52 protein-coding genes (2 of these 52 cut by a window edge) are annotated in these 115,343 nt (G+C 62.6%); 29 read left to right on the top strand and 23 right to left on the bottom strand.

The features are described from left to right. The 3 genes from AB8808_RS11445 to AB8808_RS11435 all read right to left on the bottom strand — a co-directional run. A protein-coding gene (locus AB8808_RS11445) for an Ig-like domain-containing protein (RefSeq protein ID WP_369929460.1) crosses the window boundary here: on the bottom strand, positions 1 to 6,875 show its beginning. 30,502 nt of this gene lie to the left of the window's left edge; the window shows 6,875 of its 37,377 coding nt (coding positions 1–6,875); the start codon lies at positions 6,873 to 6,875; its stop codon lies off the left edge, out of view. 103 nt (positions 6,876 to 6,978) lie between these two features. Beyond that, on the bottom strand, positions 6,979 to 7,761 hold the full coding sequence (locus AB8808_RS11440; protein WP_369929458.1) for an efflux RND transporter periplasmic adaptor subunit: 783 nt from the start codon (positions 7,759 to 7,761) through the stop codon (positions 6,979 to 6,981). 350 nt (positions 7,762 to 8,111) lie between these two features. Further along, a complete protein-coding gene (locus AB8808_RS11435; protein WP_369929456.1) occupies positions 8,112 to 8,999 on the bottom strand; it encodes an alpha/beta fold hydrolase in 888 nt (295 codons plus the stop codon). A 212-nt stretch (positions 9,000 to 9,211) separates the two neighbouring features. Here AB8808_RS11435 and AB8808_RS11430 point away from each other — a divergent pair, with 212 nt between their 5' ends. Both AB8808_RS11430 and AB8808_RS11425 read left to right on the top strand, forming a co-directional pair. Continuing rightward, positions 9,212 to 9,793 (top strand): CGNR zinc finger domain-containing protein, encoded by a 582-nt coding sequence (locus AB8808_RS11430; protein WP_369929454.1) that lies wholly within the window; start codon positions 9,212 to 9,214, stop codon positions 9,791 to 9,793. A gap of 157 nt (positions 9,794 to 9,950) precedes the next feature. Further along, positions 9,951 to 10,154, top strand: coding sequence for a hypothetical protein (locus tag AB8808_RS11425; RefSeq protein WP_369929452.1), 204 nt, complete (start codon positions 9,951 to 9,953; stop codon positions 10,152 to 10,154). 140 nt (positions 10,155 to 10,294) lie between these two features. On the opposite strand, the gene AB8808_RS11420 is transcribed toward AB8808_RS11425, so the two are convergent. Genes AB8808_RS11420 through AB8808_RS11405 form a run of 4 tightly spaced genes read right to left on the bottom strand, consistent with a single transcriptional unit; the run spans position 10,295 to position 12,188 of the window. After that, complete coding sequence (locus AB8808_RS11420) at positions 10,295 to 10,789, bottom strand: hypothetical protein (RefSeq protein WP_506193214.1); 495 nt, start codon at positions 10,787 to 10,789, stop codon at positions 10,295 to 10,297. Positions 10,790 to 10,820: 31 nt separating this feature from the next. Further along, a complete protein-coding gene (locus AB8808_RS11415) occupies positions 10,821 to 11,273 on the bottom strand; it encodes a hypothetical protein (protein WP_369929448.1) in 453 nt (150 codons plus the stop codon). Beyond that, on the bottom strand, positions 11,273 to 11,932 hold the full coding sequence (locus AB8808_RS11410; protein ID WP_369929446.1) for a contact-dependent growth inhibition system immunity protein: 660 nt from the start codon (positions 11,930 to 11,932) through the stop codon (positions 11,273 to 11,275). The genes AB8808_RS11415 and AB8808_RS11410 overlap by 1 nt, the downstream gene beginning before the upstream one ends. Next, positions 11,922 to 12,188: a hypothetical protein gene (locus AB8808_RS11405; protein WP_369929444.1), complete on the bottom strand. Its 267-nt coding sequence runs from the start codon at positions 12,186 to 12,188 to the stop codon at positions 11,922 to 11,924. The genes AB8808_RS11410 and AB8808_RS11405 overlap by 11 nt, the downstream gene beginning before the upstream one ends. Positions 12,189 to 12,363: 175 nt before the next feature. On the opposite strand from AB8808_RS11405, the gene AB8808_RS11400 reads away from it, so the two are divergent. Then, positions 12,364 to 13,146, top strand: a complete 783-nt coding sequence (locus AB8808_RS11400; RefSeq protein ID WP_369929442.1) for a DUF3592 domain-containing protein — start codon at positions 12,364 to 12,366, stop codon at positions 13,144 to 13,146. A 151-nt stretch (positions 13,147 to 13,297) separates the two neighbouring features. Here AB8808_RS11400 and AB8808_RS11395 read toward each other — a convergent pair whose 3' ends face one another. From AB8808_RS11395 to AB8808_RS11370, 6 genes are all read right to left on the bottom strand, one after another. After that, positions 13,298 to 13,762, bottom strand: a complete 465-nt coding sequence (locus AB8808_RS11395; protein WP_369929440.1) for a hypothetical protein — start codon at positions 13,760 to 13,762, stop codon at positions 13,298 to 13,300. 62 nt (positions 13,763 to 13,824) lie between these two features. Further along, a protein-coding gene (locus AB8808_RS11390) for an IS3 family transposase (RefSeq protein WP_369929438.1) occupies positions 13,825 to 14,900 on the bottom strand; the annotation gives its coding sequence in 2 pieces (ribosomal slippage) (positions 13,825 to 14,642 and positions 14,642 to 14,900; 1,077 coding nt in all). Further along, a complete protein-coding gene (locus AB8808_RS11385; RefSeq protein WP_369931247.1) occupies positions 14,800 to 15,219 on the bottom strand; it encodes a thioesterase II family protein in 420 nt (139 codons plus the stop codon). The genes AB8808_RS11390 and AB8808_RS11385 overlap by 101 nt, the downstream gene beginning before the upstream one ends. Continuing rightward, positions 15,216 to 15,815 (bottom strand): hypothetical protein, encoded by a 600-nt coding sequence (locus AB8808_RS11380; RefSeq protein WP_369929436.1) that lies wholly within the window; start codon positions 15,813 to 15,815, stop codon positions 15,216 to 15,218. The genes AB8808_RS11385 and AB8808_RS11380 overlap by 4 nt, the downstream gene beginning before the upstream one ends. Before the next feature lie 91 nt (positions 15,816 to 15,906). After that, positions 15,907 to 16,113, bottom strand: a complete 207-nt coding sequence (locus AB8808_RS11375) for an MbtH family protein (RefSeq protein WP_369929434.1) — start codon at positions 16,111 to 16,113, stop codon at positions 15,907 to 15,909. A 40-nt stretch (positions 16,114 to 16,153) separates the two neighbouring features. After that, positions 16,154 to 16,543: a hypothetical protein gene (locus AB8808_RS11370; RefSeq protein ID WP_369929432.1), complete on the bottom strand. Its 390-nt coding sequence runs from the start codon at positions 16,541 to 16,543 to the stop codon at positions 16,154 to 16,156. Between the two features lie 331 nt (positions 16,544 to 16,874). On the opposite strand from AB8808_RS11370, the gene AB8808_RS11365 reads away from it, so the two are divergent. From AB8808_RS11365 to AB8808_RS11355, 3 genes are all read left to right on the top strand, one after another. After that, positions 16,875 to 17,855 carry an IS5 family transposase gene (locus AB8808_RS11365; protein WP_369925597.1) on the top strand — a complete coding sequence of 327 codons (981 nt, stop codon included), beginning with the start codon at positions 16,875 to 16,877 and terminating at the stop codon, positions 17,853 to 17,855. A gap of 338 nt (positions 17,856 to 18,193) precedes the next feature. Further along, positions 18,194 to 19,222 carry a DNA-binding protein gene (locus tag AB8808_RS11360; protein WP_369929430.1) on the top strand — a complete coding sequence of 343 codons (1,029 nt, stop codon included), beginning with the start codon at positions 18,194 to 18,196 and terminating at the stop codon, positions 19,220 to 19,222. A gap of 44 nt (positions 19,223 to 19,266) precedes the next feature. After that, entirely contained in the window at positions 19,267 to 19,632 is a 366-nt protein-coding gene (locus AB8808_RS11355) for a hypothetical protein (protein ID WP_369929428.1), read from the top strand. Positions 19,633 to 20,107: 475 nt separating this feature from the next. Here AB8808_RS11355 and AB8808_RS11350 read toward each other — a convergent pair whose 3' ends face one another. The 5 genes from AB8808_RS11350 to AB8808_RS11330 all read right to left on the bottom strand — a co-directional run bounded on the left by AB8808_RS11350 (position 20,108) and on the right by AB8808_RS11330 (position 31,750). Next, positions 20,108 to 23,167, bottom strand: coding sequence for an efflux RND transporter permease subunit (locus tag AB8808_RS11350; protein WP_506193213.1), 3,060 nt, complete (start codon positions 23,165 to 23,167; stop codon positions 20,108 to 20,110). A 96-nt stretch (positions 23,168 to 23,263) separates the two neighbouring features. After that, positions 23,264 to 27,559 (bottom strand): glucoamylase family protein, encoded by a 4,296-nt coding sequence (locus tag AB8808_RS11345; protein ID WP_369929425.1) that lies wholly within the window; start codon positions 27,557 to 27,559, stop codon positions 23,264 to 23,266. Positions 27,560 to 27,602: 43 nt separating this feature from the next. Then, positions 27,603 to 29,390: an ATP-binding cassette domain-containing protein gene (locus AB8808_RS11340; protein ID WP_369929423.1), complete on the bottom strand. Its 1,788-nt coding sequence runs from the start codon at positions 29,388 to 29,390 to the stop codon at positions 27,603 to 27,605. A gap of 23 nt (positions 29,391 to 29,413) precedes the next feature. After that, positions 29,414 to 30,115, bottom strand: coding sequence for a carboxylesterase family protein (locus tag AB8808_RS11335; protein ID WP_369929421.1), 702 nt, complete (start codon positions 30,113 to 30,115; stop codon positions 29,414 to 29,416). 33 nt (positions 30,116 to 30,148) lie between these two features. Beyond that, entirely contained in the window at positions 30,149 to 31,750 is a 1,602-nt protein-coding gene (locus tag AB8808_RS11330; protein ID WP_369929419.1) for an MBL fold metallo-hydrolase, read from the bottom strand. Between the two features lie 790 nt (positions 31,751 to 32,540). Between AB8808_RS11330 and AB8808_RS11325 the strand changes: the two genes are divergently transcribed. The 12 genes from AB8808_RS11325 (at position 32,541) to AB8808_RS11270 (ending at position 96,979) form a co-directional block, all read left to right on the top strand. Further along, the gene (locus AB8808_RS11325; RefSeq protein ID WP_369929417.1) at positions 32,541 to 45,524 is read left to right on the top strand and encodes a non-ribosomal peptide synthetase; all 12,984 of its coding nucleotides are present in this window, start codon (positions 32,541 to 32,543) and stop codon (positions 45,522 to 45,524) included. Further along, a complete protein-coding gene (locus AB8808_RS11320; RefSeq protein ID WP_369929415.1) occupies positions 45,521 to 50,446 on the top strand; it encodes a non-ribosomal peptide synthetase in 4,926 nt (1,641 codons plus the stop codon). Before AB8808_RS11325 ends, AB8808_RS11320 begins: the two co-directional genes overlap by 4 nt. Continuing rightward, a complete protein-coding gene (locus tag AB8808_RS11315; RefSeq protein WP_369929413.1) occupies positions 50,439 to 51,335 on the top strand; it encodes a glycosyltransferase family 2 protein in 897 nt (298 codons plus the stop codon). The genes AB8808_RS11320 and AB8808_RS11315 overlap by 8 nt, the downstream gene beginning before the upstream one ends. A 71-nt stretch (positions 51,336 to 51,406) precedes the next feature. Beyond that, the gene (locus AB8808_RS11310; RefSeq protein ID WP_369929411.1) at positions 51,407 to 51,577 is read left to right on the top strand and encodes a hypothetical protein; all 171 of its coding nucleotides are present in this window, start codon (positions 51,407 to 51,409) and stop codon (positions 51,575 to 51,577) included. Next, the gene (locus tag AB8808_RS11305; protein WP_369929409.1) at positions 51,574 to 54,771 is read left to right on the top strand and encodes a non-ribosomal peptide synthetase; all 3,198 of its coding nucleotides are present in this window, start codon (positions 51,574 to 51,576) and stop codon (positions 54,769 to 54,771) included. The genes AB8808_RS11310 and AB8808_RS11305 overlap by 4 nt, the downstream gene beginning before the upstream one ends. After that, entirely contained in the window at positions 54,722 to 72,577 is a 17,856-nt protein-coding gene (locus tag AB8808_RS11300; protein ID WP_369929407.1) for a non-ribosomal peptide synthase/polyketide synthase, read from the top strand. Before AB8808_RS11305 ends, AB8808_RS11300 begins: the two co-directional genes overlap by 50 nt. A gap of 40 nt (positions 72,578 to 72,617) precedes the next feature. Beyond that, a complete protein-coding gene (locus AB8808_RS11295; protein ID WP_369929405.1) occupies positions 72,618 to 73,424 on the top strand; it encodes a phytanoyl-CoA dioxygenase family protein in 807 nt (268 codons plus the stop codon). 9 nt (positions 73,425 to 73,433) lie between these two features. Continuing rightward, positions 73,434 to 79,958: a non-ribosomal peptide synthetase gene (locus AB8808_RS11290; RefSeq protein ID WP_369929403.1), complete on the top strand. Its 6,525-nt coding sequence runs from the start codon at positions 73,434 to 73,436 to the stop codon at positions 79,956 to 79,958. Positions 79,959 to 79,974: 16 nt separating this feature from the next. Next, positions 79,975 to 94,128 carry a non-ribosomal peptide synthetase gene (locus AB8808_RS11285; RefSeq protein ID WP_369929401.1) on the top strand — a complete coding sequence of 4,718 codons (14,154 nt, stop codon included), beginning with the start codon at positions 79,975 to 79,977 and terminating at the stop codon, positions 94,126 to 94,128. Continuing rightward, on the top strand, positions 94,125 to 95,354 hold the full coding sequence (locus AB8808_RS11280; RefSeq protein WP_369929399.1) for a hypothetical protein: 1,230 nt from the start codon (positions 94,125 to 94,127) through the stop codon (positions 95,352 to 95,354). Before AB8808_RS11285 ends, AB8808_RS11280 begins: the two co-directional genes overlap by 4 nt. A gap of 65 nt (positions 95,355 to 95,419) precedes the next feature. Further along, on the top strand, positions 95,420 to 95,956 hold the full coding sequence (locus AB8808_RS11275; RefSeq protein ID WP_369931246.1) for an ATP-binding cassette domain-containing protein: 537 nt from the start codon (positions 95,420 to 95,422) through the stop codon (positions 95,954 to 95,956). A 564-nt stretch (positions 95,957 to 96,520) separates the two neighbouring features. Next, a complete protein-coding gene (locus AB8808_RS11270; RefSeq protein WP_369929397.1) occupies positions 96,521 to 96,979 on the top strand; it encodes a hypothetical protein in 459 nt (152 codons plus the stop codon). Between the two features lie 28 nt (positions 96,980 to 97,007). On the opposite strand, the gene AB8808_RS11265 is transcribed toward AB8808_RS11270, so the two are convergent. Then, positions 97,008 to 97,856, bottom strand: coding sequence for an IS3 family transposase (locus AB8808_RS11265; RefSeq protein WP_369931245.1), 849 nt, complete (start codon positions 97,854 to 97,856; stop codon positions 97,008 to 97,010). A gap of 11 nt (positions 97,857 to 97,867) precedes the next feature. Continuing rightward, positions 97,868 to 98,173 carry a transposase gene (locus AB8808_RS11260; RefSeq protein ID WP_036140207.1) on the bottom strand — a complete coding sequence of 102 codons (306 nt, stop codon included), beginning with the start codon at positions 98,171 to 98,173 and terminating at the stop codon, positions 97,868 to 97,870. A 436-nt stretch (positions 98,174 to 98,609) separates the two neighbouring features. Between AB8808_RS11260 and AB8808_RS11255 the strand changes: the two genes are divergently transcribed. Continuing rightward, positions 98,610 to 99,557 (top strand): ATP-binding protein, encoded by a 948-nt coding sequence (locus tag AB8808_RS11255; protein WP_369929395.1) that lies wholly within the window; start codon positions 98,610 to 98,612, stop codon positions 99,555 to 99,557. A 1,510-nt stretch (positions 99,558 to 101,067) separates the two neighbouring features. Further along, positions 101,068 to 101,868 carry a hypothetical protein gene (locus tag AB8808_RS11250; protein WP_369929394.1) on the top strand — a complete coding sequence of 267 codons (801 nt, stop codon included), beginning with the start codon at positions 101,068 to 101,070 and terminating at the stop codon, positions 101,866 to 101,868. A gap of 116 nt (positions 101,869 to 101,984) precedes the next feature. On the opposite strand, the gene AB8808_RS11245 is transcribed toward AB8808_RS11250, so the two are convergent. Next, entirely contained in the window at positions 101,985 to 102,617 is a 633-nt protein-coding gene (locus AB8808_RS11245; RefSeq protein WP_369929392.1) for an LLM class flavin-dependent oxidoreductase, read from the bottom strand. Between the two features lie 92 nt (positions 102,618 to 102,709). Here AB8808_RS11245 and AB8808_RS11240 point away from each other — a divergent pair, with 92 nt between their 5' ends. The 6 genes from AB8808_RS11240 to AB8808_RS11215 all read left to right on the top strand — a co-directional run bounded on the left by AB8808_RS11240 (position 102,710) and on the right by AB8808_RS11215 (position 109,689). Further along, positions 102,710 to 103,660, top strand: coding sequence for a LysR family transcriptional regulator (locus tag AB8808_RS11240; RefSeq protein WP_369929390.1), 951 nt, complete (start codon positions 102,710 to 102,712; stop codon positions 103,658 to 103,660). Between the two features lie 70 nt (positions 103,661 to 103,730). Next, a complete protein-coding gene (locus AB8808_RS11235) occupies positions 103,731 to 105,509 on the top strand; it encodes a hypothetical protein (protein WP_506193212.1) in 1,779 nt (592 codons plus the stop codon). A gap of 407 nt (positions 105,510 to 105,916) precedes the next feature. Further along, positions 105,917 to 107,025, top strand: a protein-coding gene (locus AB8808_RS11230) for an IS3 family transposase (protein WP_506193211.1) whose coding sequence is annotated in 2 segments (ribosomal slippage) — positions 105,917 to 106,178 and positions 106,178 to 107,025 — 1,110 coding nt in all. Because the reading frame shifts where the segments join, the coding sequence is not laid out codon by codon here. Positions 107,026 to 107,063: 38 nt separating this feature from the next. Beyond that, positions 107,064 to 107,327 carry an MBL fold metallo-hydrolase gene (locus AB8808_RS11225; RefSeq protein WP_369929384.1) on the top strand — a complete coding sequence of 88 codons (264 nt, stop codon included), beginning with the start codon at positions 107,064 to 107,066 and terminating at the stop codon, positions 107,325 to 107,327. A gap of 620 nt (positions 107,328 to 107,947) precedes the next feature. After that, on the top strand, positions 107,948 to 109,246 hold the full coding sequence (locus AB8808_RS11220) for a hypothetical protein (RefSeq protein ID WP_369929382.1): 1,299 nt from the start codon (positions 107,948 to 107,950) through the stop codon (positions 109,244 to 109,246). 182 nt (positions 109,247 to 109,428) lie between these two features. Then, entirely contained in the window at positions 109,429 to 109,689 is a 261-nt protein-coding gene (locus AB8808_RS11215) for a hypothetical protein (RefSeq protein WP_369929380.1), read from the top strand. A gap of 427 nt (positions 109,690 to 110,116) precedes the next feature. Here AB8808_RS11215 and AB8808_RS11210 read toward each other — a convergent pair whose 3' ends face one another. Then, on the bottom strand, positions 110,117 to 111,661 hold the full coding sequence (locus AB8808_RS11210) for a recombinase family protein (protein ID WP_369929379.1): 1,545 nt from the start codon (positions 111,659 to 111,661) through the stop codon (positions 110,117 to 110,119). Between the two features lie 19 nt (positions 111,662 to 111,680). After that, entirely contained in the window at positions 111,681 to 112,022 is a 342-nt protein-coding gene (locus AB8808_RS11205) for a hypothetical protein (protein WP_369929377.1), read from the bottom strand. 120 nt (positions 112,023 to 112,142) lie between these two features. Between AB8808_RS11205 and AB8808_RS11200 the strand changes: the two genes are divergently transcribed. From AB8808_RS11200 to AB8808_RS11190, 3 genes are all read left to right on the top strand, one after another. Further along, a complete protein-coding gene (locus tag AB8808_RS11200) occupies positions 112,143 to 112,457 on the top strand; it encodes a helix-turn-helix domain-containing protein (RefSeq protein ID WP_369929375.1) in 315 nt (104 codons plus the stop codon). 39 nt (positions 112,458 to 112,496) lie between these two features. Beyond that, positions 112,497 to 113,222 carry an SseB family protein gene (locus AB8808_RS11195; RefSeq protein WP_369929373.1) on the top strand — a complete coding sequence of 242 codons (726 nt, stop codon included), beginning with the start codon at positions 112,497 to 112,499 and terminating at the stop codon, positions 113,220 to 113,222. A gap of 114 nt (positions 113,223 to 113,336) precedes the next feature. Then, positions 113,337 to 115,343 carry the 5' portion of a hypothetical protein gene (locus AB8808_RS11190; protein WP_369929371.1) on the top strand. It continues 552 nt past the right edge of the window, so only the first 2,007 of its 2,559 coding nucleotides appear in the window; it begins with the start codon at positions 113,337 to 113,339; its stop codon lies beyond the right edge, outside the window.

The raw sequence follows: 115,343 nt of genomic DNA, 5'->3' as shown, positions 1-115,343 counted from the left end.
TTGTTGTAGCTGTAGCGATCCCGCGCGAACCACGTGGTACCGGCGGCATCGGTGATGTCGTAGGTACCGTTGGGGTTGCCATCCGGGAAAGCGAGATAGAGCGTCCGGGCACTGTCGAGTGCAAAGGCAAAGGCCTGCTCGTAGCCGTTGTCGGCGTTGAGATCGAGCGAACCGGTGGTGCCGAGCGCGAGGGACTGGACGGGAACCACGTAAGGCGTGATGGCAAGCCGGTAGTCGACGCTGCCGCCGAGGCCTTGGCGCATCACGATCAGTTGGTAGTCACCGCCGTCGGTACGCTGCCTGATATCGAACGGACCGTTGCCGCTGGCCACGGTATTGCCGCCGTGGACGATGATCCAGTAGATATCGTTCGTCGCGCCGCCATCGATGGCAAGCGACACCGAGGCGATCGAGGTGCTCGACGGCAAAGTGTAGACGGCCGCCGAAACCGTGTCGTCGAACGTATGGACGGCACCGGCGTCCGCCGTCTCAGCGTCGGTGATCGATATCAACTGGACGCTGTAGTCGGTTGACGGTTCCTGGGTGCGGATACGCACGCGGTAGTCGCCAGCGTAGATGTGCTGCGGGGAGCCGTTCAGATAGGTGCTGTTGCCGTAAGCGTCGACCAGTTCGATATCCGCGTTAGCTTGCGGTACCACACCGTAGTACCAACCCTCGTGCGCGACGTGGATCAGATAGTTGGACTCTGCACTCGCTCCGGTGGTGCCCACGATGTTTCGACCCGCGATGGCGGTCGGCAGGTCGGCGTGGCTGACGCCCAGTTCCACCTGACTCGCATCGCCATCGACCAGCAGTGCATACGTACGGACGGACAGGGCGCCGAGGTCGAGGTCGGCATCTCCGTAGCCCTCGACGACGACGCTCGTACCGTCGAGTATCACCCAGTGTGCCTGCCCATTGACCCCGGTGAGATGGAATCGGGTGCTTTCCAGCCCGGTTACAGGCAGGGTAAACGCGGCGACGCCGGCCGGCGGGATGGCGACGGTTGCGCTGTCGTCGAGTGCCACGGCGGCATAAGGGTCGATGACGCTGACGTCGTAGTCGGCAGCCTCCGCGGTGGCACGGAGCTGCAACTCATAGGTACCTGCGACGAATGAGGCCGCGTTGCCGGTCAGTGTATCGAGCGCCATCCATGGTCCGGCACTGCCTGCGGTCACCAGTCGGGCCTGGACAGCACCGGAGCCACCGATATGCAACACGGTGTCCTTGTCGAGCGTCAGGATCCGGACGGCTAGGTCGCCGGTCCGGTCAAGGTGTCCGGACAGCTGGGCCGTCGCCGGGATCGTGACCGGCGTGATGGGGTCGATCCGCAGTGCGACGGCAAGATCCGCGGCCGTCGACGAGGAGCGTTGGAGCACGAGGGTGTACACGTCGCCGTCGAGCGTGGGGGTACGTATCGTGCCGATACCGGTTCCTGCGACGACGAGGTGGCCATGGCCGTCGAACAGCTTCCAGTTCGACAGACCATCGGCGGCGAGCGAGAGATCCAGGGCGCGGGCGAACGGGAGATCGAAGCGGACGACGCTCACGTCGGCGTTCATCGGTATCGTCGCTTCGCTGCCACCGAGGACGATGAGCGGTGCCGTGGCGCTGTCCAGCGTCGTCAGCGCGTAGTGCGCGTTATCGGCGAGCGCCGCGATGGTGAGCTGGTATTCGCCAGCGGCCAGCACGGGGGGCACGGCGTCCGACGAGCTGTCGTTCCAGTCGGTAACGATCGACCCGTCGAGTGCGCTCAGACGCCAGTGGATGCCGTTCGATCCCGCATCGCGGATCAACTCGGTCAGCGGCAGGGACTGCGCATAGCCAACCGAGAGCCGGTAGGTGGCGATTTCCTGCGCATGGGCGAGGCTACCGTCCAGTGTGCCGCCGAGCGGCACGGCGGTCGGTACCACGACCGATGTCCCGGCGCGTTCGACGCTATCCAGCACGTAATGTGTACCGGGCACGCCCTTCAGCACAATGATCCGGTCGGTACCGGCGATCACGCCGCGCGCGATGGCTGTCCCGGTCATCGGCCCACGGCCCTGGAAGACGATTCGACCCGCACCGTCATAGACGGTCACGGCGATGTCTGCATCCAGCGACAGGTCGAGATCCGCAAGGGGCCGCGTGGCCGCGATACGCCATACCGCGAGTCCGTCGGCGGCGAGATCGCCGGCCTGGCTGCCGCCGCCGGACAAGGTGGCGATCGAGGCCAGGTCGACGAGATCGATCGCGAACGTTCCCGGCGACGCGGTGGTCACGTCGAAGAGGTAATGGCCACTGCCGAGCGACACGGGCAGCGCATCGGCGCCTGTACCCGTCGCCACGACGCTGCCATCGGTGAGCGATATCGTCCATCGGGTGCCCGCATCGCCGCCCCGAACGACCAACCGCGTGGCCGTTGCAAGGTCCAATGTGTACTCCGCGGGAAAGGTCGACGAGGTGGTGCTGCCCGTGACAGGTTGGCCGACCGTGGCGGCGCCGCGAAGGCGATGATCGAGATAAACGCTGCAGGTTGCGCCAGTCGAGGCGGTGTCGGCTCCGTTGCCGTTCACCAGCACGAACCAGGTGCCGTCGCCGGGCAGGACAAAGGACAGTGCGTCCCCAGCGGCGACGCTACGCTGTATACCGGCGTAGTTACCGTGGGCATCGTAGACGGTCACGGTCAGGCCGAAGTCCGCATTGGCGACGAGACGTAGTGCATCCCGGTTGCCCGCGTCGACACGCAGAACCGTCGAGCCGGCGCCCGTGGCCAGGTCGAGAGCGTGCTCGACATCGGTAGCGACGGGGGGCAGGGCGCCGAGCAGCCTGAAGTTGAAGTCGATCGGACCGGGGGCCCCAAGCGACGATCCGATCGTGAGCCGGTATGTGCCGGCGGCGGGAAGGCGCAGGATCGTGCCTTGGCGGCCGTGGTCCAGCGTCGCGCTGCCCATGATCGAGCCGGTCGGGCCGGCAAGCGACCACTGCACGCCAGGCGAGACCAGCAAGGCATCCATCAGTGCCAGAGCGGGAGCATCGATCGAGAATGTATAGACTATCGACTGCCCGGGCACATCCAGGTGGTCATGCACCGGTGTACCGGGCACGAGGTCGTGCGTCACGGTGGTGAGCGCAAGCATCGTCAGCGTGGACGTCGTGGGCTGATCCGCCGAGCCGTAGCTGCTGACCAGCAACGAGTAGTTACCGGCAGCCAACGCGAGCGAGGTAGGTGTGTAATTACCGGAGCCGGAAGCGACGCCGTTGCCCTTTCGGTCGTACAACGTCCACGAGGTGCTGCCGCTGCTCGTGAGCGCGACGGCATAGTTGCCGTCCACGATGTCGACCGAATACGCGTGGGTCGTCGGCTTGTTGGACGTTTCCGGTGTCGGCGTGCCCGTGGCCAACGCCGTCCTGCCGACCGCGGTAACGACACGGAAAACGAAATCGTCGGTATCCAGGTCCTGTCGCTGGACGGCCAGCGTATAGTTGCCGGCGGCCAGGCGCAGGGTGATCTCGCCGTTCTGGAAGTCGCGCGAGGAGAACACCGCGCCGCCCGGGCCGACGAGTGACCAAAGCGTGCCGTACTTCGTCGCATTGCCGACGAACGACACTAGCTGTTGGGCATCGAGCGTGAAGCCATAAAGGATCGAGCCGCCCATGGCCGGCACCGTGCCGACGATATCGCTGTTCAGCGCCGCGGTCGCGTTGGTCTGCCCTCGCACACCCAGCGTGAAGGGCATCGCGACAATGGCCGGTGTGTTGGCCGAAGGCAATAGGACCAGCGTGTATTCGCCGGTTTGGGTCAGGGCGATATCGGGGCGCGTTTCGAACCCATAGTAGGCGTTGGCGACGATTGCACCGGTCGGCCCATAGAGCGCCCAGCGCCCGATGTTGTACTCGGCCGACGGCACGACATACAGGTGCTGCCCCGCAGTCCCCTGCACGTGGAACAGGCGGATCTGATCGCCCGGCGCGCTGGAAGCGACGAGCGCGCCGGGCTGGATTTCAGGCGTGACCGAACCGTCGAGCAGGCGGAAGCGATAGTCACGCGGCACGGCACCGATGGTGCGCAGGCTCAGTGTGTATTGACCGGCGTTGAGCCAGATGCCGACGGTGTCGGACATCGTTTGCACCTGGTTGTAAATCGCCTGGCCATAGCTGTCGACCAGGGTCCAGCGCAGGTCGGGGCTCATGCCGCCGCTGAGGGTGTCGAAGTGGACATAGTGCGGCTGATCGACGGTGAACGTGTAGCTGTCCACGTCGGCACGCCCGGTGAGCGTGCCGGAAACGACGTCGTTCATCGGTAGCGGGGCCGTCGAGCGGTCGACCATGGCGACGGTGACGTTCTCGGTCTGACTGCCAGAGGCCTGGTACTGTGCCAGCAGGTAGTACGAAGCACCCGCCGCCAGGTTATAGGTCGTGCCTCCCGTGAAGTTGTCGGAGGTGCCCGGAACGAGACGGCCGAACGCGTCGTACACCGCGTAGTTGGCGTAGCTGTCGGAAAAGACGACCACGCCGCCCGCGCCCGGCACGTCGATGCGCATCGGCGTGGAGGCTTTACCGGGATGACTGAACTGGTTGGCCTGGTTGAACATGAGCCGCTGTGACGCGGCGGCATCGACGACGCGCAGCGCATACGCACCGTTGCGGGACAGTCCGCCATCGTACGTGGCACCCTGCAGGGTGAGTGCGTAATCGCCTGCTCGAAGGAACAGCACGCGGTCGCCATACGACGAAATGGTCAAGGTGTCCATGGCGATGCCGCCCGGACCGACGAGCTTCCAGGTTGCGCTGCTGTAATCACCCTGGTTGTCCATCACGTATACGCCGTCGCTGGGTACCGTGAAACGCAACGTGCGTATCTGGTCCCAGCTATCGAACGTGCCGGCAACTACCGTACCGAAACCGATCGTATCGCCGTCGGGCAGGGCGGTCGGTGGCGTGTTCACGCCTTTTTGCAGTGTCAGGGTGAAGTCGTTGGGTGCGCCTACGTCGACCATCAGCGTGTAGTCGCCGCCACTGGCCAGAGCGAAGGTGTTGTCGCTGTATCCGACATAGCGCGTATCGACCACGACGTTGCCATAGGCATCGACGATGCGCCACTTGGCGTCGTAGCTGGCGATGGATGAGGCGACGGAGAACTGGTCGCCGGCCTGTGCGCTGAAGCGATAGGCGCGACTCTGATCGGCCGTTGCGTTATCGATCGAGACCGGTGCGTCGATCGCGATCGGCGGCGCCGCGGCCAAACCCACGATGGCAAACGCAAAATCCGGCGTGTCGTTTGCAGGGGCAGTGAAGGTCAGGGTGTAATCGCCAGCATCCAGTAAGCGCAGGACGCTCTCGTTACCGTTGAGCAGCGGTGTCTGTCCGAACGGCGCCGCACCCTGGCCATCGAGCCGCCAATACACGCCATCACCCAGGCGACCGTCGAAAGCGAGCGCCGTGGCGCCGTCGAGGTGGAAACGATAGACGGTACGCTGGCCGGGCAGGGCGATCGTGCCGGCCACGGTCGTAGCTGCTCCGAACGAGCCGGCATCGAGCGTTTTGACCACGTCGGGTACGGCCTGGAAACGAAAACCGAATGTCGTGGGTGTCGAGGGATCGTTCGACCCACCGCTGACGACCACCACGTACTCGCCGCTCGCATTGGCAGTAAACCGTGCTCCGGCCGAAGGTATGGCGGTAGAGCCCAGCACCGAGCGCCCTTGGGTATCGAAGATGCGATACGTGACGCCATCCGTGCTGGCGGTCAAAGCAGAAAGGTCATAGTCCTGACCTTGCTGAACCGCCACCCGAATCACGCTCGACTGCCCCGCGGTATCCAGCGTGCCACTCACCGCCTGGCCATCGACAGCCGTCGACGATGCGCCTAGGTCATGCATGGCGAAGCGGACCGTGCCGATGTCGGAATAGCCACGGTCCAGCGTCAACGTGTAGGAGCCGGTACCTAACGCAAAGGTGCCGTAGTCCAGGCCGTAATAACCGCCAAAGCGGCTGCTCGAAAAGCCATTGGGGCCGGTCAGTGTCCAGTAGTAGTCGCCGCTACCGAGGTTTTCGAACAGCACACTGCGTGGCGTATCCACATCGAAGTGATAGCGCAGCGACTGGCTCGGCAGCGGTGCGGCGACGGTCGTGGCCTGGTCAAGGGTCAGGGCCGCGTCGACATCGTCGACGCGCGACAGGTTGAAACCGAAGTCGACCGGACCGGTATTGGACTGGGGGCCGTCCACCAGCAGCAGGTACGGGCCGCTGAGACGGGTGGAAAACCCGGTCGTCGTCGTGTTCATGCCCGTGCCGGAGCGTTCCAGTTCGCCGTTCGGGTCGATCAGTCGCCAGCTCGCCTGCGGGTTGGTGCCGCCCAGGGCGGTCGTCACCATGGAGAATTTCTGCCCGGCCGACGCGTCGAATCGATACACCGCCGTGTCGTTGCCATGCTGCAGCGTGCCGGCCGTGTCCTGGCCCAGGGTTATCGGCGCTGCCGTCTGCGCATCGACGATTCGCAGCGCGTAGGAGCCGACGGCATCCGCCGTTCCGCTGACGGTCAGCGTGTAAGCACCAGCACCAAGGTCGAGTGCTCCGATATTGTTCTCGGTATAGGCAAATGCCGAGCTTGCGATAGGGCCATGGGCGTTGCTGAGGGACCAGGTAATGTCGGTTCGGTCGGTCAGGCTGTCGAGGATGACCTTGCGATCGTCCTGCAGGCTGAACTGGAAATGGTTTTCCTGACCCGGTGTGGTGAGCGTGCCGTCGATGGCGATGGCCGCCGGATTGACGTCGCCGGAGAGGAGCACACGAGGCTCGAGCGCTTCGAAACGAATGGCCGCCGGCGCCTGTTCCGGTAGGGCGACATCGTTGCTGACTTCCTTGCTGGACGGACGGTTCGACGATTCCATGCTTACTTCCCCTGTGTGCGGCGCCCTGGCTACCCGCCAGGGCTCACGATATGGATGTTCGGTTTGTAGTTGTGCACGCCGGCAAGTGCCGACGCATGACGCCTCACGGCGTCGCGAACTGGGCCTTGCACTTCACGCCCGACGGCAGGTCGAGCGCACTGTTGGCTAGATCGAGAAGTACGACGAAGGTACCGCTGGCGGGATCGATCACACGATCGATGTTCGCCACCTTGGCGGGGTACGGATGACCGGGCTGCACTTCGGAGGTCACATGCACCGGCGCACCGATTTTCGGTTCCCCGAAGGCACGCAACGGCATGACGACACGCACGCGCAGCGGATCGAGGCGGGCAACCTTGAGGATGGCGTGCTTGGTAGCGCCGGGTTCGACGATCTCGCCCGGCCAGATCATCTGGTCGACCACGACACCGTCGAAGGGGCTGCGGATAGTGCGCAGCGCGAGTTGCGCGTTCTGCTGGTTGAGTTCCAGCCGTGCGACCTCGCGGTTTTCCCTGGCGGTCTGCAGTTCCGCCTTCGCACTACGCAACTCCGCCTCGGCATCGTCGCGGTCCTGCGGTGACATCAGCTTCTCCGCGGCCATGTCGCGGCGGCGGCTGTACTTGCGATCGGCGAACTCGATCTTCGCTTCGGCCAGCTGGCTGGGACCGCTCAGTTGCGATTTGTACTTGGCCAGGTCGGCCGCCGCCTGCTCGGCATGCGATTCGAGGACAGCCAGTACCTGGTTGCGTTTGACCCGGTCGCCCCGCTGCACGAGAACCTTGTCGACCATGCCACTGACAGGCGTGCCGAGTTCGATCGTCTGCGCGGGTTCAATCAGGCAGTCGTAGGAGGCCGGCAGCGACAGGGCGCTGGCATGCGCCGTCATGGCGCAGCCGAATCCTAGGCAAGCGAAAACCGCTCGCCGACTCCCTGCATTGAAACCATCCCCTGGGCGCGCGATCCGCACGCCATCCTTGTCACGCATCACGTCCATGCCTCTGGCCACCGCGGCGACGCAGGCTGCGTCACCCCCTGTCACGACGACCGGGTCGCAATTTATCCGAGGCGCGGGGGACTCGCAAGGAAATACTCAAAGGCCGTAATTGGTTACGACTGACCGGTTTTAACTATGCGAGCGCCAACAGATAGTTGCCGATGATTCTTGACCCAGCACGTGTAGCTTGTCGACCAGGTTTGCGGAGGCGGGGACAGCCTCCGCAACGCCGTCGGTACGGGTCAGGGTCGACCTGTCGAATGCAATTCGCCCGTCAGCACCCGATATAGAAAGTGATGAATTCGCAAGCCGATCTCCAACCCATGCGACTCCAGCGCGAAATGCCCCGTGTCGTAGAAGTGCACCTCGGCATCGGGCAGATCGCGTTTGAAGGCCTCCGCGCCCTGGGGCAGGAAGAAAGGATCGTGTTGGCCCCATACGGCGAGCAGGGGAGGCCGATGCGTGCGGAAGTAGGCCTGGAACTCCGGATACCTGGCCACATTGTTGCGATAGTCCAGGAACAGGTCCAGCTGTATGTCGTGGTTACCCGGCCGCGACACCTGTGCGAAGTCGAGTGCGTAGGTCTCCGGTGCCACCAGCGAGGGATCGGGAACACCGTGGGTGTATTGCCACTTGATCGCCTCCAGGCTCAGGAACTGCCGCACCACCTCGCGATTGGCATCGGTCGCGTCCTGCCAGTACTTCTGTATGGGATTCCATCCCTCGCTCAGGCCTTCCTCGTAGGCATTGCCATTCTGCGTCACGATCGCGGTGATGCGCTCCGGGTGCGCCGCCGCCAGACGCCAGCCGACGGGCGCGCCGTAATCGAACACCTGCATCGCATAACGCTCGAGACCAAGTACCCGGGTGAAAGCGTCCATCGTCGTTGCCAGACGATCGAAGGTATATGCATAGGCCGCGTGCTCGGGCACCTCGGTCAACCCGAAGCCGGGCAGGTCGGGCGCGACGACGTGATAGCGATCGGCCAGCAGGGGAATCAGGTTGCGGTACATGAAGGAGGACGTGGGGAAGCCGTGCAGCAGCAGGATCGTGGGTGCGGCGGGATCGCCTGCTTCGCGGTAGAACACGTTGACACCATCGGCCTGGGCGTAACGGTAGTGGACAGGCATCGGGGGACGCGGGTCGATCGTGTCGTGGGGTTCGGGGGCGGTTGCTGAGGCAAGCCTTGCGACGGGAGGATTTTGGCTGGACATAGGGAACTCCTTGGGCACTAAGCGATGTAACTTCAAAAAGTGGTTTAAGGACGTTACATCCGACCGTAGTAACTGGTCAATGTGTAATTTAGTGGTTACACTAGGCGCACCCATCCTGGATGCAGCGCATGGCTACCTCCGTTACCCAAAGCGGCACCTCGCCCCTGTTCCTCGGCGACGATCTCGCTCTCGACTTCATCAACAGCGTGTACGGTCCTTTGGGAGCCCGTGTCGATCACTTCGCGGATCCGGAACGTACGTCGGCCTGGTTCGCGGCTGCCGGACTCGCGACGCCGGCAGCGGGCAGGGCGCGCGGCGCCCTATCGGCCGAGGCGAGACAACTGCGCGACCATGCGCGCGATCTCGTGGAGCGGCGCAAGCGAGGTGAGCCCGCCGACCCTGGCCTGCTCAACCGCCTGCTGGAGGCGGGAAGTGCCTATGCCACGTTGGACTGGCCTGCCGGCGACGTTCCGTCCATTGCCATGCATGAACGCGCGGAGGGCACGTCGGGACTGTTGCTGCCCGTGGCGAACGCGCTTGCTACGCTGCTTTCTACGGCCAACTTCGACCTCGTCAGAAAGTGTGAGAGCGACGAATGCACGCTGTGGTTCCACGACCGCACGCGCTCGCATCATCGTCGCTGGTGCAGCCAGGCGACGTGTGGCAACCGGATGAAGGTGGCCGCTTTTAGGGCGCGTAAGCGCGGGTAACCCGCGATGTTGGCCCGAATTAGGCAACGTTGCCCTCGCGTGGCCAGTCGACACTGGTAGGTGCGGTAGCCGCGTTGTAGGTTCGGCATATGCCGAACGTTCCGGATGGCCGTAGGCAGGGGAGTGCGCCAAGACATCCATCAGGAAGGAACGGCTTATGAAGAAGCTACTGATTGGATTCGTCTTGCTCACCGTCGCGTTGGCGGCGCAGGCATCGACCGCCACGAAGATGCATGGCCCGCTACAGGGATTCTTTCCGCCCTCCTGCCTGATCGGGCAGACGCTTGTCACCCACTACGACGCGAATGGACGGGTCACCGGCTACGAATGCGTTGGCACGCCCGATCCGAACGGGCGCTGATGGCGGCTACGGGGAATCGTTAGCCAGACGCGGCCTACGGCTCAGCGGCGGTGTCGATCGCCGCTGATCTTGTTAGCCTCGGCGTGCTGGTGGGCCATTCAGTCGTGCCGCATCCGGGCTTCTCGCACGCGCCGCGTCCGTCATCCGGACATGGCCTCGGCAATAAATATTTGTTCGGCTTCGGAGGTTGGAAAAAAACGGCGAGGAAGGACCATGGCGCTGCTTTGAACCAGAAACACCCAGTATTTGCGGGTTTGAAAGAGATCCGTGATGCAACGCCAATTGGCGGTCATCATCAGGTCGCCCAAATCATAGACGAGCGCCTCCGGGGTCAAGCGAAGCGTGAGCGGCTGCTCGTATGCCTGACCTCGCTCAGCAAGAGCCTTCCGCATTGAAGAGCTGGCCAGTCTTTGGATTATCAGCAAGCCCACCCAAGCGCCCACGAAGGCGAACTCGACCGAAATCGCGGCCGCGGTCCATGATCCCGATACCCATCCACCGACAGGGATGCCGATCGCTAACATACAGATCAACAGGACCAGTTTCATCTGCCGTGGTGACACGCCTCTTCGACCCTTGATATAGGCCATCGCGGTTGTGGATTCACCGGCCGTCATAACCCCTGTCGCTTCCATCCAGTTCCTTCAAAGCAGCTTTGGGCCGACGCTACCTACGCAGATCACGCGAAGCGCGATCAGGTCTCACTATGGCCCAGAACGTGCCGCCGACGAGGGCCCCGATCGCTGCGAAGGATAGTGGCACATAGGGGCGACTGACGATGGTTTCCGCGAGATAGGAGGCCGAGAAGACCAGCCCGTCCCGGACAAAGCCTGCGATGAAGGCAAGCGCCCAAATAAACAAAGCGCCGGCGGACCACGTCATCAGATAGGCCCGGACCGAACGATGATCGCGCCGCTGAAGCATCTTGTGGATCGGCAGCCCGACTGCCAGGACCGATATATATCCAAATACGCCACCCAGTGCAGCACCCATGCCTATCCAGGATTCCCGACTGACGCTTTCCAAGAAGTGGGGTGGTGGTGACAAAACAGCGATGATTGTCATGGCAACTGGGGCCCAAAGGGGCGCTAACAACAGAGCTGTAAACAAGCGCTTCATTAAAGTCTCGCTTCCGTCTCGCTGACACTGTCCTGCGCCGACAGCTCGGCAAGCTGCCGGAACTCACGAAAACCGCCGAACCCGCTGGCCTTAAGATCGAGCCAGCGCTTGCCGAAAACCAGCGAGGCCCGATCGCCGTAAAGCTCTTCGAATCGCTGCAACTCGGCCATAAACGCTCGCTTTTCATCCCACGGAAGCGCGCCAAGATGGATCGCCAGGACATTCGGCATGCTGTTCACGCCTGACCGCCCGAGCCTACGGGCTTCGGCAGCCATGGGATGCGGATGGAGGCGGGCGCTTGCGAAGCGGCGCAACTGCGGGAATTCTGGATTCAGATCCTCCTCCAGAAACTGACGGAACAACGCGGGATGATCGACGAGAGCCTCGACCATTTTGAGGAAATCGCCCACGCTGAGCCCGACCTCGCGAGGGTCGAGATCGTCGCCAAAAGCCCGTAGGAATGCCGCGTTCAGATCGTCGGCATGTTGTTGCCGGAAGCTTTCGATATCCGTCTGAAGCGCGCGTCCCGCCTCGCCAGTCAGACCGCGCACATACTGCGCCACGGCTTCGGGAACGGTCTCAGCCTCGAGGTCCATGTCCTGATGGAAGCAATGGCCCATCATGGCGGCAAGAGACGGAAATGGCAGGTCAGCGCTCAAAGGAAAATGCGCCCAAAGACGATGGGCGAAAATACCACCACGCCCACGTGAAAACCATTACCCCCAGTGGGACAAATATTAAGCAGGCAGCACGCCGTTTGGTGGCGAAGAAAAGCTTTCCGGCGGAAGTGCCGCTTGGATGGTCGGAGACGGATCCAATTTCGCGCCCAGCAGCGCCGGTTTCATGATCAATTACCGCGTCGATGACCTGGAGTCCCTGCGAGCCGCACTCCGATCGGAAGGATGTGATGTGCATGGACCATGCCGAAGACTCGGAATATGGAAAGTTCGGCTGGGTCATGGATCCGGAGGGAAACAAGGTCGAGCTTTGGCAACCGTTGGCGGGACAATAAATCCGGGATAATCGACGTGTTCCCGCCTGGCGCCGCCCCTTAGGGCAGGGGACGTCGGACCGACGATGGAGTATGTATATGGCCGAACGCGTTCTTGCCCCGGTGGCCAGAGGGGTCACTTTCACCGTCTTCGGACTGATCGCGATCTTGTTCATGGCGGTGGCTGGGCGTGTTGCCTGGTCACGCGTCCAGTTCCTCACGCATGCCGAGACAGCAGAGGGCGTCGTTGAGGCAATCCCGTACGGCGGATCGCATCCGACGATCGCGTTTGTCACGGGGGCAGGTGTCCGCGTTCGATATATGCAGGGCGGCATGATTGCCGGCTTCCGACCTGGCGACGTGGCTCGGGTGCATTACCTGCCAGAGTCTGCAGGGGTCGATCCGGTCGTGGATCATTGGGGAGCGATGTGGGGAACGTCCGCGCTTCTGGCAGGCCTATCCCTGTGCTTCGCGGGAGCCAGTGTGCAGGCTTACCCGCGGCGACGCGGGATCTCCAGTGGCCTCCGCATGAAACAGCCCAGCGTGCCCACGCCCGAGTCATCTTGGATCACGATCGGCTCGATGAACCAGTCCGAGAGCGGCCATCACTATTATCTGTTCCACCTCGATTCGCGCCGGCCTGACAAGCCATTCTGCTTCGAAGAGTCAGTGGGTGGTGGCCCTTACTCCGGCGGTGGCGCGATTGGTTTGGCGCGCTCGGAGCTGGAAGGCTGGAGCGGCAATTGGCGGGAACATGTGAAACGCGCCGGCTGTGAGTGGGTCGTTCCCATCATTGAGGCAAGCCAGGATCAGCAGGCGATCGTTGCTGAAATTGCGCGCGAGTCCAACCGATTAAAGCGTGAGCGCCCGGATGATCGCTAATTCGGGAACTAGAGTCACGCTTACTACATTTTTGAGCTGGAAGGCCACCGACCTGTCCCGGGCGCCGATGAAACGTCTCCAGCACCACGGCTGCGCTGGTCTGGGTCGCGTGGCCACAGAGTGACACCTCGACGGGTTCAGGGGCAGGAGACTATGGCGCTGCGACCCATGGCGAAGTCGCGTCGGGTTGGATCTTCTTCTCTAACTCGTTCAATGCGCCTTGGAGGTGCATGTCTATGCCGTCGAGTCGGCTCTTCGCTATGGACGAGGTCCAAGTTAATACGTAAAAAAGCAACAGCGCGAAACCAAACAGCCAGTCGACCACCGATAAGTGTCCGCCCTCAAGCAATTGGCGGCCCTGAAAATAGATAGCGACAAGGACGGGAATGATGCCCAGCGTAGGAATGGCGCCGGCCAGCATGGGAAGCTTCTGCGCATAGCGTTCCCGTCGAAAGGCGGCCATGGAAGCGTATTTGCGGAGTCTGTCCTCGGGTTGTTCCATGAGCCAGGTTCGAAGCGAGAAATGGTAGTCGAAATCATGATCGAGCTGCTTCGAAAGCTCTTCCATAGGTCGGAACATCGTTCGGAATTCGCCGCGCGTCATCCACATACTCATCGTCAGTCCGACCACTTCCGACGTCCCCCCGCCTTCAGTAGCGGTCCGATTTGAGTCCGGGGTTAATGTAACTGTTTCGCGTAAGCGGCGGGAGTCAGCCCGCCGAGTGCCTTCTTCGGTCGCTCTTCGTTGTATTCCCGTCGCCAGTTTTCGATCTCGGTTCGGGCATGCAGCAGGCTGGGAAACCAGTGTTCGTTGAGACATTCATCGCGAAGCCTTCCGTTGAATGATTCGATGTAGGCGTTCTGATTCGGCTTGCCAGGCTCGATCAGGCGCAGCTGCACGCCGCGCTCGTGTGCCCATGCGACCATGGCCTTGCCACAGAACTCCTTTCCGTTGTCGCTGCGAATGATCTTCGGCAGGCCTCGAGTGACAGCCAGGCGATCCATGACGCGCGTGACGCCGATGCCTGAGATGGCCCGCTCGATCTCGATGGCGACTGCCTCATGCGTGGCGTCATCGACGATCGTCAGGCACTTCAATACGCGCCCTTCGGCGGTGCGATCGAAGACGAAATCGATGGACCAGACCTCATTTGCGGCCGCGGGCCGGAGCAGTGGCTGCCTGTCGGTCGGAGGCACCTTTTTCCTTTTGCGACGGCGCACCTGCAGGTTCGCCTCCTGGTACAGGCGCTCAACTCGCTTGTAGTTGACCATCTGACCGGCCTGGCGGAGTTTCAGGTAGATCATGCCGACGCCGTAGCGTTTATGGCGATTCGCCAGCGCGCAGATCATTTCGCGCAGCTCGACATTGGCGTCGGGCCGCGGCTCGTATCGGTAAGCGCTTGCGCTCATGCCGGCGATCGCCAGCGACCGGCGCTCACTCAGTTCCTGGCAGATCAGATAGCGCACCAGCTCGCGCCGGTCCGGTGCGCTCACCATTTTTTTCGCAGAGCTTCCTTGATGACCTCGTTCTCCAGAAGCTGCTCGGCAAGCAGCTTTTTAAGGCGTCCGTTCTCCGACTCCAGGTCCTTCAGCCGCTTGGCCTCGGGCACGCTCATGCCGCCGAACTTGCTTCGCCACAGGTAGTAAGAGGCTTCACTGAAGCCGTGCTTGCGACATAGGTCCTTGACCGGCATGCCTGCCTCGGCCTCGCGCAGGAAGCCAATGATCTGCTCTTCGGAAAAACGCTTCTTCACGTCCAATCTCCTTCTTGTGGGGGATTGAACTCGAAACCGGGGCGCTACTCAAATTTGGGGGGACGTCGGGGTAGTCGAGCAGCATTTCGACTACCGGCAGCAGTTCATGGAGCACCTCACTCATGGACTGCAACGGTGGTTCATTAAATCGGCTTCCTCGGCCAGGAAGCTGCACCGACCACATATCAATGTCTTCAGGTAAGTACGCGGCTAGGGATCGGAATGTATGGGCACTCCCTCCTGCGTGCGGTAGGCAGATCAATCTCCTTTCCGTACGCGCCGATCTCCTCAGCGGTACCAGCCATGGCGATAGACTCATTTCTTGCATCCCATCTCGTCATACGCCTTGAGCAGGCTCTGATTAAGGCTTCCCCCAGGCTTGTTTCGTTGCATTTCAACGGCGCTGCAATTCATGAAGTCGCCAACCTTCCGAATTGAATCCCTAATGCTGCCCGGATTCGACACTTTGATGCCCTGTACGACAGAGCCGTCCTTGTATCCTGGTAACTTGGCCGCAGAACGCGCTTGACCTGCGTCCAATGCACTGCGAAGTGAGGGGTCACCGTACGACGACGAGGGCATCGTGGTGTCCGCCGTGTCGTAACGCAATTGCGGCGGGGCGTCAGGCATCGGCGCCGGAGCCTCTACCGGTGAGGCAGCATTGGGCGGTTCGGCCTTGACGATCTTACGCGGTGCAACGTCTCGCCGGGGCGCATGGTCGGGCTTAGCTTGGGGCGGTAGAGACGTCGCTTGAGGCGGCGGCGGAGGCGAAGATCGTCGAGGCTCGATGAAATGGACCTCAAGCGCCGTAACGGTGCTTGCGGCAGCGCGTTGCGTCCATTCGTAGTTGCTATTCCAACCTGCCATCAAAAATGCCAATAGAAAGACATGCATCGCGAGAACGATGCCCAACACGGTGCCGTTCTTAAGGATGTCCCTCGCTGTTCTATGCCTAGAGGCCCATAATCGTACGCCAAGCAACATTTCGCTCTTACCCCCCCCCGCCTTAGGAGGTAGCCTCGACTAACGATTTGGGTCGCATATCGAACCAGTTCTGGTCGACGTATTCCAGGCAAGCCTGTTTTTTCTCTGGTCCGAAACACGTCGACCATCCGTGGGGAATGTCGGCAAACTCAGGCCACAACGAGTACTGTTGCTCGTCATTGATGAGGACGAGAAAGGATACGGTGTCATTGTCGAAAGGGTTGGTCATGATAGTCCTGTGTCGATGAAGGTGTTTTACAAGAGACTGTTCAATATTCAAACGTTCGGCTTCCATGGAGCCGCTCGGAGTGGATGCCCTCTGCCCGACAACGGGTGACAAATCTATCAGACTCGATGATCTGCTTGCTGTCTTTGGTGTACTCCAGGCCCGCGACGAAGCGGAGCCACGGTTCTTGCCCCATGGCATACACATAGGCTGTTTTACATTGGAGCTCCTCAACTATCGACCAAGCGCGGTCGCTATCCGAACCGGATAAGCGTCGAGATTCGTCGTCTTTGCGGTTAATAGGTTCAAAATTGTTGGCGGATTGCGAAGCGTGGCCCAGCTTTGTTGGCAGCTTTCTATGACTGGCCTGGACTACTTGGCGGTTTGAAGTCGATGGCCCAGAAAGGTTGGCAGCATTGGTGGGTGCGGCCAAGATCTCTATGCCGAGCTAAGTGGCTGATCCTGCGCCATACTTGCGACGAATCTTGCGCCGTATTAGTCACAACGCCCGCCAAACGTGTTATGCCGATGCGGCGAGCGGCCAAAATCTCTATGCCAACGTGCCGTAGCGCCATGAGAGATCAGGCCAAAGTGGAGAAAGCGCCAAGGTTATTGCACCAGACAGTCTGCGAAGGGAAGTTCGACAGAAGACCCTTCACGAAGATCGCGTTATTCAACCACCTGAGCGCGCTTAGTCCTAGGGAAGCCCTGATTTAATCCCCCGCTTGCGTCAAAATAGTCGAAAGTCCCAGGAATCCCTCGCGATGAAGCAGCGATCCTTTGCCTCCATGAGTTTCGAATCGAAGAAGAAGCCGACGCGGCGGGAGAAATTTCTCGGCGAGATGGACAAGGTCGTGCCCTGGGACGCGCTGCTGGCGTTGATCCTCGTCAGTTATCCGACAGCGGGCCGGCGTGGCCGACCGCCGATGCCGGCGGCCACGATGCTGCGCATCCACTTCATGCAGCAGTGGTACGCGTTGAGCGATCCGGCCATGGAGGATGCGTTGTATGAGATCGAGTCGATGCGGCGCTTTGCCGGGCTGGAATTGAACGACGATGCGATTCCGGACGAGACGACGATTCTGAAGTTCCGTCGCTTTCTGGAGCAGCACGGTCTGGCGGCGAAGATACTCGACGCGGTCAACGCCCACCTGGGGCAGCAGGGCCTGCTGCTTCGCCAGGGCACGATCGTGGATGCCACGATCATCCATGCGCCTTCGTCGAGGAAGAACCGTGACAAGAAGCGCGATCAGGACATGCATCAGACAAAGAAAGGCAACGAGTGGTTCTTTGGTATGAAGGCGCATATCGGTGTGGATGTGGAATCGGGCCTGGTGCACACGGTTACCACCACGCCGGCGAACGTGAGTGACGTCACGGAAACGGACAAGTTGCTGCACGGCGAAGAACGAACCGTTTATGCCGATGCGGGCTACCGGGGAGCAGAAAAGCGTGTAGCGAAGCGGGGGCTTATGTGGCACATCGCAGCGCAGCGCGGGAGAGTCAAGGCGATGCCTGAAGGTGCATGGAAAGAAGCCACCAAGCATGTCGAATACCTCAAGGCCGCGATACGAGCCAAGGTCGAACACCCGTTCCGGGTGATCAAGCGACAGTTCGGCTATCAGAAGACACGGTTCAAGGGGCTGGCCAAAAACACGGCGCAGGTATTGACGTTGTTTGCGCTGTCAAATCTGTGGATGGTGCGACGAACCTTGCTCCTGTCCGCAGGGGAGGTGCGTCTGTGACGCCGAACACAGGCGTTGATCAGGGCTCAGGCTGAACCAGCGACAGGGAAAACAGTACTTCCGCTCCTTCTTTGCCCGGCATCAACTGATGTGCATGCCGTTGCGTATAGACGTCCGTTTTATGCTTCATAGATCAGAGTATCCCTAGCAGAGTTGCGGGTGGCGTAATGGCGATCTGTACCGGGTAAACCGAATTCTACTCTCGCCTGCAACCAAGGCGTGATAATTCGTAATTATCCCGCGTTTATTTACCTACCTGGATGGCACTTGACTGCATACCAGCTGGTACGTATATACGTAGTACGTACTACGGTATGATAAATCACTGAGGGCAAGTCATGGCACGCGGTAGAGTCTATAAATCCGAGGTCAAAGTCGCGCGTGACACTCTCTTGCTTCAGGGTACGAACCCCTCGCTGGACGCCGTCCGGATCGCGTTGGGCAATACCGGCTCGAAGACGACGATCCACCGGCTGATGAAGGAGCTGGAGGCCGAAGAGGTCAGCGCGGCGGAACTCGCCGGCGAAGCGGTCAGCGACGCGCTCCAGGCCCTGGTGGGGCAGCTCGCCGCCCAATTGCGCCACGAGGCTGAAGCGACCGTCGCCGACGGGCAGACCCGAGCCGACAGCCAGGTGGCCGCCGCCCAGACCGAGGTGAGCACACTGACTCGGCAAACGCGCGAGGCAAGCGACCAGATTCAGCGCTTGCAGACGACCTTGGACGGCGCCCAGCAGAAGCTCGCGGCGACCGAGCAGGCCCTGCGGGAACGGGATACCGTGATCGTTGGCCTGCAGGAGCGCCTGGCCGGCCTCGAACGCCAGTTGGGCGAACGCGAGGCCCATCTGACCTCGGTCGAAACCAAACACCAGCAGGCGCGTGACGCCCTGGACCATTTCCGGCTGGCCTCCAAAGAGCAGCGCGAGATCGAAGCGCGGCAACACGAACAGGGAGTGCAAGCCCTCCAGGTGGAACTGCGCCGGGCCACGGACAGCGTGGCGACGAAGAACGACGAGCTCCTCACGCTCAATCTAGACAATGCCCGATTGACCGAGCAGGCTGGGCAGCACGACAAAGAGCTGCGGGAAGCGCGCCGGGCGTTGCTTGCAGCGCAGGAGCGCGCCGCCGGCACAGAGGCCTTACGTCAGGCCAATCAGGCGCTCGAGCAGCGCGTCAGTCAGATCTCCGCGGACCTGGAAGCGATGCGCCGCGAACAGACGATGGCGCACATGCAATGGGATGCCGAACGCAACGCGATGTCGGACGCCCTGCGAGACGCCAGAGCGCAGGGCGAACGCTGGGGAACGATCGAGGCCTTGCTATCGAGTCTTCAGCCATTCCCGCAGACGGGGACAGCGCCGTCGACCTAATATGACCGGTATTCGAAGCCCTCCCATCCTCGCGGGATACATCGATGCCCTCGGAACTGCTTAGCCTCCTTACGTTTCTTCTCGGCCTTGTGCTGGGCAATTGGTTGGCCATCGGCCGCGATAAGCGTCAGGAGTTCAACGAAGCTGTGTCGCCCATTCGCCGTTGGCTGATCGAGGAGATGAAACGGCCCACGCCGTACGGCCCCTGGCCTTCGGATCACGAGGTGGATCGGTTCGCGCATTGCCTGTCGGCATGGCATCGGGCACGCTTTTTGAAACATTGGGCAAGCTTTAAAGCGCTCCACCAATCGAAGCAAATTCAAGATGGCAGCGGTCAGGTGTTTTACAGCGACGAGAGCGAAATCCGCCAAGCACTCGGCCGGCTCTTTCGAGTTACCACCCCCAGGTAACTTTATAGCCACAACGGCGGTAGAACATCCACTAGGTTGCCGTCGACCCACCACGGATCTCCACAGTGACCGTGACAGGGGTGGCGATTCCGCGCAGCGAATCGGGGGCCACTCCGACCCAGGAACCTCGTTTGCTATAGCAGCTAGGGGAGGGGTGGCTTTCGACCCATACCCGGTCGATTGGTACGGGGGAGGGATGGACGGGCCAAGAACGCGAGTGGCGTCAGTTCGGAGCGCGCGCCGAAGGCCGATTGATGCGGGCCAAGCGGAGCGGGCTACGTTCTGGTCACTGTCGCATCAATCATCTGAGACACGTGCCGCTGGCAGAAATCCAGGTACGCGCGGACGATTGCGGAAGGGTGACGATGCGAGGGATAGAGCAGATTGATTTGCTGCTCGGGGATGGGATATTCCGGTAACAATGCAATTAGCCGTCGCTCACGAATCGCCTTGGCAGCCCTATTGCACGATGTCGTCAGAACGGTGATGCGCAACGGGTAGCCCACGTGCGGAGCCAGGAGGTCCGCCACCACTGTTTCGCGTCGTGGCTCCAGAGATAGATCGCAGGCACGGCGAACACCACGTTCGACTGGGAGACGATGAGACCGCCGACAGTGGCAATGCCCAAGGGAACCCTCAACTCCGATCCAGGACCAAGCCCGATGGCTAGCGGAAGCGCTGCCACGATGGCCACTACGGTGGTCATGGCGATGGGCCGGCCACGCTCCATGGCTGCCCGGCGAATGGCCTCGACCGGGGAGAGCCCCAGCGTGCGTTCTGCCGTAAGGGCAAAATCGACGAGGATGATGGTGTTCCTCTTGCCGATGCCGATGAGCAGCAGGATGGCCAGTATGGAAATAAGGTTGAGTTCGTTGTGTGTTGCCGCGGTAGCCATCAGGGCTCCGGCGCAGGCCGCCGGCACGGTCGACAGGACCGTGAGCGGGTGTAGCAGGCTGTCGTAGAGCATGCCAAGGACGACATAAGCGGCCAGTATGGCGGCAAACACGAGCCCGAGACCGCTTTGCCGGGCCTTTTGGGTCTGCAATGCCTCGCCGGCTGCCAGGATACGTATGTCTCCAGGTAATCCGATGTCTCTGGCCGCTTGTTGGATGGCTTCCATACCTTGTGCTGCAGATCGGCCATCGCGCATGGAAAACCCGATCTCCCTGGCCTCGATCTGGTTCTGGTGAACGATGGCGTTGTCGGAGGCGTCGGTCTCAATCCGTGCGAACGCAGAGGCAGGCACCATGGCGGATTGGTTCGACCTTACTTGCATGTCGAGCAGCGCCGAGGGAAATTGCCCACCCGGTGAATCAGCTCGCAGGACGACTTGTATTGGGTTGCCGGCTCCTGGCAGGGTGGCGACCGGATGGCCGCCAAAGGTGTCGTAAAGCGTCTGGTCGATGGTTGCCATGCTAAGGCCGAGCCGCGACATGGTCGACCTGTCCACGACCATCCTGTACTCCTGGCGGGAATCATCCGTTCCCTCGTCAACGGCGTCGAAATCGCCGCCTGCCCGCATTCGCCGCGTAAGCTGATTCATCCAGGGCTTGAGGTCCTGGCCGCCGAGCGAGAGAAGCTGAAAGCTGTTCGGCAAGCCGGGCATGGAAGGTCCCGCCGAACTCCCGTTGCCAAGGTACTGGACCGCATTGAAGAACACCGCCACATTGATCATGTCCGAGGTGGTTCGCCCCAATCGCCTTACCACCTGAGATATCGATGAGCCCCGGTGGCCAGGTGTATTTCCTCGCGGCCTGAGCTCGATGTACAGCGTATTGGCACCGGGTGAGGTCGATACCGTGGAGAGCGAACGGACGTCCGGGTCGGCAAGCACCCGCTCGCGTACGCGTGCCAGTGAAGAGGCTGTCTCATCCGGCGACATACCGTGGGGAAGCCGCACCACGCCTCGTATAAGGCCAGTGTCTTCTTGCGGCACGTACCCGAGGGCACCGGTGGACACGAAATGCGAGTACAACACCACGGTCAGCGCGAGCATCAGCCAGGGCTGGAGGCGCGCGATACGTCGGTGCCGAAGCGTCCACGCAAGCGCACATTCGTAGTAGCGGGCCACCTTGAGTTGCCATGGACGTCGAGGGCGCTGATCCGTCATGTGGCCACCGAGATAACGGGCACAGAATACCGGTGCGACGGTAAGCGAGATCACCGCGGAAATCGCTATCGCGACGGCCAGGGTCACCGAGAACTGCCGAAGCAGATCGAAGATCTCGCCCTGGCCAGCCAGGACAGGAATGAACACGACGATCAGGGAAAGGGCAATCGTGGCAACGGTAAAGCCGGTTTCCCGCAGGCCTGCCGCGGCTGCCGCGCCACTGTCCATGCCATCCTCTACATGGCGGAATATGTTTTCGCTCACCACGATCGAATCGTCGACGACCAGGCCGACGCAAATGGCGAGCGAGAGAAGGGTGACCAGGTTCAACGTGTAGCCCAGGGCGAGCATGACGACAAACGTGGCCGCCAGGGTCAGCGGGATACTGGCCGATACGATCAGCGTCACTGCCATCCTGCGGGTAAAACACCAGACGACGGCCACGACGGCCACGATTCCGAAGACCAGCGACCACAACACCTCGTCCACCGCGTTCTTCGTCGAATCGGTCAGGTCGAAAACGGCATGGATTTCGATGCCGGCGGGGAGCATGGGCAACAACATGTCGAGTTGCCTGTGGATCGACGCGGCGGTGGCGATGGCGTTGGCGGATGGCTTCTTGTTGACGAGCAGGAAAACAGCAGGCTTGGCACCGAGCCAGGCCTGCTGGTAAGGATCCAGTGGCGCGAGCCGGATATCGGCTACCTCGGAAAGACGCGATACCACTCCTGACCTGGCAAGCACGGGCACTCGGGCTAACTCGCGTGGTCCGTTCAACACGTCGCTTGCGTCGATGGTCAGCGTGCCCGTGGGGGTCGTCAGCTGGCCGAGTGGCAGGCCCGGACTGGCCGCACGGATGGCATTGGCCACGTCATTGGGCACTATCGATTTCGCCACGAGTGCGGTCGCATCGAGATCGACCTGAATGGCATTCGGCGAGCCTCCCAATACCTTGACACCGGCGACGCCATCCAGGGAAGCAAGGTAGGGTGACAGCGTCCGGTCGGCGATGTCGTAAAGCGACTGGCGCGACATGCGGGTGTCAACCATTGCCACCAGCATCACGGGCGCAACGCCGCTGTCGTACGAATACACGGTCGGCGGCGAGGCCATGCCAGCTGGAAGCAGCGGGACCGCGCGATTGATCGCCGCCTGGGCGTCGAGTTTAGCCCTTTCGATACTGGAGCCACGGTCCAGGCTTATCTGTATGAACCCGGTGCCGCCTGCACTGCTCGAATATAGAGCTTCCACGCCGGGCATTTGGGCCAGACCGCGTTCGAGCGGCGCGATGACCGACGTCGCCATGACCTGGGGATTGGCGCCTGCCAGTTCAGCCTGGACGTAGATGCGCGGTAGATCGACGTCAGGAAGCGCGGCGACAGCGAGCCTGTGATAAGCGAGGACGCCGCCAATCAGGATGCCCATGCACAGCAGTGTGACACCTATGGGGCGGAGGATTGTAAGGAGGCGCATGGCATCATGATGTGACGGACCCGTGGCCGGGGATAGGTGGCCACGTGGTCAACGGGTGGCGAGCACACAGCGCGCGGGCCTTCGCTCCGCGAGCAGCAATGCGGCGGCACCGAGTTCCGGATCACGGAGGAATCGCTCCTGCATCGCGCCGCCCGTGACGGCGGAAGCGAACGAGGCCAGCGACATGCCCGTGTGATGTGCCATGACTTCGCGCACCATGGCGGCGGCATCGGGTGGGTTGCCCGCTTCGCCGAAATCGACCGCCTCATGAAAACCGAAGTGGCCGGATGCACCCATGGCCTCGAGCTGGCGAAGATTGGGCACGCTCGAGGCCACGTCGACCAGGCAGGCAAGAGAGGACGCGTAAGGGGCGATGACTCTCCGGGTGCCGAGGTCGGGCTTGAGCGCGAGGCTGTGAATGCCGAAAGCTTGATAGCAATAGCCTCCGTCTGGTTCCAGGTCGGCATAGCCACATTCGGATACTCCCCAGGGCATGCCCACCACCGGGCGTTGCCGGCGTTGTCGACGAACGGCTGCCGCCATGCTCAGGTGCAAGAGGGTTCCGGGTATGGAGGGCATGACGATGTCGGGCATCAGGTATTCGAACATGGAGCCGCTCCATGAAAGCAATGCCAGTTCACCATCGGATTCGGTATGGAGCCGCCCCAGTGCATACCAGGACGTGGCGGGGACATCACCCTTGGCTATCGCGACATAGGCAGCCAACCTTGCTTCCGACGCGAGCATATCATAGTGCCCGGCATCGCAGATGCCTGACCACCCGTCCATGCCAAGATGGAGCAATTGGCGTCCCGGATCGAAGAACACACCGAAGTCAGCGGCAATTTCCCGGTTGCATGCTTCGATCAGGCGTTCGATACGCTCCGCTTCCAGGGCGGACGGCGGCGCGATATCTTCCAGCAGTTCTGCAGCAAGCTCACCTATCCGCTGGTGCCAGCGCCCGTGTTGGCCATCGGCCAGCGAGTGCACGATGGATTCCAGCCAAAAGCGTAAATCGTCGCCATCCCGCTTCGGATCCCCGCTAAACGAAGCGATGGCCCCGGCTTTGTCAGCGAGGATGCCGGGAACATTTTCCGATTCCCGCGCGAGGGTGAACAGGTCACCAAGACCCTGTAGCCCTTTTGTCACGATTCGCGGAGCATCGCGCGCCTCGCGAATGAACTGGCGCACCACCATGAGATGCCCGATATAGTTTCCGCTATCCACCGCGGATACGTACCTCGGTTCCTCGGGGTGGAGGCTGCGTGTGTCGTACCAGTTGAACAGGTGGCCGGATGCATGGTGTTCCATCCGCGCCAGGGTTTTCAGCGTGCTTGAAAGCCTGCGCAACGTACCGCGTAGGCCGGCTTGCCCGAGGTCGTGGGCCGCGCAACATGAAAGGAGTCCCAGCCCGATGTTCGTCGGCGACGTTCGCGGCGCCACCCTGGCTACCGGATATTCCTGGACGTGGTCCGGAGGTAGCCAATGGTTCTGCTCCGTCGCGGATTCGACGAAGTAACTCCACGACAGGCATGCCATCCTGCGGAGGTAATCGGCGTCGGGCTGGGCGACGACGTCAGGAACAGGAGGGCGTCCGAGCACGCGCGCAAGCAAGGGAGCGGCCATCCAGGCCGAGATGCACAATGCCGCAAGAGGCCATGTGCCCGGGTACATGAGAGCGAGCACGCCGATGCATGCCGAAGAGATGCAACTGGTCGCCGTGCAGAAACCCACGGCCTCATGAGCCTGTCGAGCGGCTGCCGCGGCCACCTGGCTGGATGCGCGCCACTCCAGGAGATGTCGGTGAGTGACGCCGAGCCGCCATAGCGTCGTCACGATGGACATGAGGTTGGATAACGCAACGCGTGGAAGCGAGGCGAATTCGAACAGGATCATCACCGAAGAGTGCGCGATCTCTCGCGAGACATCGGGCTGGCGGAATTGCCTGGAGCGCGCCAGCAGGGAAGACACCAGGAAAGCGGCGATCTTTGCAGCACCGGGTAGGAAGATGGCGGCCAGGGCGACGATCGCCATGAGGTGGCCTACTGGCTCCGCCATGCCCACATAGAGTGCGAGCAGTGTCGCAGGTGGTACGAGGCTGCGGGCGAGGTTATCGAATATTTTGTAGCGCGAGACAAGGGAGAGGTCGTTCCGGGCGCGGCTTCCTTCGTCCGTCGGGACCTGGTGCCCCAACCATGCCGCGATCTGCCAGTCGCCGCGTATCCAGCGCTGTTTACGGCTCATATCGACGGAGGATTGGGCCGGGTACTCATCAAGGATGGTTATGTCGGTGGCGACCGTGCACCGGGCGAAGCACCCTTCGATCAGGTCGTGGCTGAGTATGCGGCCTTCGGGAAGACGGCCGGCCAGGCAGCGTTCGAAGGCCTCGATATCGTAGATTCCCTTGCCGATGAACGATCCTTCGACAAACAGGTCGTGGTAGAGGTCCGCTTTGGCGAGGGAGTAATGATCGAGACCTCCATGGCCTCCCCATATCCTCGAATAGACAGTTCCCCCATGCATCGGCGGCATCGTTGCCACGTACGGTTGCACGATGGCGTAGCCGGCATCGACGCGCCTCGCCTCGACATTCAGCAATGGCTTCACGAGAGGGTGATCGATCGTCGCTACCAGCTTTCCGGCCGCATCCGCCGGTAGCAATGTATCGCTATCGAGGCAGATGACATACCTGAACCGGTAAGTGGGGAGTTTTCCCACCATGGCGTCGAAGGCGCCCTGGTCTCCATCCAGAAGGAGACGGTTCAATGCGCGGACCTTGCCCCGCTTCCGTTCCCATCCCATCCAGCGTCCTTCCGTCGGGCAGTAACGGCGGCCGCGGTGGAAGAGGTGAAAGATCGATTCTCCGTTACAGCCCCCGTATCGCTCATTGAGCCCCCGGATACCTTCTGTGGCCAACGCCAGCAGCGCTTGATCGCCCGGCGTGGCCTGCGTGGGGGCGTCGGTGTGGTCGGTGAGCAGTGCAAAGTGGATATGGGCCGAACGGTTGCGAAGGTATTGGGATTCGAGGCGCCGAAGTAGCCGGACTACGGTGTCGTCATCCTCCAGCAGGCAGGGTACGGCGACCATGGTCGCCGCGACGGCGGGGATGCCCTGCCGGTAATCCATGCGGGGGAGCGGAGGGCGGTGGGGGCCTCGCGAGAACATGTAACTCACGAGTTGTCCGACGATGGTGTACGAGGCCACGCTGGCCAGGAAGGCGAGAGCCAACGCCCCGCCGATCGGCCACCCCTCCCTGAGTAGCGCAACCAGCAGCAGGCCAGCGCAAAGGGCATGCGCAACCACGCGTGAGCCGAGGTAGGCGATTGCGCCCGGGATGCTGGAAACGGCCTGGCTGGCTTGCCGCGGAGGTCGCCTCTTCAATGCGCGGGCCAGTTCGACGACGCCATCGTCGATGAGGAAATAACCGACATGGCCGCGTCGCCCGGGGTCGGGCAACGCCCCTTGTGCAAGGGAAGACAAGCGGATGGCCTGCCCGGCGATGGTCGCCTCGGGAATACGCCATGTCATAGACATCGTCGAGACGACGGTGAGATAGCTGTTCCTGGTCGCAATGTCCATGCGCTCGAAACAGCGTGCAGGATCCTGCGCGAGGATATCCCGTGTCGGGCTCAAGCCCTCTACGATATCGATCCACCTGGCATTCGCGACAAACCTCAGGGCTGCCACCGCGCTATGCAGGCATGAGATCGATGCCTCGCCTGGCCAACCGGCCTCGGCCGCGTACGATGCCTCCAGCATGTCGATTGATGAGATCTGCGCTTCGATCAGCTGGAACAGTGCGAGGGCGCATAGGCTGGGCACGCACCACAGTTCGGCCAGGTCCAGCGGTTGCACGCGTTGGTAGCACGCGAAGAATGCGGAGAGCGACTCCTTGTCGACGACGGCGGCAGTCGATGTCGCAAGCGCCTCGCATACATCCAGGACGCGTATGCTCCATGTCCCCTCGCGATACTGGCCAGGCATTACGGTGGACTGCCTGGCGGTCAGCGTATCGCTGACTGATGTCGCATATGCGGTAAGAAAATACTCGTTATCGAGAAAGGTGCCCAGGGACGACTGCAGGTTGGGACAGGCCGCGACGATGTCGGAAGCCCTGGCCATGGCCTTGCGGTACTTGGCGAAAGCCCGGCGAGCATGCTCGCGTAATTCGGATGGATTCCGGTATCGCCATGCGACAAGAGCATGCTCATGAGCAAGCCGGATGGCGGTCGGCGACGTAGCCCCGGGCCCGTGCGACTCCTTGGGATCGGGGGGGAGTGACGGGGAGGGAGGATCGGCATCGAGGCTGAGTATGGATACATCGGCAACGGTATCTTGGTTCATCCTGGGCTCCTTGGGTCGAGGCACTTCCAGCCGGGCGTCCGGGTCAACCATCCAGCGATGTCGCGTATTCGCTTTCGCTCTTGACGCTTCGTGGGGCGTTCTGCGCCCTCCACATGTCCGCATAGATGCCGGAGCGGGCGAGGAGATCCTCGTGCGAGCCCTGTTCGGCGACCGTCCCTGCATCCATGACCACGATGTGGTCCGCAGCGACGATGGTGGACAGCCGGTGCGCGATGATGATCGTCGTGACGCCCTTGGAGGCGCTGTCGATGTTCGCCTGGATCAGCCGCTCCGTCCGCGTATCGAGCGATGCCGTGGCTTCGTCGAAAATGAAGCACTTGGGGCGTTTGAGGATGGCGCGGGCAATGGCGACCCGCTGTCGTTCGCCTCCCGAAAGACGAAGCCCCCGTTCGCCAACCAGCGCATCCCACCCTTGCGGAAGGGCAGCGAGGAGCGGATCCAGCCCGGCCAGGCGGGCTGCTGCCGCCAGTTCGGCGTCGGTGGCACCCGGCCTGGCGATGGCGATGTTGAACCGCAATGTGTCGTTGAACAACGCCGTATCCTGCGGAACGATGGCGATCGCGCTTCTGAAGCTGGCACGGTCGAACCCGGCGACGCTCATGCCGTTGACATCGATCGAGCCGGAAGCCGGCGCATACAGGCCGAAGATCAGCCTGCTCAAGGTCGTCTTGCCTGAACCACTCGCGCCGACGATGGCCAAGGTCCCTCCGCTCGGCACATGCACGTCGATATTTTGGAGGATCGGGCGGTCTTCACGGTAGGAGAACGAGAGATTGCGGATGGATAGCTGGAATCCATCGTCTTCCGCGAGGTGCGTCTCGCCGCCCGTGCCTTCCCTCGGTTCGTCGATGATGGGCGCCAGCCTGCTTATGTTGACCAGGGCATGCGCTATATCCTGCATGGTCGCGCCGACGGCTTCGAGTGGTGCGAAAAGCTGCGTCGCATAGAGCATCAGCATGATGAAATCGCCGGCCTTCATGGCGCCACCGGCGATCTGCCCGGCCAGCAGAATCATGATGGCAAGGAAGCAGCCGGTATAAAGCACGTTCAGGACGTGCGCATGGTTGGCTCTCACCTGATGAAATGCGATCCATCCCTTTTCCCGCAGGCCGAGGGCATCCGATATGCGTTGCGCGGTGGAGCGTTGCGCACCGAACATCCTGATCGTTTCATGGTTGACCAGCGCGTCGGTCAGCGCGCCGGCGGCTGCTGCATCGCTATGGATGGCGGTAGCCTGCACGGCGCCCTGGGCCATGAGTCCCCGCCTGAAAATAAAGGTATATGCGATACAGAAAACGCCCATGATCACCAGGATTCCGGGCTGGTGAAACGTAAGCAGAACGCCGCCGACAGCGACCACGTTCAACAGGAGCGGAAGCAGACCGAAAAAGATCGTGGACTGGGCGGCCAGCGCGCCAGCGATACCTTCGTTGACATGGCTCATCAAGCCGCCGATGTCGCGTTGCGCGTGATACTCGTGCGATACGTGGAGAAGGTGGTCGTAAACCAGCTCGGAAATCCGGGTGCGGCATCGTTCCGAATAGCGCTGGAACCAGAGGGCCGACATATTGCGGAAGATACGGCTCACGCCAAGGCTGACGGCGAAAATGGCGACGCCGGTGAGTGCCTTGGTGTAACTCGCTGACGAGGCCGCATTAAGCGTGGATCTCAACGCCAGGGGGCCTAGGGTTTGCACCAGGACGACCGCAATGGACAACACGGTCGATGCCACCAGCCAGCGAACCTGGGATCGCGAGAAGGTTTGGCGGAGCAGGGTGCGAAGTAATCGTAAACTCTGGGTCAACAGCATGGGCGCCTTATCCTCAATCTTCTTCACCTACGGTGGGACACCAGCCAGTCGTAAAGCTCGGGATTGGCGTATGTCTCGCTCCAGGCGTTGTGGTTTGCTTCCGGATACAAAGTGATCCTGGCATTCCCGCCTGCCTTGTTGATGGCATCGACCATGTTCTCGGTCTGCTCCGGAAGGATCAGGTCGTCCTTTTTTCCGTGAAACGCCCAGACGGGCAGGTCCTTGAAGCGTTCGGCGTCTGCCGGGCGCCACCAGCCGCATACCGGGGCGATCGCGGCAAAGCGTTCCGGATTGCTCGATCCCCATGCCCAGGTGGAAATGCCGCCGCTGCTCAAGCCGGTCAGGTACACCTGCGACGGGTCAACGGGAAAATCCTGGAGTACGAGGTCGAGCGTGGCGTTCAATACGTCCATATCGAAATAGACGTCCTTCTCGGATTGGGGGCATACCACGATGAAGGGGAACGCCGGATCCGTTTCCGCGATCATCGGGGGGCCGTGGATTTTCACCGCGTCGAGGTTCCGTCCTCCCTCTCCCATGCCGTGCAGAAAGACCAGGAGAGGCCACGACTCGCGCGTACCCACCTGGGCCGGCACATGGACAAGGAACCGGCATTCGATTTTCTTCTCGATGGTCGCATCGATCTGGCGGTGATGTTGTCCCGTGCTGAAAGGTTCCGTCGTCGCGCGCGATATCAGGCGACCTTGCCAGGCTGCGTCGTTCATGTGTTCTCCTGCCGTGTCAGTAGCCGGCGTGATTCAGAATTCCACGGAATGACTCATGTAGAGATTCTCGGCGTGCAATCCCCGCCCGGTGCACAGCTCCAGGAACGACGCCACCTCTTTCAGCTGAATGCTGTCGGGCGTGTACTGCAACCCCATGATGTACTTGAGCCATGGCTCCTGGCCCATTGCGTAGACGTATACCCGGCCGACGTCGAACTCGTCCACGACCTTGAGCGACCGTTTGCTGTCCAGGCCCGACAGGCGGCGGGATTCGTCGTCGCGACGTGTTATCGATTTGGTGAGTAGCGGGCCGTACAGCCAGGTCAGTGGAGCACCGTGGCATTCCATCCCGATAAACAGGGCATCGATTCTCCGGCCCATCCTGCGGGCAATGCGGGCGAACAGCCTGGGGTCCCAACCATCCGAATCGACGAGGAAGCCAAACGCCTTGCCCTCGAGCTCCACATGGACCCCGTGACGGCTATAGATATCCAGATCGACATGTTCACCAGGGAACGGAAGGCTGGTTATCCGGCCCCCGTTTATCTCCACCGCGTCGAAAGCGTTCATCACGCGGACGTTGGCGATGCCAAGCGCATTGAGCATGAGCCGGACTGACGGATCGGTAATGCTGCCGCTATTGTTGGCCGGCACCAGGAAAAGGCCGACCCTGTGACGGAGCTGAAGCAACATCTCCGGCGCACAGTGATCCTGGTGGTTATGGGAAATGACGACGTAATCGATATGCTCCGGCAGGTCGTTGTATGTATACCTGCCATCGTCGTCGCCATCGTTCCACGCGAACATGGGATCAATCAGCACGCTGGTGTGCTTCGATTCGAGAAGCACGCAGCCATGGCCGAAGTAACGCATCCTCGCGCCTTCACCATCGAATGGTCGATTCTCCCGCCCTGGTCCCGCGGTGGTCAGGAAGGTGTCCAGGAGTTCAAGGTGCGATTCGGGGATGTCGAGCGCCTTGACCACCTCCGCATAGGGCTTGCCATGCGTGCGCAGTGCGGAAAGCAGGTCTATCCTGGGGTCGTCGAACCGCATGTCGAGCACAAGGTCCGTAGGCCTCGGCACCAGCGGCGTGCTCATGAAGAAGAATCGCTCATCCTCGTGGGCATGAGACAAGACGACCTGGTAGTTGTCGTTGTAAACGGGATCTGCGTAGAGCAGCTCCTCGATGACGCGAAGCTTCGGCTGGCTGTTGATGTCGTAAAAAAATTCCACGAGACCGCCGAGCGAATCGGGTACGTTGGCATGGAAGTCGTTCAGCGAGTGACCGCGCGCATTCGCGAGGAGATGCTCATCCAGTTTCTTCCAGTCCCTGGCCAGGTTGATGAGCGGGGCGCATGCGGTCAACGTGTGCTCCAGTAATGCTTCCACCGCAGGAACGTCATCGGTGCCGAGTTCGACGAACGGGCCGCCATAAAGCGAGCTGTCACGCATGGCTGCGATATGCGTGTCAGGGTTGCGAACGAAGGATCGCATCAATGGAACGTGGCGGAATGCAATGTTCATCGCCCGCTGAAGAGGCGATACGAGATGTGTCCACGCGTACCAGCCGTTGACGACGGGATTCAGCTTGGTGCCGCGCTTGAGATAGACGAGATCGTCCGCGTTTCCCTTCATATCCTTGGTTTCCCCGTGTACTTTCTCGAGGCACGGTGGCGAGGGGAGGACGTCTAGCTGATCCGACCCTGGACCGCGCAAGCAACATCACGAAACAAGAAGCAGTGGCGAATGAGACTGCCTGAAAGATCGATGGCGATTCGCAAGGCTGCGGATGGCAACTTGAGCTTGCGTGACTTTCCTAGTCTGCCTGCACTATTCGTCGATGGCAACATGTCTGATTGCGATACGCGACGTAAATCATGTAACGACTGCTCGATCGTTCGATGTGAATATTTTCTTTCACCTCCGACATCGTAATCTTCACAATCGGAACATCGATGCAGTGGTTGACACGATTAGTTGATGGTGGCAGTTTTGCATGGGCCATGGGATGGCGTGTTGGCGTCGAGGGGATTGATATGCGTGACGCCCTTGCGTTCGGTAGTTCTCAAGAAATTACTTGCGAGGCCCATCGTTACCTGCTTACTCACGGTAGCCCCTGTCGTAGCGACAGGTGGCGACGTTACGAATGGTCTCGTCTTCGCCCAGGCAAACGGCACCGGTGGTTATGGATGAACATTTCGTTACACGGATTCAAGTGCTCCAGTTGCTGACGGTCGGCACGTTACCCTGCCTGCACTAGTCGGTTTCTCCTGAAAAACGAATCGGATGCGCATAAGGCCCGGCTTGTCGGGTGACGGTGCGCGCCCGGATGTTCGGTACGCCGTCACGCGACGGAGCCGGTCCTGGGGAATGGTCACGGCGCCCGTGTTGTATTGCCCGGTCCCGGTGCCAAGGAAAAATGGCCGTGAGTTCATTCGAGACGTTGACAATGAAGGTCGAGGAACTGCTGGAGATCCTTGGTCGCGAATCGATCCACCTTCATGCGGAAGGTGACGAGTTGGTCGTGCGCGGTCGTGGTGCCGCGCTGACCGATGACCTGGTGAAAATGATTCGCTCTTGCAAGGACGGCATCCTCGACCACTTGCGTGCTCGCGACGCGGCTGCCCGCCTCGACGGCGTTTTGCCGGAACGAACATCTTCCTTACGGGAGGATGACGATTGTCTTGCGGAGGTTTCCCGAGTTTTTGGCGGCCTGAAAAACATCGAGGACGCCTATCCGCTGGCTCCATTGCAGGAGGGCATTTTTTTTCATCACCTGCTCAACGAACAGGGTGATGTCTACCTGCTTCCCGCCGTGCTGTCCTTCGACGACAGGCCGCGTCTGGATCGTTTCGTCGCCGCGCTACAGGCGGTCATCGACAGGAATGACGTCCTGCGCACATCAATCGCATGGGAGGGCCTGAACGAGCCCCTTCAGGTCGTTTGGCGACATGCCCCTCTGTTGATCGGGGAGATCGATCTCCCTGCAAATGACGATGCCTTGTCCGCGTTGCGCGAGCGATTCCATCCATCCCGCTTTCGCATGGATATCCGGAAAGCACCTATGCTCCGGGCGTTCGTGGGACGCGACAACCAACGTGGCCAGTGGCTGCTTACGCTGATCGTCCACCATCTGGTGATTGATCACACGGCCATGCAGGCGATGATGAATGAGATCCGGGCCTTCTATGTCGGCAACGCTGACGGGCTTCTCCCGCCAGCACCGTATGGCGATTTTGTCCGGTCCGCGCGACGCTCGGTGGACAGCGACGCGCGCGACGCATTCTTCTCGCGTATGCTAGGCGATATCGAAGAGACCACGGCGGCTTTCGGACGCGCTGAAGTTCATGGTGACGGCACCGGCGTGCGGGAAGCGGGTTATGTCTTCGATCTGGCGCTGAGCAAGGACATACGGCGGTGTGCCGGTGAGATGGGCGCCAGTGCGGCGAGTCTCTTTCACCTTGCCTGGGCTCGTGTCCTGTCGTCCATTTCCGGTCGCGCCGATGTGGTGTTCGGTACCGTCCTCTTCGGGCGGATGCACGGGCGCGAAGCATCGCAGCGTGCCCTGGGCATGTTCATCAACACGCTCCCGCTTCGCGTTACCGTGCGCGACATGCCGGTGCGCGAAGCACTTGGCGAAACCCACCGCCTCCTGGCGGAATTGCTTCGTTTCGAGAACAGCTCCCTTTCTTCCGCCCAGCGCTGTAGTGGCGCGGCCCCGTCGACACCTCTGTTTGCGACGCTGTTCAATTACCGGCATGCGGGGCATGCCCGGGACGACGGTGACAACGGAGGCATGGACGGCATACATACGCTGTTTTTTGAGGAAAGAACGAATTATCCACTCATGTTGTCGGTGAACGACTCGGGCGAGGGCTTCTCTCTCACCGTGCAGGTCGTGCCGGGTATCGAGCCCGACCACATCCTTGAACTGGTCAGGACGACGATCGTCAAACTGGTCGATGCGCTCCTTCATGCGCCCGCGACCCCCATCGGCCATATATCGGTGCTATCGGTGCGGCAGCTCCGAGAGCTCCAGGCCTTCGCGGGGGAGGCCCCAACGTCGCCGGTCGAGCGTTTTACCCTGCAGGCACTCATCGACGAGCAGGTCGACCGTACCCCGTCGGCGATTGCGTTGCGGCACCGCGACGAGGCGATAACGTATGCAGACCTGCGTTCGTGGAGCAGGCGGCTGGCAAGGACGCTATCGATCGAAGGTGTCACGTCCGGTGCGATTGTCGGTCTGGCGATGGAGCGGGGCATCGACCTGGTGGTGGGCATGTTCGCGGTACTTCGCGCAGGTGCCGCATTCGTCTCACTCGATCCAGCGTATCCCAGTGAACGCATCGCGTGGATGATAGGCGACGCCAGACCCCAGCTGGTTCTCACGCACGCCGCGGCCGCGATGCGCTTTGATCCGGACGTGCGTGTCCTGGCCATTGAATCGATCGGCAGCCCACTCCCGGGGCCCGTCGAGGGCGATGGCGAGGAAGAACCGGGTACGGTGCATGTCGCTGCCAGTGACCTGGCCTACGTAATCTACACCTCGGGTTCCACGGGGCGGCCCAAGGGGACATTGATCGAACATCGCCAGGCGGTGAACCTTATACGCTGGGCTGGCATGGCGCACCCGGCCGAGGCCTTTGAGGAAACACTTTTCTCAACGTCGCTGAACTTCGACCTGGCGATCTACGAGTGTTTCGTTCCGCTGTCGGTCGGCGGATGCGTGCGTATCGTGGACGATATCCTTGCGCTGACCGCTGCCCGGTATCCCCTGACTCTCATCAACACGGTGCCATCGGCGATATCGGCGTTGCTGGATGCGGATGCCGTACCGCGTTCGGTGCGGTACGTGAACCTGGCGGGTGAAGTGCTCCGTCGCGATGTCGTCGAGCGGTTGTTCGCGGAAACGGACGTACAATGGGTATGCAATCTCTATGGTCCATCCGAGACCACCACGTATTCGACATGGGTTCGCATGACCCGTGACGAGGGATTCGTCGCCGGCATCGGCAGGCCCATCGGCAATACACGGATCTACTTGCTCGACGAAATGGGCCAGCCCGTACCTATAGGCGCCGAGGGCGAGATGCATATCGGCGGTGCGGGCGTTGCCCGGGGTTACCTCGGCCGGCCGGTACTCACCCGCGAACGTTTCATCGCGGATTCCCTGGGTGCTAGTGGCACAAGGCTTTACCGTACGGGTGACATGGCTCGCTGGATGGATGACGGTACGCTCGAATACCTCGGGCGTAGGGACGACCAGCTGAAGATCCATGGGCACCGGATCGAGCCCGGGGAAGTCGAGGCCCAACTGGCGTCGGCGGAAGGCGTGGGCGAGGTCGTGGTCGTGGGGCGAGATGATGGCGCCGGACGTCGCCTGGTCGCTTATGTCGTGGCGTCGGCTGGCCAGCTAGTTCGCGAGGAGGCATTGCGCGACCTTGCGAAACGCGCGTTGCCCGACTACCTGCGCCCGGCTTCCTACGTGTTCCTGGATCGCCTGCCCATGACGCCCAACGGCAAGGTCGATCGCATGGCATTACCTATGCCGGCGTCCGCGGCGCCTCGAAAGAGCGAGCCGCCGGAGGGTCATACCGAACGGGTTCTCGCGGAAATCTGGAAAGAACTGCTTCCTGTCGATGATGTGGGCAGGCATGATGATTTCTTCGAACTCGGTGGCCATTCATTGCTGGCCGTCAGGTTGATGGCACGTGTCCGCCAGCGGCTTCGACGGGAGGTTCCCCTCTCGCTCCTGTTCGAGCGGCGCATCCTGGCCGATTGCGGCGCCTGGCTGGATGCCATGCCCGACATGGGCGACGCCCCTATCGTGAAGGGAAGGCGCGAGGGGGCCTTGCCGTTATCGCTGCCGCAGCAGCGGCTGTGGTTCCTCAATCGCCTCGATGAGGCGAGCGACGCCTACACGATGTCCGGTGCCCTCAGGTTGCATGGCTCGCTGGATCGTTCGGCGATGAAGCAGGCCCTCGACCGTATCGTGGCTCGGCACGAGGTCCTTCGCACCACGTTTCGAGACGTCGACGGCCATCCATCGCAGTTCATCCTGCCTGCCACGGCAGGCTTCGAACTGCATTTCCACGACTTGGAGGGGCATCCGGACGGCGATGAAAAAGCGCGCGAGCTGATCCATACCATGGCAGCGAGTCCGTTCGACCTTCGCGAAGGCCCGCTGGTCGGGGGGTTACTAATTCGTGCAGCCGCCGATGAACATCTCCTTTTCGTGCATATGCACCACATCGTTTCGGACGGATGGTCGGTAGGAATCTTTCTGCGTGAACTGGCGGCGATCTACGACGGTATGCGCCGTGGGTTGCCCGATGGTTTACCCGTACTTGCTATCCAGTATGCGGACTACGCGATATGGCAGGACCAGCGCAAGGAGAGCCAGGCCTGGCGCGATCAGGTCGACTACTGGCGATCGACGCTATCCCATGCACCGGCACTGCTGGAGTTGCCCACCGACAGGGTACGGCCACCGGTTCAGGATCATCGTGGCGCCACGCGCCTGGTATCCCTCGACGCTTCGCTGACCGAGGCGCTCAAGGCGTTGAGTCAGCGGAATGGAACTACCCTCTTCATGACCCTGGCGGCAGCCTGGGCTGCGCTCCTGTCCCGGCTATCGGGCCAGGACGACGTGGTGATAGGTACACCCAATGCCAATCGATCGCGCCTGGAAGTCGAGCCACTGATCGGATTCTTCGTCAATACCCAGGCTCTTCGCATCGACCTTAGTGGAAACCCCACCGTGAGCGAGTTGCTGGGCCGCGTGCGTATGCGTGCGCTGGACGCCCACGACCATGGCGACGTCACGTTCGAGCATGTGGTAGAGGCGGTGAACCCACCGCGAAGCCTGGCCTATAGCCCCATTTTCCAGGTCATGTTCACCTGGCAGAACGTGCCTTCGGCAGGCGGCAGTTTCGGTGACCTGGCCGTTGAGCCCATCGGTATCGGCAGGCCAACGGCTAAATTCGATCTCTCGTTGACGCTCGGGGAGGATGGCGGCGCGATATCCGGATTCATCGAGTATGCCTGTGCCTTGTTCGATGAATCATCCATCGCCCGTTACGAGCGCTACTTTCGCACCTTGCTTGCCGGGATGGCCGGGGATGAGGCGCGGCGCATGGATGACCTCCCGCTGCTGCCCGAATCGGAACGGGAGGGCCTTCGGGCTGGCTGGAACGATACCGATCGCTTCTATCCCGACGAAAGGCGCGTCCATCTGCGCTTCGAGGAGCATGCACGTACGCGTTCACACGATATCGCCGTCGTCCACGAAGGCGATGCGTTGTCCTATGGTGAATTGAACCGCAAGGCGAACCGGCTCGCGCACCATCTATTGTCCCTTGGGGCGGGACCCGACGTCCGTATCGCGCTATGCCTCGATCGCACGCCTGCCTTGCTGGTTTCGATGCTCGCGGTGCTGAAGGCCGGTAGCGCCTATGTTCCACTGGACCCGTCTTACCCGCCTGCTCGCCTTGATTACATGCTGAAGGACAGCAACCCGATGCTCGTGCTTGCCGACGGCCGGGGGTGGGATGTGGGCCAGAAGCTCGGCAGTACTGTACGGTTCATCGACGTGGATGCCGAAGCGGCATCATGGTCTGTGCATGCCGGGGAAAACCCGGTGCCACGGGACAACGTGCGTGATCTTGCCTATGTGATCTATACATCAGGCTCCACGGGGCAGCCGAAGGGCGTGATGATCGAGCATCGCGGCCTTTCGAACATGATCAACTGGTACACGGAGAGCTTTGGCCTCGGCCCGGACGACGCGAGCTTCGTCGTGTCGTCACATGCGTTCGATCTTACCCAGAAGAACCTGATCGCTCCGTTGAGCGTAGGCGGCCGCGTCATCCTCGGGCCTTCCGGCTTCGATCCGGATGCCATCCTGCAGCGCCTGCAGGATGGGAATGCGACCTTACTGAACATCACGCCGAGCATGTTCCACGCGCTCGTCGACGTGGGCGAGCCGTCGGCCTTTGCCTCCCTTAGGTGGGTGATCTTCGGCGGCGAGGCGACGCAGGTAAAGCGACTGCTGGAGATTCCCCATCCGCGGCCTCGTTTCGTGAACAGCTACGGCCCGGCCGAATGCACCGCGCTGGCAGCGTTCCATGTTCTCGACGACAACCTCGAAAGCTACATCGACCGCAGGGTGCCGTTGGGGAGCAGCGTACCCAATACGCGCATCCACATTCTCGACGAGCGCATGCGCCCTGTTCCGATCGGTGTTCCGGGTGAAATACACATCGGTGGCGTGCAGGTGGGGCGGGGCTACCTGGGAAAGCCCGAACTGACCGCCAGCCGATATCTCATCGATCCCTTCGATGCATCGGGTGAGGGCCGGCTCTACAAGACGGGAGACCTGGGGCGCCGGTTGGCCGACGGGACGATCGCGTACCTCGGCAGGAACGATTTCCAGGTGAAGATACGGGGTATTCGTGTCGAACTGGGCGAGATCGAATCCGCGCTTCGCAGGCATCCATACGTGGGCGAAGCGCTGGCCGTGGCGTATTCGCAGAGGCCGGATTCGACGCTACTGGTCGCTTACCTGACATCGGTGGGAAGCGCCCCGGTGCATGTGGAACTGCGATCGCACCTGATGGCGCTATTGCCCGACTACATGATCCCGGTAGCGTTCGTCGTGCTCGAACGATTCCCGCGCTCACCCAACGGAAAGATCGACAGGGCGGCATTGCCTGCACCGGAGCTTCGGTCGCCGGATGTGACGGAACGTGCGCCTTCAGGATCGATGGAAGAAGACATCGCCGCGATCTGGCGCGAGCTTCTCGGTCGTGAGGATATCGGCAGGGACGATAACTTTTTCGATCTTGGCGGCCATTCGCTGCTCGCGATCCGGTTGCTTTCACGCATCAGGCGGACGCTTGGCCGGACCCTGAGCGTGCGTGACCTGTTCGAACATCCTACGGTCCGCTCCATGGCCACCTGTGCCGACGGGGCAAGCGGGGAGGCAGATCTTTCGATATCGCATGCCGATCGTGGCGCGCCCTTGCCGCTGTCGCTTGCCCAACAGCGGCTCTGGTTCATGAATCGCATGGATGGTGCCGGAGAGGCCTACCATATCTCCAGCGCGGTGCGGCTCCACGGCGTGCTCGACGCCGAGGCGATGGTAATGGCGCTCGATGCGTTGGTGGAAAGGCATGAAATCCTGCGTACCCGCTTTCCTTACGCGGGCAATGCCGCGGTCCAGAGCATTTCCGCACCTTCCGCGTTCGCGCTGACGAGGCTGGATCTGGCCGACCTTCCCGCCAGGCAACGCGAGGAAGAGGTCGAGCGGCAGGTGGCGATGGAGGCGAGATCCGCGTTCTCGCTGGAGACGGGGCCATTGATCCGGGGCCGGCTACTGAAACTGGCCACGAATGAGCACCTGCTCCTGCTGACCATGCATCACATCGTGTCGGACGGATGGTCGATGGGTATCCTCGTCCAGGAGATCGGCGAAGCATACGCCGCCATCCGGGAAGGGCGCGAATACGTCACTACCGCATTACCCATCCAGTATGCCGACTATGCCCAGTGGCAGCGTCGTCGCCTTGAAGGCGCCGGGATGGCGCGACAGCTCGCCTGGTGGAAAAAGCATCTCGACGACGCTCCGGCGTTGTTGCCGCTGCCGACCGATCGTCCCCGCCCCGGCGTCCAGTCGTATCGCGGTAGCGGCGTGGGCTTCCGGCTGGATGCGGCTACGACCACTGCGCTGCATGCGCTGGCCAGAAGCCATGGCGCGACCTTGCACATGGTCCTGCACGCGGCCTATGCGGTATTGCTGTGGCGCCTGTCGGGCGAACGGGATGTGGTGATCGGATCGCCGGTCGCCAATCGCTCGCTTCCGGAGGTCGAACGATTGATCGGGTTCTTCGTGAACACGTTGGCCTTGCGCTTGCCCATGGAGCCTATGGAGCGTGTCGGGGAGCTGATCGAGCGTACCCGGGAGATGATGCTGGATGCCTACCAGCACCAGGAGGCTCCTTTCGAGCAGGTCGTCGAAGCGGTGAATCCGCCACGCAGCATGGCGCACAGCCCGCTGTTCCAGGCGAGCCTGACGCTGCAAAACCTGCCGCTGGAAGACCTCTCGCTCCCCGGCCTGACGTTGCGGCCGCAGGAGATACCGAACCGCACGGCCAAGACCGATCTTTCGTTGTACCTGCAGGAAGTCGGGGGCTGCCTGGTGGGCGGCTTCAATTACGCCACCGATCTGTTCGACGCTACCACGATCGATCGCTGGTCCAGGGCGTATTGCCGTCTTCTGGGAAGCATGGCCGATGCGCCCGGACAGTGCGTGGATTCGCTTTCGCTGCTCGACGAGGCGGAAAGGGAAAGCGTCGTGGCGTTGTTCCACGGCCCGGTGCCGGCACGTTCCGCGGACACGGCTTGCGAACTCTTCGCTGCGATGGTGCGCGAAACACCGGATGCGCCGGCCGTTTCGGATGGATCACGCGTGCTGACGTATGCACAACTGCATACGCAGGTAAATTGGCTGGCCCGTCATCTTGCCGCACAGGGCGTAGGTACGGAAACCCTCGTGGGGTTATTCCTGGATCGCGGTATCGATTTTGTCGTCGCTGCGCTGGCTGTATGGAAAGCGTACGGGGCGTTCGTACCCCTCGACCCGTCCTACCCGGCCGAGCGCTTGCGTTACATGCTCGAAGACGCAGAGCCGCCACTGGTCCTGACAAGTTCACGTTGGGAGGAAAGCCTGCCGTCGAGCCATGCGCGCGTTATCCGGCTCGATGAACTGGACACTGAAGCGGCTGCACCTGCACCTGCACCTGTCCATGCCGGTGCATCTGCTGGTGCGCCCGGGATGGATGCGCTGGCCTATATCATCTATACATCGGGATCGACGGGACGCCCGAAGGGCGTGATGGTGGAGCATCGTGGCCTGGCGAACCTGGTCGACGCGCAGGCCGAGGCGTTCGCGCTCACGCCGTCGAGCCGTGTGCTGCAGTTCGCCTCGCCGGGTTTCGATGCGTCGATTTCGGAGATCCTGGTGACGTTGTGCTCCGGTGCGCGGCTGGAACTGGCCTCGCGCGAGTCGATGATGCCTGGCGCGGCACTGGCCGCGACCTTGCGCGAGCGTGACGTCAGCCACGTGACGCTGCCGCCGGCCGCACTGAGGCATCTGCCGCTGGAGGCGGGCGAAGGGCTACGCACGCTGGTGGTGGCGGGCGAGGCATGCCCTCCATCGCTGGCCCGTGCGTGGTCGCAGGGGCGCCGGCTGGTGAACGCGTATGGCCCCACGGAGGGCACGGTGTGCGCGAGCATGCACATCTGCGAGGGCGGTGCATCGATGCCATGGCTGCCGATTGGCCGCCCGATGGACCATGTCTCGATCTACCTGCTGGATGAGCGGGGCGAACCGGTGCCGGTGGGCGTAGTGGGAGAGATGTGGATCGGCGGGGTCGGCGTGGCGCGGGGTTACCTGAATCTTCCCGGGCAGACCCTGGAGCGGTTCGTACCGGACCGGTTCTCCGCGCAGCCACAGGCGCGGATGTACCGCACAGGCGACCTGGCGCGGCATCTGCCGGACGGCCAGCTGGTGTATGTGGGGCGCAACGACGAACAGGTGAAGATCCGCGGCTTCCGGATCGAGCCGGGCGAGATCGAGGAACGGCTGTGCGCGCATCCGTCGGTTGAGGCGGCGGCGGTCGTGGCGGACGGGGAGGGCGAGCGACTGGTCGCGTACGTGGTGACGGGGCACGCCGGGGAGGATGGCCTGGCGTCGCGGCTCAGGACGTTCCTTGCCGAGTCGCTGCCGGATTACATGCTGCCCGCCGCCTTCGTGCCCGTGGCGTCGATGCCGCTCAATGCGAACGGCAAGCTCGATCGGCGGCGGCTTCCGGCTATCGGGCAGGAAGGCTTCGCGAGCGAGGCCTATGCCGCTCCCGAGGGGCCGATCGAAACGATGTTGGCAGACATCTGGTCGACCTTGCTGGGCGTCTCGCGTGTCAGCCGCAACGACTCGTTCTTCGCCCTCGGCGGCCATTCCCTGCTTGCCGTGCAGATGATCGAGCGCATGCGCGAAGCCGGGTGGTCGGTGACGATAAAGGACCTGTTCCAGCAGCCTACACTGGCCAGTGTCGCCGGCATGGTGACCGGGCCTGGCAACGGGAATCTCCTGGATTCCACCCCGGATAGCCTGGCGCGGCCGTCGATCGATGAGCTCACGCCGGGCCGCTTCCCGCTGATCGACGTGACCCAGGGCGATATCGATTTCATCGCGGAAAACGTCGACGGCGGGGCGTCGAACATCCAGGACATCTACGCCTTGTCGCCGTTGCAGGACGGCATCCTGTTCCACCACATGCTGAACAGGAGAGGTGACACGTACCTGCACGTGTCCCAGCTGTCCTTCGCGGAGCGAAGCCTGCTGGATCGCTTCCTCGAAGCCATGCAACGGGTGGTGGATCGTCACGATATCCTGCGCACGTCGTTCTTCTGGGAGAACGTATCCACTCCCGCGCAAGTGGTGTGCCGCGAGGCCACGCTCTCGGTGGAAGAGATGGCTTTCGATCCGGATGCGGGGCCCGTATCGAGGCAGCTTGCCGAGCGGTTCGACGCCAGTGAACATCGTATCGACCTGCGGAAGGCGCCCCTGCTCCGTTTCGTCGTCGCCGAGGATGCCGTGAACGGCCGATGGCTGCTCCTGCAACGGCTTCATCACCTTATCGGTGACCATTCCACCTCCGATGTCATGCGGCGTGAGGTGAGGGCATTCCTTGATGGACGCGGGGCAGACCTGCCCGAACCGAAACCGTTCCGACACTTGATCGCCCAGGCACGCCATGGCGTGTCCGAGCAGGATCACCGCGCCTTCTTTACACAGATGCTTTCCACGATAGACGGCCCCACGCTTCCCTTCGGGCTAGCGCAGGTACACCTGGACGGATCGTCCACCGTGGAAGCGCGGTACATGGTGCCACCCGAAGTACAGGAGCGTTTGCGTGGGCAGGCGCGCAAGATGGGTGTGAGCCTGGCAAGCCTCTGCCATTTTGCCTGGGCCATGGTCCTGGCCCGCGTCAGTGCGCGTACGCAGGTCGTCTTCGGTACGGTCCTTCTTGGCCGGTTGCAGGGAAGCATCGGCGCGGACCAGGCCATGGGATTGCATATCAATACGTTGCCATTGCGTATCGACATCGGTTCGACGGGTGTCGGAGAAAGCGTTCGCGCAACCCACGATCGCCTCGCCCGGTTGCTGGAGCATGAGCATGCGTCGCTCGCCATGGCCCAGCGTTGCAGCACGCTGGAGGCAGGCGTTCCGCTGTTCAGCTCCCTGCTGAACTACCGGCACCATGTCGTTCGCGAGGGCGTGGAGGTTCCGGCCAGCGATGACATACGCTTCCTCGGTGGCCGCGAGAGAACGAACTATCCCATCAACCTCTCCGTCGAAGACTTCGGCAACGCACTGGGCCTGACGGTTCATGTCGTGGATTCGATCGATCCCCGGCGCGTCTGCGCCTACGTGCAACAAGCGTTCGAGCGCTTGGCCGAGGCACTGGATCATGCACCCCATGCCCCTGCCGATAGCCTGGACATCTTGCCGGTGTCCGAACGCGACATGCTTCTCGGTGACTGGGCCACCCAGGCGATGGCAACGCCGACCGTCGACTGCATCCACCGGATGTTCGAGCGTGAGGTCGGTCTGCATCCTGGCGCCATCGCCTTGCACGATGGCTTGCGCGGCATGACCTATGCGGAACTCAACCTGCGGGCGAACCGCCTGGCGCACGCCTTGCTCGAGCGCGGGGCAGGTCCGGACACCCTGGTCGCCGTATGCATGGAGCGCTCGATCGGCCTGATGGTGGCTTGCCTGGCGATATGGAAATCGGGTGCCGCGTATGTGCCGGTCGATCCAGCCCAGCCTGCCGGACGAATCGCCTTCATCCTGGAGGATGCGGACCCGATGCTCCTGCTGGTCGATGGCAGTGCGCCAACGATCGACGGATTTGCAGGAAGGACGCTGGACCTGGGAGATGAGGCCACGGCGGACATGCCGGAATCAAATCCTGAAACCCGCGAACTGACCCCCGATCACCTGGCCTACGTGATCTATACATCGGGATCGACGGGACGCCCGAAGGGCGTGATGGTGGAGCATCGTGGCCTGGCGAACCTGGTCGACGCGCAGGCCGAGGCGTTCGCGCTCACGCCGTCGAGCCGTGTGCTGCAGTTCGCCTCGCCGGGTTTCGATGCGTCGATTTCGGAGATCCTGGTGACGTTGTGCTCCGGTGCGCGGCTGGAACTGGCCTCGCGCGAGTCGATGATGCCTGGCGCGGCACTGGCCGCGACCTTGCGCGAGCGTGACGTCAGCCACGTGACGCTGCCGCCGGCCGCACTGAGGCATCTGCCGCTGGAGGCGGGCGAAGGGCTACGCACGCTGGTGGTGGCGGGCGAGGCATGCCCTCCATCGCTGGCCCGTGCGTGGTCGCAGGGGCGCCGGCTGGTGAACGCGTATGGCCCCACGGAGGGCACGGTGTGCGCGAGCATGCACATCTGCGAGGGCGGTGCATCGATGCCATGGCTGCCGATTGGCCGCCCGATGGACCATGTCTCGATCTACCTGCTGGATGAGCGGGGCGAACCGGTGCCGGTGGGCGTAGTGGGAGAGATGTGGATCGGCGGGGTCGGCGTGGCGCGGGGTTACCTGAATCTTCCCGGGCAGACCCTGGAGCGGTTCGTACCGGACCGGTTCTCCGCGCAGCCACAGGCGCGGATGTACCGCACAGGCGACCTGGCGCGGCATCTGCCGGACGGCCAGCTGGTGTATGTGGGGCGCAACGACGAACAGGTGAAGATCCGCGGCTTCCGGATCGAGCCGGGCGAGATCGAGGAACGGCTGTGCGCGCATCCGTCGGTTGAGGCGGCGGCGGTCGTGGCGGACGGGGAGGGCGAGCGACTGGTCGCGTACGTGGTGACGGGGCACGCCGGGGAGGATGGCCTGGCGTCGCGGCTCAGGACGTTCCTTGCCGAGTCGCTGCCGGATTACATGCTGCCCGCCGCCTTCGTGCCCGTGGCGTCGATGCCGCTCAATGCGAACGGCAAGCTCGATCGGCGGCGGCTTCCGGCTATCGGGCAGGAAGGCTTCGCGAGCGAGGCCTATGCCGCTCCCGAAGGGCCTATCGAGGCCAGACTAGCCGACCTGTGGAGCGAATTGCTCGCCGTGGACGCCGTCGGCCGCCACGATCATTTCTTCCGGCTCGGCGGGCATTCGATCCTTGCGATACGCATGCTCTCCAGGCTCGGAACCGCGCTCGGAATCACGGTCCCGCTATCGGTATTGTTCGACTATCCCGTACTGGCCGATTTCGCAGAGATGCTTCTCGTCATGGCCGTACAGGAACGCGAGACGCGGGGCGAGGGCCGGACTCACCTGGAATGAGCACGATGGAAACGGAAATCGAACGGATCCTGAAAAGCATGGGAGGCGCGGAGATCGCCCGGTTGCGCGCACTTGGGAAGCAGCGCGGCGTGCAGCAGCAGGACGATGCCTCATATCAACCCATACCGCGCATCGCGCGATCTGGTCATCTTCCGCCATCCTCGGCGCAGCAGCGCATGTGGTTTCTTGCGCAGATGGATGGTGTAAGTGCTTCGTATCACGTTCCGTGGTTGCTGCGGATACGCGGTGATTTCGACAGGGCCGCATGGCAGGCCGCCCTCGATGGCCTGTGGGCGCGGCATGAGGCGCTTCGTTCCATCTTCGTTCCCGAGGACGGCAAGCCGTGGGTGAAGATCCTGCCCGGCTCCATGGGCATTCCCATGGAGCATGTGGACCTCCGTGGATCGAACGACGTGGAGGGCGTGCTACGCGCAGGCTGCGATGAACTCATACGCCGCCCTTTTGACCTCGGCTCTGGCCCCCTGGTGCGCGCGGGACTCTATACGATCGACGAACGGGACGTGGTGTTTTTGCTTGTCAAACACCACATCGTGTCAGACGGTTGGTCGTTCGGCGTCATGCTCAAGGAGCTGCGTTCCTTGTACGTAGCCTGCTGTACGAAGCGGGTACCCGAGCTTCCCGCACTTCCGGTGCAATACCCCGACTATGCCGCGTGGCAGCGGCAACGCCTGGGTGACGTTCGTCTCGTACGCCAGGCCGATTACTGGAGGTCTGTTCTGCGGGACGCTCCGGAGCGCCTGGATCTGCCCACGGACCGCCCGCGCTCGCCCAGGCCGTCTTTCGAGGGAGCCGTGCTGCCCGTGGCGCTGGATGCCGGAACCAGCCGCGATATCCGTCGTCTCGCACAGGCCCATGGCGCGTCGCCTTTCATGACGGTTCTTGCCGCCTGGGCGGTCGTGCTTTCCCGCTTATCGGGACAAAACGATCTCGTGATCGGCACGCCGAGCGCGAACCGGTCGCATCCCGAGATAGCCCGGCTTATCGGGTATTTCGTCAATACGCTTGCCTTACGCGTCGACCTGAGCGGATCGCCACGATTCTCCGAACTCCTTGCCCGCGTACGGCGGACCACGCTCGATGCGCAGATGCATCAGGATCTGCCCTTCGAGCGCGTGGTGGAGCTTGTTCATCCGATGAGGCAAAGGGACCATTCGCCACTGTTCCAGGTCATATGTACCTGGCAGGATGGCGAAGGCGGCGAGTGGGACCTGCCGGGGCTGGACGTCGCCCCGCTGCGCGCTCCGTACGACAAGATCAAGTTCGACCTCAACCTGACACTCGGCGAAGTCGACGGTTGCCTTGTCGGCGGCTTGTCCTATTCGACTTCACTGTTCGACGAACCCTCGATACGCCGCCACATCGGATATCTCAAGGCGGTACTGGGGGCGATCTCCACGGGAGGCGATCCGTGCGTCGACGGTATCCCGCTGATCGATGACGACGAGAGGCGAATCGTCGAGGCCTGGAATGACACCGCGGCGGCGTTGCCGGCGGCAGGTGGGATTCACGAGCGATTCCATGCGGTGGTGGCGGCTCAACCCGAACTTGCCGCCATCGTCTGCGGGAGCAGGCGGCTCACGTATCGCCAACTCGATGCGCTGGCCCGGCGAATCTCCCTGCGCCTCGGAGACGCGGGGGTCGGCGTCGGCGACCGCGTAGCGACCCTGCTCGAGCGATCGGTCGAACTCGTGGCCGTTCAATTGGCCGTTCTCGAAAGGGGAGCTGCCTATGTACCCCTTGATCCGGAGGCACCGGCATCGCGCACCCTCTGGATGGTGGGTGACAGCGCGGCGACCGTCGTCGTCACACGTGACCGGCCGGGCATGGAGTGGGGGATTCCCGTCGTCGACGTGGACGCGATGGATGACGTCGACGAAGTGCGTGGGTCGCCGGTGGCCTGGATGACCGGTAGCGAACTGGCCTACGTCATGTATACGTCCGGATCCACGGGACTACCCAAGGGCGTCATGATCGAGCATCGCTCGGTGCTCAATCTTGCCCTGCATTCCGATTATGCCCCGGTGTCGGCCGGCGACGTGGTCGCCTGCGCCGCGAACCCCGCTTTCGACGCAAGTACGTTTGAAGTATGGGGCACCCTCCTGCGCGGCGGCACCCTGGCCATCCTGGATCGCGATACCGTGCTGGAGCCGGACAGGCTCGCCGAAGCGATCACCACCCAGGACATTTCAGTGATGTTCCTGACGACCTCGCTGTTCAACCGGTATGTGGAGCGTATCGGGAAAACCTTGTCATCGATGCGTTACCTCGTCTGTGGTGGAGAGGAGGGCAGCCGCAGGGCATTCGATACCTTGCTTTCCTTTGAAGGGCGTGTTCGCCTGGTCAATGGCTATGGGCCGACGGAATGCACCACGTTCGCGACGACGCACGAAGTGACTCGGCCCCTGCCTGAATCGGCCCAGCCCATCGGACGCCCACTGCCCAATGTTCGCATCCACCTGCTCGACGCATCCGGCGCGTCGGTACCCATCGGCGCGCCGGGGGAGATCTGCATCGCGGGACTGGGGGTAGCCCGGGGATACCTGCATCGCCACGGTTCGGACCGTGAAGTGTTCGCCAGCGAGGTGTCATCGCGCGAGCCCGCGGCCCGGATGTACCGGACCGGAGATCTCGCCAGGTATCTTCCGGACGGCAACCTGGTGTTCCTCGGACGCGGGGATGACCAGGTGAAGATACGCGGGTTTCGTGTCGAGCCGACGGAAGTGGCCCGCATCCTTCTGCTTCATCCCGCCGTGGCCGAGGCCGCCGTGATCGCGACGGGAATCCATGATAAGCGCCTGACGGCCTATTTCAGCGGCCAGACCGTCTCCCCGATGGATCTGCGCGCCCATCTGCTGGGCCATGTTCCCGATTACATGGTGCCGGCGGCTTTCGTACATGTTCCCGGGTTGCCGCTCACGGCCGTCGGCAAGATCGACCGCGCCAGGCTCCCGGAGCCCGATCCCGATGCATTTGCCCAGTCGACGTTCGAGGCGCCTCGGGGGCACGAAGAACGCCTTGTCGCACAGTTGTGGTCCGAGTTGCTGGGAGGTGTGCGGGTGGGACGGCAGGATTCGTTCTTCGCCCTGGGGGGGCATTCACTACTCGCGACCGAATGGGTCGAACGGGCGCGGCAGGCGGGTTTGCCCTGTTCGCTCAACGACTTGTTCGAATGCCCGACATTGATGGATCTGTCGGCAAGGCTGGCCTCGGTGGCCCTGACACAATCCGGGGCACGCATCGTACGGGTGCGCGACGAGGGCAGCGGAGAGCCGCTTTTCTTCGTACCCACCGGTATCGGCGACTACTCGTACGTTTTCCCGTTGGCCCGGGATATCCATGCCGATTGCCCGATCCGCGTGTTGTCATGGCCATCGCACACGGAATCGTTCCCGGTGAGCATCGACGAGCTTGCCCGTCGCATGGCAAGGATGATGAGGGAGTCCCAACCCCGGGGACCTTACCGGATAGCCGGTTACTCATCCGGGGGCATCCTTGCCTACGCCATTGCCCGTTCGCTCGAGGTCGAAGGGCAGGACGTGGCCTTCCTCGGCCTCGTAGACGTGCCGGCGCCGCATACCCTGCCGATGAAACATCCTTCCGCGCAGCAGATGTTCGTGTCGGAGGTCACGTACGGCGTGGCTAGCGACGCCGCCAAGGCCGCCGCTCTCGTCCAGGCGGCAGGGACGGAAACCCTCGCGGAGCTGGCTGCGATGGCGAGGCATGCCGGGTTCATCCATCCACGCCTCCCCGATGCGTTCATCGTGTCCATGTGGGAACGCATCCACCGCTATGCATGCGCGGCGAGTAGTTACGAGGCGCCGGCGGTCGATGCCATCGTCCACCATTTCCATTCCGGCGATCGCGCCGCATCCATGGCGGTATCCGATGCCTGGCGCGATATCGTCGACGTAACCCGTCTTCGGCACGTGGCGATCCCCGGCGATCACCTGAGCATGATGAACGATGCCGATAACCGATCTCACCTGGGGCGTGCCATCGATGCAGGACTTGACGCATCCAGCGCCATCGGTGCCCGTGGCAGCTTCCAGCCGCTGGTTAACCTGAGCCAGGGTACGGGTGCCGATGTGCTGTTCTGTTTTCCCGGTGCTGGAGCGGGTGTTACCAGTATGGTGTCCCTTTGCGGGGCGCTGGGTAATGCGTGGGGCGTGCAGGGTCTTCAACCACGGGGCATCGCCGAGGGCGAGGCGCCTTTCGAAAGCGTGGAAGACGCCGCGAACGAGACCGCGAAACACATCCTGGAATCGTTGCGTACCGGTATGCGGGGCCGACGCATTCATCTGCTCGGCCATTCATTCGGTGGTTGGATGGCCCTGGAGACGGCGTTGCGCCTGGAGGACGAGGGCCAGCCCATCGCGTCCCTGACGCTGGTAGACAGCGAGGCGCCGGGTGTCGCGCGCCATCCCTCGCCAGACGAGACGGCCATTCGTTCCGAGTTCGTGTCGGCCATCCGCTATACCCTGGAATGTTACTTCGAGCTGCCTTCGCCGATTCTTTGCGCGGAATCCACGGACACATTCCTCCACGAGCTTCACGGCAGGCTCGTCGACCTGGGCATGATGCCGTCGCGAAGCGAACCGGCGATGTTACGAGGGCCCCTGGCCGCCTTCACCGCAGCGATGAAGACAGCCTATATGCCACGCAGGCCATTTGCGGGCGAAGCCAGGCTTGCGCAGGTTTTTTCCCCGGATCGGGCCTTGGCGGACGACACCGCCCGCCTGGCGCGAACGGCCGCCGAATGGAAACAATGGGTACCGGCGCTCAAGGTGTGGCACGGAACCGGGCATCATTTTTCCATATTGAAGTCGCCGCATATCGATGGATTGGTGGATTGGGCGTTTCCACGCCCGCGCCAGATCCCGGGTGATCGCATCCATGCCTGACGCATCGAACGGGCAGGGGGGCGTGCAAGGCATCACGGTGGTGGTACCGACTTATAACTGCGCGCATCTCCTGGCGATGACGCTCGAGTCGCTGGCCGATCAGGCCCTGGACAAGGCGCGTTACGAAGTGATCGTCGTGGACGACGGTTCGTCCGACAACACTGTCGCGGTGGTCGACGCCTACCGGGGCAGGATCGATGTTCATTTCCGCTTCCAGGAAGATCGAGGATTCAGGGCGGCTGCGGCACGCAACCTTGGCATGAACCAGGCGAAATTCCAGGTCATCCTATTTCTCGACGCAGGCATGCTTGTATCGTCCAGGACGTTGGCACTTCATGTCGCGGCACATCGATCCCTGCTGCCGTCTGCCATCATCGGCCTATCCTATGGCGTCTTCGAATACACGACCGACCATGCCGATTTGCTCAGGAAGCTCACTACTTTTCCGGTAGACGCATCCTTGCAGCGCATGCGCTCGCATACGCGGCTGCGCGATTGCAGGGAAGGATTCATGCGACGCATTGGCTTCGACCTTTCCCGCATGTCCAATCCATGGCTCGTCTTCTGGAGCGGACATATATCGGTGTCCACAGGCACGGCGCGTTCCCTTGGCGGATTCGACGAATGGTTCGATACGTGGGGTGGCGAGGACGTCGAGTTCGGGCTTCGATGGTGGAAAGCAGGGTGGCCGATGAGCGTCTTGCCGACCATCGAGTCGGTGCATTACCCGCATGCCAAGGATGAAGCGGCGAAGCGTGCCTCGTCCCGGCGCAATCTCGCGTACATCCACGAGAAACACCGCTGTCGCGACGTCGAGCGGCTCATGTCGGAAAACTGGGAAGAGGTGGCGACGACGAACGTTACTGCGCGGCCGTCGTCGTGCGGCTGAAATTACCGAACTCCGCGGGCATGCGGGTATGCCACGGCGATCATTGGCGATTCAGGAAAAGGTGAGGAAGTATGGAATTCGTTATCGCGCTGGTTATCTTCGAGCTTGTCTGTATCGTTCTCTGCGTGCATCTTGCCCGACGCAAGTTCGCCAATGTTGTCTTCTGGGGGGCGATGGGCGCCGTCTTCGGTCCGCTCGCCCTGATCGCATTACTCCTCTCCCGGCGAGATGACGATCTGTGAACGCCGGTATCCGCATTCCGCTGGCCTCTTCCCAGCAGGGCATCGTCGTCGATCAGTTGTCCAAACCAGATGCGCCGGTCTACAACATCGGCATGGTGGCCGAACTGGATGGCATCCTCGACGTGGCGAGGCTGCGTGAGGCCGTGCAGGCGACCTTCATGGCGCACGAGGCACTGCGTACGGTCCTGGGCAGGGACGAGGATGGATTCTGGCAGTCGGTGCTGGATACCCCGGATCTTCCCTTCGAGATCATCGACCTGTCCGCCGCCAGCGATCCCGAAGGCGAAGGCTGGAAGCGCGTCGATGAAGGCGTGCGTACCTGTTTTCCCCTGTTCGGTGGATTGCTCTGGAAATCCACGCTCGTCCGCATAGGGTCGCGACGACACCTGTGGGCATTCCGCTTCCATCACGTGGCCTGCGATGGCTACGGTGCCACGCTGTTCTTCAACGAAGTGGCAAGATGGTATGCCGGTGCCATCGACAATGTGGCCCACGATGGTGCGCAAGCGTCTTTCGCCCGGTTTGTCGAGGAGGATCTCGCTTACCTGGCATCGGATCGGTTCACTCGCGACGGTCAATACTGGAAGCGCCGGTTGGCAGACGCATCCGTCGTTCCGCTGGGAGGCTCCACGAGGAGCGACATGACATCGATTCCGTCGAGCGACGTGGTGATGTGGGTGCTCCCGAACGCGGACTACGTGCGCATGGAGACCTTTGCCCGGGACAGGGGCGCGTCCGTGGCCCAGTTCCTGCTTGCGCTCTTCGCCATCTACGTGCACCGGACCACGGGCGAGCGGTCGGTAACGCTGGGCACACCCGTGCACAACCGTAGCAAACCCTGGATACGCCAGACGATCGGCATGGTGTCGGGCATGGTGCCGGTGGTGGTGGATGTCGATCCCGATGCCGGTTTCGATGCACTCCTGGCGGGTATCGGGCAGGAACTGAGGCAAGGGTACAGGCACTGCCGCTATCCCATCGCGCAGATGAATCGGGATCTAGGGCTCTTGCGCCATGCACGTGAGCAGGTCTTCGACATCACCCTTTCCGTCGTCGAGTTGCATGCGGAAGATGCCATGGGCGACGTCAGGTGCCGATTGAGCGCGCGCAATAACGGGAGCCCACAGGGGCCGCTGGTGGTCTGGCTCAAGCATTTCCACGAAGGACACGATGTAGCCCTCGAGCTGACGTACAGCGACGAGGTCTTCGATCGCGCAGCCATCGAGAGAATGCGCTCGGCGCTCCAGGTAGTGATGAAGAGCGTGCTGGATGGCAGTACGGAGACGGTGGCAGGACTACCCATGCTCACGGAGGCAGAGCGGGCGCTCGTCATCCATGACTTCAACGATACCCGACGACCATACCCGTCGGCCCGGTTGATCCACGAGCTCTTCCGTGACCGCGTGACCAGATGCCCGGATGCCATCGCGATACGCCTGCGGCAATCCTCGCTCAGCTACGACGAACTGAATCGCATGGCTAACCGTGCCGCACGGGCCATTGCCACCCACGGGGTCGGCGCGGGATCGTTCATCGCCCTGGTGCTTCCGCGGGGAAGGGACATGATCGTGCTCCAGCTTGCGGTGCTTAAGCTTGGCTGCGCCTGTGTGCCTATCGACCCGGAAGCCCCTGCGCAAAGGAGGAACGCGATACTCCGTAATTTTGGCGGCGCGATGGCCGTGTTCGAGGATATGCCTGACGATGAGGTGGTGGCCTCAGTTCCGCTCCGTTGCGTGACGGCATCGGCGCTTCTCGATGGGAGAGAGGATGCCGACGATATCGTTACCCTGGGACACGCGGATGCCGCGTCGCTGCCGGCCTACGTACTCTACACGTCAGGCTCCACCGGCGCGCCCAAGGGCGTGGTGTTGCCGCACCGGGGCGTGGTTCGCCTGGCCGTTGAAAACGGCTATGCCCGGATCGAGCCATCGGACAAGGTGGCGCACCTCAGCAACCCGGCTTTCGATGCCTCTACCTTCGAGGTCTGGTCGGCGCTCCTCAACGGCGCGGAGCTCGTCATCCTGCCTCACGACGAGTTGATGGGCCATGGCGCGCTGGCCCGTGCCATCGATTATTTCGGGATCTCGGTGATGCTGTTGACCACCGCGTTGTTCAATCACCACGTGGGGGCGTCGCCGCAGGCATTTGCGGGATTGCGTTACCTCCTTTTCGGCGGCGAGGCCTGCGATACGGGGAAAGTACGCGAGCTCTTGCGCAACGGTGCTCCAACACACCTCATCAACGCCTACGGGCCGACGGAAGGGACGACGATCGCGACGTGCTACCGGATCGATAGCGTCGGCGAAGACGACGTCGTGCTGCCCATCGGAAGACCCATAGCAAATACGCGGATCTACTTGCTGGACGCTGCGAAAAGCCCCGTGCCGGTGGGCACCGTCGGCGACATCTATGTCGGGGGCGATGGCCTCGCGATCGGTTACCTCGGCGATCCCGGGCTTACGTCGCGGTGTTTTTTCGCCGATGCTTTCGATGCATCACCAGACGCCCGCATGTACAGGACGGGAGACCGTGGACGGTGGCGAGAGGACGGGAACCTCGACTTCGTCGGCCGCACCGATAACCAGGTGAAGGTGCGCGGGTTCCGCGTCGAGATCGATGAGGTCGAGGCGTTGTTGCGCGGTTGCCCCGGCTCGCGTGACGCCGCCGTGGTCGCCCGCCAAGGTACCGGCGGCGACATCGAACTAGTGGCTTATGTCGTACCCACCGATCCGGCGATATCGGCACGGTCGGTCAGGACGGAGCTGGCGGACATCGCTGCCCACTACATGGTGCCTGCCGTCATCATTCTGATCGACGAGCTCCCTCTTACGCCTAACGGCAAGCTGGATCGTGCCGCTCTCCCGTCGCCTGGCACCGCGCTGGGCGTGCTCTCCGATGAAGACCGGCCACAGGGTGAGATCGAGGAGGCGATCGCCGCCATCTGGTGCGACCTGCTCCGTCTCGACGCGGTACCTCGCCACGCATCGTTTTTCGAACTTGGCGGTCACTCGCTCACCATCTTCAGGCTTGCCGGCCGCCTGAGGGACAGATTCGAGGTAGAGGTGCCACTGCCGTCGATGTTCAGGGGATGCAGCGTGGAAAGCCTTGCCACCGAGGTTTTCGAAGCGATGTTATCCGGATTCGATGGTGCCGAGATCGAGGCCGCGCTGGCCGAAGTGCAACGACTGGATTGAACGCCGGGCCATACATCGGCGCACACCCGCATTGAGATTGGAAACCCACATGGATCATCTCGACGTACGCAAGCGTGACCTCCTTCTCGATCAACTGAAGCGTCGCTCTGCGACGGATGCCTCGCCAAAGCCGCGGATTGTCGCGCGCGCCGGCGCGACTGGTGCAGTGCCGCTTTCACTCGAGCAGCGTCGCCTGTGGTTCCTCGACCAGATGGCCGGGAAAAGCGCGGCGTACAACATCGCAGAAGTGCTGCAGCTCAAGGGTAGGCTGGACGTCGATGCCCTGCGTCATGCGCTTGACGGCATCGTTCGGCGGCACGAGGCCTTGCGTACCACCTTCGACCTTGAGGCGGGCCAACCTTGCCAGGTCGTCGGCGAAGCCATGACGATGGCGCTTGAAGAATCGGATATTTGCGATGTAAGCGACAATGACAAGACGGCCGCCATGCTCGCATGCGTGGACCGGGACCTGGGTGAGCCCTTCGATCTGCAAAATGGGCCTCTGTTCCGTGCCCGCCTGATCCGCCTGGATCCGGAGGATCACGTCCTGTCGTTGACCATGCACCATATCGTGTCGGATGCGTGGTCCATCGGTGTGCTCGTCAGTGAACTGGCCTCGCTTTATGCGCTTGCTACGGGCGAGGCGACGACGGACCTCGCTCCGCTGGAGGTGCAATACGCGGACTACGCGCTCTGGCAGCGTGAGAGCGAACGCGCGGATGGCGCCCGCCTGTCCAGGCAGGTGGATTACTGGAAGCAGCAACTCGAAGGCGCGCCCGAACTCCTGTCGCTGCCACTAGATGGCGTGCGTCCCGCCGAACATCGGTATCGTGGCGGCCGTTCCCCGGTGTCGCTGGGACCCGGGCTCAGCGACAGGCTCAGGTCGTTTGCCCGTGACCAGGGATTCACCACGTACATGATGCTGCACGCGGCCTGGGCCTTCCTGCTTTCGAGGCTTTCAGGCGATGACGACATCGTCATTGGCGTGCCTTCCGTCACGCGGAATGCGAGGGAGCTGGAGGGGCTGGTCGGCTTCTTTATCAACACACTGCCCTTGCGCGTGCGCTTGAGCGACTCCATGGCCGTGGAAAGCTACCTTGATGCGATAAGGACGTGCACCATTGATGCGCTTCGCCACGCGGAGGTGCCTTTCGACCGGCTCGTCGGGGCCGTGAATCCATCGCGCAGCCCGGCATACAACCCCATTTTCCAGGCTACGCTATCACTGGATAACACGCCACGCGCTGCCATCCGGATGCCGGGCCTCGACGTGTCACGGGTCATCGTCTCCCGCGCAGTGTCCGCGTTCGACGCCACGCTGGCCTTGCAGGACGACGGCCACGATATACACGGCATGATCGAATACGCCAGCGATCTTTTCGACGCCGCGACCGTCGAGGAGTGGAGCCGTCACCTGGGCATCGTGGTTGAAGCCCTGCTGCATGATCCTTCGCGGCCGCTGGGCGATATCCGTATTGTCCAGGCAGGGCAGCACGATGCCTTAATGGCGCTGTCGCGTGGCGGCCGAGCCGCCATCACCCGCCCCGTGGATGAAACGATCGTCTCGATCTTCGAACGCCAGGTCCGGGATACACCTGACGCCACCGCGCTTGTCGACGGGCAGGGCACGCTTTCCTACGCCGACCTGAACCGGCGCGCGAACCGGATCGCACGTTATCTCAGAGAGCGTGGCGTCGTAAGGGAAACCCTGGTGGCGATATGCATGGAGCGCGGTATCGGCCTGATGACGGCCATCCTGGGCGTACTCAAGGCGGGCGGCGCGTATCTCCCACTGGATCCCGGTTATCCCGCGGAGCGCCTGCAATACATGTTGCAGGATTCCGAGGCACCGTTCCTGCTCTCGGATTCGTCGCTAGAGGCCGATCTTCCCGCGTCGGCCTCAAGGGTCATTCTCCTGGACCTCGAAAGGGAACGCACCGCGGCATACGCCACCGACGATCTCGACCTGCGCAACGACATCGGTGCGAATTCCCTGGCCTACGTTATCTATACATCCGGCACCTCGGGGCAGCCCAAGGGGGTGATGCTCGAGCATGGCGGCGTCTGCAACCTGGCCAGCCTCCTGCGAGAGTCGCTGGACGTGGGTGCCGGGTCGCAGGTAGTGCAGTTCGCCTCCTTCAGCTTCGATGCTTCCGTATGGGAGTGGTCGATGGCGTTATTGAACGGCGCATGCCTGCACCTGCCGGCAAGGGAAGAGCTCATGCCGGGGGCGCCTCTCCTGGATACGTTGCGCGATCGGCACATCACCCACGCCACGCTGCCACCCACCGCGCTACATGTGAGTGGCACCGCTGATTTGCCATCGTTGCGTACGCTCGTGGTGGCTGGTGAGGCTTGCCCGCGCGAGCTGGTCGAGCGTTGGGCGCCCGGCCGCCTGTTCGTGAACGCTTACGGGCCTACCGAGGCAACGGTGTGCGCAACCATGTATCGGTGTGTTGCGGGAGGCAAGGGCAACGTACCCATTGGCAAGCCGCTTGCGAACACGACGGTCCATATCCTGGATGCCCGCGGTCATCTCGTGCCGCGTGGGGTGATCGGTGAGATCCACATCGGCGGCGCAGGCGTCGCCAGGGGTTACCTTCATCGTGCCGATCTTACCGATAGCCGGTTCGTCAGCGATCCGTTCGACGGGGCAGCGCGATCGCGAATGTATGCCACCGGCGACCTGGCGCGCTGGCTGCCGGACGGCAACATCGAATACGTGGGGCGAAACGACGACCAGTTGAAGATCCGCGGCTTCCGCGTGGAACCAGGCGAGATCGAAACGCGGCTCGAGGCCATCCAGGGCATACGCCAGGCGTTCGTGGCTGCCGGCGCGGATCGAGGCGCCGGTCGTGAACTGACGGCGTATATCGTGCCGGATGGCTCTGCAGGAGAGGGTTGGCAGATCCTTTCGAACGGCTTGCGTGTCGCCCAGCTCAATGGGCACGAAACCCGCCAGATATTCCACGAGATTTTCGTGGCGCAGACTTATTTCCGGCACGGGGTCATGCTGCGAAAGGGAAGTTGTGTCCTCGACGTGGGGGCGAACATCGGCCTGTTCACGTTGTTTGTCAAGGGTATCGATCCGGATGCAAGGGTATTTGCGTTCGAACCATCTCCACCCGCGTTCGACTGCCTGTCGCGCAATGTTGCCTTGCATGACCTCGATGTCCATATCCTTCGCTACGGCCTCTCGGATACCCCGGGCATGCAGGCGTTCACCCATTATCCGTTGATGTCCGGAAACTCCGGGTTTTACGCGGATGCGCTACGGGATAGCGAGGCGACCAGGACCTTCCTGCGGAACAGGCTCGAGCACGCGACCGCCGATGTCGACGTGGTGCTCGCCGGGAAATTCGCCAGCGAAACCTACGATTGCGAGCTTCGTACCCTGTCGCAGGTGCTTCGCGACCATGCGATCGAGCATGTGGATCTGCTCAAGGTCGACGTGGAAAAGAGTGAATGGGATGTCGTTCGTGGCATGGACGGAGGCGATTGGGCGCGTGTCCAGCAAGTCGTGGTGGAAGTGCATGACATCGACGGCCGCCTGATACAGATGCTCGACCTGCTACGCGGGCACGGTTTCGTCTGCGTTTCCCATCAGGAAGCGGACCTGAAGGGTACGGATATCTTCCAGGTCTATGGCGTCAAGCCCGGCTACGCCGAGCGTTACGCTGCCCTGCCCATCGTGCCCTGCGAGGATGTTCCTCACGCTGCCGGGCGCGCGGCAGGTCTTCCCGAACCCGAAGCGATCAGGGCGAGACTGCGCGAATACCTGCCCGATTACATGGTTCCCACGTCCTTCGTCGTGCTGGACGAGCTGCCTCTCACGGCCAATGGAAAGGTTGACCGCAGGCGGTTGCCCGATGCGGCCGATGCTCTTTCCTCTCTGCAGGACGATGGCGATACGTGGCACGGCATCGAGGAAGATATCGCCCACATCTGGCGCGAAATGTTCCCTGGCCAGCGTATTGGCCGCCTGAGCAGCTTTTTTGAACTCGGCGGGCATTCGCTGCTGGCGATCCAGGTCATCGGCAGGTTACGCGAGAGGACAGGGTTCGACCTGAGCCTGCAGGATATGTTCGAAGAACCGACGATCGAAGGTATCGCGGCCCGCATGGCCGCGAAGAGCGGCCACGATGCCCTCCCGATCACGGCCGTCGATCGTAGCGGCGCCCTTCCGCTGTCCTCTGCCCAACAAAGGCTTTGGTTCATCGATCGATTCGAACAGTCCGCCCATGCCTACAATGTGTGCGGTGCGGTGCGCATCGTCGGCGAGCTCGACGAGGATGCGTTGTGCGCATCGCTGGACGCTCTCCTGCATCGGCATGAGGTGCTGCGTACCCGTTTTGTCGAGGAGGAAGGCGTTCCGCAGCAGCGGATCGAAAGCCTGGTCGCATTTCCCCTGGTGGTGGCGAGCGAAGACGATGCCGGGATCGAGGCCATCGTCCAGGATGAACTGCGCGTCACGTTCGACCTGGCCACCGGGCCGCTCATCCGCGGACGGATGGTTCGCGTGTCGCCACGTGAAACGATCCTGGTGATCAGCCTCCACCATATCGTAGCGGATGGCTGGTCACTGTCGATCCTGTTCCGTGAGCTCGGTGAGCTTTATGCCTTGCGGGTGGCCGATCCGGGGGCGAAGGCGCTGCCCGAGCTTCCCCTTCAGTACGCGGATTACGCGGCCTGGCAGCGCGGGCGGTTGCAGGGGGATTACCTGCAGAGGCAGCTGGCGTTCTGGGGCGAGCACCTGCGCGGAGCTCCGGCGTTGCTCACGCTGCCGCTGGACCGGCCACGCCCGGGCGTGCGCGGTTACCGCGGTGCCAACGTGCTGTTCGCGATCGATGCCGCGACCACGGCGGGGTTGGTCGGGCTGGCCCGTGAGCAGGGCGCGACCCTGTTCATGGTGCTGTACACCGGCTTTGCGATCCTGCTGTCGCGGTTGAGCCACCAGGCGGACGTGGTGATCGGTACGCCGGTGGCGAACCGCGACCGCATCGAGACGGAGTCGCTGGTCGGGTTCTTCGTCAACACCCTGGCGTTGCGCACGCGCACGAGCGACGAGGACGGCACGCCGCTCGATGCGGCCACGTTGCTGGCGACGGTCAGGCAGACGGCGCTGGAGGCGTACCGGCACCAGGAGGTGCCGTTCGAGCAGGTGGTGGAACACATGCAGCCATCGCGGGACATGAGCCACAGCCCGCTGTTCCAGGCAAGCCTGACCCTGCAGAACGTGCCGCGCAGCGAACTGGCGCTGGCGGGCCTGTCGCTGCAGCCGTACGAGGTGCTGCCGGAGACGGCGAAGACGGATCTGTCGCTGTATCTGGAAGAACGCGACGGCCTGATCGTGGGCGGGTTCAATTACGCCACGGACCTGTTCGAGCGGGAGACGATCGAGCGCTGGGCGGAGTATTTCCAGGTGTTGCTCTCGGCGATGGTCGCGACGCCGTCGCAGCGGATCGACCGGCTGCCGCTGATGCGGGCGCCGGCACGGGCTGCGGTGCTGCAGGCGAGCCGTGGCCCGGCCGTGCCGTTGGCGGCACACACGATCCCGGCGCTGTTCCGCGCCGTGGCGCAGCGCCATGCATCGGCGGCGGCGTTGTCGGATGGCACGCAGTGCATGAGTTACGCAACGCTGGACGCGCGTTCGAACCGGCTCGCCCGGTACCTGCGCGAGCAGGGCGTGGGCCGGGAGACGCCGGTGGCGGTCTGCCTGGGGCGTGGGCTGGAACTCGTGGTGACGATGCTGGGGATCTGGAAGGCGGGCGGGGCCTTCGTGCCGCTGGATCCGGGCTACCCCGCCGAGCGGCTGCAATACATGCTCGAGGATGCGGAGCCGCCGCTGGTGGTGACCACATCGGTGCTGTCGGCCGGGCTGCCGACGACGGTGGCGCGGCTGGTGGAGCTGGACCGGATCGAGGCGCGGCTCGCCGCGTGCGCCGACACGGCGCTGCCGGCGGAGGACGAAGGGGACGGCGCGCGGCTGGCCTACGTGATCTACACCTCGGGATCGACGGGCCGGCCCAAGGGCGTAATGGTCGAGCACGGATCGGTATGCAACCTGTGGCAGGCGCAGCGCGATAGCCTGGGTGTGGGGTCCGGATCGAAGGTGCTGCAGTTTGCCTCCAGTAGTTTCGACGCCTCGATCTGGGAGTGGACCATGGCACTGCTGGGCGGCGGTTGCCTGGAGCTGGCCACGTCGGAGGCGTTGCTGCCTGGCGAGCCGTTGGCGCGCACGTTACGTGAGCGGGGCATCACCCACCTGACGCTGCCACCGAGCGCGCTGTCGGTGTTGCCGGCGGGATCGGGCGAGAGCGTGCGCGTGCTGGTGGTGGCGGGTGAGGCCTGCGCGCCGGCTTTGGCGCAAGCCTGGCTGCCGGGTCGGCAGGTGATCAACGCCTATGGTCCCACCGAGGGCACGGTGTGCGCGAGCATGCAGGTGTGCGGGGAGGAGGACGTCGAGTCGTTGCCGATCGGGCGCCCGCTGGCGAACACCGCGATGTACCTGCTCGATGGCGAGGGCGAGCCGGTGCCGCCGGGAATCGTGGGCGAGATCTGGCTCGGCGGCGCGGGCGTGGCGCGGGGTTACCTGAACCAGCCGTCGCTGAGCGCGGAGCGGTTCGTGGCGGACCGTTTCGCCGGTGCGGTGGCGGCGCGGATGTACCGGACGGGCGATCTGGGCCGGTGGCGGGCGGATGGGCGGATGGCGTACCTGGGCCGCGACGACGCGCAGGTGAAGCTGCGCGGCTACCGGATCGAGACGGGCGAGATTGAGGCGCGGCTGCGGGAACATCCGGCGGTGGACGAGGCGGTGGTGGCGGTGCGCGGCGACGACCCGCAACTGGTGGCCTACCTGCGGGGCGAGGCGGCGGACACGGTGGCCTGGCGCGATTACCTGGCCGCGCGCCTGCCGGGGTACATGATCCCGCAGCGGTTCGTGGCGGTCGCGTCGTTCGCGCTGACGCCGACGGGGAAGATCGATCGGCACCGCCTGCCCGATCCGGCGGGGGCGGCCGCGGACCGGCCGCACGAGGCACCGGTGGGCGAGATCGAAACACTTATGGCGACCCTGTGGCAGGGCCTGCTGGGAGAGGAAGGGATCGGGCGCCACGACAACTTCTTCGAGCGGGGCGGCCACTCGTTGCTGGCCACGCGTTTGATGGCGCAGGTGCAGGACGTGCTGTCGGTGGACCTGCCGCTGCGCACGCTGTTCGAACACCCGACCCTGGCGCAATTGAGCGAGCAGGTGCGTGTCGCGGCGATGGCCGGGGACGGCACGCGGATGCTCCCGCTGACGCCGCGGGTCGCGGGCGACCGGGGGCCGTTGTCGTTCGCGCAGGAACGCTTGTGGTTCCTGGAACGGATGGGCCTGGTGGGCACCGCATACGGGATCCCGGTGTCGCTGCGCATCGATGGCCGGCTGGATGGGGCGCGCCTCGAGCGGGCGCTGGACGAGGTGGTCCGTCGGCACGCGAGCCTGCGCACGCGTTTCGGGGAAGCCGACGGCGTGCCGTACCAGGTCATCGACCCGGCGCTGCCGCGGCTGTTGCCGCGGGTCGACCTGTCGGGACTGGCGGTGGCGGAAGGCGAGGCGGCCCTGGCCCGCCTGCAGCAGGAGGCGGCCTCGCACCGGTTCGACCTGTCGGCGGGGCCGGTGTACCACCAGCAGCTGGTGACGCTGGGCGAGGAACGCCACGCGTTGCTGCTGACCATGCATCACATCGTCTTCGACGGTTGGTCGGCCTCGATCTTCGTACGCGAGGTTGGAGCGTGGTACGAAGCGCTGGGCGAGGGTCGGGTACCCGACCTGGCCGAACCGGCGGTGCGCTACGTCGATTACGCGGCCTGGCAGCGCGAGCGGTTGCAGGGGGATTACCTGCAGAGGCAGCTGGCGTTCTGGGGCGAGCACCTGCGCGGAGCTCCGGCGTTGCTCACGCTGCCGCTGGACCGGCCACGCCCGGGCGTGCGCGGTTACCGCGGTGCCAACGTGCTGTTCGCGATCGATGCCGCGACCACGGCGGGGTTGGTCGGGCTGGCCCGTGAGCAGGGCGCGACCCTGTTCATGGTGCTGTACACCGGCTTTGCGATCCTGCTGTCGCGGTTGAGCCACCAGGCGGACGTGGTGATCGGTACGCCGGTGGCGAACCGCGACCGCATCGAGACGGAGTCGCTGGTCGGGTTCTTCGTCAACACCCTGGCGTTGCGCACGCGCACGAGCGACGAGGACGGCACGCCGCTCGATGCGGCCACGTTGCTGGCGACGGTCAGGCAGACGGCGCTGGAGGCGTACCGGCACCAGGAGGTGCCGTTCGAGCAGGTGGTGGAACACATGCAGCCATCGCGGGACATGAGCCACAGCCCGCTGTTCCAGGCAAGCCTGACCCTGCAGAACGTGCCGCGCAGCGAACTGGCGCTGGCGGGCCTGTCGCTGCAGCCGTACGAGGTGCTGCCGGAGACGGCGAAGACGGATCTGTCGCTGTATCTGGAAGAACGCGACGGCCTGATCGTGGGCGGGTTCAATTACGCCACGGACCTGTTCGAGCGGGAGACGATCGAGCGCTGGGCGGAGTATTTCCAGGTGTTGCTCTCGGCGATGGTCGCGACGCCGTCGCAGCGGATCGACCGGCTGCCGCTGATGCGGGCGCCGGCACGGGCTGCGGTGCTGCAGGCGAGCCGTGGCCCGGCCGTGCCGTTGGCGGCACACACGATCCCGGCGCTGTTCCGCGCCGTGGCGCAGCGCCATGCATCGGCGGCGGCGTTGTCGGATGGCACGCAGTGCATGAGTTACGCAACGCTGGACGCGCGTTCGAACCGGCTCGCCCGGTACCTGCGCGAGCAGGGCGTGGGCCGGGAGACGCCGGTGGCGGTCTGCCTGGGGCGTGGGCTGGAACTCGTGGTGACGATGCTGGGGATCTGGAAGGCGGGCGGGGCCTTCGTGCCGCTGGATCCGGGCTACCCCGCCGAGCGGCTGCAATACATGCTCGAGGATGCGGAGCCGCCGCTGGTGGTGACCACGTCGGTGCTGTCGGCCGGGCTGCCGACGACGGTGGCGCGGCTGGTGGAGCTGGACCGGATCGAGGCGCGGCTCGCCGCGTGCGCCGACACGGCGCTGCCGGCGGAGGACGAAGGGGACGGCGCGCGGCTGGCCTACGTGATCTACACCTCGGGATCGACGGGCCGGCCCAAGGGCGTAATGGTCGAGCACGGATCGGTATGCAACCTGTGGCAGGCGCAGCGCGATAGCCTGGGTGTGGGGTCCGGATCGAAGGTGCTGCAGTTTGCCTCCAGTAGTTTCGACGCCTCGATCTGGGAGTGGACCATGGCACTGCTGGGCGGCGGTTGCCTGGAGCTGGCCACGTCGGAGGCGTTGCTGCCTGGCGAGCCGTTGGCGCGCACGTTACGTGAGCGGGGCATCACCCACCTGACGCTGCCACCGAGCGCGCTGTCGGTGTTGCCGGCGGGATCGGGCGAGAGCGTGCGCGTGCTGGTGGTGGCGGGTGAGGCCTGCGCGCCGGCTTTGGCGCAAGCCTGGCTGCCGGGTCGGCAGGTGATCAACGCCTATGGTCCCACCGAGGGCACGGTGTGCGCGAGCATGCAGGTGTGCGGGGAGGAGGACGTCGAGTCGTTGCCGATCGGGCGCCCGCTGGCGAACACCGCGATGTACCTGCTCGATGGCGAGGGCGAGCCGGTGCCGCCGGGAATCGTGGGCGAGATCTGGCTCGGCGGCGCGGGCGTGGCGCGGGGTTACCTGAACCAGCCGTCGCTGAGCGCGGAGCGGTTCGTGGCGGACCGTTTCGCCGGTGCGGTGGCGGCGCGGATGTACCGGACGGGCGATCTGGGCCGGTGGCGGGCGGATGGGCGGATGGCGTACCTGGGCCGCGACGACGCGCAGGTGAAGCTGCGCGGCTACCGGATCGAGACGGGCGAGATTGAGGCGCGGCTGCGGGAACATCCGGCGGTGGACGAGGCGGTGGTGGCGGTGCGCGGCGACGACCCGCAACTGGTGGCCTACCTGCGGGGCGAGGCGGCGGACACGGTGGCCTGGCGCGATTACCTGGCCGCGCGCCTGCCGGGGTACATGATCCCGCAGCGGTTCGTGGCGGTCGCGTCGTTCGCGCTGACGCCGACGGGGAAGATCGATCGGCACCGCCTGCCCGATCCGGCGGGGGCGGCCGCGGACCGGCCGCACGAGGCACCGGTGGGCGAGATCGAAACACTTATGGCGACCCTGTGGCAGGGCCTGCTGGGAGAGGAAGGGATCGGGCGCCACGACAACTTCTTCGAGCGGGGCGGCCACTCGTTGCTGGCCACGCGTTTGATGGCGCAGGTGCAGGACGTGCTGTCGGTGGACCTGCCGCTGCGCACGCTGTTCGAACACCCGACCCTGGCGCAATTGAGCGAGCAGGTGCGTGTCGCGGCGATGGCCGGGGACGGCACGCGGATGCTCCCGCTGACGCCGCGGGTCGCGGGCGACCGGGGGCCGTTGTCGTTCGCGCAGGAACGCTTGTGGTTCCTGGAACGGATGGGCCTGGTGGGCACCGCATACGGGATCCCGGTGTCGCTGCGCATCGATGGCCGGCTGGATGGGGCGCGCCTCGAGCGGGCGCTGGACGAGGTGGTCCGTCGGCACGCGAGCCTGCGCACGCGTTTCGGGGAAGCCGACGGCGTGCCGTACCAGGTCATCGACCCGGCGCTGCCGCGGCTGTTGCCGCGGGTCGACCTGTCGGGACTGGCGGTGGCGGAAGGCGAGGCGGCCCTGGCCCGCCTGCAGCAGGAGGCGGCCTCGCACCGGTTCGACCTGTCGGCGGGGCCGGTGTACCACCAGCAGCTGGTGACGCTGGGCGAGGAACGCCACGCGTTGCTGCTGACCATGCATCACATCGTCTTCGACGGTTGGTCGGCCTCGATCTTCGTACGCGAGGTTGGAGCGTGGTACGAAGCGCTGGGCGAGGGTCGGGTACCCGACCTGGCCGAACCGGCGGTGCGCTACGTCGATTACGCGGCCTGGCAGCGCGAGCGGTTGCAGGGGGATTACCTGCAGAGGCAGCTGGCGTTCTGGGGCGAGCACCTGCGCGGAGCTCCGGCGGTGACCACCTTGCCTACGGATCGCCCGCGTCCAGCCATCGCCAGCCATCGTGGGGCGAGCATGTCGGTATGGCTTTCCAAAGAGCTATCCGACGAACTGATGGCATTCGCGCAGCGCGAGAACGTGACGCTTTTCATGCTGCTCCTGAGCGCGTTCCAGGTACTGATCTATCGATGGACGGGTCAGGACGACGTTGTGGTAGGCACCCCGGTTGCCGGGCGGACGCATCCCGCGACGGAAGACCTGGTGGGCTTCTTCGTCAACATGCTTCCGCTGCGCGCCCGTATCGAAGGAGGGCGCGCGTTCCGCGATGCCCTGGCGGAAACGCGGGAGATCGCGCTACAGGCATACGCCAACCAAGATCTGCCTTTTGAAAGGCTCGTGGCCGAGCTCCATCCGGAACGCGATCTTTCCAAACATCCTGTTTTCCAGACGAAGTTCCAGCTGACCAACTTTCCCAAGTCGACCGTTTCGCCTGATGGCACGGTTTTCAGCGACATGCCGTTTGCAACGCATACGACATCCAAATTCGACCTGTCGCTCGACATGTCGTATGAAGAAAAAGGCATCCAGTACGGCTTCGAGCATGCCACCGACCTGTTTGACGAAGACACGGTCGCCCGCTTCGCATCGAGCTACCGGGGATTGCTCGAAAGCGTCGTGGCCGACCCTGCCTGCCCGGTGGATATGCTGTCCATGGACCAGGGCTCGGCGCTAGACCGCGTGCTGGCCCATAACCCGCCGCCGACCGCCTACCCGGAAGAGGGGTTGTTGCACGAAGCGTTCGAAGCCCATGCGGCCGCGTCACCGGGCGCGTTGGCGCTGGTGTACGAATCGCGGCAGCTCAGTTACGGGGAATTGAACGCGCGGGCCAACCAGGTGGCGGCGTACCTTCGTGCGCAGGGAGTGGGGCCCGACGACCTTGTCGGGGTATGCATGGAACGCGGGGTGGAGATGGTGGTGGGCCTGCTGGGCGTGCTGAAGGCGGGCGGGGCGTACGTGCCGCTGGACCCTGGCTACCCGCCGGAGCGGCTGGCCTACCTGCTGGAGGATGCCGCGCCGCGCCGGGTGCTGACCCAGTCGTGGCTGCGTTCGCGGCTGCCAGCGTGCGAGGCGCCGGTGCTGGCCCTGGACGAGGCGTGGCTGGAGGAGCAACCGTGCACGAACGTGGCGGTGCCGGGGCTGGGCTCGCGCCACCTGGCCTACGTGATCTACACCTCCGGCTCCACAGGTCGTCCGAAGGGGGCGATGAACGAGCACCGGGCGGTGGTGAACCGGCTGCACTGGATGCAGCAGGCGCAGGGTCTGGCGGCGTCGGACCGGGTGCTGCAGAAGACGCCATACGGTTTCGACGTCTCGGTCTGGGAATTCTTCTGGCCGTTGTCGCAGGGCGCGACCCTGGTGCTGGCCCGCCCGGGTGGGCACCAGGACCCGTCGTACCTGAGCGGGCTGATCCGGTCGCAGGGGGTGACGACGGTGCACTTCGTGCCCTCGATGTTGCGGGCGTTCCTGGACGGAGTCGATCCGGCGCATTGCATGAGCCTGCGGCGGATCGTGTGCAGCGGCGAGGAACTGCCGGTAGCGGTGCAGGACGATTGCCTGGCCCGCTTGCCATGGGCGGCGCTGTACAACCTATACGGCCCGACGGAAGCGGCGATCGACGTGACGGCGTGGATGTGCCGGCGGGAGGAGGGGGCGACGCGGGTGCCGATCGGGCGGCCGATCGCCAACACGCGGATCTATATCCTGGACGAACGGGGCGAGGTGGTGCCCGAAGGGGTGGCGGGCGAGATCCACATCGCCGGCGTGGCGGTGGGCCGTGGCTACTGGCGGCGTCCAGAGCTGACGGCGGAGCGTTTCGTGACGGACCGTTTCGCCGGTGCGGTAGAGGCGCGGATGTACCGGACGGGTGACCTGGGGCGGTGGCGCAAGGATGGGGTGATCGAGTACCTGGGCCGCCGGGACGACCAGGTGAAAATCCGTGGCCATCGGATCGAACCGGGCGAGATAGAAGCGGCCCTGCTGGCCCAGCCGCAGGTTCGCCAGGCCGCGGTACTGGCCCACCAGGATCATGCCGGCGATCGCCGGCTCGTCGCCTACGCAGGCACATCGATGGTGGAGCTGCGACGCCTGCATGCCGGTGCGGCACCCGTCCTGGCGACGGTAGACCTCGTCGACGAGTGGGAGAATCTTTACGAGTCGGCTTACCGGGAAGAAGACGAAACCGCGGGGCCCACGTTTGTCAGCTGGAACAGCAGTTACACCGGCCTGCCGATACCCAGCGAGGAAATGGATGAATGGCTGAATGCCACCGTCGATCGCATCCTTGCCCTGAAGCCCCGGCACGTCCTGGAGATAGGCTGCGGCGTCGGCCTGCTTATCGAACGGCTGGCACCGCATTGCGAAAGCTACGTTGCCTCCGACCTGTCCGGCGTTGCGGTGGACTCCGTCAGGCGCTGGACGGCAAGGCGAGGGGAGTTCGGGCATGTCACCGTATCGAAACGCAAGGCCGACGATTTCAGCGGGTGGGCTCCGGGATCGATGGATACGATCATCATCAATTCCGTCGTCCAGTATTTCCCCGATACGCGCTACCTCCTTTCCGTATTGACGAAGGCTGCCGAGGCCCTGACTGAAGGTGGCCGGATCTTTGTCGGCGACGTTCGCAACTTCGATCTCTTCGAGGCATTCCATCACTCCGTGCAGCATGCGAAGGCGGGCGGCAGCTTCACCGAGCGGCAACTCATCGACCGCGTGCGCGTCGCGATGACTAACGAAGAAGAACTCCTCGTGTCGCCCGGCTTCTTCAGCGAACTGGGAGCCATCGTACCCAGGCTTGCAAGGGTCGAAACGACTCTTCGCCAAGGCGTGTTCGACAACGAGTTGAACCGTTATCGCTATGACGTCGTGCTGCATGTGAATCAGCAGGTGGTACCGACACCCTGCCAGGCCACCACCGATCCTGCGGATTCGGTGGATGAAGCGATGGCGCGTCTTGCCAACGACCCGCTGGGCTCGAGGCTCATGCACCAGTTCTCCCTGCATCTTCGGTCGGCGCTGAAGGAAACCTTGCCCGAGTACATGGTGCCGCAAGCGATCATCGTTCTGGACGGCTTGCCGGTGAGTGCTAATGGCAAGATCGACCGGCGGAGCCTGCCTGATCCGTTGATAGCCCATGGTATGGACGAGCGCACCTATGAACCGGTCCGTGGCGACATCGAATCGCAGCTGGCGGTGCTCTGGAGCGAGCTGCTGGGGATGGACAGGATCGGACGCAACGATAATTTCTTCGACCTGGGCGGCCATTCGCTACTTGCGGTGCAACTCGTTGCGCGTATAGAGCGGCACATGGGCAATCAGGTGTCCCTTGGCAGTATCTTCAACCTGCCCACCATTGCGTCGCTGGCCGAAGCGATCGCTGGCATGATCACGGTGCCGGAACGGCCCTCGTTGCTAAAAACCGCTCGCCAGGGACCGATACCGGCCTCCTTCGCGCAGCGCAGGATGTGGTTCATCGACAGGCTGCAGGAAACGGGAGCTGCCTATCACATCGCGGTAGGAATGCGGCTCAAGGGCAAGTTGCAGGTCGATGCCCTCCGCGCCGCGCTCGACGCCATCGTCGACAGGCACGAAGCGCTCAGGACTGTGCTGGTCGAAAGCAAAGGCATGCCCTACCAGCAGGTCATGCAGGATGCGACTTGCCCGCTGCTCGTCTTCGACCTGGCGGGGGTATCCCCGGATCGACTCGACGAAGTGCTCGCATTGCATGCCACGGAAGCGATGGAAGCGCCTTTCTCGCTGTCGGCCGGGCCCCTGGTCCGGGCGAGACTGGTCCGATGCGCCAGGGACGAGCACATCCTGTACATCGTACAGCACCACATCGTGTCGGATGGCTGGTCCATGGGCATCTTCCTGCGCGAACTGGCCGGGTTGTATGCAGCCTTCCGCGGTGGAAAGAGCATGGCGCTCACGCCATTACCGATCCAGTACGCCGACTACGCTCTCTGGCAGCAGGCGTGGCTGGGCGAGGATGTTGCGATGCGGCAGTTGGCCTACTGGAGATCCCACCTGGAGGGAGCCCCGGCGGTACTCGAACTCCCCACCGATCGTCCGCGTCCCGCGAAGCAAGATTACCGCGGCGACAATGTGATGGTGGAAATCGACGCCGGGCTGGCCGCGGCGTTGCATCGGTTGGCGAGAAGCGCCGATGTCACCCTGCACATGGTGCTGGTCAGCGCTTTTTCCATCCTGCTCTCCCGGCTCAGCGGCCAGGACGATGTCGTCATCGGCACCCCGGTCGCCAATCGAGACCAGGTGGAGGTAGAAGACCTCATCGGTTTCTTCGTCAACACGCTGGCTGTGCGCTTCCGCCCTGGCGCGGCCAGGCGTGTCGACGAATTGCTCAATGCAACGCGGCAGGCGACATTACGGGGCTACGCCCACCAGGATGTTCCCTTTGAACAGGTGGTGGAAGCGCTCCAGCCACGACGCGATGCGTCGCACTCACCGTTGTTCCAGGCGATGTTCATGTTGAGGAACACGCCCATGGGCGATGTCAGGCTCGCGGATATCGAGTGCGTTCCCGAAGCGTTGCCTGGTAGCTCGGCCCAGTTCGATCTCTCGCTTCTGCTCCACGAGGAGGATGGGCGCATCGTCGGAGCCATGAACTACGCAACGTCGCTGTTCGATCGATCGACCGTTTCACGCTGGGTGGATTCGTTCAAACGTCTGCTCGCCGCGATGGCCGCCGATGCATCGGCGGAACTGGACTCACTCCCGCTTCTTTCCGCGCACGAGCACGATCAGGTGACGAGGCTATTCCAGGGACATGCGTTGCCTCCGCACGACGTGCGCCTGCTCCACGAGGGATTCGAGGCCCATGCCGCGGCGAGGCCCGAGCGTATCGCGTTAGTGTGCGGAAACACGGAGATGACCTATGGCGAGTTGAACCGGCGCGCGAACCGCTGGGCATGGCACCTGCGAAGCATGGGCGTCTCAACGGGCGATCTCGTCGCCCTCTGCCTGGAACGTGGCCCCGAACTGATCGTGGGCATCCTCGCCATCCTCAAGACGGGTGCGGCCTACCTGCCCCTGGATCCGGGCCACCCGGACAAACGGATCGCATTCATGCTGCGCGATGCGAAGCCCAAGGCGGTGCTGACGCGGGCGGAGGCATCGCATCTCCTGCCGGATGACAATCGCGTGGCTATCATCGATATGGATCGGGTATCGCCGCCCGAGCGGGATACGAATCCCGCTCCCCGGGGGTGCATGCCTGGCGACCTGGCCTACGTCATTTACACGTCCGGATCCACCGGTGAGCCCAAGGGCGTTCTGGTTGAACATGCGTCGGTAGCTCACCTGCTCGATGCGACACGAGCATCGTTCGGCTTCAGCGCCGATGACGTCTGGTGCCTGTTCCATTCCATAGCCTTCGATTTTTCGGTATGGGAGATATGGGGGGCATTGCACCATGGCGGGCAACTGGTCATCGTGCCGCGGCCTGTCGCCGCGTCTGCCGTCGACTTCCACCGGCTGGTTTGCGACAGCGGGGTGACGGTGCTGAACCAGACCCCCGGCGCATTTCGTGGCTTCATGGAGGCCGACCGCCGGAGCGAGGACAAGCACTGCCTGCGTTACGTGATTTTCGGTGGGGAAGCGTTGAAGCCCGCCATGCTCCGGGAATGGTATGCAAGGTACCCGGAGGATTCGCCGGGCATGGTGAACATGTACGGGATCACCGAGACAACCGTCCACGTCACCTGCCATACCTTGAGTGATAGCGAGACACGAAGCCATGGGAGCCCGATCGGCAGCGGCATACCGGGCATGCGTTGTTACCTGCTGGATTCCCGCCGGCGGCCCGTGCCGATCGGCGTGACAGGCGAGCTCTACATCGGCGGCCCCGGTGTCGCGCGTGGTTATCTACGACGCCCGGAACTGAGCGCGGAGCGGTTTCTTACTGATCCGTTCGCGACGGAGCCAGGGGCGCGCATGTACCGCAGTGGCGACTTGGCCCGGTTCCGGACCGACGGCCGGCTGATGTTCCTTGGCCGGGCCGATGCCCAGGTGAAGATCCGCGGCCATCGCGTGGAAATGGGTGAAGTCGAAGCCGTCGTGCTGGCACAACATGAGGTGGACCAATCGGTGGTCGTCGCCCGCGAGGATCATGCCGGTGAGTGGCGAATCGTCGCCTTCGTGGTGTGGAGCGAAGGACACCCCGTCGACGTGGGCAGGTTCCGCGCCCGGTTGCGCGAGTCGCTGCCCGATTACATGGTTCCGTCCATCGTCGTTCCCATGGAGCAGCTGCCGGTCAACGCCAACGGCAAGATCGATCGCGAGCGTCTGCTCGCGATGCCCGCCGTCCAGCCCGTGACAGAGCAGATGCCCGCATCCACGCCTGTCGAGCATCTCCTCTGCGGGATCTGGGTAGATCTGCTTGGAGTGGAAGCGATCGGTATCCAGGACGATTTCTTCGTGCTGGGAGGCCACTCACTCCTGGTGACGAGGATGCTGTTCAAGGTAAGGGACATTTTCCAGGTCGATATACCGCTGGGTGGCTTCCTCGATGCCCCGACTGTCGGCAGCCTGGCGGAGGCTATCGCCGTACGCCGCGGCAACCGCGACGAGGTGGAGGATATCGCTGCGGCGTTCATCCGGGTTGGCGAGCTGTCCGATGAAGAGGTGGACGCGCTTCTCGGAGGGACGCCCTCGTGATGTTCGTCATGGGAAAAGGTCTGGTGAAAGGAGCGTATCGATGAGTATCACGGCAAAGCAACGCGAGTCTTACGCGAACGAGGGCTTCCTTTTTCTCGAAGGCGTGTTTTCCGAAGACGAGATGGACCTGCTAAGGAGCGAGTTGCCCGGCATGTTCGCACGCGACGACGAACGTCGCGTGCTAGAAAAAGACGGCGCGACAGTGCGATCGGTCTACGCACCCCACCAGATGAGCAGGGCCTTTGCCGAACTGGTGCGGGATGAACGGATCGTGGGTGCGGCGCGGGAAATCCTTGGTTCCGACCTTTACCTCCACCAGTCCAAGGTGAACGCCAAGGCCGGCTTCGAAGGCGATGCATGGAGCTGGCATCAGGATTACATCTTCTGGTTGAAGGAAGATGCCATACCCAGGCCGGAGCTCGTTACAGTTGCCGTATTCCTCCACGAAGTGACCGAATTCAATGGTCCTCTCTACCTCGTTCCACGTTCGCACACGCATGGGACAGTGGAGATGAAGGGGAGCGAAAAAACGCCGGAAGGGTATGAGCCCGGTCCGGACTGGATATCCCATCTCACCAGGGACCTCAAGTACTCGCTCGACAGGCAGACGGTGGCACGCTTCGTCGCCGAGTCCGGCATCGTTTCGCCCACGGGGCCGGCGGGATCGGTTCTCTTCTTCCATGCAAACCTGTTCCACGCTTCGCCGCCGAACCTTTCACCATTCGACCGGGCGATGGCATTGCTCACCTATAACCGCACCGATAACACGAGCAGGGATATCCGGCATCGCCGGCCCGAATTCCTTTGCTCGACGGATTTGACGCCATTGGAAGTCGCTGGCCGATGAACGGGCCGCATGCGCAAGAGGATGCCTGAGACCATGCACTCCAAAGACACGCCCACGATCGCGGGACAGCGGCGCGAACTTTTCGAACGGCTGCTCCAGCGCCGGGGTATCGCGATGGACGGCCCGGATGCCATCTCGCCAAGGTCCGATGGCGGTCCCGTCCCCGCGTCGGCGGCCCAGGAACGACTCTGGTTTCTCGACCGGCTGGGCCTTGCCCCTGCTGAATACAATATGTGCGCCGCGCTGCGTATCGACGGTGCGCTGCACACTCAGGCGCTCGTTCAGGCCATGGAGGCCATGGTCGAACGCCACGACATCCTGAGGACACACTTCGTCGATATCGACGGTGTGCCGCACCAGCGCATCGTGCCAGCCGGTGTCCAGCAGGTGATCGATGTGACGAAGGGGCTGCCGGCGCACGACCTGGAAGCGTTCGTGGCGGCGGAGTCTGTGCGGCCCTTCGACCTCGCCAACGGTCCCCTGTTCCGTGCCCGTGTCGTCGAACTGGCGGAACATGCCAACGTGCTCGTGCTCAGCATGCACCACATCGTTTCCGATGCCTGGTCGACAGCCATCTTCTTCCGGGAGCTGGCCGTATGCTACGCCGCAATTGCGAAGGGGCGGGAGCCGTCACTCCCGCCCCTGGCCGTTCAGTACGCCGACTACGCGATATGGCAACGTGAGCGCCGGGAGGAGGCGCGGCTAGGCACCTGCCTGGCGTACTGGAAGGGCCAGCTCGCCGGTGCGGCACCTCTCCTGCTGCCGACGGACCGCCCAAGGCCGTCCTCGCCTTCAGCTGCAGGCGACGCCGTGGCTTTTCGCGTCGACGGCAATGTATCGCGACGCTTCCTGGCGATGGTACGGGAGGCGGGTGCCACGCCCTACATGGGTATCCTTGCGGTGTGGATGGTGCTGCTTTCCCGCTACGCTGGCCAGGAAGACGTGGTGGTGGGCTCCCCGTTCGCGGGCCGCACGCATCCGCAGACCGCCGACATGATCGGCTTTTTCCTCAATACGCTCGTCCTTCGACAGTGCGTTCGCGGTTCGCGGTCGTTCAGGGCCCTGCTGGATGAGGTGCGGCAGACCGTGACCGAAGCGCAGGCCAACCAGGATGCTCCCTTCGCCAGCCTGGTCGCGGCGCTTCGTCCGGATCGGGGTGTGTCGCGGCAGCCGCTCTTCCAGGTCATGCTTGTCGTCGGGAACGACGCGTCGGATGGCCTCGTCCTGGATGGACTGTCGCTGAGCCCGCTGGACCTGCCATGCGTCGTCTCGAAGTTCGAGATGACGCTGCATGTCAGGATGTCGGGTGATGCCCTAGAGGGGCATATGGAATTCTCCACGGAACTGTTCGACAGCGATTCGATACGGTGCCACCTGGAGAACCTGGAAGCCGCCATGCAGGCCGTCGTGCAGCTGGCCGACGAACCGGTGGCCTCGCTCGATATCCTGGCCCATGGGCAACGACGCAGGATCGTGGAGGAATGGAACGACACGGCAGTGGCCGAGGGAGATGTCGCCGGTGTTCACGCCTTTTTCGAGCGGCAGGCAGCCCGCACACCCGATGCCATCGCCGTGGAATACGGCGACGAGGCGCTGACCTATGCCGAACTCGATCGGCGAAGCGATGCTCTGGCATACCATCTTCGTGATCTTGGCGTGGTTCCCGACGATCGCATAGGGCTGTTCGTCGATCGATCCATCGATGCGACTATCGGCCTGCTCGCCGTGCTCAAGGCGGGCGGGGCCTACGTCCCCCTCGACCGCGAATATCCAGCGGAACGCCTGGCCTACATGATGGAGCAGGCTGCCCCACGGGTGATCCTCACCCAGTCGCATCTGTTGGCTTCATTGCCGGGGACGGATGTCGCCGTTGTCTTGCTGGATGACGAACGTCACATCGTGCCGGCCGGAGCAGGGCGCGAACCCGTGGCGATCGAGCCGCACCACCTGGCCTACGTTATCTACACGTCGGGTTCCATCGGGCGCCCCAAGGGCGTGAGTCTTCCGCATCGGGCGCTGGTGAACCTCATGCGCTGGCACTTCTCGACCCTGCGCCCCGCGTTGCGTACCCTGCAGATTGCCTCTCTGAGTTTCGATGCGAGCTTTCATGAAATGTTCGCGGCCTGGGGTACCGGCGGTACGCTCGTCGTTCCTCCTGAAAACCTGAGGCGGGATATCACCGGCCTGCTGGATTTCCTTGCGGAGCAGCAGATCGGGAAAGTGATCTTTCCCGTCGTGGTCCTGCAGCAGCTGGCCGAAGTACAGGCTACGTCGGGAAAGCTGCTGCCATGCCTGGTCGAGGTCATGGCCACCGGAGAACAGTTGCAGATCACCCAACCGGTGCGGCGATTCTTCCAGCGACATCCGTGGTGCGTACTGCATAACCACTACGGACCCTCCGAGAGCCACGTGGTGACCGCCTATACCTTCGGCCCCGATACCGATGCGTGGGCGACGCACCCGCCGATCGGCAAGCCGATCGACAATACGCAGATCTACCTGTTGAACGAGCGCATGCGTCCCGTGCCGCGCGGGGCCACCGGTGAGCTCTACATCGGCGGAGCGAACCTCGCGAGAGGGTATTTCGGCCGTGACGAGCTGACCGATGAACGCTTCGTTCCCGATCCCTTTGGCGATCCGCATACGCGGCTTTACCGGACGGGCGACCTTGCCCGGTACCTTCCGGACGGCGACATCGAGTTCCTCGGCCGCTCCGACCACCAGGTGAAGATCCGCGGCTTCCGCGTCGAATTGGCCGAGGTGGAGGGCGCCTTGCTTCAGCAGGACGAGGTCGCCGAATGCACGGTAGTTACACGAGACGGCGCATCGGGCGACCGGCAATTGATCGCCTACGCGGTTGCCGCCAACGGGGCGGCGATGGATGCGGCCATGCTGCGCGAGAGGCTGGCATCCATCCTGCCGTCCTATATGATCCCATCGGCGTTCGTCGTGGTCGGCCACCTGCCACTTAACGTCAACGGCAAGGTGGACCGGGCGCTGTTACCCCAGCCCGGCTTCGATGATGCAGCCACGGGGGGGTATGAGGATCCGCGTGTAGGACCCGAATCGCTTGTTGCCGGGATATGGCGTGAACTGCTCGGGCTGGACAGGGTGGGGCGCCACGCGAGTTTCTTCGACCTCGGCGGTCATTCGCTCCTGGCTGTCAGGTTCACCACCCGGCTGCGCGAACGCCATGGCCTGGTCGTGCCGCTCCGGCAGGTGTTCGAACATCCCACGATCGCGGGTATCGCCGCATGCTTTCAGCCAGGCGCGGATACCGAAGACCTGCCCATACGGCGGATCGATCGTTCGGGCCCGTTGCCCGCTTCGCCCAGCCAGGAGCGCCTCTGGTTCCTCGACCGGATGGAAGGGGGCGTCGCACCCCATGTACTTTCCTGGGCGATGCATATGCATGGAAGGCTCGATGTCCCGGCGTTGCGGGGCGCAATGCAGTCACTGATGGAGCGGCACGAGGCATTGCGTACCCGTTTCGCTCACACAGGGGGCGTGCTGATCCAGGTTATCGACCCTGAATGGTCCTTTCCCCTGACTGAGATCGATCTGGTCGCGCGCACGGAGGAGGAACGGATGGCCGGGATGCGACGGTTCGTGGACGAGGCGATCGCCGCGCCGTTCGCCCTGGCCGATGAGCCGCCCATCCGGGCGATCCTGGTGGCCATGGGACAGGACCACCATGTATTGGTCATGGCGGTGCACCACATCGCATGCGATGGCTGGTCGCTCGGCATCCTGATGCACGACCTGTGCGAGGCGTATGCGGCCGCGCGCGCAGGGCACCCGCTCGAACGTTTCCCACTTCGCGTGCAGTCCGTCGATTACGCCCATTGGCAACGCGATCCGCATCGCGGCCCCGCCCTCCGGAGGCAACTCGACTTCTGGAAGGAGCGGCTGGTGGGCGCACCTCCGTTGCTCGATCTGCCGACGGACCGCGTCCGTCCGAACATACAGGGCTATGACGGTGGCAGTGCCAGCATCACGATAGATGCCGGCCTGGGCGAACGTATCGCCGGCCTGGCAAGGGGCGAGGGCGCCACCTTCTTCATGGTGTTCCATGCGGCCTTCACGTTGCTTCTCTCTCGCCTCAGCGGAGGCGACGACGTGGTCGTGGGCACGGCGGCGTCCCATCGTCCTCATCCTGATCTCGAAGGTGTTGTCGGGTTCTTCATCAATACGCTGGCCTTGCGTATGGGCATCGAACCCAGCCTTACCGTGAGCGAGTGGGTCGGCGTGGCAAGGCGCGTGGCCATCGAAGCGTATGAGCATGGCGATGTTCCGTTCGAGATGGTGGTGGATGCCATCAAGCCGGAGCGCTCGAGGGGACACAGCCCCATCTTCCAGTCGATGCTGGTCCTGCAGAATGCCCCGGAAACGGAATGGGCGTTCGACGGCCTTTCACTGTCGCCTGTCGATATTCCCTGGCATGCCAGCGAGCATGACCTGATGCTGTCGGTGCGTGAATGTGGCGCGGCCTTTGTCGCCACGATGACCTACCGGACAGACCTGTTCGATGGGACCACGATCGAGCGGTGGCTCGGTTATTTGCGGCATCTTCTGCATGCCTTCTGTGATAATCCGTCGACACCGATAGGTGCGATCCCGCTGCTGGACGACAACGAGCGGCACAGGTTGCTGGTGGAGCGCAATGCGGCAGTTCCCTCCGTCGCTATCGATGCCACCATCCACCAGTGCATCGAAGCCCAGTGCCGGCGAACGCCGGATGCGGTGGCGGTGACTGACGGACAGGTCTCATTGACCTACGCCCAACTCGATCGTCGTGCCAACCAGCTGGCCAGGTGGCTTGGCGGGCAGGGCGTGGGTCCCGGGTCGCTCGTGGGAGTCAGCCTGACAAGAAACGCTGACCTTGCATGGACGCTGCTCGGCATCCTGAAAGCCGGCGCGGCATATCTTCCGCTCGACCCCGCGTATCCCGAAGAACGCCTTGCCTACATGGTGGCGGATGCCAGCCCACGCCTCATCCTGGCACATTCATCCACGATGCATCGCCTCGGTGCAATCGACGGATGGGTCCGCATCGATGCGCTGGTACACGCGCTGGACGATCTCGACGGTTCATCGGGCCCACGCCGCGACAATGAGGTATCCGGCACGGATGCGGCCTATGTGATCTACACCTCGGGATCGACAGGGCGACCGAAAGGCGTGGTCATCGAGCATCGAAGCACCGTCAACCTCATGCGCTGGGCAGCCTCAACGCATCCGGCCGGGGTTTTTTCCTCGACGCTGTTTTCCACATCGCTTAATTTCGACCTTGCGGTGTACGAGTGCTTCGTGCCGTGGTCGGTCGGCGGTACCGTGCATGTCGTTTCGAACGCGATGGCGCTACTGGACCGACAGGCACCCGTGACGCTGGTCAATACCGTTCCATCCGCGATGGTTGCATGGCTGGACGGCGGAGCGATCCATCCAGCGACCCAGGTGGTCAACCTGGCTGGCGAAGTACTGAAGCGCGAGCTGGTCGAGCGCATATTCGCGGAGACCGGTGTCCGCGAAGTCTGGAACCTCTATGGTCCCTCCGAGACCACCACCTATTCGACCTGGCATCGCATGACGCGCGATACCGGCTTTTTGCCGGGTATCGGGCGCCCCGTGGCAAACACCCGCATCTACCTGCTCGGGGAGGATGGTGGACCGGTGCCGGATGGCGTGGTGGGGGAGATATGCATTGCCGGCGCCGGCGTGGCGCGCGGCTACCTGGGGCAGGTGGATGCCGTGGATGGAAAGTTCCTGCACGACCCGTTCCACGCTAAAGGCGAGCGCATGTACCGCACGGGCGACAGGGGACGCTGGGCTGCCGACGGAACCCTCCATTACCTCGGGCGCAAGGACCGTCAGGTCAAGCTTCGGGGGTATCGCATCGAACCCGGTGAAATCGAGGCAGTGCTGGCTGCCGTGGAGGGTGTTTCCGAGGTGTCTGTGTTGCCGAGGGAACTGGCGGGCAAGGGCCCCTGTCTCGTGGCCTACGTCGCGGCGGCGGGAACCGCGCCGGATGAAGGCATGCTGCGCATGCATGCGGCACGCTCGCTGCCCGATTACATGTTACCGGCCGCGTATGTCGTGCTCGATGCGTTACCAACGACACCCAACGGCAAACTGGATACGGCTGCGTTGCCGCTACCGGATAGCGCGGCGCACCCGTTTGCACCGGAACCCTTCGTCGGTGAGCGCGAGGAGGCATTGGGCGCGATCTGGCGTGACGTGCTGGGGGCGCCGCACTTGGGTCGGAAAGACAACTTCTTTGAATCGGGTGGCCATTCCCTGCTTGTCCCCACGCTATTGAAGGCGATCGAGGAGCATATCGGGGTACGGCTCGGCATCACCGACGTCTTTGCTTACCCGAACGTCGAAGCGCTTGCCGCTTTCATGGCGGGAGGCGATCCCGGCGACGGCATGCTCGACGAAAGCATGCGGCGCGGAACCGCCCGCCGCCGCCGACGGGACACGACAAGTGCTCCAAACCATCGCCATAACCTGAAGGATGCTGTTGATGAGTGATACCGGGGAGCAGTACATGGCCGATGCGACCGACGCCGTCGCCATCGTGGGCATGGCGGGCCGGTTCCCGGGCGCCGCCGATGTCGATATGTTCTGGGATAACCTGCGCAACGGCGTGGAGAGCATTCGCCGGCTGACGCCGGCCGATCTCGCGACGGCGGGGGTCGATCCCCTCGTCGTCGATGCGCCGAATTACGTGCGGGCCATGGCCATCCCCGACGATATCGACCTGTTCGACGCACGCTTCTTCAAGATGACACCGCGGGAAGCCGAGATACTGGATCCCCAGCAGCGAATGCTGCTCGAGACCGCGTGGGAAGCATTGGAGCACGCGGGGTGTGAGCCAGGCAGATACAAGGGGCGGATTGGCGTGTATGCCGGGACGGCGACAAGCACGTATTTCCTGGAAAATATCGCCAGCAATCGGGCGCTTGTCGAGACCATGGGTATCTCGGCCCTGATGCAGTCCAACGACAAGGACTATCTCACCACGCGCATCGCGCACAAGCTTGACCTGCGCGGCCCGGCGATCTCGGTGCAGACGGCATGTTCTTCATCCCTGGTAGCGGTACATCTCGCTTGCCAGGCTATCCTGAGTGGAGAATGCGACATGGCGCTCGCCGGCGGGGTCTCGCTCCCCAGCCTGCGCCGGCAGGGCTATTTCCACACCGAGGGTGGCATCCTTTCCCCCGACGGCCATTGCCGGGCATATGACGCGAATTCCGCGGGCACGGTGTTGGGTGGTGGGTGTGGCCTCGTCGTGCTCAAGGCCCTGGATCATGCCGTTCGCGATGGCGATACGATCCACGCCCTTATCCGCGGATCGGCCGTGAATAACGACGGAGCCTCCAAGGTCGGGTTTTCCGCCCCAGGCGTCGACGGCCAGGCGGGGGTCATCCTTGAAGCGCTTGCCAGCGCGGGAGTTTCCGCCGATACGATCGGATATGTTGAAGGCCACGGGACGGGAACCGTCCTGGGCGACGCGATCGAGCTCACGGCCTTGCAGAAGGCGTTCCGTCGCGCGACGAGGAAGTCGGGCTTCTGTGCGCTGGGTTCGGTGAAGTCCAATATCGGGCATCTCGACGCGGCGGCCGGCGTGGCCGGCCTCATCAAGACGATCATGGTTCTGAAGCATCGGACCATTCCCGCTACATTGAACGTCGATGCCCCCAATCCGGCCCTGGCTGACGATAGCCCCTTCTACATCGCACGCGACGCCAGCCCGTGGACCTCCACGCAAGGTGGTCCGCGCCGGGCTGGCGTCAGCTCCTTCGGTATCGGCGGCACCAACGCACACGTCATTGTCGAAGAAGCTCCCCCAGCCGTATCGGCCGCGTCGCCCTCGGCATCGCTCGTGCTGCTTTCAGCGGCTTCGTCCGACGCGCTGGGAACCGCACGACGCAGGCTCGCCGAGCGCCTGCGGCAGGGATACCTGTCCGGCGCCGGGCTGGCCGACGTCGCCTTCACGACGCAGGTAGGGCGTCGCCATTTTCCCTATCGCCAACACATCGTATCCGATGACATCGAAGGCGCGGTGCGAGCGCTCGATGAGCCTGCGCCATCCGCGACACGTGGCGCCGATGCCTCTTCCGCACGGGTAGCCTTCGTATTTCCAGGCCAGGGGTCGCAATACGTCGGCATGGCACGCCACCTTTACGAGCGTGAAGGCGCATTTCGTGATGAGGTGGATCGTTGCGCCACGATGCTCCTGCCAACGATTCGACTCGATATCCGCTCGACGATTTTCCCGCGGGATGCCGCGGATCCAGCGTCGAACGCTGCCATCCATCGCACCGCATTCACGCAGCCCGCGCTGTTCGTCGTGGAATACGCACTAGCCCGGCAATTGATGGCGTGGGGGATCGCGCCGACAGCCATGCTTGGACACAGCATCGGGGAATACGTAGCGGCTTGCCTGGCAGGCGTCTTTCGATTGAAAGACGCGCTCGAACTCGTGGTGGAGCGCGGGCGCCTTGTCGACTCCCTGCCACCGGGCGCCATGCTGGCCATAGAATGGCCGTCCGACGAGATAGTCCCCTTGCTGGGAGACGATGTCTGGCTGGCTGCGTTGAACGGGCCATCGTCGATCGTGGTGTCCGGGATGACGCCTGCCATCAGGGCATTTCGCGAGGGCCTCGATGCACGCGGCATTCCATGCCGTGAGTTGAGAACCTCTCATGCCTTTCACTCGGGCATGCTCGATCCCGTACTTGACGCGTTCAAGGCCAGGGTGGATGCGGTGGAGCGAAACGCGCCGTGCATTCCTTTCCTGTCCAACGTAAGCGGGACGTGGATTTCGGACGCACAGGCCAGGTCATCGGCCTATTGGGTCGACCAGCTCCGGCAGACGGTCCGTTTCGCCGAAGCACTGAACGTATTGCGTCATGAGGCGGATATCCTGGTTGAAGTGGGGCCCGGCGATACCCTCACGAAGCTTGCCAGAAGGTACGGCGGGCTGCCATGGACGGCGACATGCCACGCTGTCCCACCTGAACGTTCCGCGATTTCGGGCTCGTCACGTTTTCTCCATGCGCTCGGTGAATTGTGGCAACAAGGAGTATCCGTCGACTGGCTGGCCCTGCACGCCGGTGAGGAGCGAAGAAGGATCGCGTTGCCTACCTATCCGTTCGAGCGCAAGCGATACTGGATCGATTCAGTCCCCGCCACGGCATCCGCGAAAGCAGGGGAGGGCTGGTTTTTTGCGCCTGGCTGGAAGCGATCGTCATCGCTCACGGGCAGGCAAGGCGCCGATGCGCCGGTCTTGCACCTCATCTTCCTGGATCCGGACGGCCGTGGCCTCGACTATGCATCATGGGTGCGGCTCACCGGCCCGGTCGTCGTCGTGACATGCGGGACAGAATTCTTCCACGATGGCGGCGACGAATTCGTCGCCGACCCCGCGTGCCCCGAACACTACCGCGCGATCTTCCAGGCGCTGGCCGCCCAGGGTAGGGAGCCTGGACGAGTCTCCTGCCTCTTGCCGATACCGTCGCCCGCGACACGCGGGAGCGAGACCGATCTCGCGCGCGTGGCGATGCTGGCCCAGGCTCTGGCGCGGCATACCTCGGCCCGGATCGCGTTCCACCTCATCGCGCCCGGCCTGCATGCCGTGACGGGCGACGAACCCGTATCTTGCGAGCGTGCCCAGATCCTTGGGCCTGCCCGTGCGCTCAACCTCGAAGTTCCCCGCATCACTTGCCGGGTCGTCGATCTACCTGCCGCTCGTTCCTGGTTCGGTGAACATCGCGTCTGGCGGCAGCTGGAAAACGAGTTCGCCATGCGCGATAACGAACAGGTCGTCGCCTATCGCGGTGGGTACCGCTGGTTACAGGTATTCGATCCGGTGCCTGCGCCGGGCGCGAGCCGCACCGTGCGACAGGATGCTCACGTGCTGGTCACGGGCGGACTAGGCGGGATCGGCTCCCTGTTCGCGAAGCATGTTGCGGCGGTCTCGCAGGGCAGGAATGTTTCGCTGACCCTTGTCGGTCGGTCCCCGCTTCCGGACGGGGACGCGGGTGGCGCACCAGGCCATCACGCGGTGGCCACGATGCGCGACATACGTGCCCTGGGGGCCCGGGTTCAGTACGTCGCGGCAGACATATCGAGGGAGGCCGGCATGCGGCAACTTGCTCGTGCCTGCGATGCATTCGGACCCGTCCACGGCATTTTTCATGCGGCGGGAGCTTACGGCAGCGGGTTGGTCGCCCATGGATACGACGAAAGCACCCGGCTTCCGTTGGCGGCGAAAGTCGCCGGTACTCGCCGGCTCGAGCAGTTGTTCGATTTCACGACGATGGATTTCGTGATTCTGTGCTCGTCGATGAATTCCCTGCGGCCTTCGGCAGGTCAAGCCGGGTATTGCGCGGCGAATGCCTTCCTCGACAGCCTTGCTTCGTCATACCACGACGAGGGGTACGCTCAGGTCACGTCGGTGAACTGGCCGACGTGGCAGGGCATAGGTATGGCGGCAGGAGACGCCGGGGACCGTGCGCCAGGCAGTGTCAGTGCATCCGATGCGCCTTTCCTGTTCGATGCCGTACTGGCCTGCCAGTTGCCCCAGTTGGCGGTAATCAAACCGGCTGGTATGGCCACGCCGGTGGACCTGAGCGAACACGTGGGCGTCCCGCCTTCCGTCACGGATAACCCCACGCGACCGTCGCCATCAGCTCCTCCGCGCGATGAGGCGGAAAAGGCGCTTGCGGCTATATGGGAGGGATTGCTGGGCCTATCAGCCATTGGCGTGAACGATGATTTCTTCGATCTGGGCGGCCATTCCCTGTTGGGTGTACAGATGCTTACGCGTATCCGTGAGCTGCTCGGATGCGAACTGGCCCTGCATGATCTCTTCGACTCACCGACCATCGCCGGCCTCGCCCGGCGGGTGACGGCACCGGATGGCGTGAGACGACCCGCCCTGGCGCGATCGGCGGACAGGGATCGTGCCCGGCTATCGCCCGCGCAGCGTGGGTTGTGGTTCGTCGAGCAACTTGATGGCGCCGGCGCATCGTATCCGGTAACCATCGCCATGCGACTGGTTGGAAAGCTCGATCGCACTGCGCTGGCACTGGCACTGGACGATCTCGTCGCTCGGCACGAGGTGCTTCGGTCGCGTTTCGTCGAGGTGGAAGGCGAGCCCTGGCAGCGGGTGGATGCTCACGCCGGCTTTCTCCTGAAGACGGCCGACCTGCGCTCCGACGATCCGGAAAACCGGGAGCAGGCACTCGCCGACTATTTGGCGAACGAAGCCATGCGCCCCTTCGACCTCGCCATGGGGGATGTCATCCGCGGTAGCCTCGTCTGCCTGGACGACGAGTGCCACGTTCTGTCCATCGCGATGCACCACATCGTTTCGGACGGGTGGTCGATGGGCATACTCGTGCGCGATTTCTCCCGGTTCTACGCGTCGCATACGTCTGCGGATGTTTCGCCACCGGACGAGCTTCCCCTCCAGTACGCCGATTTCGCCGAATGGCAGCACGCGTTCCTCAGCGGGGATACGCTGCACGGTCAACTGGACTATTGGCAGCAGAGCCTTACAGGCGCCGAGCCGTTGCTCCGGCTGCCTGCGGATCGGCCGCGCCCCCCGGCGCCCAGCCATCGTGGTGGCGAAGTGGCGATAGCCATCGACGCCGAACTCGCCGAGGAGCTCAAGTCGTTAGCCCGGGCCCATGACGCGACGTTGCATATGGTCCTCTATGCGGCGTTTGCCATCCTCATCTCCCGCTTGAGCGGGCAGGAGGATATGGTGATCGGCACGCCCGTGGCCAACCGCCCGCACAGCGATCTTGAGGAACTGGTAGGACTGTTCCTCAATACGCTGCCGTTGCGTATCCGGATCGAGGAAGGGTTGAACATCGCCGCGCTTCTCGAGCGTACCCGCCAGGTCACGCTGTCCGGATACAGGCATCAGGATGTACCGTTCGATGCGATCGTCGAGGCGTTCCAGCCACCTCGCGACATGGGGCACTCGCCTGTCTTCCAGGCGCTGTTCATGTTGCAGAACACGCCCCAGGAAGCCCTGGTACTGCCCGGACTCGAAGTCAGGCCGCAGGGCGTATCGTCGCCGCGCTCGCAGTTCGATCTTTCCCTGTTGTTGCATGAAGCAGGGCATGGCATCGCGGGATGTTTCAGCTACGCGAGCGACCTGTTCGACGAGGCGACGATCGAGCGATGGGCCGCGCACTTCAAACTCATCCTTCGCGCGCTGGTTCGGGACGCCGCCTGCAGGATCGATGACATTCCCCTGCTCACGCGCAGCCAGCAAGACGAGATGATCGACGGTTTCAATGCACTGACCCGCGAAGTATCCGATACCTTCGTCCACGAACTCTTCGCGGAGCAAGTGTCCAGAACCCCGGACAGCCTGGCTGTCATCGGCCCGGATGCCTCGCTTACCTACAGACAGCTGGACGCTCGCGTGGACCGCATGAAGCGGGTCTTTCATGCATACGGACTCGGGCGCGACGACCTGGCGGCGATCTGCTGCGGCAGGACGACGGATATGGTTGCCGGGGTCATCGCGATCCTCGCGGTCGGCGCGGCCTATGTACCGCTGGATCCGTCCTATCCCGGTGAACGACTTCGCTACATGCTGGATGACGCGAAGCCACGAGTATTGATTACCGATGAGACGTGGCTATCCGATGCGCCTGAGGGAGTCGTTCACGTTCGCCTGCGGAGTATCGACGACGCAGCGGTCGACGCCGGGATTCGCGATGACGGCGTGGGGTTCGACGCAGGCTGTCGGCCATCTGACCTCAGGGCCTATGTCATCTATACATCTGGGTCCACCGGGCAGCCCAAAGGTGTCGCGATGTCCCATGCCGTGCTATCGAACCTGATTGCATGGCACCGCGACGATGCCCCGATGCCCGGGGAGGGCAGGACCTTGCAGTTCGCGGCACTCGGGTTCGATGTCGCCGCACAGGAAATGTTCTCGACATTGTGTTGCGGTGGCACGCTCGTACTCGGCCCCGACGAGATGCGGCGCGATCCGTCGGCGCTCTGCGACTGCATCCTCGCCCATGATGTCCAACGGCTGTTTCTTCCCTATGCGGCGCTGGCGAGCCTCGCCGAGCATTGCTCGCATTCGGGTGAGCTGCCCTCGTCGTTATGCCATGTGATCACTGCTGGCGAGCAACTCCGGACCGAGGAGCATATAAGGACACTTTTCCGCCGGATGCCGTCCTGCCGCCTGCACAATCACTATGGCCCCACCGAAACCCATGTTGTGACGAGCTTCACCCTGCCGGCGGACGTCGACCGTTGGGAGGATTTTCCCGTCATAGGCGCGCCCATTGCCAACGCGCGGATTTACATCCTCGACCGCAGCGGCCGGCCTTCGCCGGTGGGCGTCGCCGGTGAGATCCATGTCGGTGGTGCCAGCGTGGGCTTGGGTTACCTCGGCCGGCCCGAGCTGGATCGTGAACGCTTCCTGCCGGATCCTTTCGTGGTGAGCCCGAGCGCGCGCATGTACAGGACGGGCGACCTGGCCCGGTGGAAAGCCGAGGGCACGATCGAATTTCTTGCACGCGCGGATGGCCAGCTCAAGATCCGCGGCTATCGGGTCGAACCCGGCGAGATCGAATTCCACCTGTGCCGGCACCCGGCCGTTCGAGAGGCCGTAGTGAGCGCGTGGGATGACGATCGGGCAGGGCGGCGGCTGGTAGCACACGTCACTGCAAGGGGAGGATACCGGCCCGCACGGCACGAGATGACGATGTTCCTCGATGGGATCCTGCCCTCGTACATGGTTCCGTCAGCTTTCGTCATCCTTGATGAATTGCCGAAGACGTCGAGCGGCAAGATCGATCGAAGGAGCCTGCCCGCCCCGACGGGGACCCTGCTGGGGCGTGGCTACGAAGCTCCCGCCGGAGGCGTCGAGTCCCAAATCGCGATGACGTGGCAGACGCTGCTGACCGTAGATAAGGTGGGGCGGCATGATAATTTCTTTGAACTGGGCGGTCATTCGCTCCTGGTCGTTCGCATGCTGGAGCAACTGCGCAGGTGCGGGATCCAGGCCGATGTGAGGTCCGTTTTCACGGCTCCGACCGTGAAAGGCCTTGCCGAACTCGCGACGGCGACGACCAGGCCATCCACGTTCGTCCAGGGCAGCAGGATCAGGCCCGGGTGCGACGCGATCCTGCCCGATGACCTGGACCTCGTGCGACTTACACCTTCGGAAATACGCACGGTGGTTGCCGCGGCCCCCGGTGGCGCCGCGAACATCCAGGACATCTACCCGCTCGCCCCCCTGCAGGAAGGGATACTCTTTCACCACCTGCTCAGCAACGCTAACGATGCGTACATCGTGCCTATCGTTTTCTCGTTCGAATCGCGCGCACGGCTCGATGCGCTGACGGACGCGCTGCAGCGCATCGTCGACAGGCACGACATCCTACGGACCGCCGTGTTGTGGGAGGGCCTGGCCAAGCCGGTCCAGGTCGTTCTCCGGGAAGCGCCGCTGCGCATGGTGGCGTTCGATCTCGATCCGTCCGTGCCCGTGGTCGGGCAGTTGCATGCCCGGATCGCCCCGGAGCAGTTGCGCATGGACCTGAGCCAGGCCCCCTTGCTGGACATGGAAGTGACCAGTGATCCATCCTCGGATGCGTGGTACGGCGTTCTTCGCATCCATCATATGGTGACCGACCACATATCGCTCGACATCATGGGTTCCGAGCTCACGGCCTGCCTGGCTGGCAAACCGGGAAGGCTGCAAGCGCCGATGCCTTATCGAAGTTTCGTGGCGAAGATCGTTCGCGACACGCCGAATGAGCGTGCCGAGGCCTACTTCCGGTCGCGCCTGGCTGACGTTCACGAGCCGACGCTGCCTTTCGGCTTGCATGACGTTCGCGGGGATGGCCGGAACATCAGCGAGGCCCGCATGGCACTGGAAGACGGGGTCGCCGCACGCGCGCGCGCTTGCGCGCGCAAGCTATCGGTCAGTGCGGCGGCCCTTTTTCATGCCGCATGGACGGCGGTCGTCGCAAAGGTCAGCTCCCGTGACGATGTGGTGTTCGGCAGCGTGCTCTCGGGGCGTTTCAATACAACGGACGATAACAGCGGCATATTGGGGATGTTCATCAATACGCTCCCCATGCGCATTCAGCTCGGATCGCTCGATGCGCTTGGCCTGGTATCACAGGTCCAGGACGAGATCATCCATCTGGTCGAGTTCGAACAATCCTCTCTCGCGGCGATTCAGCGTTGTAGTGGCATTCCGGCCGGGGCCCCCTTGTTCGGTGCCGTGATCAACTATCGACATAGCGCGCCTGTGGCCGAGGGTCTTGATCCTTCTGATGCCGAAGGATGGTCGGGCATCGACATTCTGGCGATCCAGGAACGAACGAGCTATCCGCTCATTCTCTCCGTCGATGATCTCGGCGAGGGCTTTCTGTTGACTACCCAGGTCGATGGTTCCGTCGATGCGGCATCCGTGAACGATTACCTCGTGAGCCTGCTTTCCGCTTTGATGGATGCTCTTGAGGCCCATGAATCGACGCCGGCACTATCGTTGCGTGCGCTCTCGCCTGCTGACGAAGATCGTATCCTGGCAGCCCACAACGAGTCGCCGACGCCCTACCCGGAAGAGGGGTTGTTGCACGAAGCGTTCGAAGCCCATGCGGCCGCGTCACCGGGCGCGTTGGCGCTGGTGTACGAATCGCGGCAGCTCAGTTACGGGGAATTGAACGCGCGGGCCAACCAGGTGGCGGCGTACCTTCGTGCGCAGGGAGTGGGGCCCGACGACCTTGTCGGGGTATGCATGGAACGCGGGGTGGAGATGGTGGTGGGCCTGCTGGGCGTGCTGAAGGCGGGCGGGGCGTACGTGCCGCTGGACCCTGGCTACCCGCCGGAGCGGCTGGCCTACCTGCTGGAGGATGCCGCGCCGCGCCGGGTGCTGACCCAGTCGTGGCTGCGTTCGCGGCTGCCAGCGTGCGAGGCGCCGGTGCTGGCCCTGGACGAGGCGTGGCTGGAGGAGCAACCGTGCACGAACGTGGCGGTGCCGGGGCTGGGCTCGCGCCACCTGGCCTACGTGATCTACACCTCCGGCTCCACAGGTCGTCCGAAGGGGGCGATGAACGAGCACCGGGCGGTGGTGAACCGGCTGCACTGGATGCAGCAGGCGCAGGGTCTGGCGGCGTCGGACCGGGTGCTGCAGAAGACGCCATACGGTTTCGACGTCTCGGTCTGGGAATTCTTCTGGCCGTTGTCGCAGGGCGCGACCCTGGTGCTGGCCCGCCCGGGTGGGCACCAGGACCCGTCGTACCTGAGCGGGCTGATCCGGTCGCAGGGGGTGACGACGGTGCACTTCGTGCCCTCGATGTTGCGGGCGTTCCTGGACGGAGTCGATCCGGCGCATTGCATGAGCCTGCGGCGGATCGTGTGCAGCGGCGAGGAACTGCCGGTAGCGGTGCAGGACGATTGCCTGGCCCGCTTGCCATGGGCGGCGCTGTACAACCTATACGGCCCGACGGAAGCGGCGATCGACGTGACGGCGTGGATGTGCCGGCGGGAGGAGGGGGCGACGCGGGTGCCGATCGGGCGGCCGATCGCCAACACGCGGATCTATATCCTGGACGAACGGGGCGAGGTGGTGCCCGAAGGGGTGGCGGGCGAGATCCACATCGCCGGCGTGGCGGTGGGCCGTGGCTACTGGCGGCGTCCAGAGCTGACGGCGGAGCGTTTCGTGACGGACCGTTTCGCCGGTGCGGTAGAGGCGCGGATGTACCGGACGGGTGACCTGGGGCGGTGGCGCAAGGATGGGGTGATCGAGTACCTGGGCCGCCGGGACGACCAGGTGAAAATCCGTGGCCATCGGATCGAACCGGGCGAGATAGAAGCGGCCCTGCTGGCCCAGCCGCAGGTTCGCCAGGCCGCGGTACTGGCCCACCAGGATCATGCCGGCGATCGCCGGCTCGTCGCCTACGTGGTGCCGAACGCCGGTTCGTCCATCGTCGCGGGCGAGCTTCGTGCCCAGCTGCGCGACGTGCTTCCCGAGTTCATGCTCCCGGCCTTTTTCGTGACCATGGACGTCATGCCCCTCAGTCCGAATGGCAAGCTCGACCGGCATGCCATGCCCCCGCCCGATCCCGAGGCCGTGTCAGTTAACGGATACGAGCCTCCCCAAGGCATGCGGGAGGAAATCATCGCGGCCATCTGGTGCAACCTGCTGGGGCTTTCACGTGTCGGAAGACAGGACAATTTCTTCGAGCTGGGCGGCCACTCATTGCACATCGTTCAGATGGTCGAGCGACTGCGGGTGTCCAGCATGCAGGTCGAGGTTCGCGACGTCTTCATGGCACCCACGCTGGCCGCGCTGGCCGGGCTTATGTCCGATCATGGCGAGTCGGCGTTCATCCCTCCGTCCAACCTGATCCCCGAGAACGCCGACAGCATCGCTCCCGACATGCTCACGCTGACAAGCCTCGACCAGCAGGGCATCGACACGATCGTTGCCGGGATCCAGGGTGGCGCGCGTAACATCAAGGATATCTACCCCCTTTCGCCCTTGCAGCAGGGCATCCTGTTCCATCATCGCCTGCACGAAGGTCGCGACGCCTATGTCATGCCTATCCTGCTGCGAGCGGACTCCGTCGAGTCGAGTACCTCGCTACTGAACGCCCTCCAGGTCATGCTCGATCGACACGACATCCTTCGCACCTCCGTCGTATGGGAAGACCTTCCGCAGCCGGTACAGGTGGTGCAGCGTCATGTCCGGCTACCCGTCGAGGAGATTCCACTGGATGCGGATGGTGATCCGCTGGCTCAGTTGATATCCATGGTGAATGCCGGAAACTTCCACATGGACGTGCGCAGGGCACCTTTGCTTCGCGTTGGCGTGGCGAGGCATCCTGCCGAATCGACCTGTTATGTCCTGATCCAGCTTCACCATCTTGCAGACGATGCGACCTCATTGCAGCTGCTGAGCCATGAGATCGAAGCCATCCTGGAAGGGCGCGAGGGCGAACTCGCGGTACCGCTGCCCTATAGGAACTTTGTCGCCCACGCACTGGAGAGCGAATCGTCCGGGGAATCGGATATCTATTTTCGTAGCCGCCTGGCCGATATCGACGCGACGACGGCACCGTTCGGGCTCATGGATGTCAATGGCGACGGCAGCCGCCTGGACGAGGCTCGTCTCAGGCTCGACGACGAGGCATCCAGACGCATCCGGCATGTCGCAAGAAGCCTGGGCATCACCCCAGCGACGCTGTTCCATGCAGCATGGGCCGTCGTTGTCGGCACGACCAGCGGGCGCGACGATGTCGTATTCGGAAGTGTGCTGTCCGGCCGGCTCCATGCAGGCAACGAGACATCACGCACGCTGGGCATGTTCATCAATACCTTGCCGCTGCGCCTGACGATCAAAGGCTCGGTGCGTGATTTCGTCGCGAAGACACAGCGCGAACTGGTCGAACTCCTGCAGCACGAGCAGGCATCCCTGACTAAGGCGCAGCGATGCAGCGGCGTGACCGACGGGCCACTCTTCAGCGCGGTGCTCAACTATAGACACGTGGCATCGCATGTTTCCTCCGCGACCTCGGATCACGCCCTGGAAGTGGTCGCCAGCAGGGAACGGACAAGCTATCCGTTCCTCGTATCGGTCGATGACGATGAAGAAGGGTTTGAGCTGGTCGCGCAAGTGGACATGGATATCGGTGCGCAACGCGTCGCCGGCTATATCGGGCGTGCCGTCTCGTTCCTCGTCGACAGACTCGAGGGCGACCCCGATGTACCGGTCGCAAGCATCGATATCCTTTCCGACGACGAACGACGAAAGGTCCTTTTCGAGTTCAACCCCTCCGGCGGTGCAGGAAGGCGAGGCCTGATCCATGCCGGCTTCGAGGCACAAGCCAGGGAGCGTCCCGATGCGCTTGCCGTGACCTTCGAAGGTGCATCGGTCAGCTATGCGCAACTTAACGCCCGCGCCAACCAGCTCGCCCGCCTCCTGCTCGACGAAGGCGTCGGGCGAGGGGATCTGGTGGGCATCTTCCTGGATCGCGGCATCGACATGGCGGTAGCCGCTCTCGCCGTACTGAAGTCAGGAGCGGCATACCTTCCCCTCGATCCAGCTTATCCCCAGGCGCGCCTGGCATTCATGATCTCGGACGCAGCGCCGCGGCTCGTGGTCACCTGCCAGGCGTTAGAAAGCGTCCTTCCCGAGGGATCCGTAAAAACGGTATCCCTGGACGCCTGCTGGGAGGACCTGCAGCGACAACGTAGCGATGACCTGTCCGATGATCTTACGGAACGAACACCCGATGACCTGGCCTACGTGATATACACCTCCGGTTCCACCGGACAGCCGAAAGGCGTCATGGTCGACCATGGGAACGTGACCCGGCTCTTCGCGTCCACCATCCATCGTTTCGGTTTCGACAGAAACGATGTGTGGACGGTCTACCATTCGATGGCGTTCGATTTCTCGGTGTGGGAGCTGTGGGGCGCTCTTCTTCATGGAGGAAGGGCCGTCATCGTCCCGAGCGTGGTGGCAAGGTCTCCCCATGACTTCCACCAGCTGCTGTGCGAGGAAGGCGTCACGATCCTTAACCAGACGCCAGCCGCGTTCGCGAGGCTTTCCGATGCCCAGGCCCACGACATGCGCGAGAACGCACTTCGTCTGGTCATCTTCGGTGGAGACGCGCTGGTACCATCGGCGCTCACAGGGTGGCTTCGGAGGAACGGCGATAACGGACCGGAGCTGGTGAACATGTACGGCATCACCGAAACGACTGTACATGTCACGATAGGCGCGCCGATCCGCATCGACCAGTGCGAGGCGGCCCGACGAAGCCTCCCGATCGGGCGCCCCATCGATGATCTGCGCATCTACGTACTCGACCGCCACCTTCGCCCCGTTCCGGTGGGTGTCGTTGGCGAGATCCATGTGGCCGGGGCGGGCGTCGCCAGGGGCTACCTTGGTCGCCCCGAACTTTCCGCAGAGCGATTCGTAGCCAATCCCCATGACTCCATGGCCGGTTTGCGGATGTATCGAACGGGCGACATCGGCTGCTGGCAGGCGAATGGAGAACTGGAGTTCCACGGACGCAACGATCACCAGTTGAAGATTCGGGGTTTCCGGGTAGAGATGGGCGAAATCGAGGCAACGCTATCAGGCCATCCGGAGATCCACGAGGCACTGGTGGTGGCGAGGGAGGGGCAACTCGGCGAGCTGAATCTTGTGGCTTACCTGCGTGCCGTGCCGGGCATGCAGGCTCCCGACGCCGGAGTCCTGCGTTCCTACTTGCGTGGAACGTTGCCAGATCACATGATACCCACCGCATTCGTCGTACTGGATCAATTTCCCTTGACGCCCAACGGAAAACTGGATCGAAAGGCCCTTCCGGTTCCGCAGCGCGAAGGCTATGGTGGACAGGTCCACGAAGAGCCCGAGGGACCGGCCGAAGCTTTGCTGGCTGCCCTGTGGGGCGAGTTACTGGACATTGAGCGCATCGGCAGGGCCGATAACTTCTTCACGCTCGGCGGGCACTCGTTGTTGATCATGGGATTGATCGAGCGGCTCAGGCAAGCGGGTTGGCATACGGAAGTGGCTGGCATGTTCACCTCTCCCACCCTTGCCGGAATGGCGCGCCACCTATCCCCGATGCCGGAAGGCGATGCACGCGGGGAGGGGAGTCGTGCCGACGACGTGATGGAAGTCCGGCTGTGATCGCCATCTCCAGGCAGGTCACGTACGGCCGCATAAGGCGGGCCCATTTCCGGAAGGGGCTCGCGGCGGCCGTCAAGGGCCTCGACAAGACCACCATCGTGCTGGGTTGCGTTTTCGGTCCGGGAGCAATCCTGCTCTTCATCGGATTGCTGGTAGGTATCGCCGATCGGTTGACCTCGCTCACCGATCCTTCCAGTGCTTTTTCCAGCAGGGTTCTTGCCATCCTCTCCTGGCAAGCCGCGATGTTCGGGCTTCTATGGGCCATGCGCAACCTGCTGTTCATGCGGCATGCGGATGCCTTTTTTGCGTCGCTACCCATCTCCAAGCGGGCCGTCCTCGGCATGGACATGGCCATCGGGGTGAAATGCTGTGCGCTCCTGTGGTTGCCGCTACTCTGGTTAGCGGGCACAACCATCGTGGCAAGGCCAGCGGCTGAAGGAGCTTTCGCATGCTTCAGCCTGGGTATGCTGGCCTTTTCCGGATTGCTTTCGAACCTGTTGGCGCTGAGAAAGCGATATGTCCAGGCAATGGCTGCGTTCCTGCCCAGCATGGCGGTCATGTCGTTTACCCCCATGGGTATGGCCGGCGCGCTGGCGGCTGCGACGAGTACGCTTCTCGCATTAGGCATGATCGAAAAGTACAGCGGGATATCGTGGCGAAAACCTTCTTCCCAGCCATCGGTAAGGCGCCTGTACGATCGCCTGTCGATGTCAAGCGGAATGGTGCTGCCTTTCCTGTTCCATCACCTGCGTGAAACTGCCCTGGTTCGCGTCATGACGATGGTCGCGGCGTTTGCCGTGTCCATCTTGCTGGTGCAGTGGAAAGGTGTCGGGCCACAGATGGCGCTGGCAACGATGACATGCATGGGGGCGCTGTTCGCGACCCTTTTATACCGGTTGCCCGCGATCACCCGGCTGGCCGTCTACGAACGCATGTCGTTCCTGGCGGGGCAGCCGGGTTTCCGTAGGCGTGTCGGGACCTATTCGATCATCGTTCCCGGCCTTTCCTTCATCGCTGTGATGGCGATCGCCTACGTCTTCGTGCTGTGTGCCGTTTACGGGGTATCGACGGCCGGAGTGAAGCTAGCGATGCCCATCGGCGTTTTTACCGGCTTGTTCGTAATTGGCGTGCTTGGCTCGCTGAAGTGGCTGGAATTCGTAACATGGTTCATGCCGGTGGCCAACATCGCAGCGGCATTGATCATCCTGATGAGTAAACTGACCTGATCACGCCTGTCCTTACCCTGGAAGAGCTGTCTCTGCCTTACGGCTCGGTGAATCATTTGTCAGCCGTGCTCGTGCCGGGACTTCATCTCCTCGTCGGCCCCAATGGCGCCGGCAAAACGACCTTGCTCAACGCCATCGCGGGAACGATCCCATGCGTGTCCGGAGCGATGCGGCTGGACGGCCGGCCACTCCGGCACATGCAGGGCGAAGTGGCACTGGCCCCGGGGACGCCACCAGATATTCCCTGGATGCGCTCAGGTCTGCTCCTCGACTTCGTCACGTCCCTTTACCCGGCCACGAAGCGCGATGACGCTTACCGCGACGAGGTAGTAGGGCGATTGGGAATCAACGGATTGCTGGACACCCCCATGGGCAGCTTGTCCGCGGGTTCGGCAAAGAAAGTGATGCTTGCCGCCACCCTGATGACAGCAGCGAAAGTCATGTTGTTCGATGAACCCATCAACGAGATCGACGCAGCATCCATGACCCAATTTCTGGCATTGCTCGATGCATATAAGGCAAGCCGCGTCGTCATCGTGAGTACCCATCATCTGGCCCAGCTGAGGCCCATGGCCAGCGGCGTTATTTCCCTGGGCGGCTAGCACCGCTAGCGCGAGCTCGTTCAGGAGCGTTCAACGGTCGATTTTCGTTCGGGCGCGCACACCACGCTAACCGCCGACGTTCTGTCGATCGCCCCCGGCAAGTGCGCCCAGCCATACGTTCAACCATGGCGACGTGGGCGTACAGGGAGGGGGGGCTCATCGATCAGGTCGTGCGGCCGTCGGCGAGCGTGATAGGAGCACACTGCCATTGCCAGACGCCCAGTTATTCCGTCCGCCCCCGGCCGTCAGGGGCCGCTTTGCGCCGGCAGCTGCCGCTGGCAAGCTTCTGGTGATGGACATCCACTACCTGCTCCCCACTGATTTTCCCGTCGATGACCTTTGGGCAGTGGCGGCGCAACTTGCCGAAGCGGCTGTGTGCGTGCCAGGGTACCTGCCGCCGGACAATGGCCTGATGGCCCCCGACTCGTTTCTCTACGCTCATCGAGTCGAGGGCCAGAACACCGTTCTCCTGCCCGATCGCAACGTGGTATCCCGCTGCGTGCAGATGGCGCGCGGGCATGCACCGATAGATGCTCAGCACCGCTATGCACCTTTTTCGAATGGATGCACCACGACTTCATCCTGGGCGGCCCGTCCGCGCTTCTCGCACTCCTCTACCTCGCCCCCAACTCGGCACCCCGGAAACGGCTATTCAAGGCACTGCGTTCACCCGACCGCGAGCGAGCCATCGCTGGCGTAAAAAACGCTGCATGGGACCTGACCTACATCAGTGACTTCGTCAAACGCGTGCGGGAAACGCCCTTCGAACATACCCAGTTCCTTCTCGCGAGCTTCGACGACGGCTTGCGCCGGATTGCGAGCCTGGTATTCGGGCGGCGCGACGACGAGTCCGAAGAGGACCGCCTGGCCGACCAGTTGCAAGCGTGGTGGCCACGCGCTGACATCCATGACCTGGCGTCTCTGCTGACCGAGTGCTTCCGCCAGGCGGGCTCACCCGAGAAGCTCGAGTCGCAGTCAAAAAAGCCAGGTTACCTCGTTGATTTAACCGAAGAGGGTGAATGAGCTTGCCCCGGTTTAATGGACACTCAAGTTATGGGGTAGCAGCTTCGGTCGCCGCAGGCGATCGATAGCCGTTGGTCGAGTGTAAGCGCTGCCGGTTATAAAACACTTCGATGTATTCAAAAACCACGTGGCGTGCCTCCTCGATCGAGGCGTAGCGGCGTGGGGCTGCGATCTCGCACTTCAACGTACTGAAGAAGCTCTCAGCCACCGCGTTGTCCCAACACTCGCCGCGCCGGCTCATGCTCACCCGCATACCCAGTCGAGCGAGTTCGGCCTGGTAAGCCGCGCTCGTGTATTGACTGCCCTGGTCGGAGTGATGGAGCACTCCCTGCGCCGAACCGCGCTGGCTTACGGCCATGCGCAAGGCCTGCAAGGGCAAGTCGGTATGCATAGTCGCAGCCGTTGCGTGGCCAATCACTCGCCGGGCGTACAGATCGATCACGACGGCCAGATACATGGGACCCTGTTGCGTGGCGAACTGTGTCATGTCCGTTACCCAGACCTGATCAGGGGCGGCCGTGGTGAAGCATCGATCAACATGGTTATCGGCCACCACGGACACCGTGGCGGCCCGTCGTGATGCCTTGCTTGTACGCCAGCTGCGCCCGACGAGACCGCCCTGGCGCATCAAGCGGGCGGTCGCATGGCGCCCCAGGCTCAGCCCCTGCTCACGAGCCAGATGCCATAGCCGGGGACTGCCGTAAAGCCCTCGGCTGCGCTCATGCAACTGCTTCAGCTGCGCCAGGTGCTGGCGGTCACGAAGCACGCGGGGGCTCGGATGCTTTTGGCGATGCCGCCAGGCATAGAAGCTGTTGCGACCCACCTCGAGCAGCCGGCAGAGAACCACGATGGAGTACGACGCGCTCTCCGCTTCGATAAACCGGCATTTCAGCTCGATTCCTTGGCGAAGAACGCCGTCGCTTTTTTTAGGATGTCACGCTCCATCCGCAGGATCTCGTTCTCGCGTCGAAGCTGCTGTATCTCGGCCTGCTCGGCCGTCAGCGGAACGGCGGGGGGCGATCGCGAAGGCGCTCCAGAACCGGCTTGAGCCTTCTCGATCCAGCGCCTGAAGACACTCTCGACCAGATCCAGGTCACGGCATACCCGAGACACCGGCTGACCTCGCTCAAGGACCAGGGCAACCGCGCCGGCCTTGAAATCAGGTGTGAACTGACGACGAATTCTTTTTGACATGGGACACCTCTGGACGAACCTTACGGCTCACGATGGGTGTCCATCAAATCCGGGCAAGCTCAGATCTGCTCTTCGGAAAAACGCTTCTTCACGTCCAATCTCCTTCTTGTGGGGGATTGAACTCGAAACCGGGGCGCTACTCAAATTTGGGGGGACGTCGCCCCCATGGCAGAGCCCCGTTCCTTGCGACATCCAAACGCGGCGCTTGATCGCTAAATCGCGACGACAGGAAGGCCTTCCCCTTCACGACGTCAACGAGGACGCTCAGGCTCGCTTCACGCGCAAGCATCTTGCGGCAGCCAATGAGTCCCGCGCATCCGGATCCACCATCGCGACGATGGCCATGCGGGGAAGTCTTGCACCTCAGAATTGCAAGAAGACGGTTCGCCAGGCTGTTCCTCGAGGTGGATGGATAGACATCGACGAGATTTAGGCCATGAAGCACCCCGTTGAAGCAAATGATTATCTGATCGCGACCAAGCCCATCGGCGAGTATGCGAATTGGTGCGTCGCACTGATCGAATCAGGCATGCCGGGAAAGGCAATGACATCGGCGTACCGAATGGGGAAGAGCCGCGCAACACGATGGGTTGTGTCAAACAAAACGGCACTCCTCCATGAGGATGTTCCCATTTTTATCCTACCGCAGCGGTTCCACAGCTCTATAACGCCAAAAAAGCTCTTCAGCCATATTCTTGAGGCGACCGGACACCCGCTAAGATCAGGTGACGAATCGGTCCTTAGATCTCGCATCATCGTTCAGCTTGGCGAGATGACTGAGCACATGGACCGCAAGCGCGTTGTCATGTTCGTTGATGAGGCGCAATGGCTTAACAGGTTGGCTTACCATCTCCTGATCAATCTCGCCAATGAGCTTGATGTGATAGGCATTCGGTTGATCGTTATCCTTGTCGCATCACCCGAGCTGGACGGAATCATTGCGCGATATCGTACCCTCAAGCGGGGCCATATCGTCGGCAGATTCATGAGCGACGTCACTCATCTAAATGGCATCGATTCGGCGGGCACGCTCGCCCATGCTTGGTCTCAATACGACACCAAGCAGATATTTCCTGAAGGGAGCGGCATTTCCTTCACCCGAGCATTCGCCGGAGACCGATTTTCTGCTGGGCTCACGATGCATAGTTTGGCCCAAAATGCCTGGGACGTTATGGAGCAGGTGTTTCGCCAGTCCGGCGGGACTGGCGTGTTATCTCTGCCCATGCAGGCGGTTACGCTTGTGGCGAACGAGGTCTTGCTGCGCGTCGTAGGATTGCTTGATCCACCCTATTTGATCGGCTCCGATACGTGGGCGAACATTCTGGATCAGGTTGGCTTTATGGAGCAGATGGCGCTCGTCCAGATGACGCAGGCGGACAAGTGAGCGCGTCGACCTACCTGCCGGGAATCGCGACCATGAGCCCGTCGATGTCTCTTCATGCACGACTTAGCAGGGTCGCTACACAGAATTCGCTAAGGATGGTCAACCTAAAGCAATTAACGGGGCTTGAAACGGCGCTATCGTCGCCCGGCATATCGAGTCAATGGCGAAATCGAAAGGTCAGGGAACGCATGACTGACCTGTTCTCCGCAGGAGATGACGCAGTTGCTCGTATTATTGACGCGACAGGCACCATCGAGGCGTGGGTACCATGGCTTTCGCAGGGCTCGACCCCCGATATTGAGGGCATCGCCGTCGCGGCGCTACTGCCTTCGACAGACGAGTTGCACTACTGCCGAACCTGTTGGTCGAATGGATATCACACGTTGCTGTATCAACTGCCGTGGATTGATGACTGTCCATTCCATCACACAAAAATCCTAAAATCATGCCATTTCTGCGGCAGTTCAACCGGCATGAACAGCGCACGCAATACAGTGACACATCCCTTTCGGTGCGATCATTGCAATGGTCAGATTGGGGGTATTCGAGTTTCCCGATCACCCGCGGATATCGAACGTGTTGCGCTCGAGTGGCTCGTTGAATGTTCAGATTATCGATCGGGTACAACCCATCCGCGTTACACCGCTAGCGTCCTGACGATACCCCACGCAAACCAGGATGTCGTCAATGATATGTGTCGAATGACGCATGGTTTCATCTTCGGAAAGGAGTGCTTGTCACCCATAGGTCTGCAGTGGATCGCTGTACCGGAAAGGACTGAACAGGTATCTGCGATCGTCAGGGCAATTCTTCCGTCAGGAATTCTGTCAACAGACGCTGAGAGTATGATAGCTGGCGTTTCGGTGGGCATGATGACAAGGTCGGCAAACGAGTTCCTCGATATGTTTCACGCCGCTTATCGAAAGCGCTTACGATGGAGGGGCAGGGACCTGGCCGATCGGAAGTCGCGCGCTTCACTGATAACGTCACAATATGCGCGACGCACTCTCGCTGAGACGTGGATTCGTTGCATGGCAACGTGTGACGGACTTATGCGCGAAAGCCCGAGTTCAGATATTCCACGATTCGTGCAATGGATGCTATCAGGGCCGATATGGGCGCTAGGACGGTACGGTGCAGTACAGGCAGCTCTGGGTGTCGATGCCATCCCAGGGGAGACATTCAGCCCCCTTGCGGGCGCGCGCCATGCGGCCGTCGTCTGCGAAGACTTTCAATCCTCTACTACTCGCAGACTCATCGCAGTCTCCGACCGAGACCTGATGGAGGCGATGGCCGCCGCGTTGCCCCTGACAGAGCGCCGCGAAACGTCATGCTAACCGAGGGCGAAACACAAATTTCTTTGGTACCACCAGGTAACCTCTTGCGTCAGGTTGCTAACCTTTCGTCTGACGAGGCCGTTTGTAACCTTACATTGTCTCTGGGCCAGATCCTAGCTAACGAAGACGTCCGCAATCCTCGCATCGATTCACGGGCAGAGGCGATCCGACCAATGTTCGTTCGCTACATACTGGAACAAAGGCCGATCGAGCAGTGCAAAGACGCTCGCATCGCGAATGAGTTGAAAGGAATTCTTGGCGAATCGGTGGCTCTATCGGACGTCTCTGTATCGGCTATCCGTATGTTACTCCACCGAGCTCGACAAGTTGTCGATCAAGAGCATCACCTAGAGGCTAAGGAAGCCAGTATTTCTCGAAAACTTGCAGGCATTGACACAATCGAACGAGACATTGCAAGGCGAGAGGCAGCTATTACAAGGCGACTAACCATTGACGCTGATTTTCTTGCTCTGCAGAATGAGAATCGCCGCCTTAAAATCGAGATTAAAGAGTACATTGCCAAACATGATCGGATCCTGGAAGGCTTCAGGAGATGCCGAGGTGAAAGTCGTGCGTTTCGTGTGGAGCTTGCCAGGGCCAAGCGCCTCACGTACGGATGGAATTCGCTTCTTGGGTACATCGCCAAGAACAGCGAGGCAGCACCGCTTGGTAGCGAGCAAGACGAAACACTGTCGCCCTACGATCGATTTTTGCAGTTCCTCGATGTTTTTCCGGACCTCACAAGCGATCATCTACTCTGGTTTATCTGCAATGAGTGGCGTTGTTCCGGCGGGTCCGCCCAACCGTATTTGCTCGCGTCAATCCTGCTCGATCAGTATTTGGATAGACTTTGGTCTGAGACCGGCATGCGAGATGATGCTAGAGACAGCAGGTCGAGTATCGATCGGATGCAGCCGCAACCGTCGAATTTTCGAGCATGGTCGGTTTCGGTGCGCGACCGATTCGGCCATTAACGATCCCGACAAGCACCGAGCTGAAGAAGTGATGCCGCAGGCACGACGAGGGACCTGTACGAGTTGACGAGTCGCATCACGTCTTGAAGCGTTAGCAACAATTCTCAATTAGCTTCTCACTGAGCCGTCTCGCCCGCGAAGCGCGAAGCGCGAAGCTCAGACGCGGTCATTCTTGATGGGGGTGGGAGGCTCGCGCGAAGGACGCCTCTCATTCGAGCTGGACCGGTAACGGCGCGGATCGTTTCCACGGCGTCGCGAAAGCGCTCCGAGCGTGTCGCGTAGTCCACACCGAAGACAGGGTACTCAACGGGTCGATCGCCGCTGGCCAGACCGAGGATGAAGCGGTTATCCGTGAGGTGGTCCAGCGTCGTGGCCTGCTTGGCCACCGCCAGAGGATCACGTAACGGCATGACGATCCCGGCGGTGCCCAGTGCGATACGGGAGGTCGCGCAGGCCAAATAGCCCGCATACGCCATAGGATCAAATACTTGGCCAACGTCGCGGAAGGTCGGGTCGTAGAACGGCACATCCCGTAGCCACAAGCTGCTGAAACCGCCCTGGTCGGCCAATTGGGCCATGGCCAGGTGGTCTTTCATGGTCGGCGCCGGCGAGTGCGGATAACTCTCCAACGGCGCAATCAGTCCAAACGTCAGACGGCCGTTGGCGAACACCTGGTCAAATCCGGCATGGGTATTCGCTTGAGGGCTTAGCCGTGACGGGGCACTGAGGAAGGAGAAGGTTGTATTCATGTCAATTCCGCGAGGGGCGCCAGGAATGCGCTCCGGCTGTGGAGCACAAGGTAGGCTCGCCAACAGGACTGCGGAAGACTAATAAAAGGAACTTGATTATTAGCAAATATGGAAACTATGATGGGGTCGTGGGTTTCATTCGACAACTACAGATTTTCGTTACTGTCGCCGAGTCAGGCAGCTTCGCGCGTGCGTCCGACACGCTGCGACTGGCAAGGCCGAGCGTCACGAAAGCGATCAACGAACTGGAGTCTCGCGTTGGTGTGCGACTCCTCCATCGCACGACGCGGCGCACCAGCCTGACGGGGGAGGGTGAATCGCTCTATGACCGGGCCACCACGTTGTTGCGGGACGTGGCAGAGACCCAGGACCTATTCGGAAGTGCGGGTTTCCAACCGAGTGGCCGCCTTCGTGTCGACATACCGGTGGCTCTCGCTAAGCCCCTATTGATACCGGAATTGCCCAGCTTTGCCGCCAGCTATCCCGACATCGATCTCATTCTCGGCGTAAGCGATCAGCCTGTTGACCTGGTGGCGGACGCGGTCGACTGCGGCCTGCGAATTGGCGTGCTGCCACCCACCAGCATGATCGCCCGGCAATTGGCGACGGTGAGCATGGTGATCTGTGCATCCCCGGCGTATCTAGCTCGGCACGGTGTGCCCCGGGCGATCGACGACCTACGTAGCCTGCGCGCGGTGAACTACTTTTCGGGCCGGGGCAATCGCGCGATCGCCTGGCAGATGTCGCTCGAGGGGCATCACGCGCTGGTGATGCAGAGTGCTCTCATGGTCAACGATGCCGAGGCGTTGGTGGCATGTGCGAAACAGGGCATGGGATTGATCCAGGTGCCGGAGCTATTGGTGGCCGAAGAGCTGGCCGCCGGTCGGCTCGTCAAGGTCCTCCCCGGTGCATCCCAAACCCTCTGGCCGCTGTCGATCATGTACCCCAACCGGCAATACCTCGCCCCCCAAGTCAGAGCATTCATCGACTGGATGGCGCAACTCGTACACGATCGCCGCAGCGAAGCGCTGCGGCCCGTTTAAACTCAGGACGACGTTTGCCGTCCGGCCATGCCTTAACCGACGGCGTGCTTTATGCACGACGTAGTAGCCAATGAAAGGAATCGAATCTGTGTCAAGAAACGCCACCGACATCGCTAAAAAAGATGATGCCGTCGAATTTACGCTGAAATACCTGGACCTTCTTGAAAAGCACCTTCACGTAAAACTAAATGACGCCGGCCTGGCCGTCTGCATTGTTGAATGGATCGACGCGGAATCGATCTCTTCGTTGCGCCATGATCTCTCGGAGCTCATGCGGGACGAACTTGAACTGCGCGCACGAGAAGCAACGATCGACTACGGATCAACCCATATCCAGACGGTTGGATTTGGGCTTGCTCCGGATTTTGACCAGTTCGTAAAACTTGGCCTGATCTATGGTGATCGTGTTGTCCTTTGGGATGTCATCCATAGTCGCATTTTCGCTAATGATCAACCGAATCAAGATCGCAAGGGCTTACTCGCGCAGATTGCCTGCAATCTTTTGAATCTCAGGCCAACAGTATTGCGTGGCGGCCTCGTCATCCTGGCGCACCCTATCGTGTGGAGCAACCTAGCTTCTGCCATTGATGAAGAGCTGCGCGCAGCTGGCGCCGTTCAGGCCGCCAGCCTTGGCCTTTCGTTGGCCTTCGCCGCAATCAAGGAGGGCCTCCCCCTACATCCCTACGTCCTCCTCGAAGATGGCTCGAAGCCCATGCCGGCTTCACCAGCAGGCAGGGAGGTCGATCCGCTATTTTCATCTGAGAGTTTCAAATTCCAACAGTGCGTCGCCAAACTTCTACGGGACGAACGTGTTGCCTACATGGAAGACGTGCGAACTGAGGATTTCTTTGATGTGATGTCAGGGCATGCCAAGTTGCGTCGCGCCCTCAGAATGCACTTCACAAGCGTGCTAAGCGGCCTCTCGCCCCAGCAAGAAATGAGGGAATTGACAGATAAGATCGACGATCTATTTGAGCTTTTTGAAAAAAGAAACGTGGCTGTCAAGAACTATGTTGCGGAGGCGGTCGATGCCACACTTAAGTTTGCTCTGGCGTCCGTGGTAGTGACGTCGCTGGGTGAATCATTGGTTTCGAACCTAGCGACTTGCGGCGTACCGGTCTTTTGCTTGACCACTGCAGTTCGGAAGTGGGTGAACACACCCGAAAAGCTCGTCATTATTCAGGCGTTCAATGCCCTGAATGAGGCCGCAAAGAGTACGCCTTCAATGCCTCTATACGACATGGAATTCCAGCTCTCAAACTACCGTCAGGGGCAGGCATCTCTTGGAAGCATCTACGAGGAGTTTATGGCTCTTCCTTGGACGGAAGATCGCCACGAATATCTCACGTCACTACCCCTAGATGTTGCGAAAGCGTTGCTAGCACTTCTGACAGAAGACGATCTGGCTATCATCGTCAATGAAAGAAGGTTTCAGGAAGATTATATCGGCGACTACTTGGCTTATCTGTCGGGCATTGATGAGGCAATCTATTGGGAGCACTTAGGAAAGACGTTTGAGTCATCAGACGGCCTTCTAAGTTACGACAATGATGACCACATCCGATCAATGGAAACGAAGGATATGCCATTGAAAGTGTGGAACCAGCTGCTGACATCTTTGTTCAGCGCGCATGCGTGCGAGTTGCGGTCACGCAACTATGGTTATCCGCTCGAATGCCTCCCAAACGTTGTTCGGTTTCAAACGGAAGCAACCCGAGACCTCGGCGAGAAGCGCTTAGCACTCATCAATCTAGCTTCAACCCTCACGCCTGATGACCGAGCGGCGCTTACCGATTTTGTCGCTTCTGCCTTCGATGGCAAGGCACCCCTTTGGCTTCCTTCCGAATGATAAGGTCCGCCCCACTTGGCGAAGGGCCGCGCGCCTGTCCGCCGGCCGAAGAGTAGTAAGCGGAGCTGTTCTCGGCCTCACTTGAGCTTGCAGGCCATCGATAGTCCATCGGACGGTCGAGCGCGGCGCCGTCGGAACGCTATTCAGTCGCTGGCGGTTGCTTCCAGCCAGGATGGACAGTGGCGCCATAAATCGTGCCAACGCTTTGGCGGTTCGCCACATCCGGCGGAGGCGAGGCGAAGGATTCAGGCCGTCCCTCTGTTCGGCCACACGCCCGGACACACGCCCGTGTCGACTCCCCGTAAACTTACTCCAGACATAAACCGAGGTCTCCTGTCGCCTCCCCGTAAACTTACTCCAGACATAAACCGAGGTCTCCGGGCAAAATATCCCCAAGGAGACCCACGATGCGCAAGAGCAAATTCACCGAGAGCCAGATCGTTGCGACGCTGAAGCAGGTCGAAGGCGGCAGGCAGGTCAAGGACATGTGCCGGGATCTCGGCATTTCCGAGGCGACCTACTACACCTGGAAATCGAAGTACGGTGGCATGGAGGCGTCGGACGTTCATCGCCTGCGTGACCTGGAAGCGGAGCACAACAAGCTCAAGCGCATGTATGCGGATCTGGCGATGGAGAACCACGGGCTTAAGGATCTCATCGCAAAAAAGCTGTAGACCCGGCGCATAAGCGCCCGCTCATCACCTGGCTGGTCGAGCAGCACGGATGGAGCGAGCGCCGGGCCTGTGAGGCACTAGGCTTCTCGCGATCTACGCTGCGCTACAAGGCTCGCCCTGATCGCGACGAGCCCGTTATCGGGCTATTAGCGGAGCTGGCTGAGCGATTCCCCGAGCGCGGCTTCGACAAGCTATTTCAGATCATCCGCCGGCGCGGTCTGCCGTGGAACCACAAGAGGGTGTGGCGCGTGTATTGCCAGATGCAGTTGAATCGCCGCCGACGCGGCAAGAAGCATGTCCCGACGCGTCACCCGCTACCACTGGTGGCCGGCGAGGCGATCAACGGAAGCTGGTCCATCGACTTCATGTCCGACGCGCTCTGGGACGGCCGCCGGTTCCGAACGTTCAACGTCATCGACGACTTCAGTCGCGAGGCACTCGCCGTGGAAATCGATTTGAATTTGCCTGCGTCGCGTGTGATTCGCACGCTCGAGCGTGTCGCTGCATGGCGCGGTTATCCGTCAAAGCTTCGTCTGGACAATGGTCCGGAATTCGTCGCTCTGGCGCTCGCGGAATGGGCAGAACGCAAAGGCATCAAGCTCGACTTCATCGAGCCGGGAAGGCCGATGCAGAACGGCTTCATCGAGCGCTTCAACGGCAGCTTCCGGCGTGGTGTCCTCGACATGCACGTGTTTCGGAACCTGACCGAAGTACGCGAGCAGGCAGAGCTTTGGCTAGCCGACTACAACCGCGAGATACCGCACGACAGCTTAGGCGGGCTGACGCCCGCAGAATTCAGGCAGCAAAATGATCCGGCGACCTTGGGTTATGGTTGGCACTAACTAACGGGGGGTCGACACCCGGACACACGGGATACCTCTTGGGTGACGAAAAGGAATCCCTGCTGGTATGGGGTGATGTTGTGCACTTCCCGCACGTGCAGACCGCACAGCCTGACGTCACAATCGCATTTGACAGTGATCCGGCCGAAGCCCGGCGTACTCGTGGCCGCCTGCTCGACAGGGTGGCGGCGGACAAGGTGACGGTAAGCGGGATGCACTTCAACCAGCCGACCACGGGCAAGATTCAGCGGGACGGCGCAGGCTTCGCCCTGGCGTATGATTACTGGTCGCCGACCGTGTGAACGTGGTGAGGTGAAAGCGCCCGAACGGCTCGTGGAGTGTGTTTCTGGCGCCTGCATTGCGCCGACCCACCAGCGTAGTGTGGAGTCGTGACAGGCCATGCCGGGGTCGGTAGCGGCTACAACCGTTGGCGGCCGCCGGAGGGCTGTGGTCCGTAGACCGCGAACGTATGCACGTCACTTCAGCCGACGGATCAAGCGGTTACGGTCGGAGTACCGCCGGCGGCAGGCAACATTGATCGCCGGCCGCCGGCGACCCTGACTACGGCTCCAGAACGTCGGGTTCGGGGCCATCGGAATTTAGCGGGTCCGCCGCGAAGCGCGCCGTTCCAGCGACCAACATCCCGCCGATGTCCGTGAAACCGCGGATGGCGGCATCCGAATACGACTGTAGGCTGGGGTAGAGCGCTCGCAGTTGGGACGGGGTGACTCCCGCCGTGATTCCGCGGTGCAAGGTACAAAACCCTTCAACCAGACGAGCGGTACCCGCGGGCTTTGTTACGATGTGCTTGAGGGTAGTGCCGATTGCCATGGGTTCTCCTAATAGTTGAGGTGGACCCATGGTAGGGAGCGGCTATCTGCCGAATCCACCCACACTATATCGACGCAGAGCGTGACTTGACATGGAAGGCAGAACTAAGACTGGCAAGACAAAGCGCACATCTGCAGCGGCCGCCGGTGATGCCAAGTCGTCGTCGCCGGTGGTGGCAATTCGCAACCGCCGAGAGCGAGATCGCATCAACCGATTCCTTGTGCAGCAGTGCGTTGCCCGGCGCTTCATGCATCAATTCAGCGCGGAATATGACGCACTGGTCGCGGTGAGAACCTCGATCGAGGGGTGCTTTGCCAACTCTCCCCACGCCGTGCTGCAAGAACTCCTCAAGCACCAGCAAGCGGATATTCTCACGGCGGGATTCTGGCTGCTCGAGACGCGAAAAGGTCGACGCGCCGTCGATAGTGGTGACGTGGAGTCGGCCACCGAAGAGGTGATCGACATGCATGCCTTGAAGGGATTCCACAACGATGAGCAGGTCCATCGGGTCGTACGCCTTCTCATCGCCGCAGTAGCCCCCTTCACGCGCCTTGCTGAGGAGCTGATGGATCGATTTAACTATTTCGATTACTTCAGCCTGCTCTCCATGACGACGGTCGTCCGTGGTGATGTCCTGCATGCGTCCTATGACGGCGTGGTTAACAGCAAATTCAAGTTCGTCACCCCCATTCCTGGCGTGGAAAGCGCTTATCAGTGGCTTCATGGTGCGCGCGCGTTCGCCGACCTGAACCTGACGCTTGCCATCAGCTACGCGGCTCGTGAACCACGGTTTTATGGGTCAGGGATTGAAATTTTTGACAGCGAACATAACGCCGTTTCAATCGACGGTCGACCAGTTGATCGTTCGCTCTTTCTTCGTATCGACCTCACCAAAGTGCCAGGCGCCATCGACGCGGCACTGGTCTACCTCCGCGCAGCCATCATGGACGCGCTGGGCGGCGCGAATGCAATGCTCGATGACGTGGAGGGTTACGAGTCGTTCCTTGCCACGCGCTTTGCAGCAACGGACCACAGCGTCAACACCATCGTCGGCGGCAATAATCAGCTGGAAGGAGCCCTTCTTGGCCTTTGGGCGTGGGACCTCACGCGGCTGGAAGGCAAGACGCGTGACGAGGCCTGCCAGCATATCGCCCGGGAAATCTTCGGCCACAACGATCCCATAATGTACGTGGCGATGCGACGGCCAGGCCTAACCGCGCAGGAAGAAGAAGCGGCCGTCCACAAGAAGGAGCGAACGACTCGTAAGCACCTCGATACGGTCAAGGGGTGGATCGAAGGCGGGCGGACGGAGATCGCCGCCAACTTGGGCCGCGATCTCGATCAGGCCGTGACCGGGCAGGCCCATCGGGCTCTCGGGCCGCGAACCTGAGTCACGAACGGCCCGTTGGCGGCCCATTAGTGCCTGGAGCCGCTGGATGTACCCGGCCACGGCGTCGTTGCGGTTGCCCTTTGCTGGCCCGTTCTTCTGCCGGCATGCTCGAGCGCACAAGGGAAGAGTGTTGGCCCTAACCATCATTAGACAGAACGCCTATGCATTGCAACGAGGACCATGTGCTTACACTGGCTGCGCTCAACGCCGATGCATCGACGCTGGGACGCGCACTGTCGCACGGCGATCTCTGGATAGCGCGCTCCATAGCAGAACAGATCGTCCAGCTTGCAGCAACGCTCGACAATGATGAACTTTTCGCATCTGCGAAAGAGCTGGCTGCGCGGATGGGCAGCGTGTCTGAAGCACCGTCTACCGGCGTGGGTCTCGCGCTGATGCGGTTCGGCCGTGCCATCGACGATGCGCTGGAAGCCAGCGGCTAAGCCCGCTTTCGGCGATGAGGGCCAATCTGAGGCCGCCGCATCCTCGGTTCACATACCGAGGCGTCCGACTGCCTGGTAAGGCTAAGCTCGCTGATCGCTATGAAGACGGCCAGTGCGTCAGGATGAAAACGAGCGAGCCAGCGTAGGAGCACAGCGTCCTCGAGCATCTTGTGCACAACTTGCTGCGCGACTGTCAACCTCAAGACTCCGTCACCTCGCGCTTGCGCCTCGCGCGCCGACGCCACGTTGGCCAAGGCAAACAAGGTCGCCGAGTGCTGGCCAAATGGCTGGATGTGCCGGGGATCGCTCATGAGCGCATCACTTGTGCGAGCGAGACAGGACAAGTGTGCGTCACAGAGATCTGAGACGTTCAGGAGACAGGCTGCCAGCTGCTCCTCTCTCACCCAGCGACTATGCTGAGGGCCACTCACAACGGAGAGCCTGGACGGGATAAGGCGGCAAGCTCGCGGAAGATGCGAAGTGATTGGAATATGAAGAATCCTGCCCCGGCGTCCGGATGTTCATCCAACCGGGCTGGCCAAGTGGGTCGGCCGACGGCGGGAAGAACCAGGTAATCCAAGGGTCTGTCACCGTGGCGGTCCATCCGAATTCCTACGTAGATATCGGCTTGCCTCAACCAAGTGGGAAGGGCCCAGCGTATGTTGCGCCCCACGTGCGATGACTGCATAAGCTGAAATTGTGCGGTCCACGTCCGATCGATACAGAGGAGGCGACTGTTGCGCTCGACCGTCGATCCATCGTCGATAAGGAGCTCCTCGACGAAACGGATGACGCTCTCCTGCCATACCTGAATGCGATCGCGAATATCGCCGTAGCTGAGATCTCGGTTCTGGACATAACCGATGCGAAGGTAGGCGGCGCGCAAGCTACCGAACCGCCGCAGGTACACCTGCGGTGATGGCGCGTCAGGTGCCGCGGCAAGCAGTTCGCTTGAGATGCGCCCGTGTCGCTTCCAAACACGAATCATGGCCTCAAGGATTTCCTCGTCGGTCAGACGGGTGGAGTAGCGTCGCTGAACCTCGCGTGCCCGGTAGAACAACGCCGAGGAAACCAATGCAGGGAAGGCATGCTCCACACGAATTACACCGTGACCAGCACCCAGACCGGGCGGTTGCGCGATAGCGCGACTGCAATCCTTACCAAACGTCGTCGTCCCGATATAACGTTCGTCCTCAAGCATGTCGCGCACGGTCGACACGCTCCATTGGCGGCCTTTGCGGGTACGTGAACCCTTGTCATTTAGCCTCTTGACGATCTCGGGGAGGCGGACGGCCGCAGCTGCCTGGCGAAACATCCAACGAACCGTGCGGACCTCCTCGTGGGGACCCAGGGCAAGCCGGACACGGTCGCTGGCGATACTCTTCCGCTCCCCGGGGGCCAGCATCGCGCGCATCCGACCCGACGCGTCGATCAGTACACGCTGAAGCCCATAAGGCGCTGGGCCCCCCATCGTGAAACCTGCCCGGATGAGCCTCGCTTGGCCCGCAAAGACCTTGGCGGACAGTTCGCGGCTATATTCAGCCGCCATGGAGCGCTTAAGTCCCTTCAGGAGGGCTCCTAGCGGCCCGGTGTCGTCGCCGAACAGTTCGGCCACGTAGATCACGCGGACGCCATTGCGGGTACACAGGTGCTCGTAGAAGGCGGCCTCATCGACGTCCTGAAAGCGCCCCCAACGACTCACGTCCAAAACTAGAATCGCCGTGCAACCTAGGGTGTGCGCCTCGACCGCGCCAAGCAGTGAGGTAAGCGCCGGTCGCCCAGCAAGGTCCAGACCGCTGCGCCCTTCATCTTCGAATGACCGCAATACAAGCATATTGTGGGTCGCGGCGTAGGCGGCGATCGCCGCTCGCTGGTTGGAAATCGACGTGTCCTGTTTGTCTGTCGACATACGGAGATACTCGGCGACCATCACCGGCCGGGACGTGCGCGGTAGGGCGTCGGACAGGGACATGTCTGCAGAACCGTGCAACTTAGTCGTCAGGCGCTCGTCCGCCGCGGGTTCGGAGGGCTTCCGCGTGACGATCGATAAACTCCATCGTCTCGCCCCGATAGCGGATCACCTCTGCGGGCAGCGAGACGCCGAGTTTGCGAGCCAGGTCGGTGGCGTACTTCAGCTGGGCCGGGCTAGGCGGCCGGAGATCCGCATCCAGGCATTCGACCAAGCTTGTGGCGAAGCACTGGGCGAGCCGCCTGTGCAATCGCTCCACCCCCCCATCGAGCTCGGCTCGTCCCCACTGGACGAGCCAGGCTTCCCGGGTGGGTTCGTCGAGGGGCAGCGGTATATCCGAGTCGTCGTCGAGTACGAGTTGCACGTGAGCTCCTGGCCTGACGCGCCACGACGTGGGTTGCACCCGATACTACGAAACTCGTAGTATCGGGTGCAAGACAAAGTTACGAGTCTCGTAGTCCCAATACGGACCGAGACTCGTCTCATGCCACGGCACGAACCGCTGCAGCTGGTGTTCCAGCATCGCCTGAGGGCGGCCCGCGAGATGAAAGAGCTTTCGCAAAAACAACTGGGCGTCAACGCGGGGCTGGACCCATTCGTGGCCAGCGCCCGTATAAACCGTTACGAGCAGGGCGTTCACCAGCCGGACTTGGGTACGGTTGAGCGCCTCGCTGAGGCACTGGCCGTACCTCCTGCATACCTGTTTGCAGGAAACGAAAGGCTGGCCAGAATGATTCTGGCCTTTGACAAACTGTCACCAAGCGAGCAGGAGCGACTCCTGCGCGATGTCGCGGGTTAGGCCGCAGGAGGCCGATTGGGCGCACTACAGAATACCGACTTGCTTGGCCAGCGCTTGGCCGAGGCCCAAAAGGACGCGGCGAACTGGACCGCATTTCTTGCCACCCTGGCGTTCAGCAGCGTTTTGACACTCCTTAGCCAGCCACCAGGGGAGGGCGACGCGGCACCGTGGCGCAATCTCGTTAGATGGCGACAGGCCGACACTGGCCAGAATGTTGCCCTGGTTTTCACCAGTCCCGACCAATTCCCGCACGCGCCGCCACCCCCTACCGTTCTCGTTCGCGTGCCGATGCGGGAGCTGCTTAGCATTGCCGAACATCCGCCCTGGGTAATCAACCCGCTCTCCGTGACGCCTTGGTCCCTTACCATTGCGCAATGCGACGCCATGCGATCGGTGCTCGCAGGACAAGGCCTGGGCGTAGAGCAACCGCGACCCGAAGCACCATGGGCCTTCCGCTTCCCGCCGGAGGAGGCCTACCCGATTGCCGAAGCCTTAGCGCGATGGTTCATCCAGCACGGGCGCGTTGACGTGGCCTATCTGTACACCGTTGACCGAGGCGGCGTTCCTGGGGGTGAGACCCTCGTACTCGGCCTTAATGAGCACGCCGATCCTCACCTCGCCTGGCAACTGACAGCTGCGGCGCGGCTCGCCGGCGCGGCCGAGTCATTCCTAGTCCGCTTCCTCCCGGACGAGCCGACACATCGCGCAGCCATCGAAGGAATGCGACTCACCCCCTTCTACCTACGCCAGCCAGCACTCGGGTGACCAGGTCAGCTTGAATAAGGGACGCGGTCAACGATGGGTGCGGGCCATTGCCCCAGCGGCTGAGACCTCAGACAATGTTGCCCGTCGGCTCTCAAGGCGCGAGTGGCGGGGCACATGGACAAGGGAATCGAACGGGCCATTCTGGCCGGCGAGCGCAACAAAGTAACGGTCGCGCTCGTCCACAACTGGTGTGCGCATGCGATCATCACGCGAACCGATGGCAGAGGCCTCGTTGAACTTGAAACAGGACTGCCCATCGGTCATCTGGGCATGGGATGTCCGTATGCGTCGCGCGCGGGCATGATGAGCTGGGACCTCCGTGACGCCGTGGTCCAGTTTTACGATCAAAATTGCGCTTCCTGCTCCGATCGAATTCCCGTCAGCCTGCCGAATATTTCGCAGCTCGTCGAAGAGCGGGATCGCGCGATTGAGGCGCGCCTCCGCGACGGGGAGGCAGCCGCTAGCCAGGCGCGTCTGGCACGAGAACAGCGCGACGCACGACGAAGCACCCTAAGGGCAACGGTGGGGACCGTGCCTTCAACCATTGTCGACCAGATAGAAGAACTCGACACGCGACATAGCGCCGAGGCCGCGTTGGCACTCGTCAAGACCGTTGAAATCGCACCCGAGTCATTCACACCGGAAATCGTCGACTACCTGTACGAAACGATTGCTTCAAATGAAGAATGGATACTCGATAGCGCGCTGCGCATACTGCGGATCCTTGACCAGGGCACCGTTCGCCTCGCGAAAGCCGCGATCATGGTGCTCTCTCGTCGCCTAAACAATGTTGCCGGCGACATCCTCGCCACCACTCCACATCCGTTCGAGTCTGGCGACGCCGCAGCGGTGTTTCGCGGTGCGGTTGAGCTAGCACGGCCGCGACGGTACGCGATGTCTGGCTGGGATGCCACCTCGAAACCCCAGCTTCTCCTTAAGCTTTATCGCGATCAGCCCCACGAGACCAAAGCGTCGATTCGCCAAAGCCTGAACTCGCGCATAGAGGCGGAAACCCACCGTGCAGCACGCGCCATTGATGCGCTTGCCAGCGAATGCAACCAATTCGCGACCCAGTACGCCAGAGACATCGTGGCCCTTGTTTGCCGCATCGACGCGCTCGTCGATGATCACGACGAAGAGCGTCATGATGACCGGCTTCTTGACCGCGTCGAAACGTGTTGCGATCACCTACTGAGAGAGGATCCAGAAGGCACCGTAAAGCTGGTTCGAAGCTATGCCGATTCGGCGGCGGACGAGGGGTTGGTGCGGCTTGTGCGGGCGTACGACAGCGCCCTTTCGGGGCGGCGTACAACGCGACAGCCCGTCCACGAGGACCAAGCTACGCCCGTCCTTCACCACCTTCTAGATCTCGCAGCTACTAGCACGCAGTTCCAAGTCCTCGGCGCAGTCTCCCAAATTTTTCGTGGCCATAGGACCCCCATAGCGATCACCGGACGCTTATTTGACCTACTCCTGGGCTCCGCCGCAGTTCTGATTGAGCGCATCGAGGAGATTAAGCGTCCGGCGATCTTGCCGGATACGTTCTACAACAACCTCGAGTTCGAAAACGCCCGCAATTCGCTGGCTAATATCGTAGAAGGCATACTCACATGGCTTGTTTCCTCAGCCGAAAGCTCGACTGAGCACGCCCGTAGCTACATTGCGTTCATGAAAGCCCTCCCGGAGGGCCGTGAGGCGCTACATGGACGAATGATTGAAGCGGCTTCGCCTCTACTGGATCGCGCGGACTTGATGGCAATCTTCCTGCCGGAATTTTATTCAGCACTATTGGGCGCATCCGCCATCATGCGTGCGTACGCGGCCAAGGCCCTCGAACGCATCTCGATTCGTGCTCGCAACAACCTGCCGGAACTCGTCTTTGAAGCGGCGGCTGCGCTGCTGACGGACCGCTACGTCGTGGTACATCAACGCGCCTTCGCCGTGGTGGAGCGGGGTAACTTCCCGTCATCGTACAAAGAAAGTAATCGCAGCGCGGTAGCGGATCTGATCGTCACCTACTGCTTGCCGGACGCTACCGCCACTCCTAATCGAGATGCGTTTCTCCTTGATTGCATCGCGTACTACTGCGGCACATCATCTGGGGCGCTGGCATCCAGCCCA

It is taken from the genome of Xanthomonas sp. NCPPB 2632, assembly GCF_041228075.2.
In the GTDB taxonomy this organism is placed as follows: Bacteria; Pseudomonadota; Gammaproteobacteria; order Xanthomonadales; family Rhodanobacteraceae; genus Luteibacter.
This window is presented reverse-complemented; position numbering and strand designations above follow the sequence as displayed.

What these genes read in the sequence shown, in the direction of transcription:
- AB8808_RS11440 (WP_369929458.1), bottom strand. Translation starts at nt 7,761, where the DNA reads ATGACGGCGCATGCCAGCGCCCTGTCGCTGCCGGCCTCCTACGACTGC.
- AB8808_RS11435 (WP_369929456.1), bottom strand. Translation starts at nt 8,999, where the DNA reads ATGCCTGTCCACTACCGTTACGCCCAGGCCGATGGTGTCAACGTGTTC.
- AB8808_RS11430 (WP_369929454.1), top strand. Translation starts at nt 9,212, where the DNA reads ATGGCTACCTCCGTTACCCAAAGCGGCACCTCGCCCCTGTTCCTCGGC.
- AB8808_RS11425 (WP_369929452.1), top strand. Translation starts at nt 9,951, where the DNA reads ATGAAGAAGCTACTGATTGGATTCGTCTTGCTCACCGTCGCGTTGGCG.
- AB8808_RS11420 (WP_506193214.1), bottom strand. Translation starts at nt 10,789, where the DNA reads ATGGAAGCGACAGGGGTTATGACGGCCGGTGAATCCACAACCGCGATG.
- AB8808_RS11415 (WP_369929448.1), bottom strand. Translation starts at nt 11,273, where the DNA reads ATGAAGCGCTTGTTTACAGCTCTGTTGTTAGCGCCCCTTTGGGCCCCA.
- AB8808_RS11405 (WP_369929444.1), bottom strand. Translation starts at nt 12,188, where the DNA reads ATGCACATCACATCCTTCCGATCGGAGTGCGGCTCGCAGGGACTCCAG.
- AB8808_RS11400 (WP_369929442.1), top strand. Translation starts at nt 12,364, where the DNA reads ATGGCCGAACGCGTTCTTGCCCCGGTGGCCAGAGGGGTCACTTTCACC.
- AB8808_RS11395 (WP_369929440.1), bottom strand. Translation starts at nt 13,762, where the DNA reads ATGAGTATGTGGATGACGCGCGGCGAATTCCGAACGATGTTCCGACCT.
- AB8808_RS11385 (WP_369931247.1), bottom strand. Translation starts at nt 15,219, where the DNA reads ATGAGTCTATCGCCATGGCTGGTACCGCTGAGGAGATCGGCGCGTACG.
- AB8808_RS11375 (WP_369929434.1), bottom strand. Translation starts at nt 16,113, where the DNA reads ATGACCAACCCTTTCGACAATGACACCGTATCCTTTCTCGTCCTCATC.
- AB8808_RS11365 (WP_369925597.1), top strand. Translation starts at nt 16,875, where the DNA reads ATGAAGCAGCGATCCTTTGCCTCCATGAGTTTCGAATCGAAGAAGAAG.
- AB8808_RS11360 (WP_369929430.1), top strand. Translation starts at nt 18,194, where the DNA reads ATGGCACGCGGTAGAGTCTATAAATCCGAGGTCAAAGTCGCGCGTGAC.
- AB8808_RS11355 (WP_369929428.1), top strand. Translation starts at nt 19,267, where the DNA reads ATGCCCTCGGAACTGCTTAGCCTCCTTACGTTTCTTCTCGGCCTTGTG.
- AB8808_RS11350 (WP_506193213.1), bottom strand. Translation starts at nt 23,167, where the DNA reads ATGGGCATCCTGATTGGCGGCGTCCTCGCTTATCACAGGCTCGCTGTC.
- AB8808_RS11345 (WP_369929425.1), bottom strand. Translation starts at nt 27,559, where the DNA reads ATGAACCAAGATACCGTTGCCGATGTATCCATACTCAGCCTCGATGCC.
- AB8808_RS11340 (WP_369929423.1), bottom strand. Translation starts at nt 29,390, where the DNA reads ATGCTGTTGACCCAGAGTTTACGATTACTTCGCACCCTGCTCCGCCAA.
- AB8808_RS11335 (WP_369929421.1), bottom strand. Translation starts at nt 30,115, where the DNA reads ATGAACGACGCAGCCTGGCAAGGTCGCCTGATATCGCGCGCGACGACG.
- AB8808_RS11330 (WP_369929419.1), bottom strand. Translation starts at nt 31,750, where the DNA reads ATGAAGGGAAACGCGGACGATCTCGTCTATCTCAAGCGCGGCACCAAG.
- AB8808_RS11320 (WP_369929415.1), top strand. Translation starts at nt 45,521, where the DNA reads ATGAGCACGATGGAAACGGAAATCGAACGGATCCTGAAAAGCATGGGA.
- AB8808_RS11315 (WP_369929413.1), top strand. Translation starts at nt 50,439, where the DNA reads ATGCCTGACGCATCGAACGGGCAGGGGGGCGTGCAAGGCATCACGGTG.
- AB8808_RS11310 (WP_369929411.1), top strand. Translation starts at nt 51,407, where the DNA reads ATGGAATTCGTTATCGCGCTGGTTATCTTCGAGCTTGTCTGTATCGTT.
- AB8808_RS11300 (WP_369929407.1), top strand. Translation starts at nt 54,722, where the DNA reads ATGGTGCCGAGATCGAGGCCGCGCTGGCCGAAGTGCAACGACTGGATT.
- AB8808_RS11295 (WP_369929405.1), top strand. Translation starts at nt 72,618, where the DNA reads ATGAGTATCACGGCAAAGCAACGCGAGTCTTACGCGAACGAGGGCTTC.
- AB8808_RS11290 (WP_369929403.1), top strand. Translation starts at nt 73,434, where the DNA reads ATGCGCAAGAGGATGCCTGAGACCATGCACTCCAAAGACACGCCCACG.
- AB8808_RS11285 (WP_369929401.1), top strand. Translation starts at nt 79,975, where the DNA reads ATGGCCGATGCGACCGACGCCGTCGCCATCGTGGGCATGGCGGGCCGG.
- AB8808_RS11270 (WP_369929397.1), top strand. Translation starts at nt 96,521, where the DNA reads ATGCACCACGACTTCATCCTGGGCGGCCCGTCCGCGCTTCTCGCACTC.
- AB8808_RS11260 (WP_036140207.1), bottom strand. Translation starts at nt 98,173, where the DNA reads ATGTCAAAAAGAATTCGTCGTCAGTTCACACCTGATTTCAAGGCCGGC.
- AB8808_RS11255 (WP_369929395.1), top strand. Translation starts at nt 98,610, where the DNA reads ATGAAGCACCCCGTTGAAGCAAATGATTATCTGATCGCGACCAAGCCC.
- AB8808_RS11250 (WP_369929394.1), top strand. Translation starts at nt 101,068, where the DNA reads ATGTTCGTTCGCTACATACTGGAACAAAGGCCGATCGAGCAGTGCAAA.
- AB8808_RS11245 (WP_369929392.1), bottom strand. Translation starts at nt 102,617, where the DNA reads ATGAATACAACCTTCTCCTTCCTCAGTGCCCCGTCACGGCTAAGCCCT.
- AB8808_RS11235 (WP_506193212.1), top strand. Translation starts at nt 103,731, where the DNA reads ATGAAAGGAATCGAATCTGTGTCAAGAAACGCCACCGACATCGCTAAA.
- AB8808_RS11220 (WP_369929382.1), top strand. Translation starts at nt 107,948, where the DNA reads ATGGAAGGCAGAACTAAGACTGGCAAGACAAAGCGCACATCTGCAGCG.
- AB8808_RS11210 (WP_369929379.1), bottom strand. Translation starts at nt 111,661, where the DNA reads ATGTCCCTGTCCGACGCCCTACCGCGCACGTCCCGGCCGGTGATGGTC.
- AB8808_RS11200 (WP_369929375.1), top strand. Translation starts at nt 112,143, where the DNA reads ATGCCACGGCACGAACCGCTGCAGCTGGTGTTCCAGCATCGCCTGAGG.